The 115343-nt window shown below is 39.0% G+C and carries 96 protein-coding genes, 2 rRNA genes and 3 pseudogenes (2 of these 101 cut by a window edge); 87 read left to right on the forward strand and 14 right to left on the reverse strand.

The window, feature by feature from the left end; translation table 11 throughout:
* The 10 genes from CDZ94_RS15375 to CDZ94_RS15420 form a co-directional block, all read left to right on the forward strand.
* Positions 1–325, forward strand: a 23S ribosomal RNA gene (locus CDZ94_RS15375) (it extends 2610 nt beyond the left edge of the window).
* A 97-nt stretch (positions 326–422) separates the two neighbouring features.
* Positions 423–539, forward strand: a 5S ribosomal RNA gene (gene rrf, locus CDZ94_RS15380).
* Between the two features lies 1 nt (position 540).
* Entirely contained in the window at positions 541–861 is a 321-nt protein-coding gene (locus tag CDZ94_RS15385) for a hypothetical protein (RefSeq protein ID WP_096438499.1), read from the forward strand.
* The gene (locus CDZ94_RS15390; protein ID WP_096438502.1) at positions 824–1960 is read left to right on the forward strand and encodes a trans-sulfuration enzyme family protein; all 1137 of its coding nucleotides are present in this window, start codon (positions 824–826) and stop codon (positions 1958–1960) included. Before CDZ94_RS15385 ends, CDZ94_RS15390 begins: the two co-directional genes overlap by 38 nt.
* Positions 1961–2665: 705 nt before the next feature.
* Complete coding sequence (thiL, locus tag CDZ94_RS15395; RefSeq protein ID WP_096438504.1) at positions 2666–3661, forward strand: thiamine-phosphate kinase; 996 nt, start codon at positions 2666–2668, stop codon at positions 3659–3661.
* Between the two features lie 2 nt (positions 3662–3663).
* Positions 3664–4143, forward strand: coding sequence for a tRNA (adenosine(37)-N6)-threonylcarbamoyltransferase complex ATPase subunit type 1 TsaE (gene tsaE, locus CDZ94_RS15400; protein ID WP_096438507.1), 480 nt, complete (start codon positions 3664–3666; stop codon positions 4141–4143).
* Positions 4124–4834 carry a tRNA (adenosine(37)-N6)-threonylcarbamoyltransferase complex dimerization subunit type 1 TsaB gene (gene tsaB / locus CDZ94_RS15405; protein ID WP_096438509.1) on the forward strand — a complete coding sequence of 237 codons (711 nt, stop codon included), beginning with the start codon at positions 4124–4126 and terminating at the stop codon, positions 4832–4834. Before tsaE ends, tsaB begins: the two co-directional genes overlap by 20 nt.
* A 9-nt stretch (positions 4835–4843) precedes the next feature.
* Positions 4844–5296, forward strand: a complete 453-nt coding sequence (gene rimI / locus CDZ94_RS15410) for a ribosomal protein S18-alanine N-acetyltransferase (protein ID WP_096438511.1) — start codon at positions 4844–4846, stop codon at positions 5294–5296.
* On the forward strand, positions 5293–6315 hold the full coding sequence (gene tsaD / locus CDZ94_RS15415) for a tRNA (adenosine(37)-N6)-threonylcarbamoyltransferase complex transferase subunit TsaD (RefSeq protein ID WP_096438513.1): 1023 nt from the start codon (positions 5293–5295) through the stop codon (positions 6313–6315). Before rimI ends, tsaD begins: the two co-directional genes overlap by 4 nt.
* A 426-nt stretch (positions 6316–6741) precedes the next feature.
* Positions 6742–8940, forward strand: a complete 2199-nt coding sequence (locus CDZ94_RS15420; RefSeq protein WP_096438516.1) for a hypothetical protein — start codon at positions 6742–6744, stop codon at positions 8938–8940.
* A 67-nt stretch (positions 8941–9007) separates the two neighbouring features.
* Here the strand turns inward: CDZ94_RS15420 and CDZ94_RS15425 are convergent, their stop codons facing one another.
* Entirely contained in the window at positions 9008–10942 is a 1935-nt protein-coding gene (locus tag CDZ94_RS15425; RefSeq protein ID WP_096438518.1) for an ABC-F family ATP-binding cassette domain-containing protein, read from the reverse strand.
* A gap of 391 nt (positions 10943–11333) precedes the next feature.
* Between CDZ94_RS15425 and moaC the strand changes: the two genes are divergently transcribed.
* The 3 genes from moaC to CDZ94_RS15440 all read left to right on the forward strand — a co-directional run bounded on the left by moaC (position 11334) and on the right by CDZ94_RS15440 (position 14474).
* The gene (gene moaC / locus CDZ94_RS15430; RefSeq protein ID WP_096438520.1) at positions 11334–11816 is read left to right on the forward strand and encodes a cyclic pyranopterin monophosphate synthase MoaC; all 483 of its coding nucleotides are present in this window, start codon (positions 11334–11336) and stop codon (positions 11814–11816) included.
* 385 nt (positions 11817–12201) lie between these two features.
* Entirely contained in the window at positions 12202–12831 is a 630-nt protein-coding gene (locus CDZ94_RS15435; RefSeq protein WP_210421736.1) for a redox-sensing transcriptional repressor Rex, read from the forward strand.
* A 221-nt stretch (positions 12832–13052) separates the two neighbouring features.
* The gene (locus CDZ94_RS15440) at positions 13053–14474 is read left to right on the forward strand and encodes an MDR family MFS transporter (protein ID WP_096438524.1); all 1422 of its coding nucleotides are present in this window, start codon (positions 13053–13055) and stop codon (positions 14472–14474) included.
* Between the two features lie 59 nt (positions 14475–14533).
* Here the strand turns inward: CDZ94_RS15440 and CDZ94_RS15445 are convergent, their stop codons facing one another.
* A complete protein-coding gene (locus tag CDZ94_RS15445; RefSeq protein WP_096438526.1) occupies positions 14534–14731 on the reverse strand; it encodes a YdiK family protein in 198 nt (65 codons plus the stop codon).
* Complete coding sequence (locus CDZ94_RS15450; protein ID WP_096438528.1) at positions 14731–15471, reverse strand: CPBP family intramembrane glutamic endopeptidase; 741 nt, start codon at positions 15469–15471, stop codon at positions 14731–14733. The genes CDZ94_RS15445 and CDZ94_RS15450 overlap by 1 nt, the downstream gene beginning before the upstream one ends.
* Before the next feature lie 65 nt (positions 15472–15536).
* Here CDZ94_RS15450 and CDZ94_RS21415 point away from each other — a divergent pair, with 65 nt between their 5' ends.
* The 3 genes from CDZ94_RS21415 to groL all read left to right on the forward strand — a co-directional run bounded on the left by CDZ94_RS21415 (position 15537) and on the right by groL (position 18072).
* On the forward strand, positions 15537–15677 hold the full coding sequence (locus CDZ94_RS21415) for a hypothetical protein (protein WP_157812062.1): 141 nt from the start codon (positions 15537–15539) through the stop codon (positions 15675–15677).
* 325 nt (positions 15678–16002) lie between these two features.
* Positions 16003–16287 (forward strand): co-chaperone GroES, encoded by a 285-nt coding sequence (gene groES, locus CDZ94_RS15455; protein WP_096438530.1) that lies wholly within the window; start codon positions 16003–16005, stop codon positions 16285–16287.
* Between the two features lie 144 nt (positions 16288–16431).
* Positions 16432–18072, forward strand: a complete 1641-nt coding sequence (gene groL / locus CDZ94_RS15460; RefSeq protein WP_096438532.1) for a chaperonin GroEL — start codon at positions 16432–16434, stop codon at positions 18070–18072.
* Between the two features lie 89 nt (positions 18073–18161).
* Here the strand turns inward: groL and CDZ94_RS22045 are convergent.
* Both CDZ94_RS22045 and CDZ94_RS15470 read right to left on the reverse strand, forming a co-directional pair.
* Positions 18162–19339: pseudogene (locus CDZ94_RS22045) on the reverse strand (site-specific integrase).
* Positions 19340–19341: 2 nt separating this feature from the next.
* Entirely contained in the window at positions 19342–19854 is a 513-nt protein-coding gene (locus tag CDZ94_RS15470) for an ImmA/IrrE family metallo-endopeptidase (RefSeq protein ID WP_096438534.1), read from the reverse strand.
* Positions 19855–20360: 506 nt separating this feature from the next.
* Here CDZ94_RS15470 and CDZ94_RS15475 point away from each other — a divergent pair.
* Positions 20361–20870 (forward strand): hypothetical protein, encoded by a 510-nt coding sequence (locus CDZ94_RS15475; protein ID WP_096438536.1) that lies wholly within the window; start codon positions 20361–20363, stop codon positions 20868–20870.
* A gap of 484 nt (positions 20871–21354) precedes the next feature.
* On the opposite strand, the gene CDZ94_RS15485 is transcribed toward CDZ94_RS15475, so the two are convergent.
* Positions 21355–22242 carry a DEAD/DEAH box helicase gene (locus CDZ94_RS15485; protein WP_096438540.1) on the reverse strand — a complete coding sequence of 296 codons (888 nt, stop codon included), beginning with the start codon at positions 22240–22242 and terminating at the stop codon, positions 21355–21357.
* A 788-nt stretch (positions 22243–23030) separates the two neighbouring features.
* Between CDZ94_RS15485 and CDZ94_RS15490 the strand changes: the two genes are divergently transcribed.
* From CDZ94_RS15490 to CDZ94_RS15510, 5 genes are all read left to right on the forward strand, one after another.
* Positions 23031–23690 carry a helix-turn-helix transcriptional regulator gene (locus tag CDZ94_RS15490; RefSeq protein WP_096438542.1) on the forward strand — a complete coding sequence of 220 codons (660 nt, stop codon included), beginning with the start codon at positions 23031–23033 and terminating at the stop codon, positions 23688–23690.
* Between the two features lie 10 nt (positions 23691–23700).
* On the forward strand, positions 23701–24075 hold the full coding sequence (locus CDZ94_RS15495) for a RidA family protein (protein ID WP_096438544.1): 375 nt from the start codon (positions 23701–23703) through the stop codon (positions 24073–24075).
* Positions 24076–24141: 66 nt separating this feature from the next.
* Positions 24142–25245, forward strand: a complete 1104-nt coding sequence (locus CDZ94_RS15500) for a threonine synthase (RefSeq protein WP_096438546.1) — start codon at positions 24142–24144, stop codon at positions 25243–25245.
* 82 nt (positions 25246–25327) lie between these two features.
* Positions 25328–26323, forward strand: a complete 996-nt coding sequence (locus tag CDZ94_RS15505; RefSeq protein WP_096438548.1) for a type II asparaginase — start codon at positions 25328–25330, stop codon at positions 26321–26323.
* 410 nt (positions 26324–26733) lie between these two features.
* On the forward strand, positions 26734–27249 hold the full coding sequence (locus tag CDZ94_RS15510; RefSeq protein WP_096438550.1) for a hypothetical protein: 516 nt from the start codon (positions 26734–26736) through the stop codon (positions 27247–27249).
* 455 nt (positions 27250–27704) lie between these two features.
* Here CDZ94_RS15510 and CDZ94_RS15515 read toward each other — a convergent pair whose 3' ends face one another.
* A complete protein-coding gene (locus tag CDZ94_RS15515) occupies positions 27705–28484 on the reverse strand; it encodes an acetoin reductase (protein ID WP_096438552.1) in 780 nt (259 codons plus the stop codon).
* 688 nt (positions 28485–29172) lie between these two features.
* Between CDZ94_RS15515 and CDZ94_RS15520 the strand changes: the two genes are divergently transcribed.
* The 37 genes and pseudogenes from CDZ94_RS15520 to CDZ94_RS15705 all read left to right on the forward strand — a co-directional run bounded on the left by CDZ94_RS15520 (position 29173) and on the right by CDZ94_RS15705 (position 71739).
* Positions 29173–29733: a GNAT family N-acetyltransferase gene (locus tag CDZ94_RS15520; RefSeq protein ID WP_096438554.1), complete on the forward strand. Its 561-nt coding sequence runs from the start codon at positions 29173–29175 to the stop codon at positions 29731–29733.
* A 981-nt stretch (positions 29734–30714) separates the two neighbouring features.
* Positions 30715–30831: pseudogene (locus tag CDZ94_RS21745) on the forward strand (iron ABC transporter substrate-binding protein); the annotation flags it as partial.
* Positions 30827–31396, forward strand: a pseudogene (locus CDZ94_RS15535) (ABC transporter ATP-binding protein); the annotation flags it as partial. The pseudogenes CDZ94_RS21745 and CDZ94_RS15535, both read left to right, overlap by 5 nt.
* A gap of 532 nt (positions 31397–31928) precedes the next feature.
* A complete protein-coding gene (locus CDZ94_RS15540) occupies positions 31929–32537 on the forward strand; it encodes a TetR/AcrR family transcriptional regulator (protein WP_157911769.1) in 609 nt (202 codons plus the stop codon).
* Between the two features lie 160 nt (positions 32538–32697).
* A complete protein-coding gene (locus CDZ94_RS15545; RefSeq protein ID WP_096438562.1) occupies positions 32698–33639 on the forward strand; it encodes an ATP-binding cassette domain-containing protein in 942 nt (313 codons plus the stop codon).
* Complete coding sequence (locus tag CDZ94_RS15550) at positions 33632–34405, forward strand: ABC transporter permease (protein WP_096438564.1); 774 nt, start codon at positions 33632–33634, stop codon at positions 34403–34405. The genes CDZ94_RS15545 and CDZ94_RS15550 overlap by 8 nt, the downstream gene beginning before the upstream one ends.
* A 215-nt stretch (positions 34406–34620) precedes the next feature.
* Positions 34621–35100 (forward strand): DUF456 domain-containing protein, encoded by a 480-nt coding sequence (locus tag CDZ94_RS15555; protein WP_096438566.1) that lies wholly within the window; start codon positions 34621–34623, stop codon positions 35098–35100.
* A 430-nt stretch (positions 35101–35530) separates the two neighbouring features.
* The gene (locus CDZ94_RS15560) at positions 35531–36226 is read left to right on the forward strand and encodes a response regulator transcription factor (RefSeq protein ID WP_096438568.1); all 696 of its coding nucleotides are present in this window, start codon (positions 35531–35533) and stop codon (positions 36224–36226) included.
* Positions 36219–37619 carry a HAMP domain-containing sensor histidine kinase gene (locus CDZ94_RS15565; RefSeq protein ID WP_096438570.1) on the forward strand — a complete coding sequence of 467 codons (1401 nt, stop codon included), beginning with the start codon at positions 36219–36221 and terminating at the stop codon, positions 37617–37619. Before CDZ94_RS15560 ends, CDZ94_RS15565 begins: the two co-directional genes overlap by 8 nt.
* Before the next feature lie 139 nt (positions 37620–37758).
* Positions 37759–38229 carry a MarR family winged helix-turn-helix transcriptional regulator gene (locus CDZ94_RS15570; protein ID WP_096438572.1) on the forward strand — a complete coding sequence of 157 codons (471 nt, stop codon included), beginning with the start codon at positions 37759–37761 and terminating at the stop codon, positions 38227–38229.
* The gene (locus CDZ94_RS15575; protein WP_096438574.1) at positions 38226–41627 is read left to right on the forward strand and encodes an efflux RND transporter permease subunit; all 3402 of its coding nucleotides are present in this window, start codon (positions 38226–38228) and stop codon (positions 41625–41627) included. The genes CDZ94_RS15570 and CDZ94_RS15575 overlap by 4 nt, the downstream gene beginning before the upstream one ends.
* Before the next feature lie 496 nt (positions 41628–42123).
* Complete coding sequence (locus CDZ94_RS15580; RefSeq protein WP_096440902.1) at positions 42124–43128, forward strand: Gfo/Idh/MocA family protein; 1005 nt, start codon at positions 42124–42126, stop codon at positions 43126–43128.
* A gap of 81 nt (positions 43129–43209) precedes the next feature.
* Positions 43210–43995: a glucosamine-6-phosphate deaminase gene (locus CDZ94_RS15585; protein ID WP_096438576.1), complete on the forward strand. Its 786-nt coding sequence runs from the start codon at positions 43210–43212 to the stop codon at positions 43993–43995.
* Positions 43988–45163: an N-acetylglucosamine-6-phosphate deacetylase gene (nagA, locus tag CDZ94_RS15590; protein WP_096438578.1), complete on the forward strand. Its 1176-nt coding sequence runs from the start codon at positions 43988–43990 to the stop codon at positions 45161–45163. Before CDZ94_RS15585 ends, nagA (CDZ94_RS15590) begins: the two co-directional genes overlap by 8 nt.
* Before the next feature lie 230 nt (positions 45164–45393).
* Entirely contained in the window at positions 45394–45870 is a 477-nt protein-coding gene (locus CDZ94_RS15595) for a GNAT family N-acetyltransferase (RefSeq protein ID WP_321196111.1), read from the forward strand.
* Positions 45857–46915, forward strand: a complete 1059-nt coding sequence (locus CDZ94_RS15600; protein ID WP_096438582.1) for a Gfo/Idh/MocA family protein — start codon at positions 45857–45859, stop codon at positions 46913–46915. The genes CDZ94_RS15595 and CDZ94_RS15600 overlap by 14 nt, the downstream gene beginning before the upstream one ends.
* A 27-nt stretch (positions 46916–46942) precedes the next feature.
* Positions 46943–47809: a sugar phosphate isomerase/epimerase family protein gene (locus CDZ94_RS15605; RefSeq protein ID WP_096438584.1), complete on the forward strand. Its 867-nt coding sequence runs from the start codon at positions 46943–46945 to the stop codon at positions 47807–47809.
* Positions 47802–48674 carry a sugar phosphate isomerase/epimerase family protein gene (locus tag CDZ94_RS15610; RefSeq protein ID WP_096438586.1) on the forward strand — a complete coding sequence of 291 codons (873 nt, stop codon included), beginning with the start codon at positions 47802–47804 and terminating at the stop codon, positions 48672–48674. The genes CDZ94_RS15605 and CDZ94_RS15610 overlap by 8 nt, the downstream gene beginning before the upstream one ends.
* 105 nt (positions 48675–48779) lie before the next feature.
* Positions 48780–49415, forward strand: a complete 636-nt coding sequence (locus tag CDZ94_RS15615) for a hypothetical protein (protein WP_096438588.1) — start codon at positions 48780–48782, stop codon at positions 49413–49415.
* Between the two features lie 63 nt (positions 49416–49478).
* A complete protein-coding gene (locus CDZ94_RS15620) occupies positions 49479–50495 on the forward strand; it encodes an NAD-dependent epimerase/dehydratase family protein (protein WP_096438590.1) in 1017 nt (338 codons plus the stop codon).
* Positions 50496–50498: 3 nt separating this feature from the next.
* A complete protein-coding gene (locus tag CDZ94_RS15625; RefSeq protein WP_096440904.1) occupies positions 50499–51569 on the forward strand; it encodes a dihydrodipicolinate synthase family protein in 1071 nt (356 codons plus the stop codon).
* A 135-nt stretch (positions 51570–51704) separates the two neighbouring features.
* Entirely contained in the window at positions 51705–52709 is a 1005-nt protein-coding gene (locus CDZ94_RS15630; RefSeq protein ID WP_096438592.1) for a Gfo/Idh/MocA family protein, read from the forward strand.
* A gap of 56 nt (positions 52710–52765) precedes the next feature.
* The gene (locus CDZ94_RS15635) at positions 52766–53893 is read left to right on the forward strand and encodes a GNAT family N-acetyltransferase (RefSeq protein WP_096438594.1); all 1128 of its coding nucleotides are present in this window, start codon (positions 52766–52768) and stop codon (positions 53891–53893) included.
* Positions 53894–53943: 50 nt separating this feature from the next.
* Positions 53944–55887 carry an acetylxylan esterase gene (locus CDZ94_RS15640; RefSeq protein ID WP_096438596.1) on the forward strand — a complete coding sequence of 648 codons (1944 nt, stop codon included), beginning with the start codon at positions 53944–53946 and terminating at the stop codon, positions 55885–55887.
* 116 nt (positions 55888–56003) lie between these two features.
* Complete coding sequence (locus CDZ94_RS15645; protein WP_096438598.1) at positions 56004–57377, forward strand: helix-turn-helix domain-containing protein; 1374 nt, start codon at positions 56004–56006, stop codon at positions 57375–57377.
* Positions 57378–57394: 17 nt separating this feature from the next.
* Positions 57395–58036, forward strand: a complete 642-nt coding sequence (locus tag CDZ94_RS15650) for a YesL family protein (RefSeq protein ID WP_096438600.1) — start codon at positions 57395–57397, stop codon at positions 58034–58036.
* Between the two features lie 451 nt (positions 58037–58487).
* Positions 58488–60056 (forward strand): extracellular solute-binding protein, encoded by a 1569-nt coding sequence (locus CDZ94_RS15655; protein WP_096438602.1) that lies wholly within the window; start codon positions 58488–58490, stop codon positions 60054–60056.
* A 157-nt stretch (positions 60057–60213) separates the two neighbouring features.
* The gene (locus CDZ94_RS15660; RefSeq protein ID WP_232735657.1) at positions 60214–61173 is read left to right on the forward strand and encodes an ABC transporter permease; all 960 of its coding nucleotides are present in this window, start codon (positions 60214–60216) and stop codon (positions 61171–61173) included.
* A 15-nt stretch (positions 61174–61188) separates the two neighbouring features.
* Complete coding sequence (locus CDZ94_RS15665; RefSeq protein ID WP_096438604.1) at positions 61189–62046, forward strand: carbohydrate ABC transporter permease; 858 nt, start codon at positions 61189–61191, stop codon at positions 62044–62046.
* A 68-nt stretch (positions 62047–62114) separates the two neighbouring features.
* Positions 62115–62975: a sugar phosphate isomerase/epimerase family protein gene (locus tag CDZ94_RS15670; RefSeq protein WP_245415745.1), complete on the forward strand. Its 861-nt coding sequence runs from the start codon at positions 62115–62117 to the stop codon at positions 62973–62975.
* 92 nt (positions 62976–63067) lie between these two features.
* Positions 63068–64045 carry a Gfo/Idh/MocA family protein gene (locus tag CDZ94_RS15675; protein ID WP_096438608.1) on the forward strand — a complete coding sequence of 326 codons (978 nt, stop codon included), beginning with the start codon at positions 63068–63070 and terminating at the stop codon, positions 64043–64045.
* A 48-nt stretch (positions 64046–64093) separates the two neighbouring features.
* A complete protein-coding gene (gene nagA / locus CDZ94_RS15680) occupies positions 64094–65311 on the forward strand; it encodes an N-acetylglucosamine-6-phosphate deacetylase (protein WP_157911770.1) in 1218 nt (405 codons plus the stop codon).
* Positions 65312–65319: 8 nt separating this feature from the next.
* The gene (locus CDZ94_RS15685; protein WP_096438612.1) at positions 65320–66276 is read left to right on the forward strand and encodes an ROK family protein; all 957 of its coding nucleotides are present in this window, start codon (positions 65320–65322) and stop codon (positions 66274–66276) included.
* Between the two features lie 141 nt (positions 66277–66417).
* Positions 66418–67323 carry a Gfo/Idh/MocA family protein gene (locus CDZ94_RS15690; protein ID WP_096438614.1) on the forward strand — a complete coding sequence of 302 codons (906 nt, stop codon included), beginning with the start codon at positions 66418–66420 and terminating at the stop codon, positions 67321–67323.
* A 79-nt stretch (positions 67324–67402) separates the two neighbouring features.
* Positions 67403–68791: a sulfatase family protein gene (locus CDZ94_RS15695; RefSeq protein WP_096438616.1), complete on the forward strand. Its 1389-nt coding sequence runs from the start codon at positions 67403–67405 to the stop codon at positions 68789–68791.
* Between the two features lie 194 nt (positions 68792–68985).
* On the forward strand, positions 68986–70563 hold the full coding sequence (locus tag CDZ94_RS15700; protein WP_157911771.1) for an extracellular solute-binding protein: 1578 nt from the start codon (positions 68986–68988) through the stop codon (positions 70561–70563).
* A gap of 201 nt (positions 70564–70764) precedes the next feature.
* Entirely contained in the window at positions 70765–71739 is a 975-nt protein-coding gene (locus tag CDZ94_RS15705) for a formylglycine-generating enzyme family protein (RefSeq protein WP_483414910.1), read from the forward strand.
* 738 nt (positions 71740–72477) lie between these two features.
* Here the strand turns inward: CDZ94_RS15705 and CDZ94_RS15710 are convergent.
* On the reverse strand, positions 72478–73401 hold the full coding sequence (locus tag CDZ94_RS15710; RefSeq protein WP_096438620.1) for a S66 peptidase family protein: 924 nt from the start codon (positions 73399–73401) through the stop codon (positions 72478–72480).
* A 695-nt stretch (positions 73402–74096) separates the two neighbouring features.
* Here CDZ94_RS15710 and CDZ94_RS15715 point away from each other — a divergent pair.
* The 3 genes from CDZ94_RS15715 (at position 74097) to CDZ94_RS15725 (ending at position 78586) form a co-directional block, all read left to right on the forward strand.
* Positions 74097–75518 carry a YfcC family protein gene (locus CDZ94_RS15715; RefSeq protein WP_245415746.1) on the forward strand — a complete coding sequence of 474 codons (1422 nt, stop codon included), beginning with the start codon at positions 74097–74099 and terminating at the stop codon, positions 75516–75518.
* Positions 75519–75737: 219 nt separating this feature from the next.
* A complete protein-coding gene (locus tag CDZ94_RS15720; RefSeq protein ID WP_096438622.1) occupies positions 75738–76385 on the forward strand; it encodes a superoxide dismutase family protein in 648 nt (215 codons plus the stop codon).
* A 557-nt stretch (positions 76386–76942) separates the two neighbouring features.
* Positions 76943–78586: an SLC13 family permease gene (locus CDZ94_RS15725; RefSeq protein ID WP_198546725.1), complete on the forward strand. Its 1644-nt coding sequence runs from the start codon at positions 76943–76945 to the stop codon at positions 78584–78586.
* A 365-nt stretch (positions 78587–78951) separates the two neighbouring features.
* Here the strand turns inward: CDZ94_RS15725 and CDZ94_RS15730 are convergent, their stop codons facing one another.
* Positions 78952–79914, reverse strand: a complete 963-nt coding sequence (locus tag CDZ94_RS15730) for a D-2-hydroxyacid dehydrogenase (RefSeq protein ID WP_096438624.1) — start codon at positions 79912–79914, stop codon at positions 78952–78954.
* A gap of 663 nt (positions 79915–80577) precedes the next feature.
* On the opposite strand from CDZ94_RS15730, the gene CDZ94_RS15735 reads away from it, so the two are divergent.
* The 11 genes from CDZ94_RS15735 (at position 80578) to CDZ94_RS15785 (ending at position 93471) form a co-directional block, all read left to right on the forward strand.
* Positions 80578–81921: an ABC transporter substrate-binding protein gene (locus tag CDZ94_RS15735; protein ID WP_096438626.1), complete on the forward strand. Its 1344-nt coding sequence runs from the start codon at positions 80578–80580 to the stop codon at positions 81919–81921.
* Positions 81922–82166: 245 nt separating this feature from the next.
* Complete coding sequence (locus CDZ94_RS15740) at positions 82167–82940, forward strand: carbohydrate ABC transporter permease (RefSeq protein ID WP_425352543.1); 774 nt, start codon at positions 82167–82169, stop codon at positions 82938–82940.
* Positions 82941–82944: 4 nt separating this feature from the next.
* Positions 82945–83790, forward strand: coding sequence for a carbohydrate ABC transporter permease (locus CDZ94_RS15745; RefSeq protein ID WP_096440914.1), 846 nt, complete (start codon positions 82945–82947; stop codon positions 83788–83790).
* 34 nt (positions 83791–83824) lie between these two features.
* Positions 83825–84448, forward strand: coding sequence for a YesL family protein (locus CDZ94_RS15750; protein ID WP_096438630.1), 624 nt, complete (start codon positions 83825–83827; stop codon positions 84446–84448).
* Between the two features lie 18 nt (positions 84449–84466).
* Entirely contained in the window at positions 84467–85972 is a 1506-nt protein-coding gene (gene arfA / locus CDZ94_RS15755) for an arabinosylfuranosidase ArfA (protein ID WP_096438633.1), read from the forward strand.
* A gap of 80 nt (positions 85973–86052) precedes the next feature.
* Positions 86053–87012: a glycoside hydrolase family 43 protein gene (locus CDZ94_RS15760; protein WP_096438635.1), complete on the forward strand. Its 960-nt coding sequence runs from the start codon at positions 86053–86055 to the stop codon at positions 87010–87012.
* Positions 87013–87091: 79 nt separating this feature from the next.
* Positions 87092–87832, forward strand: coding sequence for an L-ribulose-5-phosphate 4-epimerase (gene araD, locus CDZ94_RS15765; RefSeq protein WP_096438637.1), 741 nt, complete (start codon positions 87092–87094; stop codon positions 87830–87832).
* Between the two features lie 22 nt (positions 87833–87854).
* A complete protein-coding gene (locus CDZ94_RS15770; RefSeq protein WP_096438639.1) occupies positions 87855–89516 on the forward strand; it encodes a ribulokinase in 1662 nt (553 codons plus the stop codon).
* 62 nt (positions 89517–89578) lie between these two features.
* On the forward strand, positions 89579–91060 hold the full coding sequence (araA, locus tag CDZ94_RS15775; protein ID WP_096438641.1) for an L-arabinose isomerase: 1482 nt from the start codon (positions 89579–89581) through the stop codon (positions 91058–91060).
* A gap of 131 nt (positions 91061–91191) precedes the next feature.
* A complete protein-coding gene (locus CDZ94_RS15780) occupies positions 91192–92313 on the forward strand; it encodes a GntR family transcriptional regulator (RefSeq protein WP_096438643.1) in 1122 nt (373 codons plus the stop codon).
* The gene (locus CDZ94_RS15785) at positions 92314–93471 is read left to right on the forward strand and encodes a sn-glycerol-1-phosphate dehydrogenase (protein WP_096438645.1); all 1158 of its coding nucleotides are present in this window, start codon (positions 92314–92316) and stop codon (positions 93469–93471) included.
* Between the two features lie 398 nt (positions 93472–93869).
* Here the strand turns inward: CDZ94_RS15785 and CDZ94_RS15790 are convergent, their stop codons facing one another.
* The gene (locus tag CDZ94_RS15790) at positions 93870–95357 is read right to left on the reverse strand and encodes an alpha-N-arabinofuranosidase (RefSeq protein ID WP_096438647.1); all 1488 of its coding nucleotides are present in this window, start codon (positions 95355–95357) and stop codon (positions 93870–93872) included.
* A gap of 135 nt (positions 95358–95492) precedes the next feature.
* Positions 95493–96818 carry an ABC transporter substrate-binding protein gene (locus CDZ94_RS15795; RefSeq protein ID WP_096438649.1) on the reverse strand — a complete coding sequence of 442 codons (1326 nt, stop codon included), beginning with the start codon at positions 96816–96818 and terminating at the stop codon, positions 95493–95495.
* A 499-nt stretch (positions 96819–97317) separates the two neighbouring features.
* On the opposite strand from CDZ94_RS15795, the gene CDZ94_RS15800 reads away from it, so the two are divergent.
* The 9 genes from CDZ94_RS15800 (at position 97318) to CDZ94_RS15840 (ending at position 108807) form a co-directional block, all read left to right on the forward strand.
* Positions 97318–98391, forward strand: coding sequence for an arabinan endo-1,5-alpha-L-arabinosidase (locus CDZ94_RS15800; protein WP_232735654.1), 1074 nt, complete (start codon positions 97318–97320; stop codon positions 98389–98391).
* Positions 98392–99111: 720 nt separating this feature from the next.
* A complete protein-coding gene (locus tag CDZ94_RS15805; protein WP_096438651.1) occupies positions 99112–99333 on the forward strand; it encodes a hypothetical protein in 222 nt (73 codons plus the stop codon).
* A complete protein-coding gene (locus tag CDZ94_RS15810; protein WP_096438653.1) occupies positions 99330–100826 on the forward strand; it encodes a sodium:solute symporter family protein in 1497 nt (498 codons plus the stop codon). Before CDZ94_RS15805 ends, CDZ94_RS15810 begins: the two co-directional genes overlap by 4 nt.
* A 28-nt stretch (positions 100827–100854) precedes the next feature.
* On the forward strand, positions 100855–102471 hold the full coding sequence (locus tag CDZ94_RS15815) for an amidohydrolase (protein ID WP_096438655.1): 1617 nt from the start codon (positions 100855–100857) through the stop codon (positions 102469–102471).
* 2 nt (positions 102472–102473) lie between these two features.
* A complete protein-coding gene (locus tag CDZ94_RS15820) occupies positions 102474–103523 on the forward strand; it encodes a C45 family autoproteolytic acyltransferase/hydrolase (protein ID WP_245415747.1) in 1050 nt (349 codons plus the stop codon).
* A 1253-nt stretch (positions 103524–104776) separates the two neighbouring features.
* The gene (locus CDZ94_RS15825) at positions 104777–105808 is read left to right on the forward strand and encodes a TRAP transporter substrate-binding protein (protein ID WP_096438657.1); all 1032 of its coding nucleotides are present in this window, start codon (positions 104777–104779) and stop codon (positions 105806–105808) included.
* Between the two features lie 26 nt (positions 105809–105834).
* Complete coding sequence (locus CDZ94_RS15830; protein ID WP_096438659.1) at positions 105835–106323, forward strand: TRAP transporter small permease; 489 nt, start codon at positions 105835–105837, stop codon at positions 106321–106323.
* Between the two features lie 6 nt (positions 106324–106329).
* Positions 106330–107619 (forward strand): TRAP transporter large permease, encoded by a 1290-nt coding sequence (locus tag CDZ94_RS15835; protein ID WP_096438661.1) that lies wholly within the window; start codon positions 106330–106332, stop codon positions 107617–107619.
* Positions 107620–107649: 30 nt separating this feature from the next.
* Entirely contained in the window at positions 107650–108807 is a 1158-nt protein-coding gene (locus CDZ94_RS15840; RefSeq protein ID WP_425352544.1) for an acyl-CoA dehydrogenase family protein, read from the forward strand.
* 478 nt (positions 108808–109285) lie between these two features.
* Here CDZ94_RS15840 and CDZ94_RS15845 read toward each other — a convergent pair whose 3' ends face one another.
* The gene (locus CDZ94_RS15845; RefSeq protein ID WP_096438665.1) at positions 109286–109678 is read right to left on the reverse strand and encodes a hypothetical protein; all 393 of its coding nucleotides are present in this window, start codon (positions 109676–109678) and stop codon (positions 109286–109288) included.
* A 179-nt stretch (positions 109679–109857) separates the two neighbouring features.
* Between CDZ94_RS15845 and CDZ94_RS15850 the strand changes: the two genes are divergently transcribed.
* The 3 genes from CDZ94_RS15850 to CDZ94_RS15860 all read left to right on the forward strand — a co-directional run bounded on the left by CDZ94_RS15850 (position 109858) and on the right by CDZ94_RS15860 (position 111088).
* The gene (locus CDZ94_RS15850; protein WP_096438667.1) at positions 109858–110124 is read left to right on the forward strand and encodes an AbrB/MazE/SpoVT family DNA-binding domain-containing protein; all 267 of its coding nucleotides are present in this window, start codon (positions 109858–109860) and stop codon (positions 110122–110124) included.
* Between the two features lie 3 nt (positions 110125–110127).
* Positions 110128–110520 (forward strand): type II toxin-antitoxin system death-on-curing family toxin, encoded by a 393-nt coding sequence (locus CDZ94_RS15855; RefSeq protein WP_096438669.1) that lies wholly within the window; start codon positions 110128–110130, stop codon positions 110518–110520.
* A gap of 304 nt (positions 110521–110824) precedes the next feature.
* The gene (locus CDZ94_RS15860) at positions 110825–111088 is read left to right on the forward strand and encodes a hypothetical protein (RefSeq protein WP_096438672.1); all 264 of its coding nucleotides are present in this window, start codon (positions 110825–110827) and stop codon (positions 111086–111088) included.
* A gap of 323 nt (positions 111089–111411) precedes the next feature.
* Here the strand turns inward: CDZ94_RS15860 and CDZ94_RS15865 are convergent, their stop codons facing one another.
* Positions 111412–111753, reverse strand: coding sequence for a hypothetical protein (locus tag CDZ94_RS15865; protein WP_157911772.1), 342 nt, complete (start codon positions 111751–111753; stop codon positions 111412–111414).
* A 282-nt stretch (positions 111754–112035) separates the two neighbouring features.
* Entirely contained in the window at positions 112036–114159 is a 2124-nt protein-coding gene (locus CDZ94_RS15870) for a helix-turn-helix domain-containing protein (protein WP_198546726.1), read from the reverse strand.
* Positions 114160–114402: 243 nt separating this feature from the next.
* On the opposite strand from CDZ94_RS15870, the gene CDZ94_RS15875 reads away from it, so the two are divergent.
* Positions 114403–115116: a DUF5058 family protein gene (locus tag CDZ94_RS15875; protein ID WP_096438678.1), complete on the forward strand. Its 714-nt coding sequence runs from the start codon at positions 114403–114405 to the stop codon at positions 115114–115116.
* 18 nt (positions 115117–115134) lie between these two features.
* Positions 115135–115343, forward strand: partial view of a small-conductance mechanosensitive channel gene (locus CDZ94_RS15880; protein WP_096438680.1) — the beginning only. 499 nt of this gene lie beyond the right edge of the window; only the first 209 of its 708 coding nucleotides appear in the window; its start codon is at positions 115135–115137; the stop codon falls past the right edge of the window.

Raw genomic sequence — 115343 nt, forward strand, 5'->3', positions numbered from 1 at the left:
GAGCTGGGTTCAGAACGTCGTGAGACAGTTCGGGCCCTATCCGTCGTGGGCGTAGGAAATTTGAGAGGAGCTGTCCTTAGTACGAGAGGACCGGGATGGACACACCGCTGGTGTACCCGTTGTTCCGCCAGGAGCATGGCTGGGTAGCTACGTGTGGAAGGGATAAGTGCTGAAAGCATCTAAGCATGAAGCCCCCCTCAAGATGAGATTTCCCATTACGTTAAGTAAGTAAGATCCCTCAGAGACGATGAGGTTGATAGGTCTCGTGTGGAAGCGTGGTGACACGTGGAGCTGAGAGATACTAATCGATCGAGGGCTTATCCAAAAAACGATGTTGTTTGTCTTTAAGAAACTCACACAGGTTTCAAGTTGAAGCTGTTATCTAGTTTTGAGAGAACAAGGTTTTCTCAAAAGAATACTTGTCTAGTGACGATAGCGGAGAGGTCACACCCGTTCCCATGCCGAACACGGAAGTTAAGCTCTCCAGCGCCGATGGTAGTTGGGGGCTCTCCCCCTGTGAGAGTAGGACGTCGCTGGGCAATGAAGGTAACACTCGCTTTAGGGCGAGTGTTTTTTTGCGTTTTGGTGAAAAAAGCCCCAAAAAAAAGGACACTACTGGCTATTGAGCCAGTAGTTCCCGGATCGAAAGTAAATAGCTCCGGCACCGGTAGAGCTTCCTATATGATCCTATACGACACAAAGCAACTCTCATTTAATTATAGTGATTCCAGTTTTAAAAAGTCGAACAAGCTTAATTTATTGTTTGCTTGGAACGGTTCAGTTAAGATAGAGGAAAAGAAGGTTCTGAGAGAGGAGTATTTAGATGAAATTTCATACGAAAAACGTTCATTTTCAAGATAAAGTTGATACGGTAGAAGTAAGTAAAACGAAGCCGATTTATCAAACATCTGCTTTTTCATTTACGGATTTAGATGATATGGAGAACTTTTTTCAAGGGAAAAAAGGTTATATGTATACAAGGGTTGGAAATCCGAATACTGATGACCTTGGAAAAGGAGTGGCTGATTTAGAAGGAGCTCCAGTAGGGGCAGCTTCGGCATCTGGTATTTCGGCGATTTTAGGTGGTGTTCTGGCAGTGGCGAAAGCGGGGGATCATGTAGTAGCTACTGAAGACTTATACGGAGGAACCTATCAGTTGTTTGCTCATGAGCTAGCGGACTTTGGAATTGAAGTATCTTTCGTAAACTTTGAAGACCAATCTAAAATAAAGGAAGCGATCAAAGAAAATACGGTGCTGCTTTATACGGAAGCGGTAACGAACCCATTGCTGCGAGTTGAAGATATCGCGGGTGTTGTAAAAATAGCTGATGACCACGGTCTTAAAACGATGGTGGATAATACGTTTCCTTCTCCTTACCTGATTCGACCGTATACATATGGCGTTAATTTGGTGGCTCATAGTGCAACAAAATATATTGGGGGTCATAGCGACTTATCCGCAGGGATCATTGTCGGCGATAAGGATCTGATGAAAAAAGCGAAGTCAAAGATTGTTAATTTAGGTGCTAACCTAGGTCCATTTGACGGCTGGCTTGGTTGCCGCGGGTTAAAGACACTAAGCCTGCGGATGGAACGTCAATCGTCGAATGCTCAAAAGCTTGCTGATCACCTTGGAAAAGAAGCAAGTGTTAAGAAGGTGTATTATCCTAAAGGAGTATCAGCTAAAGGAAACGGTGCGATCGTTACAGTGGACTTAGGAGAGAATTACGATCTACATAATTTTTTCCGGAATTTAAACTGGGTTAAGGTTGTGCCTACACTAGCCGGTGTTGAAACATCTGTCACCTATCCTGTAGGAACTTCTCATCGCCCGGTACCGAAAGAAACAAGAGAACGCTTAGGCGTTACTGAATCGATGGTGCGAATTTCGGTTGGAATTGAAGATGCAGAAGATATTATTGAAGTGTTCGATCAAGCTCTTGCAAATTCAAAAAAGTAAACATTCCGACAATATATTTATTTTAAATAAACGTTTGTTTAATACGTAAAAAAGCTCGGTATTCGTCGTACCGAGCTTTTTTTAAGAGATAAATATAACAATCTACGTTTCGGTGTCTAGCTCCATCACCTACGAGCTTCGAGGTCGCTTTAGCCCGTTAGAAGAAGTCAAAAAGCGGCTTCAATCGGCTAGTTGAAAGTGCTTGTCGCACGATGCCAACTGCGCCTTGCGCTTTTCTTTTGGATTAACGGTGTAGAAAAGGATAGTAGTGTATTCGAGCAAGCCCTAGTCAGAAAATCAGCTTTCTCGACACTATTTTCATTTTAAATAAACGTTTGTTTAAGATGCAAATGAGCTCGTTCTACGTCGCAAATAAGCAATTTATAGAGCATGTTCAATGCATTGGCCCACAAATGGAGTAAAGCTTTCTGTCTCTTCTTCTACTAGTGAAGCAACGAAGCACATCCGCTCTTGATAACTCGAAATAATTTCACGATGTAATGCTCATCACTCCTCACGTCTATAAGCATACGTGAGGAGTGGTGCTCTCTTGAACTTCTCGTCTACACCCATACAATTTTTTAGGTGCACTTCCTTGCAAACGTCGAGTTTTCTTACAGGCTTTGCTATAATAAGAACAGTTTAAAAGCTTAATGTACAGAGTTCTGGCTTCTACAAGAAGTTGAAGAAGAAGGTGTAACCAAAATGAAAGATGAATTTTCGTTTATCCAGTCGATTCAACCAACAAATCACCACCATCCTACTGTCATTACTGGCATTGGCGATGATGCTGCGCTATATGATACGGACAGCGGCTACCACCATATTGCAACCGTCGATACGGTTGTAGAAGATATCCATTTTTCAAGACGAACGATGACGCCGTTTCATATAGGGTACAAAGCATTGGCTGTTAACATTAGTGATATTGCCGCAATGGGCGGCCAGCCTCTTTATTACCTCGTTTCCATTTCCGTTCCTCAGTCGGGCTGGAGTGAGGAAGAGCTTCGTGAAATTTACGAAGGAATGAGCGAATTAGCTTTAAAGCATCATGTTGATCTTATTGGCGGAGACACCAATTCTACCCGTGACACCCTTGTTGTTTCTGTCACAGTTATTGGTCGAGTAGAAAAAGGAAGGAAGCTGCTCCGCTCAAATGCTGAGCCTGGAGATGTCGTGTTTGTAACGGGTTCGATCGGGTCGTCAGCAGCAGGTCTTGACTATTTGCTCAAGTTAGGCTTAGAGGCTGAAACAGACGATCGTCTCAAGTCTTTTTTAAGAGCCCATCAAAAGCCAGAGCCGCAAGTGAAGGCAGGTCGACTTCTTGCACAATTAAATAAACGAGTGGCACTTAATGACATTAGTGACGGCATTGCCAGTGAAGCAAATGAAATTGCTGAAGCAAGCGAGGTTAAAATCGAGCTTGAGTATGAAGACCTTCCCTTTGACACAGAATTGGCTAATGAGTCACCAGATGATAAAGAGCAGTGGATGCTGTTTGGAGGAGAAGATTTTCAATTAATTGGTTGCGTTGGGGAAGAAAACTGGACACATTTAAAAGAGACTTTTGCTCATGAAGGGGTGCCTCTCCATAAAGTTGGGTACGTAAAAGAAGGAAGAACCGAAGTGATGCTAAAAAAAGATGGGACACGCATCCATCTTGAGAAGCGTGGCTTTAACCATTTTAATAAAGGTGATTGACGATGAATGACAATTTGCAAATAACAACTCAGTCTCCTGAAGAATCGATGGACATCGCAGCGGTTTTAGCACAGTTTTTACAAGCTGGCGATGTGTTGACTCTTGAAGGAGATTTAGGGGCAGGGAAAACGAGTTTTACAAAAGGATTGGCGCGCGGGTTAGGTGTGAAACGTACGGTTAATAGCCCTACATTTACGATTATTAAAGAATACCAAGGAACCAACCTCCCTCTCTATCACATGGATGTGTACCGTTTAGAAGACGGCGGCGAAGATATGGGGCTGGAGGAGTATTTTGATGGGGAAGGGGTCACAGTCATTGAATGGCCATCCATGATTGAGGATGAACTTCCACCTGCTCGTCTACAGCTATCTCTTCGTCATCTTGATGATACGAAACGACAGATTCGCTTTACACCGATCGGTGAGCGGTATATTACAATGTGCAAGGAGTTTTTTAACGATGAACGTGTTAGCCATTGATACTTCAACCTATGTAATGGGAGTAGCCGTTCTCCGCGATTCAAAGGTGGCTGGAGAAATGGTCACTCATTTGAAGAAGAATCATTCCGTTCGTTTAATGCCTGCGATACGTGCAGTAATGGATGAAGCGGAAATGAACCCATCTGATCTTGACAGAATCGTTGTAGCTCAAGGTCCAGGATCTTATACAGGGGTTCGTATCGGTGTTACGACGGCAAAAGCGATGGCTTGGTCGTTAGGCATCCCAATTGTCGGGGTATCGAGTCTTGAGATGCTGGCGCAAAACGGTCGCCATTTTAACGGGCTCATTTCTCCATTTATTGACGCGAGAAGAGGACAAGTTTTTACAGGGCTATACCATTATGATAGCGGCAAAGTTCAAAATGTATTGGAAGATCGGATTATTTTACATGAAGAATGGTTAGATATTGTCGCGGAAAAAAAAGAGAGGATCCTGTTTTTGAGTCCGGACGTAGACAAGCATGAGTCTTTATTGACTGAACACGACAGCATTGATTTTGAGGTCACTAATGGTAACGACCATTTACCTAAGGCAGCTGCTTTAGGCTTGGTTGGACTGGAAAAAGAACCCGAAGAGTCTATCCATTTATTTGCACCAAACTATTTGAGGTTAGCAGAAGCGGAGTCAAAATGGCTTGCTTCACAAAAAGAAAAAAGAGAACGAGACTAGGTGAAATATATGAAAGAGGAGATTGAAATCCGGTTGATGGAGCTTGAGGATGTCGATCAAGTTCTGGAAGTGGAAGAGGACTGTTTCCCAACGCCATGGAGCAAGGGGGCGTTTGTAAATGAACTTTCGGCTAATCAATTTGCCTATTATCTAGTAGTGGAAGTCGATGAGCAAATTGTTGGCTATTGCGGTGTATGGGTGATCATTGATGAAGCTCATATTACAAACATTGCTGTTCATTCTTCGTTTAGACGAAAAGGAATGGGTGAAGCCTTACTAACAGGTGCCCTTGAGCTGGCGAAAACATTCGGTGCTGAAAAGTTGACGCTTGAAGTTAGAGTTAGCAATGAAGCTGCGCAAAGCATGTACCAAAAGCTTGGTTTTCAAAGGGGAGGCATTCGCAAGCGGTACTACACAGATAATCAAGAGGATGCACAAATAATGTGGGTGATGATCGAATGAGTACAAGTGACGAAACGATAATTTTAGGAATTGAAACGAGTTGTGATGAAACATCGGCATCGGTCGTAAAAGGCGGTGTCGACATATTAAGTAATGTTGTTTCCTCGCAAATTGAAAGCCATAAACGGTTTGGTGGTGTCGTACCTGAAATTGCTTCTCGGCATCATGTGGAACAAGTAACGTATATTATTGAACAAGCTTTGGCAGAAGCGAAAGTCACAATAGATGATCTAGATGCGATTGCGGTTACTGAAGGTCCAGGACTTGTCGGTGCCCTTCTTGTTGGCGTGAATGCTGCGAAAGGATTAGCTTTTGCCAAAAATTTGCCCCTCATCGGTGTTCATCACATTGCAGGGCACATTTACGCAAATCATCTCATCGAAGAACTCACGTTTCCACTGCTCTCGCTAGTCGTTTCAGGTGGGCATACAGAGCTTGTTTACATGAAAGAGCACGGCTGCTATGAAGTGATTGGTGAAACAAGAGACGATGCGGTTGGAGAAGCTTACGATAAAGTAGCACGTACGTTAGGGCTCCCTTATCCGGGTGGACCTCATATGGATCGTCTCGCACATGAAGGTCAAGCAACCATTGACTTGCCCCGAGCCTGGCTTGAAAGTGATTCGTATGACTTTAGTTTCAGCGGATTAAAGTCAGCGGTCATCAATACAATGCATAATGCTAAACAGCGCGGAGAAGAGTTGGCTGTAGAAAATGTGGCAGCTAGCTTTCAAGAGAGTGTCATTGATGTACTTGTAACGAAAACGCTGCGGGCTGCCAAGGAACGAAACGTCGACCGCCTTGTTTTAGCAGGTGGTGTAGCTGCGAACAAAGGATTGCGAGAGCGGCTCAAACAAGTGTGTAAAGAAAATGAATTAACGCTGACGATCCCGCCATTAAGTCTTTGTACAGACAATGCAGCGATGATTGCCGCCGCTGGTACGATGATGTTTAACAAAGGAAAATTAGCAGACGATCGTTTAAACGGGCAACCTGGGTTAGAATTAGAACGGCAATAACGAAACCAGTGAGGGAAGAACCTCTCTGGTTTTTTTTGTGACTATTATTTTGCGAAAATCGTAATTTCCTATTGACTTTTCTAAATTTATTCACAGTTTACACAGGGGGATGTGGATAAAACGAATATCTGTTCCTGTGCATAAAAAAATGTGTACAACCTGTGGATAATGTGGAAAACCATAATGAAAGAAGTTGTAGTCACAACATTCCTGTTTACAACTATTTTGTGGATAAATAGCACTTGATGTGAGTAACTTAAGGTAATAGCGGAATTACTGGAATGAGTGTGTGGACAAACCTGTGGATGTTGTGGATAGTTCAGAAAATTATCTTTTTTACAATGAGAATAAAGATATTGAAAAAGAATGATAGTAAAAGGGGAACGAAGACTCCACTCTAAAGATTGTGATACAGGAGAGACTGTTGTGAATAAAAACGGACTGATACTGATTCTAACTATTTTAGTGTTAATCATTACATTATTCTTAAATCCAAGCGCTTATGCGAAAAATCCTGCAGAGACGCAGCCTTCAAATAATAAGGACCTTGTCGTGATTATGGTACCGGACCTCTCGTTTAATGAAATCGAGTGGCTTATTCAATATGGCTCTAGCTCTACCTTGTGGAAAACAGGTGGATTAGGAGCGGTCAATCTGCGGGGGGAAGGTGACTATTCTTATTTAAATCATGCTGTCTCTCTTGGTGCAGGTGAACGCGGTGTTGGCGTGATGGGTTGGAACGCGTATCAAAAAGGTGAAAAAGTCGATGGTATGGCTGTTGAAGATCTGATTTATCAATGGACAGGAAATGTTTATTCTGATGATGAGCTTTATCATCCGAGTTTTTATCAGCTTGTGGATAAAAATCATAACAGCTTGCGGAAAGCAGAGGTTGGCCGATTTGGTGACAAATTAAATAGTATGAATGTGGAAAGGAAAGTACTGGGGCATAGTGATACTCGTAAGGAAAAACTACGCTACGGTTCCCTATTGGCTATTGATACGAGTGGACGAATTGACGGATATATAGAAGGGGGATTCGTAGACGATACGAGTGTCCCTTTAGGAATCCGTCACGACGCTGCTCAGCTTGCTCAAGAGATTGCAAAAAACAATAGTAACCCGCAATTTACCGTAGTAGAATGGGGAGATCTTCACCGTTTATTTTCAGATGCAGGGATGATGAAGCCTACTCATTTTAATAATCAATATGAGAACGCTCTTCACGAGTTGGAGACGTTTGTGGATAACCTGATTACGAATACAACAAAAGAAGTGTGGCTGCTGTCGCCTGTTGTTAATAATCAGGCGCTTCAAGAAAAGAATCAGCTTGCACCTTTGTGGATATGGAAAGGTGATCGTTCTGCTGTGTGGACGTGGAGGTCATCAACAACGAGGCGGGACCACTTAGTCGCAAATGTGGATTTAGTACCAACTTGGCTTGAGTATTTTGGAATGGAAGCTCCTGGCGAACAGTGGACCGGAAACGTTTTAGACTATGACAAGGCGACTGCTTACAACCCTGCGGAATTTATTAAAGCAAATGAAGCAATGACAGCAGTGTTTTCAAAACGTGGGCCAATTTTATCTGGTTATGTAACGACGTTGGTTGCGCTATTGTTGATCATTAGCGTTACTTTGTGGATTAAACCAGCGTTACAAAAATGGAAGCAGCCTGCCCGCTGGTTGTTGATAAGTAGTGTGAGTTCACCGTTATGGTTTTTGCTCACTGGACCTTTTATCCCCAAGTTGTCCACCATTTCTTATTTAATCATGATTGTCATTGTAAGTGGTGCGTTTGCAGTCATGGTAGATAAGCTTTTTAAGTATCCAATAAGTGTAACATGTGGATTGTTTTTCTTCACAATTACGCTCGATATTATAAATGGTGCGACGCTAACCCAGAGGTCCTTTTTAGGTTACGATCCCATTATCGGGGCTCGGTATTATGGTATTGGAAACGAGTTTGCTGGTGTTTATATCGTAAGTGCCTGGCTTATGCTGGCTCCATTTGTCATTTCTAAAGAGCGAACTGCTTTAAGAAATACCGTTCTCATTACCATTTCTTCTGCTATGCTGCTTTTTTTGGCTGCTTCTTCATTAGGGGCAAATTTGGGTGCTTCTCTTGCAGGGGGGATGATGATCGCTTTTATTTTATACAAGCTGTTTTTAAGTAAACAAAGCTTGAAGCGTACGCTCTTACTTCTTCCCATTGGAATGACGCTGTTACTGTTCATCATCTACACAGTACAGTTAAAGCAGCCGGAAAGTCATATTCATGCTGCCTTTAGCATGCTATTTCAAGGAGACGTTGAAGCGATCTCTCGGGTCATGTTAAGAAAGCTTGCAATGAATTGGAAAATCTTCAAAGTTTCTTATTGGACACAGCTTTTTGTAACGACTTATTTTTTGATTGGGGTTTATGTGTGGAGGCGAAAGAAAGATGGGGCACACACACAGAACACAATGATGATCCAAGCGTGCATTATTGCTTCACTGGCATTGCTTATCTTTAATGATTCGGGTATCGTAGCAGCAGCAACGTCGATGTTTATTACCCTAAGCGCGAGCTATGCATGGCTATTAGAAGATATGAAAAGTGAAAAACGGCTTTCTCCTGGTTAATTGTTGAACTAAGCAGACACTAAAAAGCCGGCAATCCTCGTTTGGAAAGCCGGCTGATCATTTTTATTTATTCCTGTAATTCTTCCCATTGTTCCATGAGGTGGTCGATTTCTGTTTTCAACTGCTCTAATTGGGTGTTGAGTTCAAGTGTTTTTTCATGGTTTTGATAAATATCGGGCTCGGCCATTTCCTTCTCAATTGTTGCAATGGTTGTTTCGTGATCCTCAATTTTCGTTTCAATCGCGTCAATTTTTCGCTGACGCTGACGCTCTTGTTTTTTAAGCTCTTTGTCACGCTCGTAATCTTGTTTTGATTGTTTGTCGCTGCTACCTGAGTCAGTGCCATTCGTTTGCTGTTTTTCTTCCTCCAAGGCGTCCCACTCAAGCTGTTCTGCTTTTTTATCTGCGTAGTAATCGTAATCTCCAAGGTAGTTGGTGAGTCCAGTAGGTGCCAGCTCTACTACACGCGTTGCCATCCGATTTACGAAATAACGGTCATGGGAAACGAATAAGAGCGTACCAGGATAGTCGATAAGAGCATTTTCAAGCACTTCTTTACTATCCAAGTCTAGATGGTTTGTTGGTTCATCTAAAATGAGAAAATTAGCGTTTTGCATCATCAGTTTGGCAAGGACGAGTCGCGCTTTTTCGCCACCGCTCAAGTCCCTTACATGCTTCAGTACGTCTTCTCCACTAAATAGGAAGTTTCCAAGGACCGTTCGAATATCCTTTTCCGGGGTGGTTGGGTACTCGTCCCACAGCTCCTGAAGGACTGTTTTATTCGTTGTGAGCTGGGTTTGCTCCTGGTCGTAGTAGCCAATCGAAACATTACTTCCATAACGGATGGTTCCGTCTAGAGGCTCTAACGCCCCATTGATCGCTTTTAAAAGGGTTGATTTGCCGATGCCGTTTGGGCCGAGTAAAGCCACACTTTCTCCTCGCGTGAGTTTTAAGTTAATGCTTTGTGTTAATGACTCACCCTCATATCCAACTGCTAAATTCTCAGTCAACAGTACATCGTTTCCGCTTTGACGCTTAATGCCAAACGAAAACTGAGCTGATTTGTCATCATCTTTAGGCCGGTCCAAAAGCGTCATTCTCTCGAGTTGGTTGCGCCGGCTTTGAGCTCGTTTACTTGTGGAAGCACGGGCTAAATTTCGCTGGACAAACTCTTCTAACCGCTTCACTTCTTCTTGTTGTTTTTCAAATTGCTTGAGTTCAAGTTCTAATCGTTTTGCTTTTTCATCTAAATAGTGGCTATAGTTACCGATGTATTTGGTTGTCTGTTGGAACGACAGTTCGTATACGTGATCCACAATACGATCTAAGAAATAGCGGTCATGGGAAACGATTAAAATGGCCCCGTCATAGCCACTTAAATAGTTTTCTAGCCACGTCATCGTATCGATATCCAAGTGGTTCGTCGGCTCGTCTAAAATAAGTAACTCCGGCTTTGTTAGAAGCAATTTCCCTAACGCCAACCGGGTTTTTTGTCCACCGCTTAACGAATTGATCGGAGTCGAATAATCAAAGTCAGCAAACTGAAGTCCGGATAAAATACTCCGGATGTCAGCTTCGTACTGATAGCCGCCTTTATCTTTAAAGTCCTGTTGTAACTGGTCATAATCCTTGAGTAGTTTTTCATATTGAACCGCTTGGTCGGTAATCGAAGGGTCACTCATTGACACTTCCATCTCACGAAGTCGTTTCTCCATACCTTGCAAATCGGCAAATACGGTGAGCATCTCATCCCAGATCGACCGCTCGGACTCCAGTCCGCTGCTTTGCGCCAAATAGCCAACAGACACATCTTTCGGGATGATTAGATCTCCTGAGTCATAAGGCATTTCACCGGCGATGATTTTCAGAAGTGTTGATTTTCCAGCACCGTTACGTCCGACAAGTGCTACTCGCTGACCTTTTTGTACCTCTAATTTAACATTTGATAAAATCGGTTCTGCACCGAAGAACTTTGAAAGTTGTACACATTGCAATAAAATCATTAGTTGTCATCCTCACTTGGGAATTGAAATGTACATTTTTCTCTAAATAATAAGGGAAGTTCCAAGACTCCAGGAAAAATAGCTGTCACATTTCCACCCTTTTAGGCTCCTTTTGAATACGTACTTTAAGTGTACATGAAGGCTTTTAATAGAGGCAACTTTTGTAGTCGAAAGAACGTTATAAATGAATAGATTTCCCTGTTAGAAGAGACGAAATTTAACAAACATGAGCGGATACGATACACTAGCTCACCGCTGTTCTTAAAGGGAAAAATTAAAAATATCGGCAGAAGCTAAGATTGTTCTTAATAAAACGTCACTACTCTGCGCAGTGCAGATTGTGAACTGATGGTGTACAATAATAGGAAAGAGAAAGAAAGGAGATTTTCGGTTGGGGTCATTTACACACTTTAATGAACAAGGAAGAGCAAAGATGGTCGACATCTCTGACAAAGAAGAAACGATCCGTACGGCAATCGCTCGCTCGGGAGTGATTGTAAACAAGGACATTTACGACAGTATACAAAAAGGCACCATGAAAAAAGGCGATGTCCTCGCTGTTGCTCAAGTGGCAGGCGTCATGGCTGCAAAAAACACATCTCAGTGGATTCCGATGTGCCACCCGTTAGCTTTATCTGGCGTGGATATTCACTTTGAGTGGGAAGCAAAAGAAGAGTACAAGCTCCACATCGAGGTGCAGGTGAAAACGAAAGGGAGTACAGGGGTAGAAATGGAAGCGCTAACAGCCGCATCAGCTACTGCGTTAACCGTTTATGATATGTGCAAAGCTCTTGATAAAGGGATGGTCATTATGGCTACCTACCTTGCTGAAAAAACAGGTGGCAAAAATGGTGATTACATACGCAAAGAGTAAGCGAGCTTGTGAGCTTCGTTAAAGTGCGTGTTCAAAAAGGAGCATAAAAAAGTGCTGAGTAGGTCGAAGCGGTGAAGTTTTCGAGCACCAGAGCGACGAGCAAGACATCGTAGTAATCACTACAAGCTGTCTCGACGGATACTCTTCGTAGCTTATGTAATACGTGAGGAGCGAGAAACAAGCCAACGAGCTTCCCCGAGGATGGGGTGACTCCTGCGTTCGCCACAGGACGTGGCGGTATTTAGCAGAAGATCCTATTCTATGACAGCTATTTTTAGCGTGCTTTTTGAACATCCTCTTAAGCGTTAAGATAGAAGCTTCCGTAGGATTAACGGTGGTGCCATTTTCATAAGTGAACAAAGATTGGAGGCGAATGATGGATAATATCGATCAAACGAAAATTCCACAAGCAACGGCCAAACGTTTGCCGTTATATTATCGATTTCTTGAAAGCTTGCAGCTGTCAGGAAAACACAGAGTGTCGTCATCAGAGTTAAGTGAAGCGGTGAAAGTAGATTCAGCAACCATCCGCAGAGACTTTTCTTACTTTGGCGCATTAGGCAAGAAAGGGTACGGTTATAATGTCAATTATCTTCTCTCCTTTTTCCGGAAAACTCTCGACCAAGATGAAGTGACAAGAGTAACGCTTGTTGGCGTCGGTAACTTAGGAACTGCCTTTTTAAACTACAATTTTACAAAAAGCAATAATACATTAATTGAAATGGCATTCGATGTAGACGAAGGTAAAGTAGGGCAAGAAGTTGGAAACGTTCCCATTTATCATTTGGATGATTTTAAAGAAAAAGTCGATTCTGGTGTGGAGGTAGCAATTTTAACGGTTCCATCTCAAGCGGCACAAAACATTGCTGATCAAATTGTTGAATCTGGAATTAAAGGAATTTTGAATTTCACTCCAGCGCGCCTCTCCGTCCCAGATGACGTGCGCGTTCACCATATTGATCTCTCAGTGGAACTGCAATCACTTATTTACTTCTTAAAGCATTATCCGTTATAACACTGCATCCAAGCTGTCTCTCTAGGCAGCTTGTTTTGTATTTTAAGAGTGGTTCCATTGTGATACCGTAGTAGCACTTGCCACGTAGTTTCTCCATGCATGGGCTGGCTTTTCATGGTATAGTAGAAAGAGGATGTTTCGAGAGTCGAAACATGATTACTGATGTCAAATGAATGCTAAGAAACTCTATTTAAGATAGACATAAAGCAGGTGAACCGCAAGTGGCAAAAATTCCGCAAAAATGGCTTGTCCTTATATCGGTTTTATTAGGAACGTTTACAGTTATCTTAAACAACAGTATGTTAAACCCGGGGATTCCTCACCTAATGGACGTCTTTAACGCCGACGCCGTATCCACGGGATGGGTGATTACGATTTTCATGGTTACGATGGGAATGACGATGCCCCTAACCGGTTATTTAGGTGATAAGTTTGGTAAAAAAAACCTCTATTTATTCGGGATGATCCTCTTTCTCCTTGGCTCTCTTTTAGGCTCTCTTTCTTGGAATCTATCATCACTTATTTTTTTCCGAGGGCTTCAAGGTGTTGGTGGTGGATTCATCATGCCTTTATCCATGGCGTTTATCTTCGAAGTGTTCCCGCGAAAGGAACGAGGAATGGCGACAGGGGTATGGGGAATTGCAGCGATGATGGCACCAACGATTGGCCCGACACTCGGTGGGTTTATTATTGAGCTAGGGACTTGGCAATGGTTGTTCCTATGTAACATTCCAACGGGATTGTTAGGCCTGACCTTCTCAGTAATGTACTTAAAGCCAACCGCCCGTACTGCCAATATTACCTTTGATCGCAGCGGTTTTCTTACTGTTACCTTTGGGGTAGGCGCCATTCTTTTAGCGCTAGGAAGGATTAGCGAGCTTGCTCACTTACAGGATCCGCTCAATATTGCGCTGCTTCTCGGAGGGCTTGTCTCACTCTTTGTTTTCGTGAAAATAGAAAATCGCAAAGAACAGCCACTACTGGACTTGTCGATTTTTAAAATAAAAGCTTACACGATCAGTGTCTGGGTGTCGATTATTAGTTCGATCGGCTTGTTTGGCGGGATATTCTTACTGCCACTTCTCGTTCAAAACGTCTATGGTTATGGTGCGATTATGACCGGCCTCGTATTTTTGCCATCGGCTCTCCTTACCGGGGTTTTTATGACGGTCGGTGGTCGAATCCTTGATCGCAAAGGACCATCAGGTGTGGTTACGTTTGGATTGCTTTTTTCTACTGTAGGAACGGTCTTTTTAGGCTTTATCAACATGGAAACAGGTCTTTGGGTGTTATTTTTATTAAACGCGATCCGTGGTATCGGAATGGGCCTCAGTACGATGCCGGCAACAACATCGGGCATGAATGCGATCCCCGAACGGTTTATTTCCAGGGGATCCGCGATGAATAACGTGTTAAGACAAATGAGTTCAGCCTTAGGGATTGTCTTTATGAGTGTGTATTTTGAAGTGCGCCGTGCACAAGTAATGGCCGCAAACGGAATGGCTGTAGAAGAAGCGAGCCTCCAAGCGATTACCGAAGGCTTCCTCGTTATCTCCTTCTTCATGCTGATTTCGATCCCAGCAGGATGGTTATTAGGTAAAGAGGTGAAAAAACAGGAGGAACGTGAACATGCGGCGTCGTAGGAATATATAAAGTGGAAAAAAAGCAGTGCTACCATCGATTTGGCGGCACTGCTTTTCATTTAATCTGATTTGTTCTTCTTTTTAATCATTGAAAAGAAGCGGAAGGCGATTACGTAATCAATGGTAGCGACGACCATAAGGATAATGGTAAGGAAATCCCAACCGTCTGTTCTTGCGTTTTGCTGAGTGGCAAGAAAAAGGAACAGAGTGGCAATGAGAAAGTAAAGAATTGCCCAAAACTTAGGTGACTGACGCATTATAGTAATCCTCCAATAACTGTGATGATCGCTTGTAAATCAATGGCTTGCTGTTCTTGCAATTCAATAATTTTTTCGATTTCTTCTCTAAATACGACTTGGACAAGCATAACAAACCCATTGATACCAGCATGAGCAATAATTGGTACGATGATGCGTTTCGTTTTTAAATAAAGATAGGAAAACGTAATTCCCATAATTAAGTATACGAGAATGTTTTCGAAATCCATATGGACGACCGCGAATAAAAACCCACTTCCAAGGGCGCCGATCCAAAATCCAAACCGGCGGTACAAACTTCCGAAAATGACTTGGCGGAAGACGATTTCTTCCATTACCGGAGCGAAAACAGCAACAGCAATCGCCATCAACGGTACCGCAGTGGCAATGTTGACGATTTGATCGGTATTTTCAGATCCAGGTTCAATACCTAGAAGGTTCATTTGAATAAGGTTGGCGACAATTTGTGCACCAAACGCCATAAAAATACCAATAAATGACCAGAGAGCCGCTTCCCCGACAGGTGATTTTTCTCGAAAATCTCCATCCCTTTTCAAGCTCCTGTAGCTTAGCCAAGAGATGATGATCGTTCCGAGTGAGAATCCTGCTAATATTGAGTAGCCTTGCAGTTCATCCATGGATTCAGCAATACCCATTCCACTAATAAGCGGAATGAATAGGAGTGGAGATAATTGCACAAGTACAAAGGCAAGTAAAATAAGCCAATATCGTTTTGTCACACTGATGTCTCCTTTATATCTTTGATCTTTATGTGCCGTATTCAAAGAGGAGGACAAAAAGAGCGGTGAAAAAAATTGGAGCGCGGTCGACTAAAAAGCTTCAGGATTATGGTCCTTTGCGTTGTGACAGCTATTTTCCGACACCTTTTGACATCGTCTTTAACCAGCAAAATTTTGTTTTCGTAACGATTCATATTGTACCATAGAGTGATATAGAACAAGAAAGAGAACGATTTGGTGACTTGGCATGGAAAAGGGGAAGTGTAACGAAAAATTACCCGACTCCATACAAGTATAGTTTCGGTTAAGAACGTCGATAGTATTTATTGGTGCATGACGATAAGTGGAGTCAAGAGAAAAAATTGCAAGAAAAGTAAGGGAAAAGGGTTGCAAAAAAAATCTGATTTTATTATTATTATAATTGTGTTAGCACTCAGTTAGGTCGAGTGCTAATAAACATAGAATACAATCCGCGCAGATCGAGTCCTTTGGCTTGAGATGTCGCAAATACATTTAAGGAGGGTGTTTTCCTTGTTAAAACCTTTAGGAGATCGCATTGTCATTGAATTGGTAGAGCAAGAGGAAAAAACGGCTAGCGGGATCGTACTTCCGGATTCTGCAAAGGAAAAGCCACAAGAAGGAAAAGTTGTTGCTGCAGGTAACGGCCGCGTTACAGACAACGGAGAGCGTGTTGCTCTAGAAGTTAAAGAAGGCGACAACGTCATCTTCTCTAAGTATTCTGGCACTGAAGTGAAATACGGTGGAAAAGAATATTTAGTCCTTCGTGAAAGCGACGTTCTAGCAGTAATCGGCTAAGTTTTTTGCGGATCGAAAATAAACAATAGGCATCAAGTGCCTACATATTAAATGTGTGTTCAAAAATAAGCGCGGAGAGATTGGAAAGCTATTTTTCCCGAACTTTTTGAACATCATCTATTAAAACTAGGAGGTAGATTAAGCATGGCTAAAGATATTAAATTTAGTGAAGACGCTCGTCGCGCAATGATGCGCGGTGTTGATGCACTTGCAGATGCGGTAAAAGTAACACTTGGACCAAAAGGACGTAACGTCGTTCTTGAGAAAAAATTCGGTTCTCCGCTCATTACAAATGACGGTGTAACAATCGCAAAAGAAATTGAACTTGAAGACAACTTTGAAGACATGGGTGCAAAGCTCGTATCTGAAGTTGCAAGCAAAACAAACGACATCGCTGGTGACGGTACAACAACAGCAACCGTTCTTGCTCAAGCGATGATCGCTGAAGGTCTTAAAAACGTTACTTCCGGTGCGAACCCAATGGTGATTCGTAAAGGGATTGAAAAAGCAACAAAAGTAGCAGTTGAAGAGCTTAAATCCATCTCTGAACCAATCGAAAGCAAAGAATCTATTGCTCAAGTAGCAGCAATTTCTGCTGCTGACGATGAAGTGGGTCAACTGATTGCAGAAGCAATGGAGCGCGTTGGAAACGACGGCGTTATCACTGTTGAAGAATCTAAAGGCTTCTCTACTGAACTAGAAGTCGTAGAAGGAATGCAGTTCGACCGTGGATATGCTTCTCCTTACATGGTTACTGACTCCGATAAAATGGAAGCAGTCCTTGAAGACCCATACATCTTAATCACTGACAAGAAGATCGGAAACATCCAAGAAGTTCTTCCTGTCCTTGAGCAAGTTGTCCAACAAGGTAAGCCAATCTTGATCATTGCTGAAGACGTTGAAGGTGAAGCTCTTGCAACACTTGTTGTGAACAAGCTTCGCGGTACATTCAACGCCGTAGCGGTTAAAGCTCCTGGCTTTGGTGACCGTCGTAAATCAATGCTTGAAGACATCGCAACACTAACAGGCGGTGAAGTAATCACAGAAGATCTCGGTCTTGACCTTAAATCTGCAAGCATCACTCAACTAGGTCGCGCTTCAAAAGTTGTTGTAACAAAAGACAACACAACAGTCGTTGACGGAAACGGTGAAGCTGCAGAAATCTCAAACCGCGTAAACCAAATCAAAGCTCAGCTTGAAGAAACAACGTCTGAGTTCGATAAAGAAAAACTACAAGAGCGCCTTGCTAAACTAGCTGGTGGTGTAGCAGTGGTTAAAGTTGGTGCTGCTACTGAAACAGAACTTAAAGAGCGCAAACTACGTATCGAAGACGCCCTCAACTCTACTCGCGCAGCAGTAGAAGAAGGTATCGTTTCCGGTGGTGGTACAGCACTCGTTAACGTCATCAACGCTGTTAAAGCAGTTGACGCACTAGGTGACGAAGCAACAGGTGTAAACATCGTTCTTCGCTCCCTAGAAGAGCCAGTTCGTCAAATCGCGCACAACGCTGGACTAGAAGGCTCTATCATCGTTGAGCGTCTAAAAGGCGAAGCAGTTGGCATCGGATTCAACGCTGCTAACGGCGACTATGTAAACATGGTAGAAGCAGGAATCGTTGACCCAACGAAGGTTACACGTTCTGCCCTACAAAACGCAGCATCTGTTGCGGCTATGTTCCTAACAACAGAAGCAGTCATCGCAGACCAGCCAGACGAAGATGGCGGCGGCGCTGGCGGCGGCATGCCTGACATGGGCGGCATGGGTGGAATGGGCGGCATGATGTAATCATGCCCCCATGGCCCTTGATATCAAGGGTTTTGCTTCATCCCTACAGTCAAAATGACATACTTTTGACATACCTGGCGGGGAAAACACTATAAATCTAATGAGCCTCTCATAAGTTCACTGAACTTTTGGGAGGCTTTTTCTTCCATGTTTTCAGTAATATGCGCGTATATATTCATAGTTGTGTTTATGTCTCCATGACCTAATCGTTGCTGAATTTCCTTAACTCCTACTCCTGCTTCAATTAATAGAGAGGTGTGGGTGTGGCGTAAGGAGTGAGGGGTAAGTTCCTTATCGATACCACTAATTTTTAATAAACGTCTCATATGGGTGTTTACGGTCTTTAAGAATTCAGGGTATCCAAGGTTCTTAGCTTCCTTAGCAAAAACAAAATCCAGTTGAGTATATTCGTTCTTCATTTTTTCAATGAGATCATCCTGATGTTCTTTGTGTTTTTTGAGGACCTCCATAACTCCAGCGTCCATTTTTAGCGTTCTTATTGATCCTTTAGTTTTAGGGGTCAATAATTGATATTCTTTTGTACTATTGTTGGGGTTGTAATAAGTTTTGGTTACTCTTAAGGTTTTTTTATCCATATCTATATCCGACCATTTTAATGCGATTAGTTCACCTACTCGTAACCCACTATAAGCAAGTGTCAAAAACATGGGGTAGTCTTTATCAATACCACTTTCCTTGGCAGCATTAAAAAACGAATAAGTTCTTCTTTTTCCATAAATTTAATTTCACCTTTACTGCTTTCTACCTCCTCAACGGTTTCCACTTTGCGTGGAATTTTTGCAAAGTCGCAAGGACTGTCCTTAATTATGTTAAATTCCACAGCTTTCCTAAAAACCATTCTCCCTGTTGCATGAATACCATCCAAAGTATTAAACGCATAGCCTGCATTATGCAGCGAAGCAAGCATGGCTTGATACTGTTTGCGCGTGATATCTTTTATTTTTTTATCTCCAAAAAATCTATTTAAGTGATCCAAGTTTTGCTGTCGGTTTCTCACAGAACTAATTTTAGCGGTTTCACGATAAGTATTAATCCACTCTACAGTAAATTCTTGAAAGGTAATATTCTGTTCTTGAACATATGTGTTTTCATATACTTCCTTTTCTACTTCAACTGCAGCCATCTGAGCTTCCTTTTTAGTCTTAAACCCTCCTTTAGATGTGAATTTCTTTTTCCCGGTGGATGGATCTATACCGGTATATATTTGAAAGTACCATCTACTACCTCTTTTTCGGAAATTAGCCATATTTATCCCTCCTTTTTCATATTAAAGAATGGAGATCTAATAGATGGTACAATTCGACTCTTAATTTTTTCTAAACGTTCCATACAAACGTTCTTTGGAATCATAAAATCACGTGACAACTGGTCTACAATTGCAGGGTTAGCAAAGTTATATTCATTAATCATATGGGTGGGAAGTGAGGCATAAAGAGTAAAGTGCCTAGCATCTCTTTCCTGAAGTTCGTAAAAAGGATGAGGCATGATAGATTGGCGCCCTGAATGCCTTACAGCGTGACAAAGCTCATGAAAAAATTGTTCTCTTTGTTGTATATATGGCAGGCGACTATCCAAGACAATTTCTTGAAACTTACCTACTTTCATGTAACTAGCTTGAGTAGGTCTACAAGTCACAAAGATTTGTGACTCTGATCCAATACTGTAAACATTTAAATCATTCGGTTCTGTGAATTTGTGCTTTTTATACCACTGAGTTATTAGGTCTTCTAGAATTGTGGTTGTGTAGTAAGGAAACCTCAAACTAATCACCATCCTTACAAGCATTATACGAACGTGTGTTCTGTTAATCGATATCTTATTACAAAAAATGGATTAAAAAATATGGGTGATGGTAAATGGAATTTAAATTTCTTATCCTCAAAAACCTAAAGTATAGGAATTTATCTCCAGAGGACTTTTAAAGTAAGTATTTTTAGGGCCGTGCAATGTTAGACGACGCGGCTCCTATTTATTGTAAGAAATTCTTGTGGAAAAGAGATGAATTTGAATTAATTTATTAATGAATAAGGACTATTATCTCGAAACTGAGTCTTCAACAAAACGGGAAGGATTGCGGAATACTCAGTTTCGAGGTAATGAAGAATTTCATGCTATAATTTGAATTATATGGATCTTGATTGAGTGTTTACAAACTATGAAGGTAATTTTTAGTTAATTTACTGATTTTATAAATAACATACATTTATGGGAATTAAACTATATTCTGCATTTAGAAGGATGTAATTGTAAGAAAGTGGGGGAAATTCATGAGTAAAAACGATAGTGCGGGTATCGGTGATCCTTATTGGTATGAGTGGTCAATAGGGCTTCTAAAAGTGATTGATATGATTAATCCAGATAATGGGATTGAATCAGTTACATTGCAAGCTACAAAAGCGCAAGGGTTAGACGATGTAGTTGTGAAATACAGTAACAACAATAAAGAATACTACCAGATTAAACATACAAGGGTAGATGATAAGATTACTTTTGGATACTTAGTGTCAGAGAGTGATAAAGGGAATTCGTTATTAAGGGATATTGCTTTAGCTTGGAAAGAGATTAGACAGGAAGGTGAAGAAATCACTCCGGTCCTCTACACTAATAGAACGCCTGGAACTAGATCTGCTACCCATACCGGTACTATAGCAAATGAAGCAAAATCGTATTATTTTAAAAACGGTGGAGATGACAGAAAAACAGAACATGTACTTGTACTGAATAATGTTAGTGCAAGTCTTCTTATTTATATGCCACTGATAGGTTTGATCCAATAGAAGGAACTTATGAAACTCCTTTTAATATGACATATCTTTCAGGAGGAGTTGGGGACTTTGTTAATGAGAGCATAGAATGTTATCCCTCTACAATTTGGACTACCTTTTTTGGATGGCATCCAAGTAATGAGGATCCTCTAGTGTGGATAGACAGAAAAGGGGCGCAAGTAGCTAGGTTTGAAAGGTTACATGGTCCAATACGTAAATTAGCGGGGGACAGGTTCCATCGACAACCAATTATGCAAAGGTGGGTTGTTAATAGAAGTTCACTTGATGAAACAATTAGTGATAAAGAGAACTTGAAATTTGAAACACATAGTGACATAAAGGTAGAAAGTTTAAGAATTTAACTTATAATTAATGTGACTTCAAGCATAAGTTTTCATATAATGAAGACTTATGCTTGATTATACTTTACGAAAAAATAGGCTTTTTTTATATTGAAACGAATTATTTTACAATATACTCCACCGCAGTTTTGAACTCATCTTAACTTATTATTTATATCAGAGAACATATATCTAGCAAGTAAATTAGACGGCTTATTACCTTCTTTATGGAAAATATTCATATTTCCAAACACTAAGAAAGATTGCTTCGCTCTTGACACTGCAACATTTAGCATGTTGACACCTTTATCAAAAAAGAAACTATTATTGCTAGAATATACAGAAGAAAAGATGATAACATCCCTCTCAGCGCCTTGTAAGGAATGGACAGTTCCAACAACAACATTCTTATAATTGTTGCCTAATGCTTTTTTTATAGCTAGTTTCTGTTGAGTAAAAGGTGTGATGATGGCAATCGTCTCACTTATCGTTTTGCCGCTTACTAGAGTTAGTTGTTCTTCGTTGTTTTTGAACAATTGAGCAATAGCCCTAGCCTTATATTGGTTATATCTACTGCCACCTCTTAGCTGTGCTTCCCCTTCAATGTTGGCATACCCTACATAAGGCAAAAATTCATAATCCTTCTTTTTCGTAGCCATTGGCTCTAACTTTCCATTATAAGCAAGATCGTTACAATAGCGAATGATGTCATCTTGACATCTTCTATGCTCTGAAAGGAACATTCCCCTCATACCTTCTATTTTTTGAAAAGAGCTAGCCTTTTGAGCAGTTTTGATTAATGAAGTACCTGTTGTACTTATACCTAGCTTTTTCAACAAATGGTAGTCACGATTTGAAAGCAGTTCACAAGCAATACCACTTCGAACCATGTTAGCTTCATCAATTGGTTGCTCAATATTGGTTAAAAATTTAACGACTCTTGATAGCAATGAGGGGTGCGCTTGACGTAAATAATTCTGGCTTTTGATAATAATTACATCTAAATGATTTAACTCTTCTAATATATCTATGACATTCCACATGTTTTGAATTGTTTCTTTTACTTGATTCTGTAACCACTCCGCAGCATCTTCTAAAGACTGATTCTCAAGACCGGAATATTTTTCGAAATGCTCAATGTATGTGTGTTCTTAAATTACTTATTTACTTTGTAATATTATAGGAACGAACGTTTGTGATAGAGGTGTAATTAATGGATGGACGTAATCGGGATTGAGGGACTATTAAATGGACCTCGTTAATACTGTGTGACCAAAGGGTTTATTATCCTGAAGCTGAGTCTTCAAGATAAGGGCAGTATTCTAGAAGACTCGATTTTCGAGACTTTCATTGCGAATAAGGGGCGGTGGGGGATAAGTCGCTTTCCGCGGGGAAGACGGCAAGCCTCCTCGGTCTGTGAAGCGATCTGTGGGGTCTAGCCAGTCTATCCTTTCCCACAAGAGTCTCCTCATTTCCCACCTCCCCTTGCCGTATAAGTGGCTCAAAATCGCACAACAATAACCCTGCCATGCGTACGCGGAAAATAGTACTCCAGGCTTGTGATTACAGCAATTTCATCCACAGTCTTCCAGAATAGGGAGCGATTGTTCAATAAGAGCAATCGCTTTCTTACAAGCATTAACGTATAAAAAATTATACGAAAAGTTAAAATAAGGGTGTTTTATATATTTTTTTATATGATATAATAAAAAAAGTTAATTCGAATTTATATGTGACTCCCACTAATTAAACAGAATAAGTACTTATACGATTAAGAAAGTAGGATATATCTTTTATCGAAAACTATAATCGGGCTGAGAGGTAGAGAGAGATGGAAGAAAAAAAGCAAATATTAGAGAGATACATTCCCTTAGCAAAATCAACGGCTAAAATGTTTGGACATCATTGTGAAATTGTTATTCACGATTTAACAAACCCCCAAGCATCTGTCATATTCACAATAAATAGTCATGTAACGGGTAGAGAAGTTGGTCAATCCTTTGATCATCTCGTGACAACGGTATTACAATCGAAAGACTTTAAAGAAGATCATCTGGCCGGTTATACATTTGTTACAGAAGATCAACGCACGATTCGCTCTTCAACAACGTTAATTCGCGATTTCAACCAGAAAGTGATCGGTGCTTTCTGTATTAATTTCGATGTGGAAACATTACTTCAAATGCAACAGTTTATGAACACATTTCTTCCAACACCAGTTCTAGTAGAAGAAAAAGAAGAAAAAGAAGAAAAACCAAGTCCTGAGATTAAAAATGTAGAGGAGATCGTTGATGGTTTAATTAATCAAATCATACAAAACAGTGCTCATCCAGCTATGAAACGCCATGAAAAGGTAGAATTGATTCGTTTCATGGATAAAAAAGGGATTTTTTCAATGAAGGGATCTATCGATAAGGTTGCAGATTCATTAGGCATATCAAAGGTCACTGTTTATAGCTATTTAGATGAAATAAAAAATAAATCAAGGTAAGGAGAAAACAATGAAAAGTATTTTTGAAGTAGAAAACTTAAAATCTAATGGTCATTACGCACTTGCGACTATTCATGATGATATCGTCTATGTTTCCGGACAATTTTCTATTGATCCAGAAACTCGTGAAAGGAAATATGGTTCCGTTGAAGAGGAAACAATCCAGGCACTTAATAATATAGAAATGATTGTAGAAGCAGCTGGAAGCAAAAAAGAGCAAATATTGCGTATGACATTATACATTCCTGATGTAGAACTATGGGATAGGGTAGATGCTGTTTATAAAGAATTTTTCGGAGAATATAAACCGGCTCGTACAGTGGTACCTACAAATAAATTACATTTTGGATTTAAAATAGAAGTTGATGCCATCGCGTATATATAAATTTTTTTGAATCTGGTATATAAAAAAATCTATTATATATAAAAAAATCTAAAGGATGGATGAAGGATGGAACAATATATTTGTAATGATTGTGGAAAAAAGCATGCTATTACGCCCGTTATATGGAAATGTACGTGTGGCGGTTTTTTAAATTTGGAAAAAGATACTCCTACAATAAATGTGGAATCATGGAATCGCTATCCGAACTCATTATGGCGTTATTTAGAAACCATGCCATTCCAAAAGGATTCAAATACTTGGAAGTCTATAACAATGGGAGAAGGTCAAACCCCTTTAATTGTTCTAGATTCTCTTGAACCAAATACTTATGTAAAAGTTGATTATATGATGCCTACTTTATCCTTTAAAGACAGAGGAGCTGCAGTTTTAATGACGAAGGCAAAAGAACTGGGGGTCAAAAAAGTTATTGCGGATAGTAGCGGGAATGCTGGAACTGCCATTGCTGCCTACGCTGCACGTTGTAATATTGCTTGCGACATTTATCTAAGAGATGAAACGTCCCCCAAGAAAATTGCACAAGTGAAATCTCATGGTGCCACGATTAAACAAATTCAGGGGACTCGGGAAGATATTGCAGCAGCTGCCCAACAAGCGGTAAAAGAAGAAAAAGTCTTTTACGCAAGTCATGTATATAATCCTTTTTTTTATGAAGGAACGAAGACGTATGCCTACGAAATTTACGAGGAATTGAATGGCGCACCCGATACCTTAATTATTCCTGTTGGGAACGGAACACTTCTACTAGGTGCCTACTATGGCTTTAAAGAGTTATTTTCCAATGGATTAATTAGTAGAATACCGAAAATTATTGCTATCCAAGCAGCAAATTGCTCCCCACTCATAGAGGCCTTCAATAATGGGAATTTAAAAGCTCACCCAGTTACGAATAAAGGTACTATGGCAGAAGGGATTGCTATTGCAGCACCAGCTCGCTCCTCTCAAATTTTAGAAGCTGTACGCAAGACTGATGGTGATTTTATCACCGTTGAAGAAGATGAAATTCTGAGTGCCCGTGAGAAACTTAGTGATAAAGGCTTTTATGTTGAAGTAACATCAGCGGTAAATTATGCTGGCTACTTAAAATATAAGAAAGACCCAAAAGAAAAAATAATTGTCCCCCTTTGTGGCGCAGGAATTAAATCGGGATGACTGCTCTTATCCTTAGTTCCATGTATTAGCATGACCCTAGGGAGAAAAGAGCAGATAGATGAAAGGTGTAGGAGGGGTGACGATGAAAAGTAAGCCAACCATTAAGATAATTGCAACAGGTGGAACGATTGCGGGAGCTGGATCTTCAAGTACAACAACCACTGGCTATAAACCTGGTGCCGTATCTATTGAAGAATTATTAGAGGTAACACCGAACTTAAGCGATTTTTCCAATATAGAAGTAGAACAGTTGTTTAATATTGACAGTGTGGATATGACAACAGAACGTCTATTGGCGTTGAGTAAATACGTAAATGAAACATTGTTAGATGAAGAAGTAGATGGCGTTGTAATCACACACGGAACAGATACACTGGAAGAAACAGCATACTTTTTACATTTAGTAATTAAAAGCCATAAACCAGTCGTAATAGTTGGGTCAGTTAGACCAGCAACAGCAATCAGTGCAGACGGTCCGTTAAATCTCTATAATGGTGTGAAAGTGGCTTGTGAGCGCCAAGCACATGGCAAAGGTGTATTGGTTGTCCTAAATGACAGGGTTGGTTCTGCACGGTACATGGCGAAAATGGCTACTACAACGGTCGATTCGTTTAGAGCTCTTGAACAAGGTTATATAGGTGCGATTGTAGGAGGGGAAGTACACTTCTATTATAAAGATATTACTAAGCTTCATACAATGGATTCAATTTTCGATGTAAACACCATTGTACAACTGCCGGAGGTTCCAATTATATATTCTCATCTAGGAGACGGTCGGTTTTTATATGACGCAGCCGTCCAGGTAGGTTCTAAAGGTATTATTGTGGCTACTGCTGGGGGTTATACCATATCTAAACAAGCAGAGCAGGGAATTCAAGATGCTTTGAAAAAAGGTGTTGTAATCATAAGGTCTTCACGATTAAGTACGGGAATTGTTAGCCGAACAAGTATGGATAATCAACAGCATTATATAGCAGGTGAATCTTTGAATCCTCAGAAGGCACGGATTCTTCTTATGCTTGCATTAACTGTTACTAATGATAAAGATGAAATACAACAGTTTTTTCGTACTTATTAAGGACTAATGATAATCTGGATATCTCGATTCCGAGTATTCATGAAACGGGGGCAATTGTTGTATAAGCTTTGATTACATTACATGAATACCCGATACTCCTTCAATTGGTAATATATATTGAAGAAACTCGAGTAATTAAGAATATGTTCCTTTGGGGCAGAAATGGGGCAGGATTTCGTAATTATTGCCCCGTTTCTATTTGGATTCATCAGATTTAATCCCCAAAGAGGAATTTGCTGGTATTACAACCTTACTTATAAAGTTTAATCATATGCACTCCAACAGCCTTCTAAGCTGTTGGTCTTTTTGTGACGGAATTTTAAACATTCATCAAGGAGAATGTGACTTTTAAAAGTCACAAGAAAAGTAACGAGGGATAAAATAATGTGATGTGTATATAGGAGGTAACGATGAGTAAAAGTAAAATTATTATTAGTTTGTTAGTTATATCTCTTTTAGGAAATGTGTTGTTTTTCTATAAGTGGCAGCAGCAAGCGTCAATTATTGAGCAAAAACACATGGATTTTTTAGATGAAACGGTACATTTGAAAGCATTCAGTGTTGATGACCCTACTATATTTTCCCGTCAGAGGCTTGTGATGCTTGATAGGTTATCTAAAGCTACCTCAAGTATCTATTATGCCAATCAATTATATGAAGTTGATTCTCCAATAACACTGGAAGTTACCAAGACATTAAGGGATTTCGAAAGAATTTTAAATGAGAAGTACATACCAGTTGTGGAGAAAATAATTCAATCTGATGAACCCATTTCTAAAGAGGATGAACAGATGCTATTGCAGTTAGGTAACCATTATGAAAAAGCTGGTTTTCCAGAAAGTAAAAAAGTAAGTACAATTGGATTGGACACTTATATGAAATCTGTTAACAAGTTTATTGAACTTGAAAAAGAGGCTAAGAGCTAAAAATCATCCACAACGATTACCAGTAATGGGTGTTACAATACATCTTGTGACTTTTTAAAAGGAGCATCTGACTTGTGAGGAGGTTTTAGAACCTCACAGAAAACCTCACGAATCGGAAAAGTTTACCGAAACAACACGAACTTATGTTCTATTTTTGGTTGCGTGGTTAAATCGAATTAAGGAATATTCAAGGGGCTAGAAAGTGAGGAAAAGTTTTTTCAAGTATGGGCGGCATGATGTGATAGCGCCCAAAGCCCTTTCATCAGAGGGTTTGAGAACAAATTGACTGGATTTTGACTGGTTTTTAATATCTTCAACTAAATTTACAAGCCTCTCAAGAGTTTATAAACTCTTGAGAGGCTTTTCATTTATTCTAAAAAATAGACCCGAATTCTAAAATATTCGAATTGGGGTCTGTAATCATATAGTGATCTTATTGTTAATTATCCACGTGGTTACCTGTATATTATGCCACCGTCAGTTAAAATCGCCTGTCCAGTAATATAATCTGCATCTTCAGAAGCCAGGAATGCTACTAAGTTTGCAACATCTTCTGGCTTTTGTGTACGACCTAATGAGATGGAAGAAGAATATTGTTCTAATGCTTCACCTTTTTTAGTGCCTATTACGTCCATGAATTTTTCGTCTAAACGATCCCACATACCTGTTGCTGCAATTCCAGGACAATAAGCATTAACTGTAATGTTATCTTTCGCTAACTCTTTAGAAGCAACTTGTGTCAATCCGCGAACCGCAAATTTAGAAGCACTATACGTAGTTAAGAAGTCAAATCCTTCATGACCTGCAATGCTCGAGGCATTGATAATCGTACCACCGTGCCCTTGTTCTTTTAATTGCTTTGCAGCGGCTTGAATACCAAATAATACACCTTTAACATTTACATCTAGTACAAAATCAACGTTTTTGGGATCTATTTTTTCAATTTGTTCAACTTCACCTTCGACACCAGCGTTATTAATGTATACATCTAATTTTCCGAATTTTTCCACTGTATGTTGTACTAAGGAATTATGGTCTTCTGGATTCGTCACGTCTGCAACTAAGGCACTTACTTCGTATTCTTTACCTTTAAATTCTTCAAATGTTTCATTTAAAACTTCTTCATTAATATCACTTAATACAACTTTGTAGCCCTGTGAGCCTAATTTTTCTGCAATCCCTTTACCTAACCCTTGTGCTGAGCCGGTAATTACTGCAACTCTATCTAACGACATGTGTATAACCACCTATTAAGATTTTTGTATTCATTCTAGTTCTACCCATGATGTGGTTTTCTAAACTTTCAAATCTGCAAGAGCTTACCCATTTCGGCACTTGACCCCTAGCACGGTAATGCTTTAACGCAGCGCAATGGGGGCCAGGCACTCTGGCCTTCGAATAAATGAAGTTGTGCATCTTATTTGGTATTATCTCGAAATCAAGTTTTTCATATAAGGGCAGGTTAGTTGAAGGCACAGTTTCGAGATAACGATCGTTTTTTGAAACTATATCATTACTGTTTCGTAGATTAAGTAAGGTACTACAAACGATGGGAAGGTGATAATTTGCATTCTGAAAATACTATCATAAATCACTTTGAAGCATATAAAGAAGCTTTATTTCAAGAAATAACGGATGAACTGATTATGAAATATTTTGAACTAACCTCCAACCCCTCCATAGAGGAAATGGCTCAAATAAAGACTCAGAGATGGAGCCTTTCACGCAGTTGATTTCTTTTCAAAGAATGGCCGCCAAAATAATCTGGGATATTTATTTGATGAGTCTCCCACCAACAGTGGATGACGGTTTTGACTTTTGGAAAAAAATCATTTGTAGGAAATCACCAAATATCTAAGGAACTGATGTAAACTTGCTAATAAAAAAGGCAGTTAGAATCAAATTTAAAGGAGGGGGAGTAAAATGGTAGATTTAAGTGAAAAACCAGTTATCGTCGGAGATAAAATTATTCTAAGACCTTTTAAACAGGATGACTTTCCTTATATAGAGGAATGTTTAAAGGATCCCGAAGTCATCAAACTGACCGGAAGCACCTCGGAATTCGACAGGGAGGCCGTTTACCATTGGTACAGTACTAGAAATGAGCAGGCTGACCGCTTAGATCTTGCGATTGTAGATTCCTCCCAGGAGATCGTAGTGGGGGAAGTGGTCATCAATTTATACGACGAGAAGCGCCACAGTATGAATTTTAGAATACTTATCGGACCCAGAGGGAGAAACCGCGGGTTGGGAACTGAGGCAACCCGGCGTATCATTGATTACATCTTTAAAAATACAACACTTCATCAAATAACTTTGAGTGTGTATGACTTCAACCCGATAGCGAAGAATGTTTATAAAAAGGCAGGGTTCGTTGTAGAAAGTATCGAAGAAAATGAGCTGGAGTTCGAGGGAGAGTGGATTGATTCCATCAATATGAAATTAACAAGAGAAGAATGGCTGCTTATATACACTGTTCGATAAAATAGAAGCGGGTGCATAGTAGGAAAGCACCCGCGACTTCTAATTATTTTTTTCTCTTTGATTTTTTCATGAAACCTAGGAGATGTTTTTGTGACTGGATTATGACTGGATATTGTTGATAAAGTAATAAAACTTATTGTGGTTAATAAATTTATTTGTTAACGGAAGCCTTGTAATATTAGGGTTCCGCGCATCTTATTATTGTCCTATTAATTAGCCGAGTGAATGGGCGGCATGATGTAAGGCTATAAGCCTTCATCTTGAGAAATAGTTAAGGCTATTTTTCACCCTTTCTGAGAACCAGTTATGTAAATAATTTATATCAGTAGCAATAATAACCACTTCCTATAAAAATTAGGGAGTGGTTTTTTGTGTTGTTAAAATTTGCGTATCAAAAATATGGTCAAAACTTTGAGCCAATAAATAGTGATAATGATTTTTTGAAACCATAGCCAAACTTAGACAGAGCGGTGTTGAGACGATTTTGCCTTGAACTTAACAAGCTGATGACAACAAAAAGTGGGGTTGAATTTGTATCGATGTATTGACAAAAAAAAGTAGCGCATGTACTTTAATGTTATGGTAATGATAATCATTTTCAATTATAATATTAATTATTAATAAATCTATGTTTCGAGGCAACTCGAAATTTTTTTAGCGTTATTATTGAGAATGATTATCATTTGTGAAAGGGGAGATAAAAAGGAGGGGAATCAAGGTAATTTATCTATATTGTAATTACATATAGAAAAAACGTAATTCAATAAAAAAAGAGAGAGGGAAACAAATGTTTAAATCTAAAAAATCTCTATATATAATTACAGCAATTCTATTGTTAATGGCATTCGCTGTTATGCAAATGAGCCAGCAGATACAGGAGGGCAATCGGAAGATAACACGGCTGGAAACAACGAAAATGATAACGATAACATTGATGAAAATAATACAACAAATGAAAGTATGCGAGTAGTTAATCACACTTTAGGTGAAACGGAAATGGAGGAGAAGCCAGAAAGAATTGTGACCTTATATCAAGGAGCAACAGATGTTGCTGTTGCTTTAGGAGTGAGGCCAGTAGGTATAGTTGAGTCACAAACGTATATCCATTCTCCCCCAAGGCCCTACTGCTCCCGAGGGATTGACAGTGAACCAATTAGTACGACAGGGAAGATATCCTCATCAAAGCTGGTTAAAACAATGGTCTAAAGAAGATGAACGAATGGTTCAGCTAGCACTTGAATCAACTAATATGCAGTCATTCTCAGGTCATGCTGTAGAGGCTTTGTCAGGAGGTCAGCGACAAAGGGCGTGGATTGCCATGGTATTGGCTCAAGCAACAAATACCATTTTATTGGATGAACCGACAACCTATTTAGATTTATCTCATCAAGTTGAAATCTTAGACTTACTTTTTGACTTAAATAAAAAAGAACAGCGTACGATTGTGATGGTTCTACACGATTTGAATTTAGCTTGTCGTTACGCAGACTATATTGTCGCCGTTCATAATAAAAATATTTTTTCAGAAGGAAAGCCCGAAGATATCGTTACCTGTGAGATGGTTCATCACGTATTCGGCATGAAGTGTCAGATTGGGTGTGATCCCATTTTTGGTACGCCATTATGCATCCCTTATGGACAAGGGAGGAGAATAAAAGATGAAAATCAAGACATGGCCATCGTTTGTGAAGTGGGACATGGGGACAGGTCCCGTGTCCCGAGTGTTCTTGAACCTGGAGTCCCTAAGTGTATAATGATAACTTCGCCTTAAACCGCTGAATGAATATTGCCACCGAGTAGATCCATCTTTGCCATGTTTTTATGCCACTAATGACATAATTTTGACCCACCTCTGCCATATGAGGACCACCTGTAAACGTTAAACTAGAATCAAATAAAACTGGACAGATTTCCTCAGATAAGAAAGATAAAATTCAGAGATGTCTGGCGCAAGCGGACTCCTCGCTTGAGTCTTAAGCTTGTCGGGGATGAACAAGGCGCCCCGTGCTTTTCTTAAGAACTATAGTATCATTTCCATTATCTATCATATTAATTATCGGTCTTGTCGTTTAGTAAATAGTTAAGGATCGTAAATCGAAACATTCGGAAAGGCTAAGTAAGGATAATCCTGCTTAGCCTTTTTGTCATGTTATGGTAGAATCGTGTTACCAATACTTATAGGAGAACTGATGTGTATGGCGCCTTTAAATGATGATCAATTAGAAAATATCCGAAATCAACGTAAGATACAAATTATGCGAGCTGCTATTAAAGTGTTTGCAACAAATGGCTTTAAACTAACAAAGATTAGTTTAATTGCGAAGGAAGCGGGAATTAGCCATGGCTTAGTTTATCATTATTTCAAATCAAAGGAAGAAGTGTTATATGAAAGCCTCGAATGGGCTATAGAATTAAATGAAACGCGTAAATTTCTTAACGAGCTTTCTGAAATGGCATTATCCCCATTAGAAAAAATACGTAAATTTACGAAGTTTGCCCTTTCATCAAGCAAGTCTGAAAGCAGTGATATATTTCGAATTATCCAGCACTTAGAACGTACGGAAGGTGTTCCCAGCCATATACTTGAATTTACGAAAAACGTCGGAATGATGTATGTTGAATTTTTTATTCCTATTTTTATAGAAGGACAAGAAGCTGGTGAAATTATCCAAGAAGATCCTGAAGAGCTAGTTGGACTGTTTCTAACCATTATTTCTGGAGTGATAGCAGATGATCCAGATTATTGGCATGAAAATATGGATCGTAAAATCGCCATTTTCTTGAGAATGATTACGAAACGTTAATCCAGTTCTTAAGTCCCCCTCGATTTGATCAGAAAAATTCCTGATTGACAAAAGAGGGGGTTCATTATAACCTTTTATTGACTGGTTTAATCAATCAAAAATCAGTCAATATTTTTAGTTTGAAATTGACTGATTAAGTCAATCGAAAAGGAGTGGTGAAATGAAAGATAGCATAATTGCTGTTCATGATTTAAAGAAATCCTACGGAAAGCACACCGTTTTAGATGGTTTACATTTCGAAGTCGAGCGTGGATCAATCTTTGCATTACTTGGAGAAAATGGTGCTGGTAAAACGACAACTGTACGTATTTTATCTACACTAATCCAGGCAGATAGTGGTACAGCGACGATTGCTGGATACGATACGTATCGTGAATCTGAATCTGTGAAACAAAAAATTAGCTTGACCGGTCAGTATGCTTCAGTAGATGAATTGTTGACAGGAGAGGAAAATCTCATGATGATGGGGCATCTAAATCACTTGAACCGCCAGCTAGTGAAAAAACGGACAACGGAACTACTGGAACAATTTGAGTTAACCAATGCTGTAAAAAAACAAGTAAAAACCTATTCTGGTGGGATGCGCCGAAGACTTGATATTGCTATTAGCTTGCTTGCCTCTCCGCAAGTTATTTTCTTAGATGAACCTACAACAGGACTTGATCCACGTAGTCGGAGAAATATGTGGAGCTTAATCCAAGACCTTGCAAAGAACGGCGTAACCATTTTTTTAACGACACAATATTTGGAGGAAGCAGATCAGCTTGCAGATAAAATTGCTGTCATTGATGGCGGAAAGATCGTAGAAGAAGGAACAGCTGAAGAGCTAAAAAGCATGATAGGTGATGAAAAGCTAGAATTAACCTTTGATGATTTGAATGCATTCCAACAAGCTTTAAAGCTTTTACAAGGGCAAGTAAATGAAAATGGCCGTAGCATTTCGGTTCGTACCGGTTCAACAGAAAGTTTGCGTCAGCTACTCAACACATTACATGAACACGGTATCGAACCAAGCTCTGTCAATTTCCGTAAACCAACGCTTGATGATGTTTTTATGGATTTAACAAATCGCAAAAGAAAGGAGCTATCCGCAAATGCGTAAATCAAAATTTTATTGGGCCTTATCAGATGGCTGGACGATGTCCCAACGTAGCTTAAAACATATTTTCCGTGAGCCTGAGTCCCTGTTAATGGCTATCGGTCTACCAGTTGCAATCATGGTTATGTTTGTCTATGTTTTTGGAGGTGCAATTCAGACGGGGACAGAATATGTAAATTATGTTGTTCCAGGAGTAATCATCACATGCGCAGGATTTGGAAGTTCTTTGATAGCAATTAGTGTTACACAGGACATGGTTGGTGGATTGTTTGAGCGTCTTCGCAGCATGCCGCTCCTCCCTTCATCCTTAATGGTCGGTCATGTAACTGGAGGATTTATTCGCAATGCGATTGCTACTACTGTCATCTTTTTTGTGGCACTACTCATTGGGTTCCAGCCAAATGCAGGGTTCATAGATTGGCTTGGTGTTATTGGACTTTTGTCTCTATTTATGTTTTCGCTCAATTGGTTCTTTGTAGCCATTGGTTTAATCACGAAAAGCGTGGAAACGGCAAATGCTGCAACATTTCCAATGCTATTCCTTCCATATGTTAGTAGTGCTTTTGTACCTACTGAAACGATGCCGACATGGCTCCACGCCTTTGCAGAGAACCAGCCAATGACTCCATTGATTGAAACTTTACGTGGACTTCTTATTGGAACACCAATTGGGAACAATGCTTGGTTAACTATTCTTTGGTTTGGATCTCTATTAGTTTTAAGCTTTATCATTTCTGTAGCTATTTTCAAACGAAAGAAAAAAGAATAATCTGTGGCAAGGAGTAAGAGAAGATGACGTCTCTGATTTTTTCAGAGTATTTATCACAGTCTATGGCCCCATAAGATATTTAAGTCTTATAGGGACACGGGACCTGTCCCCGTGTCCCTCTCCCCATGTCCTTCAAACACTTGAAATCGCAGCATTTATATGATTTTCTTAAATAAAGATGAGTGGCTTATTCATTAATAAAGCGAGGAGAGCGTATGGATTTTCTTATTTGGGTCGTTATTGTTGTGTTTTTCCTTTTGAGCTTTGTCGGGCTCGTTTATCCCGTGATTCCAGGGATCTTGATGATTTGGTTAGGGTTTCTGACGTACAACTTTCTCATAGAATCATTAGGTTTCTGGGCATGGGGGAGCCTGCTGGTACTAACTATTTTCGTTTTCGTTGCTGACTTTATAGCCAATTTTTATTTTGTGCAAAAGTCCGGCGGTTCCAAGTGGGGAGGAAGGATGGCAGTCATCGGTATTGTCATCGGAGCCTTCGTACTCCCGCCCTTTGGTGTGATTCTTGTTCCGTTTGTTTTAGTATTCCTGACAGAATACCTTCAGAGTCAAAATATCAAGTTAGCTATTAAAATAGGTACAGGCACTATTTTTGCATTTCTAAGCAGTACATTCGCAAAGCTGATCATTCAATTAATCATCATCGTGATTTTCTTGTGGGATGTGCTGTTTATATGAAAGATAGGTTTCTGTAGTTTCAGGTTGATCTGTTCTATAGTAGAAGACTCTTATGTTTAATTCTGTATAAATCCGGGAGATGGGCAACTGGAATCACACGTTAAATTTAACAGAAGGGTCTATATATGCTATACCGCTTTAATCAACAAAATAAATTAAAAGAGACCTCCATCAAAACTTGATGGGGGTCTCTTTTTTCAAGAATTTATATAGACCCCTAAGCGGTTTTTCTTATTTCTTTGGTAATGTGGAGATAGATCTTCTTTAAAGTGTCTTCATCATCGTGTCCAAGTCTTTCGAGAAATCCTAGGGATTTTCAATCTTGATGAATCTTTGTTATAAATTAGAGTTAGTGGGCAAAAGGGAATGCTAGAAAGTAATTTGTAAATAAATATTATGAGAAAGAGTCCAGCTAAAAGGGGAGAGAAGGATGAGTGATGCAATAAAAGTGCTAATTGTTGAGGATGATCCAAATATTTGTGATTTATTACAATTGTATTTGGAGAAGGAAGGGTATCGGGTTTTCTTGTCTTATGATGGTGAAGAGGGGTTGGCTCAATATTATGATGGGAATCCTGACTTTGTGATTTTGGATATTATGTTGCCGAAAATGGATGGCTGGGAAGTGTGTCGGGAAATACGTAATGATCGCAATATCCCTGTTTTGATGCTGACGGGTAAAGGGGAGAGCTATGATAAGGTTAAGGGGCTTGAGCTTGGAGCCGATGACTATGTCGTAAAGCCTTTTGAATCTAAGGAGATCATTGCGAGAATGAAAGCGATATTGAGAAGGACAAATCCTCACTTGAAAACACAAAAGAATATTGAGTTAACGCAATTATTGATAAACATGAAGGAGTTCAAAGTTTATCGGAGGTCTAAAGATATCAATTTGCCGCCAAAAGAGTTAGAGTTACTCTATTTTTTAGCTTCACAGCCAAATCAGGTTTTTACACGACAGCAATTGTTGGAGAAGATTTGGGGCTTTGATTATGAGGGGGATGTCCGAACGATCGATGTTCATATTAAAAGAATTCGTGAAAAACTAGGGGATGAACTTCCGCACTGGTCATTAAAAACGATTAGAGGTGTTGGCTACAAGTTTGAGGTGAATCTCGGTGTTTAAGCGAAGGGGAATGTTTGTAAAGTTATTTTTTACATACTTGATCATTTTGTTCCTATCTTTTATTTTTATTGGCCTTGCTGTAAATGCATTTGTACAAAACGAGATTATTAATCGGTATCATAATGCATTTGAACACCAGCAAGAACAGTTGATGTCTTTTTTTGATTTAGCAGATGATGAAGAATGGGAAGAAAGTGTTGTTGAGTCATCTCTTGAATTAAGTATGAATCAGGAAGATCGGATGATTTTTCTTTTTGATTCAAGTGGAAATATAACATATAATACGAGTTTATTTGAGCAGATTGATATGGATTTAAAGATTGATGAGCTGATTTTGAGTGGGGAAAATACGTCGAAAAGGGTCCATGACAATGAACATGTCGTCTATTTAATGTCTGCCCCTCTTACCCTGCTGTCGGAAGATCATACGATGGTCATGGTGTTTCATGAGTTTGACAGTGAATCAAAGCAAATTAGGTATATTATTAACACGACGTTATTGATTGCGATTATCATCGCTGGCGTCATTATCTTTTTTACCTCTAGAAAAATGACCTCTCCACTTAGAGAGATGAATGATAGTGCCTTACAGTTTGCTAAAGGGAATTTTTCACACCGCGTAAAAATTAAAACAAAAGATGAAATCGGCCAGTTGGGGGAGACGTTTAATTATATGGCGAAAGAGTTAGGGAGTATTGATCAAATGAGGAAAGACTTTGTCGCGAATGTTTCCCACGATTTACGCTCACCTCTGACTTCGATTAAAGGGTTTTTGGGGGCGTTAATGGATGGAACAATTTCAGGTGATCAGCAGTATAAGTATTTCTCAATCATGAAAAAAGAAACAGAACGACTGATGAAGCTGGTGAATGATTTATTAGATATGGCAAGGTTAGAGGCAGATCAGATGCAAGTTCATCCTGTTTCTTATAACTTAACAGAGCAATTACGCTTAACCGTTGCAAAAATGGAACCAACGATTACTCAGCAGCAAATTGAAATAGAATTACTAGCAGACAAAGATGTGTATGTTGTTGCAGATCCGAATCGGATTGATCAGGTATTAATTAACTTACTTCAAAATGCCGTTCAATTTTCCAATGAAAACAGCAAGATTGAAGTTATTATTGAGAGCGGTATAGAAGAAGTTACGGTTCACATACGAGATTATGGTTTAGGAATGAGCGAAGAAGACTTGAAGCATGTATGGGAAAGGTTTTATAAGAAAGAAAAAGCTCGCTCCACTAAAGGTGGTACTGGAATTGGGTTATCGATCGTAAAGCATATTATCGATTTACACAAAACTTCCATCTCTGTTAAAAGTGAAATGAATAAAGGGACAACAGTAACGTTTACATTACCGATTGATCAAAAGAAGGAAAATGATTTTTAGAAATTCAATGGGGTTATAAAAGGGAGACTTTCATTACGAATGGAAGTCTCTCTTTTTGTTCATCTTGTGTTCATATTCACATGATAAATTGATTAAGTAACTAAATAATTAATGATCTTAACTGTAAGGCGGGGTGTCTATGGAAAGGGAAAACATCATAAAGGAGTTAGAAGATGTCATATTTGATATTAACTTGTTTTTAAAACATGAATTTGGCAATGAATTTTGTAATCAATTTAAAAAGAAATTTTTAAGTCTTTCACCGAATCAGCAAATGGTTTTGTTCTTAGTTGACAAAAAAGGAATTAATCAAGTGAAGGATATTTCTCTTTACTTAAATATTTCTACAAGTGCAGTAAGCCAACTCGTGGGGAAGTTAGTAAGATTGGATATCCTGCATCGGAAAGTTGAGGAATCAAACCGTAGAAACACCTTAATAGAGATAGGACCTAAAGGAAGGGTGTTATTAAACGAAATGGATCAGATAAAATCAACTATTTTCCATAAGTATTTATCGAAAATGGAAGAAGAAGACTTGCTCATTTTTAAAAATAGTTTTAAAAATTTTCTTCGTATTATTGCAGATAGTCAGGAGGACCAGAAAGCATGAAAGTAACCAAGTTTTCGATCAAAAGACCGATTTTTACAATTGTAACGATGGTTTTATTTTTACTTTTAGGAGCGATCTCGTTAACGAATATTCCGTTAAAGCTCATGCCGGATATTGATCCGCCGATAGGGGCTGTTGTGACAAGTTATCAAAATGCAGGACCTGAGGAAGTGCTTGATAATGTTTCACAGCCATTAGAGAACAGTTTATCTACCGTTGAAGGGTTAAATAACATTAGCTCTATTTCAATGGAAGGGGCATCCATGACGGTCTTAGAGTTTTCATGGGATACATCGATTGATGATGTCGAGAATGATATCATTAGCGGAATGAATCAAGCGCAATTACCAGATGGCGCTGGATCGCCCTCATTTATGAAGTTTGATCCATCTCAAATGCCAATCATTCAAATGTCACTTTCATCGGCTGATGATGACAACTTGAGTGAATTAGCGGATGATTTATCGATGGAGCTATCGAAGTTAGAAGGGATTGCCTCGATTGATATTACTGGTGAAGAAGTAGATGAAATCGTCATTGAATTAGATCAGTATGCATTAGAAGACTACGGACTGGATCAATCAGATGTTGTTTCTGCGGTTCAAGCTCATAATATAACATCACCAGGTGGTATGGTTCAAAGTGGTGACTTAGAGTATACGACGCGCGTTTTATTTGAAATAAACAGTATTGATGATATTGAAGGCACGGTCCTCACAGTGGACGAGACAACGGGTGATGAAATTACAGTGGCTGATGTTGCTGATGTTGAATTAGTAGCAGAAAATACAGAAGCTATTACTCGGACAAATCAGGAACCAGCGATCATGATGAGTGTTCAGCAGCAATCTGATGCCAACTTGGCTCAAGTTTCCACTGTATTTAATGATCGTTTACATGAGCTTTTAGATGAAGATAAATACAGTGACTTAGATGTAGCTCTCCTTTTTGACCAAGGGGAGTATGTGGAAGAGGCGGTTTCGAGTGTCTCAGTGGCATTAATTTTAGGTGGAATTTTTGCGATTCTTGTTTTATTTGGCTTTTTAAGAAATGTAAAAACACCACTTATTATCGGCATTGCCATTCCATTTTCGGTGATTGTCACCTTTGTATTAATTTACTTCACGAATCTTTCTTTAAACATTATGACTCTGGGTGGCTTAGCTTTAGGGATAGGGATGTTAGTCGATAACGCCATTGTCGTTATTGAGAATATATATCGGCATCTGTCTATGAAAAAAGATCCTAAGTCAGCGGCTCTCGATGGAACAAAAGAAGTTGGTGGAGCGATTACGGCATCGACGTTAACGACGATCTCTGTTTTCCTGCCAGTCGTCTTTATTTCTGGTATTGTCGGAGATATTTTTATGGAGTTTGCGTTAAGTGTCTCCTTTAGTTTATTAGCTTCTCTTGCAGTGGCATTAACGGTCGTTCCGATGATTGCTAGCAGGATTTTAAAAGCGCCAAAAGAAAATGTTGAAGAAAAGCGCCAGCAAAGCAAGTTTATCCAAATCGTAAGCAACTCAATTAAATGGTCGCTAAAGCACCGTTTCGGAGTATTAGCCATTACATTTTTATTATTAGTTGCTGGAGCAGTTGGGGTTTCACAAGTCGGAGTTGAATTTATTCCTGACACAGACGAAGGTTTCTTCCAAATTGATATAGAAACAGAACGTGGAACGCCGCTCGAGGAGACTCTATCTGAGGTTGAGAGTATAGAAGAAGTTCTCGATGACGAAAGTGATATTTTACATTATATGAGTACGGCTGGTTCAAGTGGTGCAGAAGGTGCAGTGTTTGGCGGATCTGGTTCTCATGAAGCATCGATTTTTATCACAATGGCTCCTTTAAACGAGAGAAACGTTTCGACGCTCGATTTTGCTGATTCTATTCGCAGAGATGTAGAGCGCGCAGCACCTGATGCAGAAGTTTCGGTACAACAGCAAGCAATGATGGGTGGAGCACCAAATACGGTTACGTTTAACGTAACAGATGCTGACCCGACAAGACTAGAAGAGGTCGTTTTTGAAATCACCGATGAATTTGAAGATATGAGTGAATTCAATGAAGTCACAAATGATTTGACGGAGACGGTAACCGAAATACAGTTTGTTGTCGATGATGAAGCAGCAAGAGAACATGGCTTTGTTCCTGCACAAATTGCTCAAATGGTCAATGAAAAAATGAATGGTGCTCTTGCCACTCAAATCGTCACGGATCAAAATGATATTTATGAAGTCCATGTACGATACGGAGACGAATTCACGAGTACAATTGACGATGTGGAAGACTTATTACTCCGAAGTCAAACAGGGGAATATGTACCACTAAGTGACGTTGTCGAAGTAGTCGAAGGTGAAGGTCCGGTAACCATTAATCGGATTAACCAGGAATCTGCTGTACAATTTACGCTGCAATATGGAAATGAGTACAATTTAGGGGAAATGTCTCAGCTTGTCCAGTCAACGATTGATGACCTGGATATCCCAAGTGAAACATCGGTTAATTACACTGGGGACCAGGAAATGATGGAAGATGCGATGAGTGAATTAACGCTAGCATTTTTGCTTGCTCTCGTATTTGTTTATTTAGTCCTGGCAGCACAATTTGAGTCATTCAGATACCCACTTGTGATCATGTTCAGTGTCCCATTAGTGATCATTGGTGTCGCATTAGGGTTAACATTCACCTTAACTCCATTAAGTGTGATGGCGTTCATTGGCTTAATTGTCCTCGCTGGTATCGTCGTCAATAATGCGATTGTGTTAGTCGATTACATTAATAAAATGAAAGAATCCGGTATGCGTAGTTATGATGCCATTGTCGAAGGTGTAAAACATCGTGCCAGACCAATCTTAATGACATCATTAACAACGATTTTAGGTTTAGTTCCATTAGCTTTAGGGGTAGGTGAAGGTTCAGAAATCCAACAACCAATGGCTATCACAGTAATTGGTGGATTAATTAGTTCAACCTTCTTAACACTTATCTTCATTCCGGTTATCTACAGCTTCTTTGATCGTGAAACGAGAAACTTAAACCGTAAATATGTGACACCGGACGGGCAGTTCATACCAGCCTATTTAATTGATGAAAAGTATTCGAAAGATGAAGAGGTAGGTCGTCGCAATTTACCAACGAATAATCAAGAACATTATCTCGATGAAGGAACGGATCGTTATGATACGTATTACGAGATATCAGAGCAACAATACGGTGAAGAATCAGACGTTATCGAGCAAAACGAACATGAAGAAACCGTTGAATATGATGACAACGAGCAATCAATAGAACAGACGCTAGATAAAGAAAAAAATAATATTTCAAGAGATGAATTGCTAGGTTTATTAGAGGATGTTTTAAATAAAGATCGAAATAATAGAAAAAAAGATGAGTAAGTAGAATTCGTCATTTACGGGATAAGCCATCTCAATCTGTCACTATTTGTGACGGTTGAGATGGCTTTTTTTAGAGACGGACAGCCCGAAGGATGCTTTTATTTAGACCATCGTGCAACGGGTATGAAATACAACATCATCACCTATGTATACTCTATGCGAGGAAACATTCATGATTCTCGTCCTCATAATAATAGTGAATTTTAGTTATCTTGTAGTTTATTAAAGTATTTTATAATGTTAATTAAAGACTGTAAAAAGACTTGTCTTTATAATGGTGGAGGCATTAATATTGAAAATAGTTGGAATAGTTTGTTTTCTTGTGTTGTCGGGGAGTGTAGATGTCGAACGAATTAATTAGCTACTAGTTTCCTTGTATATAGATATCTATTCAGGAAATCTTTCAAGTATAAACTAGTAAATGAGCGAGTAAATCCTGAACGTATTTCAAACAATCTATAAGGGATTATAGGAAGGATGATGGATTATGGGAAACATGGGGAAAGTTAGGTTTGCGATTGTTGGCTGTGGTGTTATTTCTGAGATGCATTTTAAGGGTATAGAAGAAACGGAAGAAGCGGAATTGGTTGCAGTATGTGATTACGATCGGGAAGTAACTGATAAAGTTTCTAAAAAGTATCACGTACCGGGCTATTATAATTTGGAAGACTTGTTAAAAGAAGATGATATTGACGTAGTAAGTATATGTACACCAAGTTCACTTCATGCTGAACAAACTATATTAGCGGCGAAGGCCAGAAAGCATGTTTTGGTAGAAAAACCAATGGCTATTCATTTAAAAGAAATTGACAGGATGATTGAGGCTTGCGAAGAAAATAATGTTCAATTGGCGACGGTTTTTCCAAGAAGAATGTCGCCTCAGGTCCAGTATGTAAGAGACGTGATTCAAGAGGGGCGTCTTGGAAAGTTAAGTTTGTGTTCGGCATACGCCAAGATCTATCGAAGTCAAGAATATTATGATAGTGCAGGTTGGCGTGGCACTTGGGAATTTGATGGTGGCGGTGCAATGATGAATCAAGGCATCCATACAGTGGATTTATTGCAATGGCTAACGGGGCCTGTTTCTTCGTTGTATGGCAAAGCAAGGACTGTACTACGTAATATTGAAGTAGAGGACACAGTCACTGCCTTATTGAACTTTGACAGTGGTGCTATGGGTGTGATTGAAATAACCACTACCGCTACATTAAATCAACCACAAAGAATCGAAATACATGGTGAACGGGGATCGATTATCCTTACAGGAGATGACATTACCACTTTTAAAATTGATGGAGAAGATGTTGAATTGCCTCAATTTGAACCATTTAAGGTACTACCCGATGGGCATGAAGTGCAAATTCGTGATATGGCCAAGGCAATTCAGGAAGGTAGAAAGCCAATTATAATTGGACCAGATGGAAGACATTCTTTGGAGATTATTCTAGGAACGTACGAGTCTTCCGGAAATCAGGTGGAAATAAGCTTTTCGAAAGGCTAAAGAAGTTGTCGACTGTTTCACTTGAAGTTAGGTATTTATAGGAACAGCTTCATTTAAAAAGAGCAGGGGAGGAACAAAGTAATGGATATCCCAGAAAGCCTCATAACCACTACTAGAGTAGATCAGTTAGACGTAAACGTATATGTACATAGGAAAAATATAGGGGTAGATGCTGCCTCACATGTGGTAAAAAAAATGAAAGAATTATTATCACAAAAAGAAAACATCCGTATGATATTTGCTGCCGCACCATCACAAAATGACTTTTTGCACGTTTTGACTCATGCAGAAGGAATAGATTGGTCTCGTGTGACAGCCTTTCATATGGATGAGTATATAGGACTTTCAGAAGATGCTCCACAGAGATTTAGTAAATTTCTAAGAGAACGCTTATTTAATATCGTTCAGCCAGGCTCTGTTCATTTAATCAATAGCTCAAATCAGGTTAACGACGAATGCAAACGTTATGGAGACCTCATTCAAGAGGAGTCGATCGATATTGTTTGTTTAGGGATTGGTGAGAATGGCCATATCGCTTTTAATGACCCTCCCGTGGCTGACTTTCAGGATGAAGAGATTATAAAGTCGGTTGAATTAGATGAGGAGTGCAGACAGCAACAAGTCAATGACGGATGTTTTTCTACACTTGATGTAGTGCCCCATCATGCGTTGACGTTAACCATTCCAACGCTTATGTCGGGTGCTCATTTGTACTGCGTCGTTCCAGGAAAATCGAAAAAACAGGCGGTCAAAAAAACCTTGTCAGGTAGGGTATCAACAGAATGTCCAGCATCTATCTTAACAACACACCCAGACTGCACTTTATATCTTGATGTAGATTCATATGGAAGTGAAGATAATGAATAAACAACAGGAGCATCCTAAAGTAGTAGAGGGCATTCACTATAAAACAGGTAAGCATACGACAATCACTATCAACAAAGGAAAAATAGCAGATATTCAGTTAACTAATTCAGACCATATGGATGAGTGTATCCCTTGGATTGGTCCTGGATTGATAGATTTACAGATAAACGGATACAACGGAAACGATTTTAATACCTTGCCGCTTTCAATAGAATCGATTCAACGAGTAGTTAGAGGTTTATGGTCAGAAGGAGTGACATCTTTTTATCCCACGGTCATTACCAATAGTGATCAAGAGATTGAAGAAGCGCTAAGGACTATTGCTAAAGCATGTTCTGAAGACCAACATTTGAATAATAGTATAGCAGGGATTCATTTGGAAGGTCCGTTTCTTTCACCCGAAGATGGGCCACGTGGTGCTCACCAGATAGAGTATATCAAGTCACCAGACTGGACTCTTTTGCAAAGGTGGCAAGAAGCGGCAGGGGGTAGGATAAAAATCCTTACATTATCCCCAGAATGGCCAAAGTCTGAAGTGTTCATTCAAAAATGCACCGACAGTGGAGTTACTGTTTCTATTGGACATACAAGTGCATCAATAGAGCAAATTGATAAAGCTGTCGAGGCTGGAGCTAGAATGTCTACACATTTAGGAAACGGAGCTCATCTAATGATGCGGCGCCACCCCAATTATATTTGGGAACAATTGGCTCAAGATGATTTGTGGACCTGTATGATTGCTGACGGTTTTCACCTTCCAAGATCTGTACTGAAAGTTATGTTGAAAACGAAGGGCGAAAAAGCCATGTTGGTTAGTGATGCCGTCTTCCTCAGTGGGTTAGAGCCAGGTGAATATACTACTCACATTGGTGGGGAGGTTGTCCTTACAAAGGAAGGGAAACTCCATCTGAAGGAAAATTCAGATTTACTGGCTGGGTCAGCGCAAATGCTTACATGGGGAATTGAGCACATTGTTAGGAGCGACGTTTGCTCTTTTCCAGATGCGTGGGAAATGGCTTCTACTCGCCCGGCTACATTTATGGAATTGCCGACAAAGGATGGGTTAAAGATCGGGGAACAAGCCGATTTGGTACTCTTTGAAAAAGACAATGGATTACAAATACGACAGACAATTAAACATGGAAATGTTGTGTATGAAAGAAGTTGAAAATTGAATATTTAAGTAACGGAAGTTTGATTATCTATGAATCGACTTATTTATGATTATTTTATGCATATTAATGTTATCAGATTTCACTAATTATAGACTTTAAATAGACTTGTCTTTTGATCTTGATGGCAATAAAATGGGATTGAATTAATAGAAGTTTCAGAAAAAGTAATTCGTTGATATTTAAAATGAGGATTTAGAAAAAGGAGGCGATCCCATTGGCAGATATGTTAGTACCACTTTATCGCTTGCCACAAGAGAACCCGAAAAGAGAAGAGTCCTGGACAATACGGAAGCCACTACCACCGGAGAAACATAAGGTGATTTCATGGGTGAAAGAGCACTTTTCTAAAGAATGGGCAAGCGAATGTGATGTGGCATGTTCCCAAACACCACCTTCATGCCTTATTGCTGTAGAAGATGGAAAGTTGCTAGGTTTTGCTTGCTATGATGTCACCTATCTTAATTTTTTTGGGCCAACAGGGGTAGATGAATCGGTACGCGGAAAGGGTCTTGGACGTCAGTTGTTAATGGCGAGCTTACATGAATTGAAGCATAAGGGATATGCATACGCAATTATAGGTGGTGTAGGACCTGCATCATTTTATAAAAAGGTGGTTAGTGCCATTGATATACCAGATTCAGATAACGGTGCGTACAAAGGGATGTTAAAGAAAAAGGAGGAGGAAAATGAGCAGCATTAATATAGGGATTATTGGGACAGGATCGATTTCACAATTTCATCTTGATGCATATGAGGCGAATCAAAATGTTAAAATTACTGCTATTTGTGATCAAAATAAAAAGCGCGCAAACGATATAGCACAAAAATATGGTGCGGAGTACGTATTTGAAAATTATGAAGACATGCTGCAGCTAAAAGAATTAGATGCCATAAGTATTTGCACTTGGAATAATTCTCATGCTAAATTGAGCATTGCTTCATTAAAGGCTGGAAAACATGTATTAGTAGAAAAGCCACTTTGTATAACTGTAGAAGAGGCTGAAGAGATTCAACATATCGCTAAGGAAACAGATAGGGTCGTACAAGTAGGGGTCGTTAGGAGATTTGATCCTAATACACAAATGGTGAAGAGTTTTGTGGATGGGGAGATGTTCGGGGACTTTTACTACGCAAAAGCTTCTTCATTACGTCGAGCAGGTAATCCTGGAGGATGGTTTGCAGATAAAGAAAAATCTGGTGGAGGTCCATTAATCGATATCGGCGTGCATGTTATTGACTTATGTTGGTATTTAATGGGGAAACCGAAACCTGTTTCAATTAGTGCGAACACCTACTATGAGCTAGGAAATCGGTCGAATGTGAAACATGTTCCTTTTTATAAAGCAGCTGATTATGACCCAACTAAAAATAATGTTGAAGATATGGCGAACTCTATAATTCGCTTTGAAAATGGTGCATCACTAATGTTGGACGTAAGCTTTACACTGCATGCAACGAAAGATGAGACCGCAGTGAAATTGTATGGCACAAAAGGAGGCATAGAACTTGCCCCAGAACTTAAGATAATAACTGAACAACATGATACAATGCTAAATATTTTGCCACAAACTGTTTCACCCAAATTAGATGTAAAAAAGGCCTTTACTAATGAAATAAATCATTTTATTGAATGCTGCCAATCAGGTGAAGAGCCGATTAGTTCGCTAGATGATGGAGTACAGATGATGCGAATTTTAAATGGCATCTATGAATCTGCTAATCGCCGTCAAGAAATTACCCTATAGAAAAATACGAAAGGAGGAGTTTAAAACATGAAAATTGGAGTGAGTTCCTATAGTTTATTGAATGCTCTCCGTTCTAAAGAATTGACTGTGGAAGCGATGTTTCAATGGGTTAAACAAATAGGAGGTACTCACGTTGAAATAGTACCACTCGGCTTTGAAGCCACGTTGGAATCAGCCCCAATTATCCGTGAACAAGCAAAAAAAGTAGGGGTAGAAATTTCTAACTATGCTATTAGCGCTAACTTTGCCGTTGACGATGACAATAACTATATAGAAGAAATTCAACGTGTCAAACATCAAGTTGATGTTGCTGCAGCATTGGGTGTTACCCATATGCGCCATGATGTTGCCAAAAGAGCAAACGGTACAATTACAACTTTTGTTAATGAACTGGACCGTCTAGCATCCGCATGTAGAGAGATTACTGAATATGCCTCATCGTTCAATATCACGACATCAATTGAAAATCATGGTTTTTATATACAAGGTAGTGATCGTGTCATTGCTTTACTAGATCGAGTCAATCACTCGAATTGCCGTCTAACTTTAGATGTAGGTAATTTCGTATGTATCGATGAAGAACCAGCAATAGCAGTGAAAAAATGTTTGCCGTATGCCTCAATGGTTCACGTTAAAGATTTTTATCTTCGAGAGGAGAATGATGAGTTAATAGATGGGTGGATTCAAACTGCAGGTGGCAAAAAAATCAGAGGATCGATCATCGGGCAAGGTGATGTACCGATTAATCGGATTATTTCAATAGTTAAAGAAAGCGGTTACAACAGCTGGCTTTCTATTGAATTTGAAGGAATGGAAAATTGCTTAGATGGTACAGTTACTGGTTTTCAATATGTTAAAAATCAATTGAACAAGGAAGGTGCAGTTTATGCATAATCCAATAGGAGTCATATCAGATGGATTCCAAACAGAGCTGTGGGAGAGCCTTCGTTTAGCAGGAAATTTAAATGTAGAAGGTGTGCAAATATACGCTGTATCTGGAGAAATGGATCCGGGAACGATTGATAATGACACAAAGAAACGATTGAAAGAAGAGTTACTTTCAAATAACTTATCCATTTCAGCTCTTTGTGGTGATTTAGGTGGTCATGGGTTTCAAGATAAAAGGCAAAATGCTCAAAAAATTGATAAGTCGAAACGTATATTAGAGCTTGCCGTCGAGCTTGGTACACCGGTTGTTACAACACATATCGGCATTATTCCAGAAGAAAAAAATGAAATATATGAAACGATGTTAGAGGCATGCGAAGAGCTTGGAACATTTGCCTCATCTTTAAATGCTTATTTTGCAATAGAAACTGGACCAGAACCTGCTACTAGGCTTAAAACATTTCTAGATGAGCAATCAACAAAAGGTGTTTCTGTAAATTTTGACCCAGGTAATATGGTGATGGTTACTGGAGATGACCCTGTACAAGGAGTATATACATTAAAAGATTATATTGTACACACGCACGCAAAAGATGGTAGAAAACTAGGCCCCGTTGACCCAAGAGATGTTTATGGTGCGCTTGGTTACAAATCGATGAATCATGATGTTATTGCCGAGATGGTAGAAAGTGGAACAGGTTTTAGGGAAACTCCATTTGGGGAAGGTGCAGTTGAATTTGATAGCTATTTTCAAGCTTTAAAAGATATTGGCTATGATGGTTATTTGATTGTGGAGAGAGAGGCAGGAACAAACGCCTATGAAAATATAAAACAAGCTGTACAGTTTTTACAGGCACGGAAAACTGTATAATAGCATCAAATTTATAGTAACGTATGAAAAAAGTAAAAACCTGGTACGTTTGAAAACACAGAAGGCCACGGCTTACATAGAGGTGTTAATAGAGAAGGGGATAGTATGAAGGAACAAAAGTATGTATGGTATTGCAGTTATGGATCGAATCTAAATAGGAATCGTTTTTTATGTTATATACAAGGTGGGACTCCGAGGGGTTCAGAAAAAGAAGAAGTTGGTTGTCGAGATAAGACATTACCGAAAAAGGACCAACCATTTATGATTTCATACCCATTATATTTTAAAGGCTATTCAAGTAGATGGGGAGGAAGTGCGGCAGTTATCGGGCACAAGAGGAATGAAAACTATAAAACATTAGGAAGAATGTACCTCATTACAGAAGAACAATTCATGGATGTAGTCAAACAGGAGAATAATGGGCTTTATTTTTCAGTAGATTTAGCAGAAGTCCGTCAAAAGGGTTCAAAGGTATTTAACCGATCTCGATATGGATGTATTATGCATTTAGGTGACGAGGGGGAGCTTCCGATTTTTACTTTTACTTCACATAATGATATGAGTGAAGGTGTGTTTAAGTCCCCATCTGCAGAGTATTTAGAAACGATTATTATAGGCATTAATCAAACGTATAATTTTGATTATAAAACAATCGTTCAATATTTTTTAGAGAAGAACGGAGTTAAAAATAATTGGAACAAAGAAAATATCTTCCAATTAGTGAAGTCTGTCACTTACTGAACAGATTAAAATGTACATGATGACTATATTGGTTTTTAGAGTTTATATTTGAAAGGAGAAAATATGAAAACAATAAAAGAATTAGAAGCTAAATTATCTGATCCTTCTGAACAATTGGTTAATGAAATTGTCCAACTCGAGGGTGACATTATGATTCTTGGTGTAGGCGGTAAAATGGGTCCAAGTTTAGCACAGCTTGCAAAAAATGCTGTTGATAAAGCTGGAGTAAACAAAAAGGTCATTGGTGTATCACGCTTCACGTCAAGCGAAGCACGATTACAATTAGAGGAATCTGGAATTGAGACGATTTCAGCTGATCTACTAAATGAAGAACAGCTACAGGCATTACCTGATGTGAAAAATATTATTTATATGGTAGGTAAAAAATTTGGAACAGCAGGAAATGAAAGTTTTACATGGGCGATGAATGCTTATCTTCCAGGGCGTATTGCTCAAAAATTTCAGAACTCTCGTATAGTTGTTTTTTCTTCTGGAAATGTATACCCTTTAACCCCTCTTACATTAGGAGGAGCGACAGAACAAAATCCAACAGGTCCTATTGGAGAGTATGCCCAATCATGTGTAGGGCGTGAACGTGTTTTCGAACATTTTTCGAAAAAGTACAAGACCCCGATGGTGAAAATCCGATTGAATTATGCGATTGATCTTCGGTATGGTGTTTTGTTAGAAGTTGCAAAATCGGTTAATGAACAAAAGCCGATTGATTTAACAATGGGGCATGCAAATGTCATCTGGCAAGGAGATGCGAATGAAATAGCTATCCGTTCATTGAGTGTTTGTGACACTCCACCCAAAACCCTTAATGTTACAGGGCCTGAAACTGTCTCTTTACGTTGGTTAGCAGAAAGAATGGGAGAATATTTAGAAGAGAAGCCGATCTTTATTAATGAAGAACAGGATATAGCACTACTTAATAATGCTTCGCAAAGTAATAAATTATTTGGTTATCCATCAGTTTCGTTACAAGAAATGATCGAGTGGACGGTAGAGTGGGTAAAAATCGACGGAGAAACATTGGGGAAACCAACCCATTTTCAAGAAAGAGAAGGAGCATTTTAAATGATGGCAAAAGAGTTAAAACCCGAGGTAAAAAAGCAACTTCACGAAGGTGTAGTCATACCAGCACACCCTTTAGCATTAAATGGATATCGTCAGTTAGATATAGAAAAACAACAAGCTTTAACACGTTATTACATTAGTGCTGGAGCGGGTGGAGTAGCTGTTGGTGTACACACAACACAATTTGAAATTCGAAATAAAGGTATTGAATTATTCGAACCTGTTTTACGTTTGGCGGCTGAAGAGGTAAACAAAGCTGGTCTCGACCGACCTATTATTAAGGTGGCAGGGATTTGCGGACCGACTAAACAAGCATTAGAAGAGGCGGAAGTAGCAGCTAGCTTAGGGTATGATCTCGGCCTTGTTAGTATGGGAGGGTTAAATGATTGGTCAGAAGCTGATTTACTTCAAAGAATAGAGGCAATAGCAGAAGTTATCCCAGTTTTTGGTTTTTATATGCAACCATCCGTAGGTGGAAGAATACTTAGTTATGAGTTTTGGAAAGCACTTGCGGATATTCAGGGAGTTAAGGCAATTAAACTAGCCCCCTTTGATCGTTATGAAACAATTAATGTCGTTCGAGCTGTGTGTCACTCAAAACGATATGATGATATTGCCCTCTATACAGGAAACGACGATAATATTGTAGCTGATTTACTAACTACGCACCGTTTTACAGTCGGTGGAGAAGTAATAGAGAAGAAAATAGTCGGTGGTTTGCTCGGTCATTGGGCTGTATGGACTCAGAAAGCAGTTGAACTATTTAATGAAATTAAGTTTGTACGAATGAAAGGTGGTTCTATACCGGTAGAACTACTACAAAAAGGAATAGAGATTACCGATGTAAATGCAGCATTTTTCGATTCTAAGAATGATTTCAAGGGATGTATTGCTGGTATTCACGAAGTGCTCAGGAGGCAGGGGCTTTTGGAAGGTCGTTGGTGTTTAAATGCTAATGAAGAGCTATCACCAGGACAAATGGAAGAAATTGAACGTGTTTATCAAGCGTATCCAAGTTTAAATGATGATCAATTTGTAGAAGAACAAAGGGCACAAGCATTTATGAAAAAGTAATATAAAAGGACATAGACCTATTAAAAGACATTTAAAAGACTTGTCTTTTAATAGGCGGGGAACTAAAATGAAGTTAAATATTCAGAAAAATTTAAAAGTAATTGGTTATAAAATCTTTAATGGGGAGGATGAAATATGGATAGGCTAAAGTTTTCAATCATCGGTTGCCAGCATGAACATATATCGATCTTTATTCAAGAAATGTTAGATCTAGGGCACGAATGTGTAGGTATTTATGAAAAGGAGAATCAATCTTTAGCACAAAAGTTAGGGGATCGACTCGATGTCCCCGTAATTGAAGATCGTGACATGCTTTTAACTAACGAAATAGATCTTGTTGGTAGTTCAGCTATTAACAATGAAAAGATTGATATTGTGGAATTGTGTGAGAAGTATGGGAAACACATTATGCTTGATAAGCCGGCAGTGACAAATGATGAAGGATATCAGCGCTTGGAGCAAGTAATTCAAAGAGGGAAAATAAAAATAGGGATGTTATTGACAGAGCGTTATCGCCCTGCTTTCTACACCTTAAAGGATCAGATCGTTCAAGGAAAGCTCGGGGATATTGTCAATATATCTATCCGCAAACCTCATAAATTATCCCCATCAACTAGACCAAAATGGCACTTTTCTAAAGAACAATGTGGTGGACTTGTCATAGATTTATTTGTCCATGATTTCGATCTGCTACGTTGGTTAACCGGTAAAGAGATTGAGAGAACAAGTGGTCTTGTGGCTAAAAATATATTACCAGAATATCCTACATTTTATGATACGGCCACTTTGCAAGTGATGCTGGAAGGGTACACCCTTGTGCAACTATATGCAGATTGGCACACCCCTGAATCAAGCTTAACTTATGGTGACGGTCGAGTGTTTGTTGTGGGAACAAAAGGCTATGCGGAACTTAAACTAACAGGTGATCCGACTTCTGTGGGTGAAAGTATCATGATGCAAATGACTCATGAGGATCCCCCTGAACAGGTTGATTTGCAAACGATTACTTCAACCATAACTGAAGACTTTTTAAACCAGATACATGATAATAGCGGCTCGATTACTCATGACGATATTTTGGCAACATCCAGGGCCACTTTAGACGCTGATGGGAAAGTAGAAAAGGTATCTATATTTTAATCTGTTCAGAACATGGATTTAACCAAGCCAAACTTTTGAAGTAGGAGGGAAGTCAAATGGAAATTCGTTTAGTAGCTGAGAATGAAATGGACTCTGCAATTAAACTAGCTGATGAGACATTTCGAAAAGATCGGGAGAAAAAATCGGTAAGATATACACATCGTCAACTTTTTGATGTTACATCAGGGTCATTTGGAATATTTGATAAAGAACGTCTCGTTTCATTTATGGGCCTATCACCGTCAAATATTCGTGTTGGTCATGCAAACCTTAGTGTTTATTCATTGGGGGTAGTTTGTACAGATCCCGATCATAGAGGGAAAGGCTATGCGAGTAAAATGCTTACCGAGGTTAAACAACATATCGATGAAGCAGGCGCTTCATTATTACTAGTTTCGGGTAATCGTTCTCTTTATAGTAAGGCAGACTGTTATCCTTTTGGAGATTTCCGATTATATACGATTGAATCATCGACACTACCACCGCAACATCAGATTAGTTCAGAAATTAGTTTCAAAGAGATGGAGACATCAGATTTGTTGAGATTACATCAAGCTTCAAACTTTCGTGATGTAAAGTTTGATTTTAGTGTGTGGGATATCGCTCAACTTCTGGAGGCTGAAACGGTTGGGTCCACTAAGAAGTTAACTTACAAGGTGTTATTAGCTTTTAAAGACAATGATATACTAGGGTTTGTTATCGTAGGTTTACCCAAGTCTAATTCACCGGAATTACCTAAAGCTATTGATTGGGCAGGAGACGAGCATACTGTTGCTAGTTTATTAGCAGAATCTATGAATCTCTATCAATTAAAACAAATCAATATTCCTGTCCCCTGGCATGAAAGTGGATTACAAAATTTGTTGGAGGGATCCGAGAGTAAATATAGTAAAAATATAGGGACCGTTCATGTTGTTGATCCAGAACGATTGATAAAACAACTTTCACCTTATTTAAATGATAAAAACGCAAAACTAGCTGAACTTTTTCAGGTCAGCTCATTACCAGATAAACAAATAAAGATATCGTTAAATGGTAGAAGTGCTATTGTTGATCCTCGCTCATTTGTTTCGCTAATGTTTGATAATAACCCTGAGACAGATATCGACCCCTCTTTGATGCATGAGCTAAGTGAATTGTTCCCTGTCCCTCTACCTTTTACACAGGGACTTTATTACGTATAGTTTATATGATTTTTACGGCCTACTTAAAGTAATATCGGGGGGGTTCAATAATGAATATGATAGAATATTTAGTTCGAGAGGCAGAGCGAATAACCGATTCAATCTTACCCAACTTTGCGACGAAAGAAGAATTTGACCTGTGGCGTAGTGAAAAACAACAACAATTTCATAAAATGATAGGCATCGATCATTACTTACAAAAAAAACGAACTCCCTTAAATGTAAAAGTAACAGGAACGTTAACACGTGACACGTATAGAGTTGAAAAATTATACTTTGAAAGTCTTCCAGATATGTACGTTGCAGGGAACCTCTATATACCAAACGATATTACATCCCCCGGGCCAGGTATGGTGTATGTATGCGGGCATAATGCAAAACAAAAAATTAATTATCAAGATCATGCTCGGAAATTTGCGCAAATGGGCTTTGTTATCTTAATTTTAGACACGATTCAACTAGGGGAAGTTGGCGGTGTTCATCATGGCACCCACTCATATGGAGAGTTTCAATGGATTAGTCAAGGGTATACATCCGTAGGTTCAGAAGTGTGGAATGCTATTCGAGGAGTAGACCTATTATGTAGTTTAGATGAAGTTGATGAACAACGTATAGGGATGACTGGAACTTCAGGTGGAGGTTCGATAAGTTGGTGGACAGCGTGTGCTGATGACCGTATTCAAGTCACCTCTCCTTCTTGTGGGACAGGAACGATCGCCTCTCATGTGAGAGAACAAACAATTGATCGCCATTGTGATTGTATTTTTCCATCAAATCCTTATGGGTGGTCCTTAATTGAAATGTGTGCATTGGTAGCACCTCGGCCATTATTAATTGTCACACCAGACCGTGATGAATATTTCGAAATTGATTCTGTGCGATATGTATATGAGAGGTTAAATTCATTTTATAAAACATTAGATGCGGAAAATAGTATTGAATTTATGGAATTTCATGGTCCTCATTCATACAGTGCAGAGTCGAGAATTGCTATTTTTAAATGGTTTGTTCGCCATTTAGGACGATCTTCTTTACAAGAGGAAGACGTAACCGATATTGACGGAATACGAGAGAAAGATGAAGATTTACTCGTATTTAATGGAAAGTTACCAGCAAATGATGAGTCTACTTCTGTACAAGATTGGTTTATACCGTTATCTGAAAAGTCGGAAATTGAAAATGAAACAGATTTGAAGCGAGAAAAGGACCTATTAATCAAAAACCTTAAAAAAGAGAGTTTTACAGCGTTTCCTAAGAGTGCCCCAGACTTACAAACGAAAGTAGAGCAAAGATCATTGAATAAACAGCAACAATGGTTTGATTCGTTTTCGTATGTAACAGAACAAGAGTGGAGGTTGTCTGGAGAAATCCGAGGCCATGAAAATAGTGTATATAAACCTTCCCCGGTCGTTATATCTTTAAAATCACCAGGGGAAAATCAGGAGCTTAAAAGAGATCCACTTTTACGTGGTCTCGACGAAAGCTGGTTGAAGTGTCGTATAGATACGCGTGGTACAGGAAAAACCTCTTGGGGCCCTGAATTAAATTGGTTTGTTCGAAGATCAGCCGCATTAACTGGGCGCACGGTTGCTTCAATGAGGGTGTGGGATACTTTACGAGGGGTCGAAGCAGTGAGATCCTTTCCTTATGTGGATTCGAATAAGGTTGTTTTAGCTGCGAGAGAAGACATGGCGGTTGTTGCTTTATATGCTGCTCTACTAGACGGGAACATAGATACTGTTATTTTACATGATCCCCCTGGGACTCAAAATACACCGGATAAGTCCAATGGGACTGCACTTGAAATCATTAATGCTTTACGATACACAGACCTGCCTCATCTGGCCGGGATGCTTTGGCCGACGAAGATTATCTTTGTAGGTCAACGTCCAGAATCCTATCGATGGACAGAAAAGTTATATAGACATTTTGGTGAACCTGGGGGGATATGGAGAGTTAGGAACATGGAAGATTGGAAAGGTTTTCTAAACTAGAGTCTTTATTAAAATTTGACAGATGCACAAGACGTTGATTTATGTAGATTAAAGACAAATGCATATCGAAAAACTATTCTTTTTATATCATAATGGTAGTGAAGGGAGGTATTTACATGTCGGAGAACAAAATTACATCGATAGATTCACAGAAAGGAATTAAGATCGGAATTGTTGGTGGAGAGGCCATTGTGCAAAAAATACAACAAGAAATAAAAGCGTTTCCTTCTTTCTATCCATTATTTAGGGTGTTCGAAGATATAGAAGAAGTACCAGCCATAGTTGAACAATTAATCGGGCAGGTTGAAGTTATTTTATTTTCAGGTTATATCCCCTACCAAAAGGTAAAAGAAACGATTGATTATTATAAGACGCCTATTCAATATATTCACCTTGGCGGGACAGCTCCGTATAGTTCTTTATACCGTTTGCATAAAACAAACAACATCGCAAAGTTGTCAGTAGATACATTGTCTGAACATGTAGTTGAACGTACGCTACAGGAGTTAGGGGAATTGGAAACGGACATTTATTTTTATAGAGGGAAGTATACGGATAAAGAAGAAGACATCGTACGTTTTCATATTGAAAACTATGAAAAAAATGGCTGTGTTGGGGTGTTGACAGGTTTAAGAACAGTCTCCGATATTTTGACAGAGCGAAACATTCCTAATGAATGGGTAGTGCCGACTCATCAAGATATCATTGTATCTCTTGAAAGGGCGCTGTTATCCACCGAGACAAGGCGTAATAAGGAGTTACAAGTGATTATTGGGTTAATTCATATTGATAAATATAACAAGCTTATCGATGCAGCCACTTCTGAATTTGAATTACAAAAATTAAAGTTGGATATTCATCGCATTATTCTTGATTACGCCCAAACAATTGATGGTCACTTGACTCACCTTGGTGGAGGAGAATATTTGTTTGTAACGACGCGTGGCGTTTTCGAGAGAGAAACGAGGGGTTACAAATCGATTCCTTTGCTGCAAGAAGTAAAAGAGACATTTAATATTTCAATAAGTATTGGAGTAGGCTTCGCTAATACGGCTAATGGTGCTGGTGTTCATGCTAGGCTTGCACTTCGTCAGTCACAAGAGTACGGCGGGAATATATGCTTTATTGTTCGTGAGGACCGAAGTGTTATAGGCCCTGTGAAAATGGGGGATCCGATGGTATATGATTTAACTATTACGGACCAAGATTTTCTACAAAAAGCAGAGAAAGCAGGAATGACTGCTACATATATGAGTAGATTAATGGCTCAAGTTAGTCGTAATAGAAAGGTGAATTATACAGCTCAAGAGTTAGCTGCAGTATTAGGTGTCACCGTACGGAGTACACATCGGATTTTATTACAGTGGTTAGACGCAGGGTTAGTAGATATCGTGGGAGAAGAAAAGATAACGTCAAGAGGGAGACCTAGACAAATTTATAGTATTTCGTTTATTAGCGAACAAGCATCTATTATAGAGAGCAAGTCATAGCAAAACGAGGTGTCATCATGGAACTGCAAGGAACGATGGGGAATTTGTATAGGGCAAGTACTTGGATTACACGTATGGCGTTTGTAAACATGCTGTGGATTTTATTTACTTTAGTTGGTCTGATTATCTTCGGAATCATTCCAGCTACGGTTGCCATGTTTGCAGTAGTGCGTAAATGGGTGAATGGAGACGAAGAGATTGATGTCTTTAAAACTTATTGGTTCTATTACCGAACAGAATTTGTAAAAGCTAACTTCTTAGGATTGATTTTACTATTATTTGGTTATGCAATGTATTTTAATTTTTCATTACTTGCCCATCAAAGTGGTATGTTTTATATTATTTTAGGTTTCGTTTTGATCGTTGCTTTTTTTCTATATTTATTGGTGTTGTTATTTTTCTTCCCCGTTTATGTACATTTTGAATTAACAGTTTACCAGTATCTTACATACCCCTTTTTAATAGCAGTGGCTCGTCCTGTTGAGACAATTGGAATGGCTGTTGCAGGAAGCTCGCTCTATTTTGTGTTTATGAAACTTCCAGGACTGCTTCTTTTCTTCAGCGGTAGTGTAATATCTCTCGTGTTAATGTTTATAGCTAATCGTGCCTTTTCAAAAATAGACAAACAAAACGATCATACTCAAAGTTATACAGGATGAGATCATTCTAAAAGGTTTATCATTATTGGGGTTTAAAGACACTGAATAGACTCGACTTAAAGTCGCTATTTATCCAAGTTTTTTAGTTAAATGTAAGCGTTTTATTTAAGGGGGGAGGTGCCCGTCGTAATAAGTTTGAGCAGAAATAGCAGCTGTAGCTAATCTATATGTGTAACAAAAAAGCTATTAAAGACATTTAATAGACTTGATGGACTGCAAGGAGAATAACCATTAAAGACATTTAAAAGACTTGTCTTTTTATTAGCAGAATCTTATAATTTGAAACAAGTTATTAGAAAATTTTTAATTTTTAATCAGGTTTGTGGATGTCCCTAGTTAGTTTTTAGGAAGTCACATTCACTTATTTCATTAAAAAGGGGCGATGTTGGTTGTTGTTATATGTATAAGTTGATCTCCACCCAGACGGAGAAATAAAAAAGGAGTTGGTTTAATGAGAGGCAACAATATAGTCAAAGTGTTATTTGGGTTCATGTTGACAGCAGCTTTAGTGATTGGTTGTAGTGATAGTGAAGAAGCTAGTCAAAGTAATGATTTAAATGAAAATGAATCAACAGAAGAACAAGAAAACAATGAAAACGGTGAATCAGGAGACAAGCTGTTCGATGAGGTGACAGAATTAAGTATGTTTAACCGAAACCACCCTAGTTGGCCTTACGATGAAGACCAATATATTTGGGATTGGTTAACTGAAAAGACAAATGTCGAGTTAGATATGATGGCTGTAGAGGGATCGAATTATACAGAGCAACTGAATCTTACGATCGCATCAGGGGATATGCCTGATATATATTGGGCACTTGATTACAATATCTTTAACGAATATGGACAAGATGGAGCTTTTATCGATCTCATGGAGTATGAAGAATTAATGCCTAACATGTTTCAATTGCTAGAGGATGATCCGACCATTTTACAAAATGCAATGGCTGCTGATGGAGGACTTTACATGGCACCATCCTACAACGATGGTGCTTCAGGTAGAAGAGGTTATCTTCACCGTGAAGATATTTTCGAAGAACATAATTTAGACACGCCGGACACTTGGGAAGAAATGTATGAAGTGTCCAAAGAACTACAAGAAATATATCCAGGTAGCTATCCATTCATATTTAGAAGTGATTTCGCACACTTCCATATGATTACGCCTCAATTCGATATGCCGGGTAGTGAGTTTTACCTTGATCCAGAGACAGAGCAGTGGACGTTTGCACCTGTTAAGGATGAATACAAAGTTATGGTTGAATGGTTGAATACATTTTATGAAGAGGGGCTTATACCGCCAGATTGGCTAAGTATTAATCAAGAAGCTTGGCAAGAGTATATTATGAGTGAAGAAAGTTTCATGACGGTGGATTACAATGGTACCATGCTAACTTTCAACCCTACTATGCAAGAGGAAAATCCTGATTTTAGTATGAAGTTTATGCCGCCACCTGCTTGGTTTGAAGGGGCACCACAGCATAACTTTAATGCGGATCTTGTGGAGAGAGGTATGGCTGTCTCCTCATTATCTGATAATATCGAAGAAGCGCTGACATACATCGATTGGTTCTACACGGATGAGGCAATAGAGTTTGTGACCTTGGGGAAAGAAGGTGTCACACATGAAATTGTAGATGGAGAAGTTGAAATGTTATATGACACCCAAGCAGACTTCAATATTGAGACCGGTGTAGGGAATAATGGTACGTTTCTTGTCTTAGATGACTTTCAAAATCTGCATGGTTTTGCTATCCCTGAGCTTGAAGAGTCATTGAAAGTGATAGAAGAGTACGATGCGCCACAGGTGTTAACTCAACCAATCTTAAATTCGGCTGAATCTAATGAAACATCGGTATTGAGAGAATCTATTAGCACTCGCTATCAAGAACAAATTGGACGCTTTATTATTGGCGAAAGAAGTTTAGATGAGTGGGATGAATATGTTGAAGAAATCAATGATCTTGGTTTACAGGACCTGTTGAACACTTACCAACAATCTTATGATCGTCTTCAATAATAACTTTTTGATCTAAAATAGGGTTCTCTTATAACGGATAAAAGATGAGGAACTCTACTAATTAGTAGAGTTCCTCTTTTTATTCATAAGGTATTCCCTAATTTTACACGGATAAAACAGACTTTCTACAATGAAAGGTGGAGGTGTATTATTATTCATGGAAATGAAGACGAACTCGAAAATAGACGAGTATCAGACTACATTAAATAAAAAGAGCTCTTTATTAAATAGGTTCGCAAAAAGTAAATATTTACTTCTTTTATTTGTCCCATGCTTTCTTTACTTTATAGTCTTTAAATATTTACCAATGTTCGGGATGGTCATATCATTTAAAGACTATAACTTGTTTCAAGGAATATGGGCTAGTGAGTGGGTCGGCTTAGATCACTATATTATGTTCTTTACAGGTCCAGATTTTTATCGCTTATTAAAAAATACGCTTTTATTAAGCTTTTATAACTTACTCTTTGGATTTCCAGCACCAATAATTTTGGCTCTATTATTCAATGAAATAAGAGTAAAATTATTTAAACGCTTTGTACAATCTGTAAGTTATTTACCTCACTTTTTATCTAATGTTGTTGTTATAAGTATGGCAGTTATGTTTTTGTCACCAAATGGAGGCTTAGTGAATCAATTAATTGGTTATTTCGGCATTGACTCAATTAATTTTATAGTACATGCCGAATGGTTTCGTACAATCTATGTCACTTCAGATATTTGGCAAACGGTTGGATGGTCAACAATTATTTATCTAGCTGCGTTAGCGGGCATAAACCCGCAAACATATGAAGCGGCTGAGATCGATGGAGCTAACCGTTGGCAACAAACCCTTCATGTTACAATTCCAGGTATTTTACCTGCGATGGTTATTCTATTTTTACTTAACATTGGTAATCTTATAGAGTTAGGTTTTGAGAAAGTGTATTTGTTACAAACCCCATTAACGTATGAAACTTCTGATGTGCTTGCGACTCATGTTTATCGGATGGGTTTAGTTAATGGTAATTATAGTTATGCTGCAGCAGTTGATTTCTTTACGAGTGTAGTCAGTTTAATACTTGTGGTGGCATTTAATTACTTGGCACGTAGAACAGGACAAAATACCTTATGGTAAAAGGGGCGACAAATGATGAGAAAACGTAAAATCACCTGGTTTACCATTGTAAACACCAGCTTTATGTTACTTATGGTATTGGTAATGACTTATCCATTTATTCATATGACAGCTGTGTCGTTAAGTGCTGATTACTATGTCATGAGAGGTGAGGTGAGTTTTTGGCCTAAGGGTTTTACAACTGGTGTATATGAGCAAGTGTTACAAAATTCTCGTATTCATACAGGCTATATAAATACTATTATTTATGTTGTCACCGGGACAAGTCTTTCTTTGGCGGTAACAGCAATGGGTGCCTATGCGTTATCTAGAAAGCAATTGGTTTGGCGCGGTGGTTTCTCGTTCATGATTGTGTTTACGATGTTATTTTCTGGAGGTATGATTCCTACTTTTTTAGTTGTAAGAGAATTAGGAATTATCGATACACGGTGGGCGATGATCCTTCCTTCAGCAGTTTCTGCGTGGAATTTTTTTGTAATGAGGACGTTCTTTGCTAACTTACCTGTTGAATTGGAGGAATCTGGTAAAATTGATGGCTTGAATGATATCGGAATATTTTGGCGTATCATGCTCCCATTATCAAAGCCAGTTTTAGCTACAATTGGATTATTCTATTTAGTTTTTATCTGGAATAATTTTATGAACTCTTTACTTTATTTGCGGTCTGAAGAACTGTATCCGTTACAGATGATATTGAGGAATATCGTTATGCAAGGGCAAATGGAACAATCTGTTGACGGTAATGAAGAGGGAATTGCTTTAACCATTCAGTATGCAACAATATTAGTTTCAACAGTACCAGTTTTGTGTGTGTATCCGTTTATTCAAAAGTACTTCGTCAAAGGTGCTTTGCTAGGATCAGTAAAAGGTTAATAAGCAGATTGAATAATAGTTTCAAAGCTGAATGGATGGCATGAAAGTGTGATTAGTAATTAGAGAGGATGATCAAAGTGAAGTTTGCTGCTTTTAGTGGTGCGTTTAGAGAATACAGTATTCATGAAACAATGAAAACTGTGAAGAATCTTGGTTTTAATGGGATTGAGATTGCCTGTAAGGAACCTCATTTATCTGTTAAAACCACTCTTCCACGAGTTCAAGAAATTAAAAGGTTATCAACTGAATTAGAACTTGAAATACCTGCGTTGGGTGGTTACATGGGGAAATTTTCAACTTCAAGTGACAAGGAATGTCAGCAACAGTTAGAAGACTTTAAACAAATCTTAGAATGGGCTTCAATTTTAGATGCAGACATGATTCGTATCTTTCAAGGAGGACCCAATGCCTTTTTAGCAAAAGATTATCATTATATGAAAGCGGCATTTTGGTTAAATGAATGTGCAGTAGAAGCAAAAAAATATAATAAGAACATCGTCTTGGAAATTCATAATATCTCGTTGGTAGAAACGGTAGACAACGCATTACGTTTGTTAGAAATGATAGATCACGAAAATGTCGGCTTGATACATGACGCAGGGAATATGTATATTACGGATACAGATTATGGGCGAGAGTCCGTTTTGAAGTTAGGGAATGATCTGTTTCATGTACATGTGAAAGATGAAAAGCGAGTAAGTGATCTATCTGAACCAGGTTCATTTATTAATTTCACTAAACATGGTGAGGAAAAGTTTACACATTGTCTACTAGGGAATGGAGAGGCAGATCATCAACCTCTCTTTGATACTCTAAAAGAGGTTGGTTATAATCAATGGCTAACACTAGAATGCAGCGCTCCTCTATCACCTATTGAAAGACTTGGTCATGACCTTAAGAAAGTAAAAGAAATGTTATCTCATAATTAAGTGTATTCATTTATATAAATTCAGCGTTAGTATCAAGAAGTACTACTTGCTCGTTTAACTTTTTAATAGAAGGTGAGAGGAGGAGTTATCAAATGGTATACAAGGTTGCGATAATTGGAGCAGGAATTATCTCAAAATCACATTTAAAAGCAATAAATGAAATTGAAAAGCTTCAAGCTGTTGCAATAGCGGACATACAAGAGAACAAACTTCAAGAACTTACTAGTGAACTTGTAAAACCTTATACGAATTATAAAGAGATGGTGGAAACTGAAAGACCTGATATTGTAGTTATTACCTTGCCACATTTTTTACATAAAGAAGCAGCTGTTTGGTGTGCAAACCAAGGTTGTCATGTAATGTTAGAAAAACCAATGGCATTAAATTGTCTAGAATGTGATGAAATTATTAAAGCAATGAAGGAAAATAATGTTCAATTACTTGTCGGTCATACACAACACTATATGGCAGAAAACTTAAAAGCGAAAGCGATCATTGAATCAGAGGAACTAGGTCATTTAGTAATGATAAATGATACACGTCATTTAAATTATTATAGTCCGAAACGTCCGGCATGGTTTTTTGAAAAAGAAAAAGCAGGTGGAGGTATAATGATGAACCTTGGCTCTCACTCCATTGATAAAATTCAATGGTTAACAGGTAGCGAGGTTACAAGTGTGAAAGCCTCACTTTCATATTATGGCCAAAAAGGAAATGTTGAAGGCAGTGGGCTTGTTTTTTTGGAAACATCTAAAAAAGTAACTGCAACCATATCGATGTCAGGGTATGCAGGAGTGCCTAAAAATCAAACGGAATTCATCTTTACAAATGGTATGTTAAAACTGTTAAGCGGACAAGGTCTTTGGGTTACTAAGGGAGGTGAATACCAAGAAATAAAAATAACAGAAACAATTAAGCCATTTCGATTGAAGTACTATGATTTATTACGAGGTATCGAACAAAATAGAGAGTTGAACTCCTCTAACTCTTATGCAAAATCTATTATATCGGTATTGGAAACGATTTATCGTTCACATGAATGTGGCCGTGAATTACCAGTACGAAAATAAGACCTAATGAGTTAATAGGCACTTGATTATGTGTGTCGTGTTATTCATATGTTATCGAAGGGTGTTTTTCTATCATACATTAAGGGGGAGTTTACGATATTAATTAAAAATGGGAACGTGATTACTCCTTATGGAATTTGCAATTCATCTATTTTAACAAAAAAAGGAAAAATAACCAGGGTATCTAAAGATATTTCTACACCTTCTGATGAGGAAGTTATAGATGCAAAAGGGAAAATGGTATTTCCGGGTTTTATTGACTTGCATATTCATGGTGGGCACGGGATTGATATATGTGATCAAAATGCAGACCTGAAGACTTTTTGTGAATATCAGCTAAAGCATGGAACTACTTCTCTATTACTTACGACTCGGACAATGGAAACAAATAAAATAGAGAGTACCCTTTTAAGACTTAAAGAGTCTATTGATTATTTATCTCGATTCAACAAAATAAATATCTTGGGTATTCACTTAGAAGGTCCATTTTTAAGTCAAAAGTATAAGGGCGCACAGAATCCCGAGAATTTACAAGCACCATCAAAAGAAATATTAAAAAAATGGATGCAGATTTCAGGGAACAATATGAGGATGATCACACTTGCTCCTGAATTAGAGAATGCCGAAGAAGTAATAAAATTTCTAAAACAGAACGGAATCGTTGTTTCAGCAGGACACTCAGATGCGACATACGATCAAATGGAAGAGGCGATTAACTGGGGGGTGAGTCATGTTACGCATTTTTTTAATGGGATGAGGGGGTTTCACCACCGCGAGCCTGGAATTCTAGGCGCTTCGTTATTATCTGACAAAGTGACCACAGAAATCATATTAGATACTATCCATTCGCACCCAATGGCTGCAAAGTTGTTGGTGAAAAACAAGAAAGCTGAAGGCGTAGCCTTAATTACTGATTCTGTTCGGGCAACGGGGATGGCTGATGGTGAATATGTAACTGAAAACAGAATGTTATGCGTGAAAGACGGAATTGTGCGAAATTCAGAGGGGAACCTTGCAGGTAGTACATTAACGATGAATGAGGCTGTTAAAAATGTAATTGAATTATTGCAATTACCTTATCCGGAAGTGGCACAAATGGCAAGTTTAACGCCAGCTACAATTTTAGGAATTGATCATGAAAAAGGATCAATTGAAGTAGGAAAAGATGCAGATATCGTCATATTAAACAGCGATTTCGAAGTAGAATATTCTATCTGCGAAGGGGAAATTTCCTATAAGCGTAGTGAATCAATACTAAAGAAATAGGTGAAAACATGGAGGAGTACAGTATTGGGATTGATATTGGTGGAACGAAAATATTAATGGGAATCATGAACGATAAAGCGGACATTATTCATACCCATCGAATTCCCACACCTAAATCTGGAAAAGATAATTTGTTAAGGGAGTTAAAGGAAAATCTTAAAGAATTTTTACAGATTGCCGATAACGAAAATATGCATATCAAAGGTATCGGTATCGGAGTTGCTGGGGTGGTAAGTGCGGAAGGAATGATATTAAAAGGAGCAAATATTCCGGGGTGGAGAAATATTAACCTATATAAAGAAATATCTACCATCACTCATTTACCCGTTTGGATAGAAAATGATGTTAACGCTCTCACAATTGGCGAGTACTACGTTGGAATAAAAGAGAAGGAAAAGGATATTATTTGCTTATCGATAGGCACGGGGGTCGGTGGAGGGGTCATATCTAATCATGTTTTATTAAAAGGTAGTAACGGTGAAGGTGGCGAGCTAGGGCATATTACAGTGAACTTTAATGGACCTGTTTGCAAGTGTGGTAACAAAGGTTGCTTAGAAACCTATGCCTCAGGTAACGGGGTTGCTGAGAGAATGGTGTCATTATTAAGTGAGAATAACACAGCTACTAATCATCATCTGCTAGATTCGTATGAAATAAACAGTTTGCAGGTATTTAAATGGTATCATGAGAAATTACCAGAAGCGGTTACTGTAGTGGAAGAGATGCTAAGTGCTTTAACTTCAGCTACCAAGTCCTTAATACGGATATTTAACCCTACCACTATTATATTTGCTGGCGGTGTTATCACTAATTCAGAATGGATCCTTAAAGAAATTAAATATCGTTTATATTCTTCTAATGATGTACCTAACTTGGAGCAAGTACAACTAAGAACCTCCCCTTTTAAAGATAACGCAGGGTTGATTGGTGCTGCATGTCAACCTTGGAAAAAAACTACTAATTAAATGTTTACTTCCGATTAAGCCGTGTCATTTGTTTTGAATTAGAGACAAATTAAAGACTTAACTATATAGGATGGATGTTTAAAATGTTAGATAAACAATGAAACCTTGATACATAGGTTAAAAGTCACGGGGGGGGATAGTATGTCAGATGAATTAAAAATAGGGATGATCGGGTTAGATACATCACACTGTTCAGCATTTACTAAATTGCTTAATGATCCCAGTGAAAAATTTGCGATTTCTGGTGGAAGAGTGACGGTAGGGTATCCCGGAGGATCTGCTGATATTGAACTTAGTTATTCTCGTGTAGACAAAGTAACAAGTAAACTCCGTGACGAGTATGGAGTGAAAATTGTAGATTCTATTGAAGCAGTTGCAGAAAACGTAGATGCAATAATGATTACTTCTGTTGATGGAAGGATTCGTTTAAAAGAGTTTGAAAAAGTAGTTTCTTATGGAAAGCCTGTGTATATTAGTAAACCTTTTACATGTTCTACTTCTGATGCAAAAAAGATCGTAAATCTGGCTTCTGAACATCATGTCTCGTTAATGACTTGTTCCATACTTAGATATGCAGAGTCTTTTACTCAAACAGTACATAAAGCAGGACAAGAGACGGTATATGGTGCTGATATGTTTGGCCCAATGAATATCGAACCGACACAGCCTGGTTTTTTTTGGTACGGAATTCATACAGTTGAAATGTTGTATTCTGTTCTAGGTAATGATTGCAAAAGTGTGCATGTAACAACGAATGAAGACCAAGATATTGCCATAGGTGTATGGGAGAATGGGGCCGTAGGAACTGTTAGAGGGAATCGTAAAGGGAATGACCAATTCGGAGCTCTTATACATACCGATGCCGGTACTCACTTTGTTAATACAAATTCTCACCCTAAATCAAAGTATGCGAGTACTTTAGAAAAAATCATTCACATGTTTAAAACAGGGGAACAACCTGTAGATCTTCAACAATCCATTGAAACTATTCGATTTATTGAAGCCGCGAATGAGAGTCGCAGGAATGGGAAGGTTGTTCACTTATAGTTTAGGTAAGGTATTGATGGGATTGAAAAGGATGGAACTAATTAGGGGTTATTCAATATAGATTTAAGGAGAGGGAAGAATGGCGAAAAAAAGACCGAATATTGTTTATATTATGAGTGATGATCATGCTACGCAAGCAATCAGTTCCTATGGTAGCAAAATTAATGAGACTCCGAATATAGATCGACTTGCTAAAGAGGGGAAACGATTTGATCATGTTTACTGTACTAATGCGCTATGTGCACCTAGTCGAGCAACGGTATTAACAGGTAATTATAGTCACGTCAATGGTGTTCGAGGGTTGTCTGATCGATTTGATGGTCGTCAGCAAACGTTTCCTAAACTTTTGCAACAAGATGGATACCAAACTGCCCTAGTAGGAAAATGGCACCTTGGTCATGGTGGACATAGTGATCCTACAGGTTTTGATTATTGGAATGTTTTTCCTCGTCAAGGTGCCTATTATAATCCAGTTATGATGCAAGAAAATAAAGAAAAAAAGGTAGAGGGGTACGCTTCTGATGTTATTACAGAAGATGCTATTCAATGGTTAGATAATAGGGACAAATCACAACCGTTTTTGCTCATGTTGCACCATAAAGCACCGCATCGTCCATGGGATCCACCTGAACGTTATAAGGATTTGTATGAAGATAGTACATTTCCCGAGCCAGAAACGTTTAATCAAAGTGATGATAAGCGGTCGAAAGCAGCCCAGATAGCAGATATGCGAATTGAGGACATGAACGAAAGGGATGTAAAGGGTGTTCCACCGGAGGGGCTGACAAAAGAGGAAATAAAAAGTTGGAAATATCAGAGGTATATAAAAGATTATTTACGCTGTGTTACTGCGATGGATGACAATATTGGATCCTTGTTAGATTACTTAGATGAACATAACCTTACTGAGGATACGATTGTTGTTTATACATCGGATCAAGGATTCTTCCTTGGGGAACACGGATGGTATGATAAACGATTCATGTATGAGGAATCATTGCGAATGCCGTTTTTAATCCGCTATCCGAAAGAGATTGAACCAGGCACAACATCAAAAGAAATGATTATTAATAATGACTTTGCACCGACGCTACTACACTTTACGGGTGTGAACCCTAATGAAGAAATGCAAGGTGAGAGTTTTAAATCTATTTGTACAGGGAGTGTTCCTGAAAATTGGAGAAAGTCAGTCTACTATAGGTATTGGGAACATTTAAAGGAACATTACGTATGTGCTCATTTCGGAATACGTACTGAACGATACAAACTTATTTATTACTATGGAGATCCTCTAGATGTAAAAGGAGCTCTTCAACAAAAGACTGAACCTGAATGGGAATTATTTGATTTACAAAAAGACCCATTAGAAATCAATAATGTATACAAAGATCCAAATTATCATGAAACTTTGCAAGAATTAAAACAAGAGTTAAATCGTTTGAGAGAATACTATAAAGAAACACAGTAAGCAGAGTGTCTACTGGTCTATAGTTAAGACCTTGAATAGACTTTTTGGATGTTATTACGCTTTAAACAGTATTATAAAATCTTTTTGTGATTCTAGTGATTTGCTGTATAAAAGAGGTTGATGTAAAAATTTCTTTTAAATGTTACTGGATTTGAGGGTTACGAATGGACAAAATAAAAATGAGGAGATGTTTTATGAAGGTAAACATTAGGCTCGCGACGTTAATTGTATTCGTGTTATCCGTAGCTTTGATGGTTGGTTGTAGTGATAGTGAAGAAGTGAGTCAAAGTGATGACTTAAACGCAGAAGAAGAACAAGATAGTAATGAAAATAATGAAAATAATGAAAACAGTGAGTCAGGGGATAGGCTGTTTGAAGAGATGACGGAATTAAGCATGTTTAATAGAAATCATCCTAGTTGGGCTTATGATGAAGATCAATATGTTTGGGAGTGGTTAACTGAAAAAACAAATGTGGAGCTAGATATGATGGCTGTAGAAGGTTCCAACTATATAGAACAACTGAATCTTACGATCGCTTCTGGTGACATGCCGGATATTTACTGGGCATTAGACTTTGATGTGTTTAACCGGTTTGGTCAAGATGGTGCTTTTGTCGATATGGAAGAGTACAAAGACATCATGCCTAACATGTTTAAGGTGCTAGAAGAAGACCCAACCATTAAAGCCCCTGCAGTGTCTGCTGATGGTGCTTTATATGTTGCTCCTTCTTTCAATGATGGCGATTCTAATAGAAGAAGCTATCTTTATCGTAAAGATATTTTCGAAAAACATAATCTAGACCAGCCTGCTACTTGGGGAGAATTGTATGAAGTTTCTAAAGAGTTACAAGAAATTTATCCAGGGAGCCACCCGTTCGTATTTAGAAATGATTTCGGACATTTCCATATGATGGCGCCTCAATTCGACCTGCCACATAGTGAATTTTATTTAGACCCAGAGACAGAGCAGTGGACGTTTGCTCCTGTTGAGGGTGAATACAAAGTTATGGTTGAGTGGCTAAATACATTTTATGAAGAAGGAATTATCCCGCCAACTTGGTTAAGTGATAATAGAGATGACTGGGAGGAATACCTTACAAGCGATAGAAGTTTCATTTCCGTTGATTATCTCAGTGCAATGGATGGATTGAATAGTACCATGCAAAAAGAAAATGACGAATTTTTAATAGGATTTATGCCGCCTCCTGCTGGGTATGATGGTGCACCACAACATAATTTTGAAGGTACAAATGTAAAACGCGGAATGGCTGTATCAACATTATCTGATAATATTGAAGATGCCTTAAAGTACATCGATTGGCATTATACAGAAGAAGCAATAGATTTTTTAACATTAGGGAAAGAAGGCGTGACACACGAAGTGGTAGATGGTGAAGTGGAAATGCTTTATGATTCACGAGAAAGTTTCAACCAAGAAACAGGTGTAAGTACGAATGGAGCATTCATTTCATTTAATGATTTTGAGTCTGTTCACGCATTTGCATCCGATGAACTTAACCTAGGTTTTGAACAAGCTGGAGATTACGATGCACCCCAGGTTCTAACTGCTCCAACGTTAAATTCATCTGAAAATTCAGAAACATCTATTGTGAGAGAATCAATTAATACGCATTTTGAAGAAAATATAGGTCGGTTTATTATAGGTGAAAGAAGTTTAGATGAATGGGATGACTACATTGAGGAGCTCAATGATATTGGCTTACAGGAATTGTTGGACACGTATCAGGGTTCCTATGAGCGAATTCAATAATAAGTAGGCTAATGACCGGTAGTCAATTTAGGTTTTAAAAGCGTTTACAAAATAGTGATGTTTAAAAGATATGGCTGTTCGTTTTGCGGTCCTAGTGAGAAATAAAGAATTTATCGATCCTATCGTGATGGAAATTATTGAGAAAGGTGGTATCTGTGAAGGGTTCTCCGTTAATCTAATGGATAAAGCATCTGGAGGAGGCTGTATGTGGAACACAAAACTTGTTGTACTGTAGATAGAGGAGCAATAAATAATGACAGTCAAAAAGCTCTATTAAAGCAGAGGGAAATGGGTAGAGATAAAGGAAAACAAGTGCGGCATGGTGAAAATCTCATTAACTTATGTGGAGGTGAATTCTATATGGGTACAAATGATGAAGAAGGGTTTACATTAGATGGTGAAGGTCCTATAAGGAAAGTTAAACTAAGTCCCTTTGCTATTGATCGATACACAATAACAAATAAACAATTTAAAGAATTTATAGAGGATACTGGATATGTTACTGATGCTGAAAGGTTTTGTTGGTCTTTTGTTTTTCATTTATTAGTTTCTGATGAAGTTAAAAAGAGTGTAAAACAAGCTGTAAAAGAGACTCCTTGGTGGCTGGTGATTGAAGGAGCTACTTGGAGAAACCCAGAAGGACCAGATTCATCTATTGAACCTCGCTTAAACCATCCAGTAGTGCACGTATCATCGAATGATGCATTAGCATACTGTGAATGGTCGGGTAAAAGATTACCAACAGAGGCCGAGTGGGAATACGCTGCAAGAGGTGGTCTTAGTAAAGCAAAATATCCATGGGGAAATAAGCTTCTAATCGATGAAAAGCATCAGTGCAATATATGGCAAGGTAATTTCCCTACTAATAATACAGCAGCTGATGGCTTCATATCAACAGCACCAGTAAACTCATATTCACCAAATGGCTTTGGATTATATAACGTTTCTGGAAACGTATGGGAGTGGTGTTCCGATTGGTATTCTAATGAACAACCTAGAGGAAAAGTGATAATAAATCCAAAAGGACCAGAAAAAGGTATAGCTAAGGTCATGAAAGGTGGTTCCTATCTTTGTCATACATCATATTGTAATCGTTATCGTGTTGCATCTAGGATTGGGAATACCCCAGATAGTTCAACCGGAAATATAGGGTTTCGCTGTGCTGTTGATTTATAATAATAGTGGGTGGGTACGGTCTGTAGAGAGAATAACTATTATAAGAGTAATTAAGAGGGGCTTATTCCTGTATATCTAATTTAAGTGTTTAGAAGTAAGCACAATTAGGGTGAATTTTGGTCGTATTGTTTGAAACCATTTCTGAAAAAGCCTCCAGCACGGACTGACTACCATACAGGAAGAGGCATTCATCCCGTAGGACTAAAGTGAGTACACCCTAAAAATGTCCATTTTGAGTATACTATAATTGATAAACTAGAATGAAGTAGTGCTAGAAAAAATGCAGTGGGTTTGAGATCTAAACAAGTAGTTTCTTTGGCGACATAATATGATACGATAAATATTTTGTAAAGAATTTAGTGGATAAAAAATCATCGTTTTAACATGGTTACAAAGGATGATCTTTTGTATAGATTAAACTAGCCAAACTAGCTTAGCATTGTAGGTTCATTACTCTTGATAGGTATTTTCTTGAATATGCTATATTATATTTAGTTGTTATGTTTGACTATTATATTCCATCTGCTGTTCGAACAAGTTTAATGCTTTTTTTAAACTATCAGATTAACTAGAGGATGTTTTAAATAAAGATCGAAATAATAGAAAAAAAGATGAGTAAGTAGAATTCGTCATTTACGCGATAAGCCATCTCAATCTGTCACCATTTGTGACGGTTGAGGTGGCTTTTCTTGTTGGTTAGAAAGTGGCGGGTTATTGAGAGAGATTTTTTGAATTAAACTATTCAGAAACAGTAGGTTCAAGCACAGTCAATGTATTATCTATCGTATTGAGATTGACAGACGCACCTATCGGAATAGTAGCTTTATATGAACCGTGTCCTGTAGCGAGGTTGGTCATCAGAGGTTTTCCTAATGGTACTAACTTATGATTGATTAAATCTGCATACGTAGTGTTATAAGATACGGGGCAGTTCGTACATTCTCCTATGATTATACCTAGACAATCCTGGAATTTACCTGACATCGATAGTTGAGTAAAATGTCTCAAAATTGTTGTAGTAGGGGAATTGATTTCCTCTAAGAAAAGGATTTTCCCTTCTGTATCAATTTCATATGGTGTTCCAAGAGTATTAACGATCGAAGTCAAGTTTCCGCCTACGATAGGTCCCGTTACATTACCTGGTACTAGGCTCACCTGTGGCATATTCGGTGGATTTTCAATTAGCCTAGGAGTATTCAATGTAGAGGTAGCTTCAAAGAATTGATTAAAGTTATATGCAGGTGTATCCATTCTAAAATCGATAAGCATGAGGGCGTGAAACGTCATTAAGTCACTAAATTGATACAACGCGTTAAGGAGAACGGTGATGTCGCTATAACCAGAAATTATTTTAGGATTATCGTTAATGTCTTCATAGTCTAGATAAGGAAGGATGGTCTGAACCCCAGTCCCTCCTCGTGTGGCTAGAATCATTTTGACATTTGGATCTCTGAACATGCTCATTACATCTTCGGCTCTTTGTTGAGCTGGTGCAGCTTCGATGCCTTCAAAAGCATAAATATGATTGCCAAAAACGACATCAAAGCCCATATCTCTCAAAGTTTGAGCTCTGGCATTAATCGTATTAGCATCAAGAGGGCTACCAGCTGTAACCAATCCAATCGAATCTCCGCTTTGCAACAACGGTGGTCTTATGGCCATGATATTCTCTCCTTGTTTTCACTTTTGAATTGGCTAGAGGTATAAGAGCGCGGTTACTTATAAATATATGAAGAGATATTTATTTTATAAGCAAAATGCTTATGAACCGCTTGATCGTAAAACGAACGAAGAATCCTTCAATTGAAAAAAATACACCCAAGAAGAGAACGATAGCTACTTCCATAAATAACTTTCATTTTTCCTAGGCCTTATTACCTGAATAAAAGGGTAAGAGAAACGAGTATGAGGACGGAAGTTTGGAATTTTTAGAATATAATTATAATTTAATTGACAACCCTTTTTCTGCTTTGTTTAAATGTAATACTATAATGCTTTTATTAACTAGCAAATCATAAATAGATATATTTACATAAAAACGTGTTCAAAAAGGAGCATAAAACAAGCTGAGTAGGTCGAGATGGAGAAGCAAGCGAACGATGAGGTGCGAAGCTGTTTTTAGCGGTCTTTTTAAATGAGTGCTATATCTATGATGTTTTTGTTGAGAAAAAAGGGGGAGTTATTCCATAAAATAAGAATAACAACTTAAAGCACCAATTAAACTTCTATGTCAACATATCAAGTAACTCGTAGACAACAAAGCTAATTGAAGTTGGTTTACAAAAAATAGAAAATGAGTATTTGAAAATTGGCAGTCAACACCCCGCTAAAATAAAAACGTGATGGAGGGTTTGACGATGAAACCGGAAGTAGACAAGCAACATAGTACTTCAAAGGATCTAAACAGAAAAAGGTGGGAAATGCCGGATACTTATGTAATACTATTTCTGGTTTTGCTTGTCTCTGTTATTTCTACCTATTTGATACCATCAGGAATGTTTGAAAGAGAAACAGTTGATGGTGTAGAAAGATTGGTCCCCAATACATATTCACAAACAGATGGAGCCTTTTTAGGGATAATGGATATTTTTATAGCGATTCAAATGGGGATGGTTCAATCAGCGGATATTATTTTTATGGTTTTATTTACCGGCGGTGCTTTTGAAATTATTGAACGTTCAGGCGCCTTACGAGGAGGAATTAACCGGGCAGTAGGCATCACAAGGGGAAAAGAGTTTTGGATGATTGCTATTGTCTCTACTTTATTTGCTTTAGGCGGCGCTGTAGGGGCGGTTGCAAATTCAGTCATTGCGTTTGTCGTCATTGGCGTGATTATTGCCAGGACATTAAAGCTTGATCCTATTGTTGCTGTAGCTATTACGTTTGGAGCAAATTTTGCCGGGTTTAATGTTGGTTTTATGAACCCCTATACTGTAGGAATTGCTCAGGATATTGCAGATTTACCCCTGTTTTCAGGAGCAGCTCTGCGAATGGTTGTGTTTGTCGTTATCTTATCTATAACGATCTGGTACATATGGAGATATGCCAAGAGGATAATGGATGATCCTTCAAAAAGTCTTGTGGGGATTTATGAGGGAATTAATCCTGATGAAACAATGGAAGCTCCCTTTACGTTTCGCCATAAGATCCTTTTAAGTTTTGTTGCTCTTAGTTTAATTTTCTTTGTATACGGTTCGATTCAATTGGAATGGACAATTAATCACATGGCCGCCTTTTTCATATTCATTGGATTAGTTTCAGGGATTATTGCTGGCATGCATTATAACACCATTGCTGTTACTTTCTTAAAAGGGACGCAAAAGCTTGCTTATGGTGCTCTGGTCGTAGGGTTGGCAAGAGCTGTGATAGTTGTTCTTGAAGACGGCGAAGTGTTGGATACGATTGTCTATGCGTTATCTGTACCTCTGGAGAATCTTCCTTCGGTAATAGCTGCGATTGGCATGTTTATTACGAGTGGTTTATTAAACTTTTTGGTCAATTCCGGAAGCGGTCAAGCCATGATCTCCATGCCTATGTTAACCCCGCTAGCCGATATGGTAGGAGTAACGAGACAAGTAGCTGTCCAGGCTTTTCAATTTGGTGACGGTCTGACCAATAGTATTTTTCCGACGTCAGGGATCCTTATGGCAAGTCTAGCGGTAGCTGGCGTATCTTGGACAAAATGGGTGAAATGGATACTGCCATTATTTTTAATTTGGGTAGCCATTGCCATTGTGATGCTTTCTATTGGTGTGTTGATTGAATGGGGACCTCACTAGAAGTGATGATAATAAATAAGGTATTGAGTGAACGAGATAGACTGATAGAGAATAGCCATTTTTAAAAGACCAGAATGTATAGAGCGGAAAGCCACCTTCACGCTGCTCGTCTCAAGGGTAAAGCATCCTTTTTAATAGCTAAATCAACCACACGTATTATGTTGATTAATTTACAATAATAAACACACTAAATAGAAAGACAGAAAGGGGTATTAGACAATGAAACAAAGTATGTTATTGATGGGACTACTGTTGGTCATTTTAGCAGCTTGTTCTCCAGGGGACGAAGATGGTCAAGGGCAAACAGATGAGCAGATTCCACCAGAGTCAACGACAGAAGAAGAAGCATCAACTGTCGCTAGTCAAATGGGTAAACTTGAAGCAAAGGCTGAGATGAAGAATACCGAAAATGAGAATGTAGGTGAAGTGCTTTTTTATTTGAATGATCAAGGTCTGACGGTAGTGGAAGCAAATATCGAAAATCTTGAACAAGGGTATCGCGGCTTTCATATACATGAGAATGCTGCCTGTGATCCAGATGCAAGTGATGGTCCTTTTACCACAGCTGGAGGCCACTATCATGGTGAAGATGAGGGACATGGCCATCATACAGGTGATATGCCCTCACTATATGTTAATGAAAATGGTACAGCACAAATGATCGCTGTGATAGACGGATTTGTTCCTGAGGAGTTATTAAATTCGGATACGGCTGTCATCATTCATGAAGGTCCTGATAACTTTGCTAATATCCCTGATCGTTATCAATCCAGTGAACAAGAAGAGTCAGGACCAGACCAAGCTACACTTAATACTGGTGATGCTGGCGATAGAGCAGCGTGTGGCGTCGTTTCTGTAGTAGAGTAATAGTTTATAAGAGGGAATAGTAGTTCACTGCCAAAGCCTAATGCATCTATAAAAGTGCTTCAATAAGTAGGAAGCCCCTTTGAGGGTTTTGATGAACTTATGGGATTGAAAATAGACAATGCGGAGCTGAATTCAGGGTCTCAGTCACAGGATTTTTCTGTGAAAAAGTGAACGATTCAACCCTGATTCAGCCAATATAGTTTTCGGCTAAAGTGAAGCCTTATTACATAATAGGTATGGTATACAGGAAGTTTCAGGAAGGAAAATACAGTAATCAATTGCAATTAGGTTTCTTCGTTCAGTTGCTGGTTATGAGCTTTTCCGTAAAAAATCGCCATTCAAATTTGGACCATTTTCTTCGTTAGATGAGTCGGTTCCTAAAGATACAAAGAATCAATGGTAAAGACTAAAAAGAGCGGTTTGGCTTTTTATTTTTCTGTTGAAAGCGCTTTTTTAATTAGCTAAATAAACGAATCATCTGGATTATATACAAATGGTTAGAAGTACTATTGCTTATATGGTATAAAACGCCTTTTAGATGTAAGGGAGGTCTTGAGTTGAAAGCAAATGTTTCTTCAGTTTGGAACAAATTATGGAATTCTCATCATCAATCTAAAAAACTTCTAATGTTTTTTTTGCCGGTGAGATCGAATAATAAGGCTGAAACGGTGAAAAAGGATAGTAGTGAGCCAAAAAAACAAAAACCATCCAGTTATAAAACACCGCAAAAGATAGGATTGTTTTTAGGTCCCCTTCTCTTCATAGCTGTTCTATTATTCTTTTTTCCTGAGGGGTTAAGCTATGAAGGAAGAATCGTTCTAGCAACGACTTTATGGGTTGCGACATGGTGGATCACAGAAGCCATTCCGATTCCGGCAACGTCGCTACTCCCGATTATTCTTTTGCCAATTACCGGGGCATTAGATGGTGATACCGTTACGGCGTCCTATGGTAACCCGATTATTTTCTTATTTTTAGGTGGATTTCTAATTGCACTTGCAATGGAAAAGTGGGATCTTCATAAGCGAATTGCATTAAATATCATTTCAGTTATTGGCACAAGTCCATCAAGGATTGTGTTTGGTTTTATGGCAGCGACAGGCTTCTTATCAATGTGGGTTTCAAACACGGCAGCTGTGATGATGATGCTGCCAATTGGAACGGCTATTACATATCAAGTGGCTCAAGCTTTAAAAAACGATAAAACAAATCTAGGAGAAGAAGAAAAGTTTTCAAAAGTGCTTATTTTTGGAATCGGATATGCTGGAACAATTGGTGGATTTGGAACGTTAATTGGAACGCCACCAAATATCATTCTTGCAGCAACTGTTCAAGAATTATTCGGAGTTCAAATCTCTTTTGCGGATTGGTTATTTTTTGCAGCTCCTATCGTTGTGATCTTACTCATTAGTAGTTGGTTGTTTTTAACGAAAGTCGCCCATCCAATTCAGTTGAAAGAATTACCAGGCGGTAAGACACTAATTGAAAATGAGAAAAGCAAGCTAGGGAAGATCAGCTTTGAAGAGAAAGCAGTATTAGCAGTCTTCTTATTTGCAGCATTTATGTGGATTACAAGAACGTTTTTATGGGAAGGTCAAATTATGTTAATTCCTGGCCTTAGTGATACGATGATTGCCATATTTGCTGCCGTGTTATTATTTTTAATTCCGTCTCTAAATAAAGGAGGCCGCATTTTAGATTGGAATGTTTCGAAAGATGTTCCATGGGGGATTTTACTCTTATTTGGTGGGGGCTTAGCGATTGCCGCAGGTTTCCGTGAATCTGGTTTAGCAAATTGGATGGGTGGCCAACTGACCGTTTTAGAAAGTGTTAACTTTATCTTAATGATTGTTCTTACAGCAGCTTTAGTATTATTCTTAACAGAAATTACGTCAAATACAGCAACAGCTACGATGATCTTACCAGTTTTAGCAGCTCTAGGATTAGCTTTAGGCATTCACCCATTTGCGCTTATGGTACCAGCAGCGATGGCAGCAAACTGTGCGTTTATGCTTCCTGTTGGAACGCCTCCAAATGCGATTATTTTTGCATCTGGTAAGTTAAAAATTATAGAAATGGTTAAAAACGGCTTCTGGATTAACATTTTATCTGTCATCTTAATTACATTGGCGGTCTATTTCTTACTGCCATTATTATGGGGAATTGATTTAAACGTTTATCCATCTGAATTTAGATCGTAATCAAAATGAAGGAGTCGTTAGACAAACGACTCCTTCAGGTCATTCTAAACAATAGAAGGTAATGGTTTTTTTAAGATCAGAATATATAAGAGGACAGCTACCTTCACTCCGCTCGTCTCAAGGGAAAAGCATCCTTGAGACTTTAAAACATGCTGCGGATGCTGACGCTGTTTTTCTTAACCATTGGGCTCGTTGAAAAGGTTGCGGAATAGTTTTCCACCCCACCGCGAGACAAACGTTACGCTGAGTAGAAATTAGGCCCTGAATCATTTGTCTGTTGTTCATAAAGATTTAATATCGGTATTATGTTATTGAAGATAATTATTGCCTAAAAATAATGTCTACCGTGGTTAAGAATCGATTCATTAATACCCTTTTTTATAATCTGCCAAATTAACGCTAGGAATTTTTCCTTTTACATAATCCTCTAAGTTAGGGATAAAGATATTCTCCATAACTCGCTTATTATAATGTTCAGTGGAGCCTGAAGTGTGTGGTGTAACGATGACATTTTCCATTTCCCAGAATGGGCTGGTTTCATCCAACGGTTCATGCTCAAAGACATCCAGTCCGGCACCAGCTATTTGTCCGTTTTTCAATGCTTCGATCAATTCAGCTTCTTTTACAAGGTGTCCGCGGCCGATGTTGATAAAAAACGCTGTCTCCTTCATGAGATGAAATTGCTCTGCACCAAATAATTGATGTGTTTCTTCTGTAAGCGGCAGGGTAACTACGACATAATCACACCGAGGAAGGATGTGGTTTAGCTTGTCTGGGGTGAACATGTCATCAACGTCATCTTCTTCTGCTCCTGAATGACGGATACCAAGGACAGTCATCCCGAATGCTTTTGCGAGCTTCGCCGTTTCTTTGCCGATCGCGCCGACACCGATAATTCCCACGGTTTTATTATGTATTTCCATTCCTATTCCGGAGTGGTGCCACGTTTTTGACTGCTGATTTCTTACATATGTATGGATCTTTCGAGTCAACGCAAGCATTAAACCGAAGATGGTTTCGGATATTGGATATGCGTGAACGCCATTTGCACTTGTTAATTGAATCTCTTTATTTTCTAAACACTTTAAAGGAAGCCCGTTAATCCCAGCACTCCACGTCTGCAGCCAGCGAAGCTTCGCATCAGGCTGGACCACAATTTCATTCATCTCTTTCTTCCACCCGACTATAATTTCTGCCTCTTTAACATGGTGGCTCCAGATCTCCCGGTTTTTCCCGATTATCACATCCCAGTCAGGAACTAGTTCTTTCACACGTTCTTGATGTCGTTGATCAATATCGTGTGTGATGAGCAGCTTACGTCTTTGCATAAATGGCCTCCATAAAATTTTTTATTTTATTAAAATTATAGCATAGGAAGTTCCTTCGTAAGGGTGGGAGAAACAGGGGCCCTGGTTGGAAAACAATGAAAACAAGACCTCTCGCTCATTTTTTACTTATACGAGTGGAAGGTTTTTGGGCTTTTGGTTTATCTCGTGGCTGTCGAACACACGGGTAGCTGTCTCCTCACCGTTTGTCAAAAAGGGAATACGGTTGATGGTTGAGCTTTGTTTACAGGTACAAATAAACAAAACTATGATTTTATTTCAGTTTGATAATATATTACGTAAAAGCATAGAAGGAATGACAATAAGAAATCTACTTTGACAAGATACCCAAAATTCTGAAAAGTTAAAATTAATACTTGCGTATAACTAAGCAGTGTCTTATAATTAAAAACAATATCATACGTACAAGTTAATACTCAAATGAAAGCGCTTCTATAGTATGTTGTTTTTGAATGACAATAACCTTTGTTTTCCAGTTAAAAGGTGGTGTGGGAGGTGTTCTGTGAAGGTGGTATTAAGAGTGACGAGATCACGAGGTGTCCATTAACAGGTCTACCAAAACAAACATGTACGTACGTTTTTTGGTGATGAAGTTATTAGTAAATTTAGCAATTATATTTATTTACTATAGTGGGAGGTAATGGGATGAAAAAATACTTATTTATGCTCGTATCAGGAGTTTTGATGCTTGCGGGCTGTGGGGGAAATGGGGATGCTGGCGGAGATGGTGGCGGTGGTGAACTCGAAGAACAAGTCGTCGTAGGTGATGATATTGAAAACGCGACAGAGTTGACTTTCTGGAATTTCCAGGAGTTACACACCCAATTCTTTGAAGATGCTGTTAACCGCTGGAATGAAGAGTTCCCTGACCGGGCGATTCAACTGACTGCAGAAACGTACCCGTACGATCAGATGCACAATAATTTGTTGTTGTCACTCCAGTCTGGGAGTGGGGCACCGGACATCGCTGACATTGAAATCGGCCAATATGCTAACTTCATGCAAGGGGAGGTTCAGTTAGAGTCAATGAATGACCTCGTTGAGCCAGAGCTGGGTAATTTGGTAGAGTCCCGCTATGAAATTTACGCAAAAGACGGTGAGTATTATGGTTTGCCGACGCATGTGGGGGCTACTGTAATGTTCTATAACGAAGAAATTATGGAAGAAGCCGGTGTTGACATTGACTCGATTGGAACGTGGGATGACTACGTTGAGGCTGGACACCAAGTTGTTGAAAATACGGATGCTGTCATGACGACAGTAGAATCCGATGAGACATGGACGTTCTATCCGTTAATCAGTCAAAGAGGGTCCGATTACTTTGATGAAAGCGGTGACGTGATTTTAGATAATGAAACAAATATTGATACGTTGCAATTTATTCACGATTTAGTTCACGAATATGAAATTGCGGAACTTTCACCAGGCGGTGGTCACCACGCTGAAGAATATTACGGATTTATGAATGACGGAAGAGCAGCTTCATTAATGATGCCAATGTGGTACATGGGTCGGTTCCTTGACTATATGGAAGACCTTGACGGGAAAATGCAAATTCGTCCGCTTCCAGCATGGGAAGAAGGCGGTAACCGTTCAGCGGGAATGGGTGGAACTGGAACCGTTGTCACCAACCAAGCAGAAGACCCTGAACTGGCGAAGGATTTCCTTGCGTATGCCAAGCTGACGGAAGAAGGAAACATTAAGCTGTGGGAAATCCTTGGGTTTGACCCTCCTCGCCACGATGTGTGGGATTCTGAAGCGATGCGAGAAAATAATCGATTCTATGACTACTTCCACGATGATATTTTCGATATTCTTCTCGGGATCCGTGATGAGGTGAACGACTTGAACATTACTGAGTACACGCCAGACGCTCAGCAGGAAATTGAAGCAAGTGTCTTACACGCGGTGCTGCGTGAGCAGAGCAGGTCACCTGAAGATGCTTTGCATGATGCAGCAGAAGCTATACGAAGTAGAATGATAGACTAATTTCAAATCGCTAATCATTGACTGCCCAGGGTGAGTCCCCCTTTCTCCCTGGGCGGACATATTTAAAAAGGAGGGAAAGAGCCGTGCAAACTTCTATATCAACTGAGAAGAGAACACCTCCAACAAAACAGACAACCCGCTCAAAGCTTCTCTACTCGAAGAACGCAGCACCTTATATATTTGTTTCACCCTTTATTATTTCTTTTCTACTACTTTTTTTATATCCGTTTATAAGTGCTGTGAATATGAGTTTTCAGAGAGTTCTCCCAGGTCAAATTGATTATATCGGGACTGCGAACTATTCACGGGTATTTAATCCGACATTCTATACAGCGCTGCAAAATACAACCATTTACGTTATTTTAACAGTTATCATTTTAACTGCTCTTCCACTTATTTTCGCGGTTTTCTTGAATAACCGGCTGATGAAGTTCACAAACTTTTTCCGTGCTGCGATTTTCATCCCAGCGCTCACATCTGTTATCGTGGCCGGTACCATATTTCGAATGATTTTTGGGGATTCTGATACGGCTATTGCGAACCAGTTTTTAACCTTTATTGGGTTATCGCCAATAGAGTGGCGATACGGAGCCGCTTCTGGGATGTTTTTGATGGTTGTACTTGCTTCGTGGAGGTGGATGGGGGTCAATATCCTCTACTTTCTGGCAGCGTTACAAAATGTAAATAATGACTTGTACGAAGCGGCGGACATTGATGGCGCTAATGTTTGGCAGAAGTTCAGACATGTAACGTTCCCGGCTATTAAACCAGTTGTAATTTTCTTATCAACAATTACGACTATTAATGGATTTCGGATGTTTGAAGAAAGCTTTGTATTCTGGGAAACGAGCTCTCCAGGGAACATTGGGTTGACCGTTGTAGGATACATTTATCAGGAAGGGATTCAGCGGAATGACATGGGATTCGGTGCCGCTGTTGGGATTGTTCTCCTGATTATTATCTTTATTGTCAGCATCATTCAACTATACCTAACTGGTGCATTTAAAAAGGGTGATTAATATGATGGAAAAAGCGCTGAAAGAAAAAATAATCTCAGGTTTACTACTGGTGTTATTCATGTTTGTTGCTTTTGTGGCGTTGTTTCCAGTCATTTCTCTGGTCGTAGCGTCTCTTAGTCCGGCTTCGGATTTGATGAGGTATGGCTTGTCGGCTGAGTTGTTCTTATCTGCTTTCGACTTTCAAAACTACACTGCTATTTTTGGAGCAGAAGGAGGAGCTTACTGGCAATGGTATTTAAATAGTATTATCATTTCCGCAGTTTTGATCGTGTTGTCGCTGTTTTTCTCATCCATGGTCGGTTATGCACTCGCCTTGTATGAGTTTAAAGGGAAAAGGTTAGTGTTCTTGCTCGTTCTATTAATCTTAATGATTCCATTTGAAATCTTGATGCTTCCGCTTTTCCGAATGATGACATCATTCGGGCTGGTTGATTCATATCTCGCTGTAATGCTTCCGTTAATCGTAGCACCGATTGCCGTGTTTTTCTTCCGACAGTATTCATTGGGGTTACCAAAAGAACTAATGGAATCAGCGCGAGTGGATGGGTGTACGGAATATGGGATTTTCTTTAGGATTATGGCCCCGCTTATGTTACCGTCTTTTGCGGCGATGGCGATATTGCAAGGGCTGACAAGCTGGAATAACTTCCTCTGGCCGTTGCTTGTGTTAAGGTCCAATGACATATTTACGTTACCGATCGGATTGGCCACATTACTTACACCCTATGGGAATAATTATCAAATCTTGTTCTCAGGTTCAGTGTTAAGTATTATTCCGATTATTATTCTGTTCTTGTTTTTCCAGCGTTTCTTTATCGCCGGTTTAACAACAGGGGGAGTAAAAGGCTAAGGTCAAAAGGATTACAGAAGAAAGGGTGAACGACATGGTTGTAGAAAAACTAGAGAACCTTTTCAGAGTAATATCGAAATTTGCTTTATTAAATATGATGTGGCTCGGGTTTACAGTCCTTGGCTTTGGTGTGATTGGGTTCTTTCCTGCCACCGTTGCGATGTTTTCGGTATCACGACAGTGGGTGCGCGGTGAACAAAACATTCCGATATTTAAGACATTTGTTACATGTTTTAAACAGAACGTGATGAAAGCCAACCTTTATGGATGGGCGACAGCTTTTATCGGAATGGTCCTTTTTGTGAACTATCAGGCAATAACGATGTCAGGGGCAGAGGTACCGTTGTTCATTGTCATTTCGTTTATATTGCTCGTCATCTTTTACTTGCTAATGGCCGTTTCTGCTATTCCTGTATCGATTCATTTTGAAGGAAACAGTTTTGATTTGATCCGGAAAACAACGCTATTCGTTATGGGACGTTTTCACATTGCTTTATTGTTTCTCGTTCTTGTATGGGCATCCGCTCACGTTTCATTGGCGTTTCCAACTGTGATTCTGTTTTTCTCTGGTAGTGTTTTATCCTATATTCTCATGTGGTTCTTTACTCGTACGCTTGAAAAAATCGAACATAAACACGCAAAACAAAGTTTTTCATAAAAGAAAGGAAGGTCAGACATGCAAAAAGCAAAAATGATTGTTGATAAAGAATATAAAATTGCAGATATTGATGACCGGGTTTATGGCTCTTTCATTGAACATTTAGGTCGTGCCGTTTATGGCGGGATTTACGAACCAAATCATCCAAAAGCGGACGAACAGGGATTTCGTAAAGATGTGTTGGGCTTGGTGGAGCAGCTGAATGTACCGATTGTCCGTTATCCTGGAGGGAATATGGTTTCAGCCTACAACTGGGAAGATGGTGTAGGCCCGAAAGAGGATCGTCCGAGAAGGCTAGAGCTAGCTTGGCGAACCATTGAGACAAACCAGGTTGGAACGAATGAATTTGTCGATTGGGCTAAAAAAGCCGGTTCAGAGGTAATGATGGCGGTTAATCTTGGGACAAGAGGGATAGATGCTGCGAGAAATTTTATTGAATACTGTAATCATCCAAGTGGTTCGTACTGGAGTGATTTACGAAGAAAACATGGGTACGAACAACCTCACAACATTAAAACGTGGTGCCTCGGAAACGAAATGGATGGTCCGTGGCAGGTAGGTCAAAAGACTGCTTATGAATATGGACGGCTGGCAAAGGAGACGGCCAAAGCCATGAGGTTGGTTGACCCTACTATCGAACTGGTTTCGTGCGGTAGCTCCAATTCGACAATGCCAACATTTCCTGAATGGGAAGCGGAGACGCTGGACCACACGTATGAGGAAGTGGATTATATCTCTCTTCACCAATATTTCGGCAATAAAGATCAAGATTCACAAAACTACTTGGCAAATGGGATAGAACTGGACAGGTTTATTTCTACAGTAATATCCATTAGTGATTATATAAAAGCGAAAAAACGGAGTCAGAAAACGATGATGCTCAGTTTTGACGAGTGGAATGTCTGGTACCATTCTACTGACCATGATAAACAGCTGGACTCTTGGACGATCGCCCCTCCTCAACTGGAAGATCATTATAACTTTGAGGATGCTCTTCTAGTAGGAAGTATTCTTATTACATTTTTAAAGCATGCGGACCGAGTGAAGATGGCATGCATGGCTCAACTCGTCAATGTGATTGCTCCGATCATGACTGATAACATGGGAGCGGCGTGGAAGCAAACGATCTATTATCCATATATGCATGCGTCTGTTTTCGGGCGCGGGACATCGTTACAACCCGTTGTATCATCACCGAAATTTGATACGAAAGATTTCACAGATGTTGAGTATTTGGATAGTGCTGTTGTTTATAACGAAGAACATGAGGAAGTGACGATCTTTGCTTTGAACCGTCATATCAGTGAGGCATTGGCAGTGGACATTAATGTAAGCGGATTTGAAGAATATCAAATTGCTGAACATGTCGTGCTTGAGCATGATGATTTAAAAGCCGTTAACACAGCTCAAAACCAGGCTGTGGCACCGCATAGTAACGGGAAATCTTCATTAAAAGGTGGATTCGTTGAGGCTATGTTATCAAAAGCTTCGTGGAATGTCATTCGTCTAAAGCGTGTTAAATAAGGTATAAAAACATCGTCATTGAGAGTGGATTATACAATCTAAGCAAAAATGTTAAAGGGTGCTTAAAGGAGAGAGTCGGGATGGAAAAGACATATGGTTATCGTAATCCAATTATTGAGCAGAGAGCAGACCCTTGGGTTTACAAACATGAAGATGGATATTATTACTTCACTGGATCTGTTCCGGAATATGATCGTATTGAAGTAAGAAGGGCGAAGACGATCGAGGGGCTGCGCGATGCGACACCAAAGACTGTGTGGCGAAAATATAAAAGCGGCCCATTGAGTGCTAATATTTGGGCTCCGGAAATCCACTTTATCGATCGAAAATGGTATATCTATTTTGCAGCGGCAAGAACTACTAAGACGGATAACGGACTATTTGATCACCGTATGTACGCGCTTGAGTGTGATGCTGCGAACCCTGTTGAAGGTTCATGGGTCGAAAAAGGTCAAGTGAAGTCTAAATGGGAAACGTTTTGTCTTGATGCGACATCATTTGAGCATGAAGGTGAGCGGTATTACGTATGGGCACAGAAAGACCCTGATATTGAAGGCAATTCTAACATGTATATCGCAAAAATGGAGAATCCTTGGACATTGACAGATGACCAAGTGATGATTACCACACCGGAATATGATTGGGAACGGATCGGTTTTTATGTTAACGAAGGAGCGGCCATATTAAAACGGAACGGCAAGATTTTCATGACGTTTTCGGCCAGTGCGACCGACCATAATTATTGCATGGGTTTATTATATGCTGATGAGTCCGCTAACCTACTAGATTCAGCTTCTTGGAAAAAAGTAGATAAGCCTGTTTTTCAAACGAGCGAAGCGAATGGGCAGTATGGACCTGGACACAACAGTTTTACGGTTAGTGAAGATGGGAAGAAAGATGTGCTGATCTATCACGGAAGAAATTATAAGGAAATAGAAGGGGACCCATTATATGATCCGAACCGTCACACTCGAGCTCAAGTAATTGAGTGGGATGAGGACGGCTTTCCGATTTTCGGAGAGCCGAAGCCTGATGCTTAATGTCAGGCCCTCTTTTTTACAACTAAACATACGTACAAATAATCGAATTAATGATTTTTATTAATTATACATCCGGATAATGGGACTTGACGACAAACAAGAAAAGGATGAGGTGATTCATGTGGCGCTTGAAAAATTGAAAAAATCGGTATTAGAAGCGAACCAGGCGCTTCCGAGGCACGGATTGGTGACGTTCACTTGGGGAAATGTGAGCGGAATTGCCAGAGATAAAGGGCTTGTAGTGATCAAGCCAAGCGGTGTGGATTACAACGATTTAACGTTAGATGATATGGTCGTCGTAGATTTAGATGGTAACGTCGTTGAAGGGAGATTGAAGCCGTCCTCCGACACACCGACGCATGTGTATTTATACAGAAATTTTTCTACTATTGGTGGAATTGTTCATACACATTCGTCTTGGGCAACGAGTTGGGCGCAGGCTGGGAAGAATCTTGAAGCCCTTGGCACAACCCATGGTGATTATTACTACGGGGCAGTACCGTGCACACGTAAAATGACCGAAGATGAAATTCAAATGGAATACGAAAAAGAGACGGGCAAGGTGATTGTAGAGACCTTCCGTGAACAGAACCTCGATCCAGTTGCCCTGCCTGGCGTTCTGGTTAATGGTCACGCCCCGTTTAATTGGGGGAAGAACCCTAATGACGCGGTTCACAATGCGGTAGTGTTAGAAGAAATTGCAAAAATGGCAGTGGTAACTTATCAAATTGCACCATCAACGCCGAGAATGGATCAAGCGTTACTGGATAAACACTTTCTTAGAAAACATGGGCAGAACGCATATTACGGGCAAAATTAACGATAACATGGAGGTGGAGACAATGGGGAAATATGCAATTGGAATTGATTATGGAACACAATCAGGCCGTGCTGTTCTCGTATCGTTGGTGGATGGGACGGAGATAGCTGAACATGTGACGGAATACACGCACGGCGTGATGGATGAAACACTTCCGAATAAAGATGTGGAACTAGGCTACGAGTGGGCACTGCAGCATCCAAAAGACTATATCGAAGTGATTGAACGGTCTGTTCCCATAGTGTTGGAGCAATCAGGCATCAACTCTGAAGATGTGGTCGCTGTCGGCATTGATTTTACTGCCTGTACGATGCTTCCAATAGATAAAAATGGTGAGCCGCTTTGTTTTAAAGCAACGCATCAAGATGACCCACATAGCTGGGTAAAACTATGGAAACATCATGCAGCGCAGAGACATGCAAATGAGATTAATAGAATTGCTGAAGAGCGAGGAGAAAGTTTTCTTCCACGGTACGGTGGTAAGCTGTCGTCTGAATGGATGCTGGCGAAAGCGTATCAAATACTAGATGAAGCACCACATATTTATGACGAAGCAGATAAGTTTGTGGAAGCGACGGATTGGGTGACTATGCAGTTGACCGGTACACTTTTGCGAAATAGTTGTACAGCAGGATATAAGGCGGCATGGCATAAACAGGCAGGATACCCCTTAAAAGAATTTTTTAAAGCAGTCGATCCAAAACTGGTAGATTTAACAGACACGAAATTGAGTGGTGATGTTGTGCCACTTGGAACGAGCGCAGGCGGTTTGACTGATGAAATGGCCAAAGCGACGGGATTACCTTCAGGACTGCCAGTGGCTGTGGGCAATGTGGATGCCCATGCATCTGTTCCGGCTGTCGGAGTGGTGGACGAAGGAAAATTGGTGATGGCGATGGGGACATCGATCTGTCATATGCTACTCGGCAAGGAAGAAGTGGAAGTAGAAGGAATGTGCGGTGTTGTTGAAGACGGTATTATTCCAGGTTATTACGGATACGAAGCTGGACAGTCAGCTGTCGGTGACATTTTTGGCTGGTATGTCGATCAGGCCGTTCCAAAATACATTCACGATGAATCGGAGCAAGTCGGTAAAAGTGTTCACACCCTACTTGAAGAAAAAGCATCAGAGTTAAAGCCTGGTGAAAGCGGGCTCCTTGCTCTTGACTGGTGGAACGGAAATCGTTCGGTTCTTGTGGATACAGAGTTAAGTGGGGTGATGCTCGGTTATTCATTACTGACGAAACCGGAAGAAGTTTACCGAGCATTACTTGAATCAACAGCGTTCGGTACGAGAGTGATTGTCGATGCGTTCCATAACAACGGCGTACTAGTAGATGAATTGTATGCTTGTGGTGGCTTGCCGCAAAATAATCCGTTGTTAATGCAAATTTACGCGGATGTGACGAACCGAACGATTAAGGTAGCTGACTCTAAGCAGACGCCAGCACTGGGGGCAGCGATGTTCGCAGCTGTTGCAGCAGGGGAAGAAAATGGCGGTTATGACGACATTATTGAAGCAGCGAAGCATATGGGACGAGTCAAGGATGACGTGTATACGCCAATTCCTGAGAACGTGAAAAGTTATGAAAAAATTTATAAAGAATATAAACAACTTCATGATTATTTTGGTCGCGGTGATAACGATGTAATGAAGCGATTGAAGAGTTTGCGGCATGGTTAAAGATCTCGTTTTGAAGACAGTTGTACCTATTGTATAAGCTACGATAAGGGGAGGAATACACGATGAGTAGTAATCATTATGAATTTTGGTTTTTGACTGGGAGTCAGCACTTATATGGAAATGACACATTAGAACAGGTGGAGGGTCAGGCGAAAGAGATTGTTCAAGGACTCAATCAGTCTATTGCATCTTTTAACATTCGCTTGAAACCTGTTCTTACCACATCGGATGGCATACGGGATGTCATCATTGATGCGAACTCTGACAGTTCCTGTGCGGGTGTCATTACATGGATGCATACTTTTTCTCCGGCAAAAATTTGGATTAGAGGCTTGAATCTGTTGCAAAAACCGATGTTGCATCTGCATACTCAATTCAACCGAGATATTCCGTGGAAAGAGATCGACATGGATTTCATGAATTTGAACCAGTCTGCTCACGGTGACCGAGAATTTGGCTTTATGGTATCACGGATGAACATTGACCGAAAAGTAGTGGTCGGTCATTGGCAAAATGAAAATGTCATCATGAGAATCGGCAATTGGATGAAAACGGCCGCAGGTTATGCTGAAAGCCACAACGTAAAAGTGGCCCGTTTCGGTGACAATATGCGTCGAGTAGCAGTGACAGACGGTGATAAAGTGGAAGCGCAGGTGAAGTTCGGCTGGACCGTTGACGGGTTTGGTGTTGGTGATTTAGCCGAGTATATTAATAGTTTCTCAGAAAGTGATGTTGAGAACTTATTTAAAGAATATGAAGACATATATGCCATTGGTCAACATATTAAGGGAGATGTATCGTTGAAACAATCGGTACTTGATCAAGCTAGAATTGAGCTAGGTATCAAGGCATTTCTTGATGATCAGGGGTATAATGCTTTTACAACGACGTTTGAAGATTTACACCGGATGACACAGCTACCTGGACTTGCTGCTCAGCGCTTAATGGAACAAGGGTATGGATTTGCGGGAGAAGGGGATTGGAAAACGGCTGCGTTACTTCGCATGATGAAGGTAATGACAAATAATCAGAAGACGACTTTCATGGAAGATTACACGTATCATTTTGAACCAGGTAATGAAATGGTTCTCGGATCTCATATGCTTGAAATTTGCCCAACTGTGGCGAATCATCAGCCGGCAATTAAGGTTCACCCTCTTGGCATCGGGGGTAAAGCAGACCCTGCGAGAATGGTGTTTGACGGAGTTGGTGGAGAAGCGATCAATGTGAGTCTCATCGACTTGGGACACCGTTTTCGTTTAATTATTAACGAAGTGGAGGCAGTTGTACCGACAGAGGAAACGCCTCATTTACCTGTGGCTAAGCTGCTTTGGAAACCTCAGCCATCTCTAGTTACCGCAACGGAAGCGTGGATTCATGCCGGTGGTGCCCATCATACTGTTCTGTCTTTTGCAGCATCGAAAGAGCAAGTGATAGACTGGGCAGAAATGTCTGGTATTGAATCCGTCGTTATCAATAAAAATACGGACATCTACCAATTCAAAAAAGAGCTATCCTGGAACGAACTTGTATGGAAGTCGTAACAGAAAGTTAACAGTGTATAATGATAGGTCACAAAAACCTCGTAGAATTTAATGTTTTAAATGTGTTAACCAAACAAAACATGGTATGATAATTGTACGTATAAGTTTACAATTGCGAGGTGGAATGGATTATGGAAACAAAATATAATATTGTCAAAAATAAAATAAAATCACGAATCTTACAAGGGTTTATTCAACCACACCAGAAGATCGGATCGGAAAACGAGCTCATGAAGGAATACCAGGTGAGCCGCCATACCATTCGAAAAGCCATTGAAGATCTCGTCTATGATGGATGGATCTATAAAAAACAAGGAGCGGGAACCTTTTGTGCTGACCGTTCACTGCAGAAAAACAACAGGTATAGTAGGACGAAAAATATTGCTGTTATTACGACCTATTTTTCCGATTATATTTTCCCGACGATCATCCGTGGTGCTGAAGGGTATTTAAGTGAGAACGGCTACCAGGTAACGGTATTTAGTACGAACAACAATATCGAGCAGGAAGGCCGCTACCTGGAGTCTGTTTTGTCTCAGCAGTTTGATGGTTTAATCGTTGAGCCGACGAAAAGTGCCTTACCCAATCCTAATATCAATTACTATCTTAATATTGAACGCCTTGGAATCCCTTACGTCATGATCAATGCCTATTATGAGGAGCTGGAGCCGACCCATATTATTATGGATGATGCAAAAGGCGGACGTCTGCAAACGAAGCATTTGATTGATCGAGGGCACGAGCGCATCCTGGGTTTTTTTAAAAATGATGATATTCAAGGTATGAAAAGGATGAAAGGCTTCATTAAGGCTCACCGGGAAAGCGCCTTGCCAATCAGTCCACAAAACATCGTGACTTACACAACGGAAACGAAAGATACATTACCAAAAGAAGTGTTGCGTGAGAAATTAAAGCAAGGAAAGGATTTACCAACAGCGATCGTCTGCTACAACGACCAGCTTGCCCTGATTCTTCTCGATGTGATTCGTGAAATGAACTTGTCTGTCCCTGGCGATATTTCGATTGTTGGATATGATGATTCATTTCTCTCTGTGGCATCAGAAGTCAAGTTAACAACGATTAAACACCCGAAAGTTGATATGGGGGTACAAGCGGGTCGTTTGATTAAACAATTGATTGAGCAAAAACAGAACCCTTCTGCCAAGTTCGACGTGTCTTCGGTTGTTTATGAGCCCGAACTCGTGATCAGAAACTCGACGAATAAAGCTGGGGTCAACAAAGAGGTGAATTAAGTGAAGTCGGTGAAGGAATGGTATGATAACCAAAAGAATACTTGTACTTGTGAAAACAAACACTATCCACTTTCAACTGATACGTTTGTTATTAAGAACGGAGCTTTACATGAGCTTCGTTCTTATTTACATGACAATAATTACCGGAATGTGCTCCTTGTTTTTGATGAACAAACCGAGCGTGCGGCAGGAAAGAGAGTAGAGGCACTACTTGCTGAAAGCGACTTTCGTGTGAAGATCTCACTCGTTCCTGCAGATGAGCAAGGTGATGTGATAGCCGATGAAGTGTCACTCATTCATGCGCAGGTGGATACAGACAAAGAAACGGAGGTACTGATTGCTGTTGGAGCGGGGACGATTCATGACATAACTCGCTTTGTGAGCTATAAAATGGGACTGCCGTTTATTTCAGTACCTACGGCCCCTTCGGTGGACGGTTTTAATTCAATGGGTGCCCCCATTGTACTGCGAAAGAAGAAGATTACCTTTCAAACACATGCCCCTATAGCATTGTTTGCTGAATTGGCCATCCTGTGCGAAGCCCCGCAGTCCATGGTGGCAGCTGGATTTGGTGATATGCTCGGGAAATATACATCTATCGCAGATTGGAAATTCGGCCGGTTAACTGGTGGAGAGCCGTACTGTCAAGCGGCAGCTAATATGACGATGGAAGCATTGAACACGTGTATTGAGTGCATTGATCAGATCGGCAGGCGAGACGAAGAGGGAATCAAACAGCTTATGACAGCCCTTATTCAGTCTGGGCTCGCCATGTCATTGTTCGGCCACTCCCACCCTGCATCAGGTGGCGAGCACCATCTGTCTCACTTTTGGGAAATGAAATTTCTCCAGGAGCAGCGAAAACAATTGTTACACGGTGAAAAAGTAGGAGTTTCCGCAAGTTTAATCGCTGACTTTTATAAAAATGAAGTCGCAGCTGTCCTACGTGAAGATACACAAATGGACCAGGTTGGAGTGACTGAAATTTTAAATGGTATTCCAGAAGGAGACGCTATGCGAGGGTATTTACGAACGGTAGGCGGGAAAACGACATTAGATGAACTTGGGGTCGAAGAGAACCTTTTCAATGATAGTTTAAAAGAAGCGCATCAGATTCGTAATCGAAGAACGATGTTGCGATATATGAATGAAAAATGAGGAACGTTAGTAAACCCACTCTGTCTGGAATGTCGGCAAGGTGGGTTGTTTTATTGGTGCGCAAAGAGAGAGAGGGTAACAACCCGTAAAAGGGTGCTCGCACGTTGTATGAGAGCGCCCTTTCGTATAAAATCCAGACCACTAACTCAATTATTACCATCTGGCATTTTCAGGATGCGGACACACTTGATCCTTGAAGGCCGTTTTATAATAAACGATATATCCCGAGTATTGGCAGGTCGTACCATAAAGGAGGGCCGGACAAGTCATGCACGCATTGAGTCGATCTTGATACAATGTCTCTGAAACGTCACTCTTATCCGGGTTGTGGCCTTTGGGACTGACATTTACATCAAACCCGCAACTTTTACATCGTGTTGAAATGAATAGCCCCCCCTTTAATTTAGCGTAATGACCGATACCGATTTGGGTGGTAACGTCACAGTGAGTTTCGTATCAGAAAGGTCGATGCCTTCCAGGTTTTTTGGAACAACATTTTCCGGTTGGGTAAATGTATTATGAGCATTGTTTTCATCAGCTGTTAACACTCTACCTAAGACGTTGTTCACTTGATTTTTCATCCCTTGTAAGTCCACTGAGACAGGGGCATCATTCTTCGTGTCGAGGTTACATAAGCTGATATTGATCTGGCCGTTTTCCATTTTTGAAGCAGACACACTCACTTTTGGCAGTTCTTCCTCGCCACTTCTCATGGTTGGCACATCAGCAGAAATGGACAATTGTTGTGCATCGTGATGAACTTTAAACATATCAAAAACATGATATGTTGGTGTCAAAATCATGTCTTGGCCATTCGTTAAAATCATTGCCTGTAGAACATTGACAGTCTGGGCTATGTTGGCCATTTGAACACGTTCACAGTGGTTATGGAAAATGTGGAAATGTAGTCCGGCAACGACTGCATCGCGAATTGTATTTTGCTGGTATAGGAATCCCGGGTTGGTCCCCGGTTCTACGTCGAACCACGTTCCCCATTCGTCCACGATGATACCGACCCGTTTTTCAGGATCGTACTTGTCCATAATCGTCGAATGCTTTGTAATTAGTTCATCCATATGTAGCGCTTTTTTCATCGTAATATACCATTCGTTCTCACTCGAATCAGTGGCAGAGCCTTTTCCTTTCCAAAAATGTCCGGGGATCGTATAATAATGAAGGCTTAAACCATCCATAAATCTCGCACTCTCACGCATTAAAACCTCTGTCCACGTGTAATCATCAATATTAGCACCACCGGCAATTTTATAAATACGATTATCCCCATAGTTTCTAACATAGGTCTGATAGCGTCGATATAAATCGGAATAATACTCAGGTCTCATGTTTCCTCCACATCCCCAGTTTTCATTCCCAACACCGAAATACGTTAACGACCATGGCTCTTCTCTGCCGTTTTCTTTGCGCCAATTAGACATCGGTGATTCTCCATCTTGCGTCATGTATTCAACCCATTCTTGCATTTCTAAAACGGTACCACTGCCGACATTTCCGCAAATATAGGGTTCACAACCAAGCATGTCGCAGAGCATCATAAATTCATGGGTTCCAAAGTGATTGTTTTCAACGACGCCACCCCAATGTGTGTTGACCATTTTCTTTCTATTTTCCCGGGGACCAATACCGTCTTTCCAGTGGTATTCATCAGCAAAGCAACCACCAGGCCACCTCAGAACCGGAATGCTTATTTGTTTTAGAGCGTTCACTACATCATTTCGAATGCCGTTTGTATTTGGGATTTCAGAGTCTTCTCCGACCCAGAAACCTTCATAAATACATCTTCCGAGGTGCTCAGAAAAATGGCCGTATATATTTTTATTTATTTTTCCTTTTTCAATATCTGTATTAATAACGATTGGTTTTGACATCGGTGTTCCTCCTCATGATTTTATTAATAGGAAGGTTATGGGCGTGAGGCTCTGTCGCTCACGCCCAAGAATAAATCTTAAATGAGATAATCGAATGTTCCGTGTTGAATCACCTAATTTATTTCAGCAAACGTGTTAGTCACTTGATCTGTTTTCAATTTCTACTTTCGCTTGTTCTAAAGCTTCTCGTGCTGTTTGTGAATTTTGTCTGAGTACGTTGTTGAAAATATTAGTTGTAAGTTCATCAGACACACTAGGAGTGTCTGCGGTTATGTTGACAGGGTTGACTTCATCCCGGATTTCTACGAGGATCTCAAAGATGTCGTCATGGAAGAATTGGAAATACTCGTTATCTTCAGACATAGCTTCTGACTCCCAAACATCCCACATTGGTGGGTCAAAGCCAAGTTCTTTCCAAAGGTCGATGTTTCCTTCTTCGGACAATTTCGTGTAAGCTAAGAATTCCTTGGCCAGTTCTACCTCTTCAGATTGGTTCGTCACGACAGTACCTGTCCCCCCCATACCGGCAGAACGATCGCCACCTTCTTCCCATACTGGAAGAGGACGAATTTGAATTTGTCCTTCTAAGTCAGGCATGTAATCAAGGAAGCGGCTCATATACCACATTGGCATCATCACTGAGGCTGCGCCATGTTCATTCATAAAGCCGTAATACTCTTCCGCATGATGTAAACCACCAGGAGCAATGTCGGCAATCTCCTTGTCGTGAACTAACTCTGCCATGAAATCGAGTGTCTCAACATTAATGTCATTGTCAATAATGATGTCTCCTTTTTCATCGATAAAATCAGATCCTTGCTGGCTGATCATCGACCATAAGACAAAGATATCGTCGGTTTCGAATGTAGTCATTAAAGCATCGGTATTATTAACGACTTGTTCGCCAGCTTCAACGTAATCATCCCATGTGACGATAGCATTGATATCGACATTCGCTTCGTCCATGATGTCTTCGTTATAATACATGACGGTTGCACCAACATGGGTCGGCAATCCATAATAATCTCCATCTTTACTGTAAATTTCGAGTCGAGATTCAACAAACTCGTCGATAACTGGCTCCACATACTCATTCATAGGCTCCAGTTGAGGTTCTCCTTGTAAGTAGTCAGGAAAACGGTTAAGCTCGATATCCACGATATCTGGTGCACCGCTGCCAGATTGTATCGACATGAGTAAATTATTGTGCATTTGATCATACGGATAGACTTCAGCAGTTAAAGTAATCGGCCGATCAGCGTTTTCTTCATTCCATCGTTCAACAGCATTTTCGAAAATACGTACGTGTACTTCAGCGAACGTCCAGAAAGTTAATTCCGTTGAATCTTCTACGTTATCGCCGATGGTAATGGATTCTTCTAAATCTCCACTCGTATCCCCGCCGCCACAAGCACCCAGCAAAGCAGACAGTGCCACTAATGAACCTAACCATTTCTTCATTCAAGAAAATCCTCCTTCTACAAATAGGTATGCATGTTATAGTTGTTATTACTGATAAAAGTGATATTTGTACGTATAACATTCAAGTATTATTATAGAAGTGAGGCATCCTAATAGCAAGTTTATTTTCTGAATAATTCGATATTTAATAAATGTTGTTAGTTATACGTGTGTTAAAAGGAGGTGGGAATATTGGAATGCTATGAATATCAATAGGATACGTATCAATTTTATGATACTGAAACTAGCTGATCTCTTACTAATTAACATGTTAGTTGAGTCGTTGTTCGTGTTGAAAAAAGCGGTGTGCTCCATTGTTTTGAGAGTAAATATCATTTAAATGAATTAATTCATTCGTACTATTTTCGTAAAATACAAAATATTTTTGAAATTTATACGGATGTTTATGTATAATGATGGTGAGGCTTTTTATAGAAACAAAAGGAGGTGCCGAACATTTTTTTGAAAGCCTTTACAAAAAACGAGGGGAGAGAGTGTGTTGACTATCTTTAAGTCTCGGAAAACACTTTTGGGGAGTATATCGTTTTTGTTTGTCACGGCCGTTTTAGTGTTCTCATTTACGTCGTTGTCTTTGGCCAAGCAAGTTGAGAATAATGCCGGAGGGGAAGGAATACCGCCTGAAGGAAAGCTAGACATGCATGGAGACACTGGGGAATTTATACCTAATGAAATCGATGATCCAGTACATGATCCAGCGTTAATTAGGGACAAAAATGTGTATTATGTTTTTTCCACAGGGGTTCTTCGTGATCAAGAGGACCCTGGCGGCATTTATATTCGGAAATCGGAAGGAACACTTGAAGGTCCGTGGGAATCAATTGGTGAAATTCCGACTCCAGATTGGGTTCAGGACTATGGACCAAATCATTTATGGGCACCTCAAGTCGTAAAAAGTGGAAGTAAGTATTACTTATACTATGCAGCTTCGTCATTTGGCACGAACAACTCTGCCATTGGTGTAGCCAGCTCGAATACTCCAGGGGATCCGGATAGTTGGGAAGACCATGGACCTGTAGTCACTTCACAACAAGGGGAGGTAGATTATAATGCGATTGACCCTCATGTCTTTAAGGCGGAAGGCTCCTGGTGGATCGTGTTTGGTTCTCACTTCAGTGGCATAAAATTGCAAGAAATGAAGAACATGACCGAGACAGAAGGTGATGTTTATACGCTGCAAAATAGACCTGATGTTCAGCACAATCCGGTTGAAGCACCAACAATTATGAAAAAGGGAAAATACTATTATCTGTTGACGTCATGGGATCAATGCTGCTCAGGCACAGACAGTACGTATAAAATTGCAGTGGGTCGATCCGAGTCAGTAACCGGACCTTATGTGGACAAGGATGGTGTGCCACTTGAAAATGGTGGAGGAACGGTCATCCTGGAAGCCCAGGACAATCAGATCGGTCCTGGAGGACAAGATGTACTACAAGCTTACGGAAATGACTATTTAATTCATCATTATTATGATGGAGATGCAGACGGCGTAATTCGAATGCAAATCCGCACACTTGACTGGGAGGACAATTGGCCATCAGTAAGTGAATAAGATGTTGTACTGGCCGTTCCATAGGGGGCGGTATGATGTAAAAAGCTTATAAAACCTTGTAACTTCAAGGTCTATAATCCTGTCGTCCATCAAATGTTATGTTTTGGGTAATTGTATTTAGAGGTCTTCATCAAGTTCTAGATTGGTGGAGTCTCTTTTTTTATTTCTTGCAGCATTGATTCTGAAGGACTATCCCTTCTGATCAGAATTGTTCTTTGTTCATCAATAGTATCCTAAACTTAGATATTTTATTAAATAGTTAAGTAACGTTTTGGACAAAACGTAAAAGAGGACACTATCATATTTAACAGTGTGATAAGTGTTGTCGCCTATCACTTTCTTTATAGTTAGAGTTATAGATAATATATTCTGTTAATTCTAAATATTAGAATAAATAAGAGGGATTTACGTTAAATATAAGGTTGATTCATTCTAGAGAAAATAGTAAAAAATTAACACAGATTTTTCCTGATTAGCACTATCAAATGCAGATACAGAAGAAATGGACCTTGTTTTAAAAGTTGGATGATTGAAGCAGGTATTTCAACATTGATGTCATTTTAATGAAATACACACCATAAATCTCTAAAGCATAATGAGACATTCCTTTATTGTTTTTTCAGGGCCATTTGATAATACAAGCTGCAAATCTATGAAATTAATGGGGAGCATTTAACACCTTATCTTTGAAACACAAAAAGTAAACCTGGGGGAATAAAAATGAAAGCAACATTCAAACTTCCTAAAACAGGAAAAGAATGGTTGAGTTTAAGTCTCATTGTTTTTGTTATTATTTTAGGCAGTTGGCCGGTAATACCTTTAATTAATAATGAAATGATTGTTTTTGGAATGCCAATACTTATGACTTGGTCAATTTTAATCATTTTTTTAACAACATTTATATTATGGTTTATTAATAAAATCCAAGGAGTGAAATCATGAGTATTTACATTCCATTTATTATTACTGTTTCTTACATGGTAATTGCCGTGTTACTAGGGTGCTTTGCAGGTAGAGGAAGAAGTATGAAGAGTGCAGAAGAATGGGGTGTAGGAAGTAGAAGCATGGGACCGATCATGGTTTATCTATTGATTGGTTCTGGGGGGGTTAGTGCATATACATTCATGGGTTCACCTGGATGGGCTTTTTCCAAAGGGGTACCTGCTCTATATGTTGTTGTTTATTTAACATATATGGGTATCATTGCTTGGTATTTCGGTCCAAAAGTATGGGAAATAGGAAAAAAATATAATCATGTTACACAGTCAGCGGCAATAACAGATCGATATGAAAGTAAACAGCTTGGTGCCTTAGCATCAATTGTTACATCAATAGGTGTTTTGGCCTATGCAGTACTTCAAACAACCGGGGCTGCATACATCTTAAATGTAATGAGTTATGGTTTAATCCCTACATGGGTTGGTGTTTTTTTAACTCTAGGAGTTATCTCCATTTATTTGTATAGAAGTGGGCTAAGAGCGATTGGAGTTACTAACGCCTTTCAAGGTGGGTTAATGTTCGTTGTCTCTTGGTTTGTGGGTCTTTGGGCTACGCAACAATTTACGGGGGGCTATTCGTTCAGGCCTATTTTTGAACGTGTAAAAACTGATATTCCAGAATTTCTAACACTTCCAGGAGCATTAGGTGATATGAACGTTCAATTTTGGACAACTTCTATTTTGATTTCTGTGTTTTCTATTTGGCAAACTCACTGGATCCAATGGATGGGAGCAAGCTCAAAGAGTTCTATCAGACGAGCGGCTACACTACTACCAACTTTTTATATTGTCCTCATACCAATGATAGTAGTTGGTTTTATAGGGATATTCATGTATCCAAACCTTGCAAATTCAGATACAGTGGCAATCCAAATGGCAGTAGATAATATGCCTGTGATTGTCGCTGGACTTCTTGGAGCGGGTACATTGGCTGCTGCAATGTCTTCTAGTGAACCTTGTATTCATGCAACTGCACTAAGCTACAGCAAAGATGTACTACAGCCATTATTTAATTGGGATAATTCAACTGCCAATAAATGGACTAGGGTAATTATATTTCCCATAATGGGCTTTATTATTGCTCCTATTTCTATTATGGAACCAGCAAGTCTAGTATATATATTATTGATAGGGTATGGATTTATCGGGCAAGCATTCCCTTCAATTGTTGGTATGTTTTTCTGGGCAAGAGCTACGAAGCACGGTGCATTCTGGGGACTATTTGGTGGGTTTGTTGTAACGGTAATCTTTTCATTTTTTTACCCTCACCCATTTGGTATTCACGCTGGTGTCTGGGGATTAGTTGTTAATATGTCTGTTTTTGTAATGGTTTCATTTATGACAAAACCTGCCTCTAAAGAAACTATAGAACGTTTCTTTCCGGACATGGTCGATGAATTGTATGAGGAAGGTCCACCTGAAGCACAGGTAAAGTAGATAGAATAATAGAGGGAGGAGTTATTATATGGAGAAGCAATACTTATTTATTGATGGCGAAATTGTAACTGTAAATAATCATAATGAAGTTGCGGAAGCGGTTGCGGTAAAAGGTAATAAGATTATTTCAGTTGGATCAAACCAAAAAATATTAAACTTAAGAGGTGAAAATAGTGAAGTTATACAATTAAATGGCCAAACATTGATGCCAGGTTTCATTGATTCTCATATTCATATTACGATATTTGGAACAAATGAACTCTCCATTTCGTGTAAAAGTGAACATATTCAATCCATTGATGATTTGCAGAAGGAGTTAAAAGATAGGGCTAATGAAACACCAAAGGGTGAATGGATCCGGGCATGGGGTTATAATGAACAAAAGATGGAAGAGAAACGTTTTCCTACTAAAGAAGAATTGGATGTTATTTCCACAGAACACCCCATAATAATAGTTCGAACTTGCGGACATATATCAGCTGTCAACAGTTACGCGCTTTATTTAGCAAATATTGATAAACATACACCTGAGCTAGAAGGTGGAATATATGATAAGGATGAAAAAGGAGAGCTCACAGGATTAATGATTGAGAATGCACACATGAAAATGTTTAATGTGGCCTCTTTTACAGAAAATGAAATGGAACAAGCACATGGAATTGCTTCTAAACAATTTGCTGCAAAAGGTATTACTTCTATTCATGATGCAACAGGCTATGGTTTAAATAACTTACATGCATTACAATCCGCGACTCAAAATGGCATTATTAAACAACGTGTATATGCCATGATAGGTGCATTAAGTGAAGCGCAAAGTGTTGTGAATCATATGGTTACCTCAGGTATCTATACTGGATTAGGAGACCATAAATTTAAAATAGGTCCAGTGAAATTATTCCTAGATGGGAGCAGTAGTGGGCCAACTATTTGGACCCGCGAACCATACACGAGTGATTCGAATAATTTTGGTGTACATTATTTCAATCAAGAAGAGGTAGAAGAATTATTTATTCCTGCTCATGAAAAAGGCTGGCAAATAACAGCACATGCACAAGGTGATGCTGCTGTTGATATGCTATTAAAATGCATAGAAAAAGCAAATAAGCTTCATCCTCGTTCAGATACTAGACATCGGATTGAACATGCTGGTGTAGCAACTCCTGACTTAATTAAGAGAATGAAGGAACAAAATGTAGTGCCGATACCTAATCCTGCTTTTCTATTTGAGTACGGTGATGGATATGTTAGGAACTATGGGTATCGTGCAGCGCATATGTATCCTTTAGGGGACTATCTAAAAGAGGGAGTCCTGGGAGCAATAGCATCTGATTGTCCGGTTACTGATTTTTCACCGTTACGTGGAATTCACGCATCTTTAACGCGTCAATCTCATACAGGTCAATCTATTGGTGAAAACCAACAAGTCAGTCTACTTGAAGCTATACGAATGTATACAATTAATGGAGCATATGCATCATTTGAAGAAGAGGTAAAAGGCAGTGTTGAAGAAGGGAAGTTAGCAGACCTCATACTATTCGACCGTTCCTTAATAAAGTCCAATACGGATGAGTTATTGGAAGCTGAGATAGAGTGGACAATGATTGATGGAGAAATTGTTTATAACAAGAATAAGGTGGGAGTTTAGTTATGAATGATAAAATCTCTAAAGAGAATACCATTCTCAATCTGTCTGGTTCTTCCTATGATATTGGATTAAAGCACGGAGAAAAAGCAAAAAAACAAGTGCATAACAGTTTACAAACGTATGAAAGAATGTTCAAAGAGTTTGCCGGAACCTCTTGGAATCAGGCAAGGGAAAAGGCTTTGTTACATGTTAAAGAAATAGAAAAATATAATCCGAATTATATAGACGAAATGGATGGACTAGCAAATGGGGCAGGTGTGACTTTTGAAGACATTTTAACACTTAATGCAAGAAGTGAAATTGTGTTAATCAATACAACAGACGGTTGCACTTCTTTTGCTTTGATAAATCCCCGAAAAATGGATACATGGCTAGCTCAAAATTGGGATTGGAAAGGGAATCAGGTAGATTCTTTAATTCATCTTCATATCAAACAAAATGATTTACCATCTATACAAATGATTACTGAAGCAGGCATTATAGGAAAGATAGGATGCAATGATAAAGGTGTTGGAGTTTGTCTTAATGCATTAGTAACAGACACATGGCAACCAAAAGTACCGATTCATTTAGGCTTGAGAGCGGTATTAGAATCGAATTCAATGGAAGAGGCCATTTCTAGAGTTAAAGGAAATCAAATGGCATCATCCGCTCATTTTTTAATCGCATCCAAATCAGAAGAAATTTTAAGCATTGAAGTTTCACCTGTCCATACAGCAAAAAGAAAAACTAATAATGGTTTATTGACACACACGAACCATATTTGTGATGAGGAAATGAAAAGGAAAGTTGAGGAGGAGGCCCTTCCGGATTCATTTGAACGTTTCGCTAAAGTGACTAATCTACTGGAAAAACTAAATGACAAAGAAGTTAAGAAAGAAAATTTATTTCGTGTACTTTGTAATCATGATAGTTACCCAAACTCTATTTGTCGTCATAATTCTTCAGTTCAAATAGGGCGTGAAAAGATGGAGACGGTGTTCAGTATTGTAATGAATTTGTCGGATAATGAACTAACATGGATACGCGGTAAACCTTGTGAGCATTATTAGCGGGCTTTAAGTTGAATTACTACATCGCATGATGTTCTTCACACAAGGTATAAAGTTGAGAAACGGTAAAGACGCTGCCTTCACGGGTGATTTATTTAGGTCGCCAAAAAATACTTTTTCTTATAATAGCTGATAGCAGGGTCGACAAAACGAACGATATTGCGTGAGGTAAACATATTCCCATCGCGAAGAACTCCTTTTAAAAAATTGCCGATTAATCGTTAAATAAGAAAAGAGTGTGATAATGGGCATAAAAATATACAACAAGTAGTGAAATTGGAAGAGTATAAATCAAGCACAAAATAATTATCGAATTTTGACCTGTTACACACGATCAACCAGCACTTCGTTCGCTTTCTGCAATTGTTTCATCGTCTCTTTACCAAATCTGTTTCAACTGCACAACAAAACCAGGGAGAAGGTGAGGAGCTCCGCCTTCTGGCTTTGTGGATTTAACTATTCGGTCAACTTGAATATGAACCGTTCACCCGGTTGGGTGCAGTAAATTAATGGGAGGTCCTCTTTTACTACTTGACCGATTGTATTTACAGCTGGATCACCCGGTTGAATGTTCATTTTTCCTTTTTGAGCATAAGACCTCGATGTTTCTGAACGAATGCCATCTCTTGCAGGTCTAGTCTTTGGCGTTGGTCTTGACTTAAAATGATTTGTTCATTTTCCCTCATTGGTGAAAAGGTCGCTCTCTGCGTCACAACACCGTTATCTTAATATTGACTAAATATCTCTCTGCTTTCTTGAGAAATTTCTGGGTAACTTATAAAAACATGTTCGATGTCACACGAATTCGTCATTTATAATAAGCCATCTTAATCTGTTACCATTTCTTGATTCTTTTTTAAAACCGTACTTATTGATGGTTGTTTGCCACGCTTTCTCCCTCTTTACATGATACCCCCGGCTGAATTGTCGATAGTACTACTGCTAGTACCTCTGTTACTATTTATGCTGTATCTCTTATTTTCTGAGGCGGTTCCCCCACAAGGGTTGTTTCATCGGTGCATGGTATCGTTTATAGCTTCCTGATAACTCGATATATACTAGTTTATCAACTTGATATTTTTTTCTGGTGTCTATGAGAAATGCGCACTTTCGATATACCAAATTTGGTCCTTCTCATTTAATTTAGGAAATTCTATTCACCTTGAAATTTTCAGATAAGTAAGTATAATTATTATTAATCCGATTAAACTTATATGGATTGTAAAATTTTATACTGAGAGGTTGGATATATAATGAAATCTTCAATTCTTACTTGTTGTGCTTTAATACTGGCGGGTGTTCTTGCCGGGTGTGGAAACAATGTGGAGACTTCGGGTGATGAAGAAGTAGAAGGAAATGACCCATCTCATACTTTGGATTTGGCTACTGTGGTTACCGCTCCTCATCCTTGGATTGACATGGCTGAATTTTTTGCGGAAGAAGTAGAGAAAAGAACGGATGGTGATGTCAAAGTAAGAATTCATCATACTGGTACCTTAGGAGATGATGAGGGGACAATCGATGAAATGAGATTAGGCACAGTTGATTTTGTTATTGGTGGAACTCAGAATGCAGCACCATTTTTGAGGGAATATCAAGTATTTAGTTTAAGCTATCTTTTTGAAGACATGGATCACTTTAAAGATATGATTGCCCATGATAGTGAATTAACAGAAGCGTTTAAACACCTTCATGAAGAACGTGATCTTGGTTTTCAACTGTTAGCTTTTGCAGGTGGTGGAACTAGAAACGTGGCTAATAACATTGGTCCAATTGAAGAACCTGAAGATATGGAAGGGTTGCAGATGAGACTACCTGATTCTCCGCTTGAAAGTAAAATCTGGTCTGAATTAGGGGCAGTCCCAACCAGTTTACCTTGGAATGAAATTTACTCAGCTGTTCAAACTGGGGTTGTTGATGGCTTTGAAAGTACATTGAGTGGTTATAAAGGAAGCAACTTAAATGAGGTTACTGATTACTTAAGTGTTACTGAACATCAGTTTATGGTATCGCATTTTTCGATGAGCTCAATAACTTACGAACAACTTTCAGAAGAATATATTGAGATTATTGAAGAAGTAGCGATTGAAAGTGGGTACCTTGGTACAGAAAAAGGTATCGAATATGATAAAGAAATTTTGGAAGAACTGGAGGGTGTCGGAGTTAAGTTGAATGAAGTGGACAAAGATGCTTTCATTAATATTTTACAGCCACTTCATGAAGAATTAGCTCAAGACATTGATTCTGTTGAATTCCTAGAAATTATTCAAGGTTTAACCCAATAAGAGATGCTTAAAGGAGAAGTCATAGAATGAGAGTGTTAAAGACTATAAATGATTGGGTTGAAAGGGGACTGATTACCATATCAGTCCTGTTATTTATCACTTACATTAGTTTAATATTATTGCAAGTAGTCTCTCGAAACTATTTAAATTTACCTGTGCTTTGGGCACAGGAAGTAGCCCTCTTTTGTTTTTTGTGGACGATATTCCTAGGAGCTGCTATTGGGCTTAGAAAACGCAAGCATTACTTGGTTGAAGTTTTTCCTAAGAAGATGAAGAAAACCAATGGTTTTCTCTCTTTATTTGCCCACATTTCAATTACCCTTTTAATTTATGTCCTCATTGTCGGTGGATATGACTTCGCTCAAATGGGTCTTACCCGATTGTCAAATGCTCTGGAAATACCTCAAGCGTATTTGTTTGCTAGTATACCGGCTGCAGGAGTGGTTATGCTTTTGTTTATTTTTGAATTGATTCTACAAGATATTAGAGCTCTTATAAGTAAGGGGGGCGAGTAAAAAAGGATGGATCCATTATTAATATTGCTATTAAGCTTTTTCGGTTTAATTATACTCAGAGTGCCGATTGCATTTGCTCTTGGTTTATCTTCAATGTTAACAATATTTAACCTTGGTCTGCCTTTTACAAGTATAGTAAATCAAATGTATTCAAGTGTGAATTCCTTCCCTCTTTTGGCAGTGCCTTTGTTTCTCTTATTAGGACGAATAATGAACGATGGTGGTATTACAGATCGTCTTGTTACCTTATCGAGTTCATTTGTTGGTCACATTCGAGGAGGCTTAGGGCATATAAATGTGACTGTAAGTATGATGTTTGCTGGGTTATCTGGGTCAGCGGCAGCAGATACAGCAGGAGTAGGGGCAATGATGATCCCCGCTATGAAACGAGCTAAATTTGATCCAGCATTTGCGGTCGCTATTACAGCAGTGTCCTCAACGCTTGGTGTGATAATACCACCTAGTATTTTAATGGTCATTTATGGTGCAATCGCCCAAGTGAGTATAGGGGCTTTGTTTCTTGCAGGGATAGTTCCTGGAATATTAATTGCTGTGATGCAAATGGTTTATACATACATTCTAGCAGTGAAGCGAGGCTACCGACCTTCACCAAAGACTAGTTATGTAAAAAAGGGGAGAGACCTTGGTAAAGCGTTACCAGTACTCTTTCTCCCGATCATTATTATTGTGGGAATTACCAGCGGCTTATTTACAGCGACAGAGGCAGCCGCAGTAGCCGTTGCGTATGGCTTTATATTAATGATGATCTATCGTTCAATGAGTTTTAAAAAACTTCCAGGCATCTTTGCGGATTCCATTATTAATTATTCGTTGCCTATGATGGCAGTTGCAAGTGCAGGAATCATGGGTTGGTTAATTGCTTTGCTAGGTGCTCCTGAAATGGTTTCTGGATTTATTACAGGAATTACTACAAATCCATTAGCTGTGTATGTTTTAATTGTTTTTTTCTTATTAATTGTTGGGACTTTTCTCAGTCCGGTGACGAGCGTTATTATTTTTATGCCCATTATTCAGGAGTTAGGGCACATCGCTGGGGCACACCCTCTTCATCTCGGGATTATTGTTATTTTAACTCTATCATTAGGGATGGTAACACCTCCTTATGGTATATGCTTATTGATTGCCACTCAAATAGGGGAAGTGAGCACCCCAAAAGCATTTATGGCTATCTTGCCTCTTATCGGATTATCATTAGGAATTATCCTGGTTGGTTTGTTAATACCTGATCTGTTTTTGTTTTTACCTAAGCTGTTAATGCCTAATGTTTTTTTATAAAAAATTGTTTATGAATACAGGAGGATGAACATGGTTCGTGCCGAAATTACAACTCCAGAAGATAGGATGAAAATACTAGAAGAAACAATTAAATCATTTTCTGAAAGAGCCGGGAGTCATGATAAGTATAGAACGTTCCCATTTGAAAATTACAAAGAACTAAAAAGAATTGGTTACCCCTCGTGGACGATACCTAAACAGGATGGCGGGGCGGGGATTTCATTGACTGAAATGCTTGAACTTCAGGAAGCCTTAGCTAAATCAGATGGCCCTACTGCACTCTCTATAGGCTGGCATATGGGGATAACCAAACATCTTGGAGAGAATAAAACATGGAATGAAAAAACGTATCAAGCTTTTGTAAAAACAGTTATTGAGGATGGGGCATTATTGAATAATGCTGCTTCAGAGCCTGCTACAGGAAGTCCCACAAGAGGCGGTAGGCCAGTAACGGAAGCAAGGGGAAAAGAAGGTATTTGGGTAATCAACGGAAGAAAAAACTTTACTACTATGGCGCCGGTTCTTACTTACTTTGTCGTAAGTGCATCTATTGCTGGGACTGATAAAATCGGTAACTTCATAATAAAAAGAGAAAACAAAGGCGTGAAAATTGAAGAAACTTGGGATTCAGTAGCAATGAAAGCAACGGGCAGTCATGACCTCTTGCTAGAAGACGTTATTGTCGATAAAGAAGCGCTTGTAGAGTATATTATACCTGGAACAAAGCCCGCTGCTGGTTGGTTGTTGCATATTCCTGCTTGCTATATAGGGATTGCAAGAGCAGCACAAGAGTATGCGATAGAATTTGCGTTAAATTATTCACCGAATAGTATTGACGGGACAATTGCTGAACTTCCAACTGTGAAACAAAAAATTGGGCAAATGGAATTACTAGTTCAGGAAAGTCGTCATTTCCTTTATTCGGTTGCAAAAAAGTGGGATAAAAGTGACAACGAAACTCGACAGGGAATGAAACCAGAGCTTGGAGCTGCGAAGTTATCCGTTGTCAATCGTGCAATTGATATTGTCGATATAGCTATGCGGATCGTAGGAGCTAGAAGTTTGTCTGAAGAGAATCCTCTTCAAAGATTTTATAGAGATGTCAGAGCAGGACTTCATAACCCTCCCATGGATGATATGACGATTAATCAACTTGCCTCAAGAGCTATTAAACGCCAGTCTTACTAAACTAGGTGACAATAAAGGAGGCTGTTTCACTGCCCTTAATTATCATGTCACCGTTAAATAACGAGTTATACCTATTAATAAGGGTATGAGGATATCTAAATGAATGTATCTCAATCCATATGAAAGGTGTGACAATTTGCGTACTATGGGTGCAATGATAACCACCAGGTCTCATTGAATCTGAATCTATAGAGGTTTGACTGAAAGGTAAAAAAGTGAATAAAGAAAGAGGCTTTCCATAAGTTGACCATGCTTGATGGAAGCCTCTTATTTTAATGTAATTAAAAACTACAGAATGGTTTTAGCAACTTTAAAACGAAGTAGGGCTAAGAGTGCTGGTCTCAGTGATTCATTTTCCAGAGCTACAAATAGCTGTTAAGTAGAACAAAGAAGAAATATAACGTGAGATATAGAGACCAAGTGCCTGTCAAAGAATCCGAGTTTTTCACTCATTTCTATTCCCACCTTACTTTTTTATTTAAGGACAAGCAATGCTTCCTGCAACCCAGATAGCTCCAGTCGCAGTTACAATAGGTGCGGTTATAAACCATGCCACTCCTAAAATTTCTGCTGCAACTGACAAACTCGCACCATGCCATAATCCAAGTATACTGAGGGTAGTAGAACAAGTACTCGTTACACCTGATCCTGGTTCATTTCCAACCTCTTCTATATGTCTGTTAACTTTGTTAATATCACTTACTATATCATCAACTGTCAATGAACCTATATCAGTTGATGAATCTATATTTTCTAGTCCAGTTGCTAAAGCTGTTTGATTCTTCACATCAAATTTAGTCTCTTCAGCATCAAATTTGATGTGATTTCCTAATAGTGTTACTAATTCATATTCTCCATCTGTCAATTCCATTCCAAGTTGTTCCTCTAATTCTTCTTTTCCTATTTCCTGTGCGCCTACTACTGATGTTCCCGTTGATTATATAAGTTGTTTATGTTGAATAAATAAAACGATTTTGTAATAATGTACTTACATCATTACGTATATATTCTTTTTGCATAGATTACAATAGAGAGAGGAGATTTTTAGAAATGAGTGTGATGAACGTGAAGAATGAAGAAGTACGGAAAGTGAGTCGCATGGGAAACAGTTTAGGTGTTGGGATTCCAAAATCCATTATTGATACCTTAAAGCTAGAGAAAGGTGATGAGCTGCAGTTTACCGTCGACAGCAACAACCGCATTATGCTTGAGAAAAAAAATAAACTCGAAGATCGCGTAGATCCAGAACTTTTAGAAATGCTTGCGGAAACGTTTGAAGAACATGATGAGGTGTTCCGTAACTTAAAGGACCGGTAACCGATGGAGTATTTAACGTACAAAGACGTGGTACTCGTTCATTATTTGATCATGAAGCGGTATGGGGAAGGGGAGCATGTCGGTGTGAAAGACGAAAGGTTGCTGGAGTCGGCGCTTCACCGCCCTAAACAAACGGTGTTTGGAGAAGATGCGTATCCTTCGCTTTGGGAAAAGGCTGCGGCGTTGTTCCAATCTGTTGCAAGAAACCATGCGTTTTATAATGGCAACAAGAGAACAGCACTTGCAGTGATGGAGTTGTTTTTGAAAAAGAATGGGTACAAACTGAAGAAAGACTACAATCAAGAGATTGAAGACTTTACTGTGGACGTGGCCAAAGGGGTAGTTGATGTTGATGAGGTTGCCCTTTGGTTAGAGGCTTATGTGGTGGAACGATAATGATTGATCCCCCTTATTTTTATATAAGTATAAAAGAGACGCGGATAATCCCGTGTCTCTTTGGTCTTTTAGGAATTTTTTGGAAATTGGTTATTTGAAAGAAGGGGTTTATTTACTAATTATAGGTCAAAAAAGACAGGAACTGCTAGCGTGATTATCATGATAACACAGAAAAAGGTGAGACCGTGCTATTTGCTTCCTCACAGCATAATGATGGGGATTTAGCCATGTTTTATGTTTTACAATCGATGGGAAGGGAGATTATAAGCGTCATCAAATTAATTTAGTCATAGAAGGTAATCAAATGGAGATCGCAGATATACAAGCGTGGGGTAAGAAGCATTACAATAAAGGGGTGGGAAGTTTCTTATTACATGCCGCAGAACAATATGCCGAACCTTTGGTTGTTAGTAAAATAAACGGCGTTATTGAAAGTGATAGTGATGAACATTTTAGAAGACAAGTGACTTTTTATAGAAAAAATCAGTTTTTAGTGATTGAAAAGACAATTGAAAAGCAACTTTCTCTGGGCCATGAATTATCGGAGGTACGCGGAGACATCAAATGATTCAAGGTGAAAGTCGTGTAGGTAGTAAGAAAGCAGCTGCAAAAGTACACTGATGTTATTAACCAACTTTGGGATTCAAATGCCTATCATGAATAATAAGGGCGACAGTACCACAGGCTGATCCAAAAGAATATAGCGTCTTTTGATCAATCTGTAGGTATTGGCACTAACTACTAATCACTGGCCATAAGGCTGATTCCTAAATCCTGAGATCTCCTATTTCCGTTGTATAACATATACCAAAGAGTTGAAAAAATAATCCTTTTAGTGGTTAGTACAGCTGCAAAGCAAGCGCAGTTGCTTTTTTATCGTCGTGGTATCACCTACAGAAGGAATAATTTAATGGAAGGGTTATTTTTATGTGATATACTTTTCCAAGAAATTAAATTAGGAGTAATTTTTTGCAAAAATGGCTGCATATTTTCTGCTTTTGTTTCCGGTTCACTGTTCATTGTCTGAAATCGCAAGCAAATCAGATCTTGTAAATGCAGTGCTGTCTCTGCAGAATCAATTTCACGATAGGGTTCCGGAAAAGCTATAATTGTAATGTCATGTATTTCATTTGAAACATCCAATTCCAGAGGCAATAGAACTGTATCATTAGAATCCAGGGAGAATTCATATTTTTCAAACTCTTCACCTTCAATTTTAAATGGAACGGGCATGTAGTTCATAAACACCAATAAAACAATTCCTTGTCTTGTGAGTAATAGTTACTTAACGAAAAAACCTTTTTTGTATTTCCTTCAACGGGCAATACATTATCACTCCATATTTCGCCATCGATATTATATAAACCAAAGCTATACGTTTCGCTGTTTTCTCCCGTTAAATTATCTGCATGATTGGGTTCTAACAACAAATCCTTGTGGAAGACTATAAGGCAATGTTGCTGTAATTATAGTAGGGCAGGTGTATTGGTAAAGGAACAAACACCAAGCTAGGACTCACATACTATGCATCGCTGCTTGTGACTTTTTAAGATGGCAAGCAAGCTGTATTTTTAATGTATCTTCAGTATCATTTAAGTCTATACCTAGTAAGTCTTCAATTTTTTTTAATCTTTGATAGAGTGTATTAACGTGAATATGCAGGTTTTCGGCAGTTTTACTAGCGGAACGATTTAGTTCCAAATAAGTAAACAATGTTTTTTCCAACTCTTTATGTTTTTTATTATAAGCTGATAGCGGTGCTAGAGCTTCATTGATAAATTGTTTAATCTCCTGTGCAGACTGGTGTAAAAATAAGCGGTTTAAACCAATATCTTCGTATTGAATAATTTCTTTACTGTTGTGATTAGTTAGGTAAGTCAATGTCTTTTGGGCTTCATCATAACATTTCCTCATATTCTCCAGCCCTTTATAAACATTACTTAATCCGCCGCGAAAAAAAGGACTTGCGCTGCTCTCCCTTTCACTTCTAATTAACTGAAGTTTCTCACGAATGCGATTCGCCTCAACTGACTGGGGAAGGGAAAGTAATAAAATGATTTTATTATAAAAACCATAGATCAGCTTTTCCATATGGAGAGTTTCCGTGTTTATTTTTGAAACGAGTTGATCAACCTCTATATCCATGTACTGTAAATCCACAGACGATTTTGGGATCTCTAAAATGGCGATCATCCAATAGGAAGATGTATAGAGATCCATCTCTTCTCCTAATTTCTTCAATTGAAAAGAGTCTTCACAAGCGAGTAACTCTTGAAATTGTTCGTAGGTTTTTCTGTGGTAATTTTTTGTAATTGTTTGTCTTTTTAAAAGTTCTAATGCTAATATTGAACTCCCTTGTTCAATGGTGATCTGGTCAGATTTCGAAAGGATATCTGTCATTTGTATAATTAAGCAGCCAAGAAACAGTGTCCCGTTATAAATCGGGTATAAATAAAAGGACTTCTCAGTATCTACAGTAATATTTACGCACACAGCCTGGCGTTTCTCTGAAAATATCGTCTTAATTTCATATATGCTGAGGCTGGGAGAGTCACTTGTATCAGGGGAATAAAATGTATTTTCAAGGCCGTTAAATAAAACTACCGTTCTTTTCATCATTTTTTTTAGTTCATCTATGAGTTGATTAATTCCCTTATTCTTTAAAGAAATATTCATTAACGTTTCATGGACTTCCTGCCTTTTCTGAAGTTGTGAATTTTTCTCCTCTAACTGTTTACTTAATATGGTAATCTCCCTGAGCCTTTGTTTTGTTTCTGTATGAAATTGGGCATTTTGAATGGCAGTTGCTGCTTGTACCGCATAGCCTTGCAATAGATTTAAATCTTGTTCATTTAATTTACGCTTGATTTTCCATTGATGAATAATCATGACACCAATTCTCTCATCTTTGATCGAGATCGGTACACAGATGGCCCCCTCGGTAAAATTGGCTGATAGGTTAATATAGTGAAGGTTTTCATCTGAAATATTGTTTGCGCGCATCCCCTCAAAAAGAGCTTGTCGCGAATTGAAAATTCTTCCCTTTCCATCCTCAAAAACTGTACCAGTGATTGATTCTCCAACTTTTGTATTAAATTGATAAATACTATCTGTAAAGCCTACAGGTGCTTTTGGCAGAAGCCTTTTTGTATCAGGATCATAAAGCATTAAATAACCAGCATCTGCAGCAGGAATCACTTTTAATGCGTGCTTAATGATGTTTTCCAGTACTTCATTAAGATTGAGGCTGGATGTAATGGAACGTATGCTGTCCACCATTGTCGTGAGTTCCTGATTCTTTAATTGTATTGTTTTTTCAAGTTCATATAAACTCATCAAATAATACAGGTCTTTAACTTCTGCTTCCGTCAATATGGTTGAGTCGTGAAAAATAATAACGCATAGTTGATTTCCTGTCTCGTAATGAAATTGTAAGGTTACTTTACCTTTTTGTTTATTTATTTTATATCCTGGAGAACCTGTTGGAAGTTCAATAAACTTAGGTGGCGTAGCTTGTTGATGGCTAAAGCCGTCAATAAAATGAGTTTCATCATTATTATGGTCATATCCCCAAATCTGAAAGGCAATATCTTTTAGCTTCCTCTTTAGAAACATGCCACCATATTCAAGGTTATTCATTTTTCTCTCCTCCATTATGTAAAGATGTCTACATTTCCTTTATAAACTATAGATAAACACACATTGTATTCACAATATTCGAATTATACAATAAATTGAGTGGGTAGATAATCATTCAATTAAAAAGAAAGTTACACTTTTTAATTGAATAGGAAAGTGTAAGCGCTAACATAGTTTTGCTGTAAATGAGAGAATCGGTAAAAAAGCAATATACTTTCGTAGAAAAGAGGGAGGCGTTGATGATTGGAACAGGCAATGGAGTTAGCAAACAGTAGCATTGTTTGGATTTTTGCTGTACTTGTCTTGTTTATTGTAATTTTTCAAGCTATAAAGTTTATTGCCTTAGCCACTAAAGCGGGTAAAGAGATAGGGATGACGACAGTGGAAGTTAAGAGTGCTCTTAAAACAGGTTCCATTGCAGCAATAGGACCTTCGTTTGCGATTGTCATTGTCGCTATTTCTTTAATTCCATTTCTTGGTGATCCACTCACTTTACTGAGAATTGGAGTTATCGGTTCTGCACCGATAGAATCTGTGGGTGCGAGCTTGGGGGCAAATGCATATGGTACTGAATTAGGTAGTTCTGACTTTAACGTTCAAGCGTTTACAACCGTTGTCTGGACACTGTGTCTTGGGGGAGTAGGCTGGTTAGTTTTCACCGCTTTGGCTACTAGGTCAATGAGTAAGGTTGAGAAAAAAGTAACAAATAAAAACAATAAGAGCAAAAAAATAATGACCATTGTTACAACTGCCGCAATGGTGGCTGCCTTCGGTAACTTAGCAAGTGCTGAAATGGTCAAAGGATTTGAGTACATTTTAGTTGTGATTACTGCAAGTTTAACAATGATTATCTTAACAACACTCTCTAACAAACATAAGATTAACTGGCTAAGGGAGTGGTCACTTGGAATCTCGATCCTTGCCAGTTTATTCGTCGGTTCCTTGGCAATCTTATAAGAAATGAGGGGTTACCTAATGGCTATAAACGAAGAAGACATTATAAATGAGGGATACTCGAGAAGTTCTCATGACTTAGCAATGGAAAAATTTCATAACAAAGCTCATTTTTGGGGACGATTCACCCTTTGGTCCGCTATTATTTTAACGCTATTGGTGCCTGTCTACCTGTCTTTTATACTCGGGTACCATCCTGGCTGGAATATTATTCTCACTGCTTTTATTGT

Source organism: Alteribacter populi (assembly GCF_002352765.1).
Taxonomy (GTDB): domain Bacteria; phylum Bacillota; class Bacilli; order Bacillales; family Salisediminibacteriaceae; genus Alteribacter; species Alteribacter populi.

Coding starts and splice junctions, on each gene's coding strand:
- nagA (WP_157911770.1), top strand. CDS start 64,094: ATGTTATCGAAGGGTGTTTTTCTATCATACATTAAGGGGGAGTTTACG.
- araD (WP_096438637.1), top strand. CDS start 87,092: ATGGGACTTGACGACAAACAAGAAAAGGATGAGGTGATTCATGTGGCG.
- CDZ94_RS15425 (WP_096438518.1), bottom strand. CDS start 10,942: ATGATTTTATTGCAATGTGTACAACTTTCAAAGTTCTTCGGTGCAGAA.
- CDZ94_RS15570 (WP_096438572.1), top strand. CDS start 37,759: ATGGAAAGGGAAAACATCATAAAGGAGTTAGAAGATGTCATATTTGAT.
- CDZ94_RS15760 (WP_096438635.1), top strand. CDS start 86,053: ATGGAAAAGACATATGGTTATCGTAATCCAATTATTGAGCAGAGAGCA.
- CDZ94_RS15495 (WP_096438544.1), top strand. CDS start 23,701: ATGAAAAGTATTTTTGAAGTAGAAAACTTAAAATCTAATGGTCATTAC.
- CDZ94_RS15650 (WP_096438600.1), top strand. CDS start 57,395: ATGGAACTGCAAGGAACGATGGGGAATTTGTATAGGGCAAGTACTTGG.
- CDZ94_RS15445 (WP_096438526.1), bottom strand. CDS start 14,731: ATGCGTCAGTCACCTAAGTTTTGGGCAATTCTTTACTTTCTCATTGCC.
- CDZ94_RS15815 (WP_096438655.1), top strand. CDS start 100,855: ATGGAGAAGCAATACTTATTTATTGATGGCGAAATTGTAACTGTAAAT.
- CDZ94_RS15740 (WP_425352543.1), top strand. CDS start 82,167: ATGAGTTTTCAGAGAGTTCTCCCAGGTCAAATTGATTATATCGGGACT.
- CDZ94_RS15690 (WP_096438614.1), top strand. CDS start 66,418: ATGTCAGATGAATTAAAAATAGGGATGATCGGGTTAGATACATCACAC.
- CDZ94_RS15645 (WP_096438598.1), top strand. CDS start 56,004: ATGTCGGAGAACAAAATTACATCGATAGATTCACAGAAAGGAATTAAG.
- CDZ94_RS15730 (WP_096438624.1), bottom strand. CDS start 79,914: ATGCAAAGACGTAAGCTGCTCATCACACACGATATTGATCAACGACAT.
- CDZ94_RS15745 (WP_096440914.1), top strand. CDS start 82,945: ATGGAAAAAGCGCTGAAAGAAAAAATAATCTCAGGTTTACTACTGGTG.
- CDZ94_RS15605 (WP_096438584.1), top strand. CDS start 46,943: ATGAAAATTGGAGTGAGTTCCTATAGTTTATTGAATGCTCTCCGTTCT.
- CDZ94_RS15840 (WP_425352544.1), top strand. CDS start 107,650: ATGGTTCGTGCCGAAATTACAACTCCAGAAGATAGGATGAAAATACTA.
- CDZ94_RS15695 (WP_096438616.1), top strand. CDS start 67,403: ATGGCGAAAAAAAGACCGAATATTGTTTATATTATGAGTGATGATCAT.
- CDZ94_RS15625 (WP_096440904.1), top strand. CDS start 50,499: ATGGCAAAAGAGTTAAAACCCGAGGTAAAAAAGCAACTTCACGAAGGT.
- CDZ94_RS15635 (WP_096438594.1), top strand. CDS start 52,766: ATGGAAATTCGTTTAGTAGCTGAGAATGAAATGGACTCTGCAATTAAA.
- CDZ94_RS15845 (WP_096438665.1), bottom strand. CDS start 109,678: ATGGAATTGACAGATGGAGAATATGAATTAGTAACACTATTAGGAAAT.
- CDZ94_RS15620 (WP_096438590.1), top strand. CDS start 49,479: ATGAAAACAATAAAAGAATTAGAAGCTAAATTATCTGATCCTTCTGAA.
- CDZ94_RS15610 (WP_096438586.1), top strand. CDS start 47,802: ATGCATAATCCAATAGGAGTCATATCAGATGGATTCCAAACAGAGCTG.
- CDZ94_RS15510 (WP_096438550.1), top strand. CDS start 26,734: ATGAGTAAAAGTAAAATTATTATTAGTTTGTTAGTTATATCTCTTTTA.
- CDZ94_RS15550 (WP_096438564.1), top strand. CDS start 33,632: ATGCGTAAATCAAAATTTTATTGGGCCTTATCAGATGGCTGGACGATG.
- CDZ94_RS15860 (WP_096438672.1), top strand. CDS start 110,825: ATGGAGATCGCAGATATACAAGCGTGGGGTAAGAAGCATTACAATAAA.
- CDZ94_RS15600 (WP_096438582.1), top strand. CDS start 45,857: ATGAGCAGCATTAATATAGGGATTATTGGGACAGGATCGATTTCACAA.
- nagA (WP_096438578.1), top strand. CDS start 43,988: ATGAATAAACAACAGGAGCATCCTAAAGTAGTAGAGGGCATTCACTAT.
- rimI (WP_096438511.1), top strand. CDS start 4,844: ATGAAAGAGGAGATTGAAATCCGGTTGATGGAGCTTGAGGATGTCGAT.
- groL (WP_096438532.1), top strand. CDS start 16,432: ATGGCTAAAGATATTAAATTTAGTGAAGACGCTCGTCGCGCAATGATG.
- CDZ94_RS15475 (WP_096438536.1), top strand. CDS start 20,361: ATGAGTAAAAACGATAGTGCGGGTATCGGTGATCCTTATTGGTATGAG.
- CDZ94_RS15770 (WP_096438639.1), top strand. CDS start 87,855: ATGGGGAAATATGCAATTGGAATTGATTATGGAACACAATCAGGCCGT.
- CDZ94_RS15715 (WP_245415746.1), top strand. CDS start 74,097: ATGAAACCGGAAGTAGACAAGCAACATAGTACTTCAAAGGATCTAAAC.
- CDZ94_RS15820 (WP_245415747.1), top strand. CDS start 102,474: ATGAATGATAAAATCTCTAAAGAGAATACCATTCTCAATCTGTCTGGT.
- CDZ94_RS15485 (WP_096438540.1), bottom strand. CDS start 22,242: ATGTGGAATGTCATAGATATATTAGAAGAGTTAAATCATTTAGATGTA.
- CDZ94_RS15555 (WP_096438566.1), top strand. CDS start 34,621: ATGGATTTTCTTATTTGGGTCGTTATTGTTGTGTTTTTCCTTTTGAGC.
- CDZ94_RS15835 (WP_096438661.1), top strand. CDS start 106,330: ATGGATCCATTATTAATATTGCTATTAAGCTTTTTCGGTTTAATTATA.
- CDZ94_RS15615 (WP_096438588.1), top strand. CDS start 48,780: ATGAAGGAACAAAAGTATGTATGGTATTGCAGTTATGGATCGAATCTA.
- CDZ94_RS15685 (WP_096438612.1), top strand. CDS start 65,320: ATGGAGGAGTACAGTATTGGGATTGATATTGGTGGAACGAAAATATTA.
- CDZ94_RS15710 (WP_096438620.1), bottom strand. CDS start 73,401: ATGGCCATAAGACCACCGTTGTTGCAAAGCGGAGATTCGATTGGATTG.
- CDZ94_RS15700 (WP_157911771.1), top strand. CDS start 68,986: ATGAAGGTAAACATTAGGCTCGCGACGTTAATTGTATTCGTGTTATCC.
- CDZ94_RS15640 (WP_096438596.1), top strand. CDS start 53,944: ATGAATATGATAGAATATTTAGTTCGAGAGGCAGAGCGAATAACCGAT.
- CDZ94_RS15595 (WP_321196111.1), top strand. CDS start 45,394: ATGTTAGTACCACTTTATCGCTTGCCACAAGAGAACCCGAAAAGAGAA.
- CDZ94_RS15580 (WP_096440902.1), top strand. CDS start 42,124: ATGGGGAAAGTTAGGTTTGCGATTGTTGGCTGTGGTGTTATTTCTGAG.
- tsaE (WP_096438507.1), top strand. CDS start 3,664: ATGAATGACAATTTGCAAATAACAACTCAGTCTCCTGAAGAATCGATG.
- CDZ94_RS15630 (WP_096438592.1), top strand. CDS start 51,705: ATGGATAGGCTAAAGTTTTCAATCATCGGTTGCCAGCATGAACATATA.
- CDZ94_RS15490 (WP_096438542.1), top strand. CDS start 23,031: ATGGAAGAAAAAAAGCAAATATTAGAGAGATACATTCCCTTAGCAAAA.
- CDZ94_RS15780 (WP_096438643.1), top strand. CDS start 91,192: ATGGAAACAAAATATAATATTGTCAAAAATAAAATAAAATCACGAATC.
- arfA (WP_096438633.1), top strand. CDS start 84,467: ATGCAAAAAGCAAAAATGATTGTTGATAAAGAATATAAAATTGCAGAT.
- CDZ94_RS15850 (WP_096438667.1), top strand. CDS start 109,858: ATGAGTGTGATGAACGTGAAGAATGAAGAAGTACGGAAAGTGAGTCGC.
- tsaD (WP_096438513.1), top strand. CDS start 5,293: ATGAGTACAAGTGACGAAACGATAATTTTAGGAATTGAAACGAGTTGT.
- CDZ94_RS15825 (WP_096438657.1), top strand. CDS start 104,777: ATGAAATCTTCAATTCTTACTTGTTGTGCTTTAATACTGGCGGGTGTT.
- CDZ94_RS15675 (WP_096438608.1), top strand. CDS start 63,068: ATGGTATACAAGGTTGCGATAATTGGAGCAGGAATTATCTCAAAATCA.
- CDZ94_RS15750 (WP_096438630.1), top strand. CDS start 83,825: ATGGTTGTAGAAAAACTAGAGAACCTTTTCAGAGTAATATCGAAATTT.
- CDZ94_RS15830 (WP_096438659.1), top strand. CDS start 105,835: ATGAGAGTGTTAAAGACTATAAATGATTGGGTTGAAAGGGGACTGATT.
- CDZ94_RS15505 (WP_096438548.1), top strand. CDS start 25,328: ATGAAAAGTAAGCCAACCATTAAGATAATTGCAACAGGTGGAACGATT.
- CDZ94_RS15735 (WP_096438626.1), top strand. CDS start 80,578: ATGAAAAAATACTTATTTATGCTCGTATCAGGAGTTTTGATGCTTGCG.
- CDZ94_RS15805 (WP_096438651.1), top strand. CDS start 99,112: ATGAAAGCAACATTCAAACTTCCTAAAACAGGAAAAGAATGGTTGAGT.
- CDZ94_RS15515 (WP_096438552.1), bottom strand. CDS start 28,484: ATGTCGTTAGATAGAGTTGCAGTAATTACCGGCTCAGCACAAGGGTTA.
- CDZ94_RS15660 (WP_232735657.1), top strand. CDS start 60,214: ATGGAAATGAAGACGAACTCGAAAATAGACGAGTATCAGACTACATTA.
- CDZ94_RS15665 (WP_096438604.1), top strand. CDS start 61,189: ATGAGAAAACGTAAAATCACCTGGTTTACCATTGTAAACACCAGCTTT.
- CDZ94_RS15385 (WP_096438499.1), top strand. CDS start 541: ATGAAGGTAACACTCGCTTTAGGGCGAGTGTTTTTTTGCGTTTTGGTG.
- CDZ94_RS15575 (WP_096438574.1), top strand. CDS start 38,226: ATGAAAGTAACCAAGTTTTCGATCAAAAGACCGATTTTTACAATTGTA.
- araA (WP_096438641.1), top strand. CDS start 89,579: ATGAGTAGTAATCATTATGAATTTTGGTTTTTGACTGGGAGTCAGCAC.
- CDZ94_RS15540 (WP_157911769.1), top strand. CDS start 31,929: ATGGCGCCTTTAAATGATGATCAATTAGAAAATATCCGAAATCAACGT.
- CDZ94_RS15795 (WP_096438649.1), bottom strand. CDS start 96,818: ATGAAGAAATGGTTAGGTTCATTAGTGGCACTGTCTGCTTTGCTGGGT.
- CDZ94_RS15810 (WP_096438653.1), top strand. CDS start 99,330: ATGAGTATTTACATTCCATTTATTATTACTGTTTCTTACATGGTAATT.
- thiL (WP_096438504.1), top strand. CDS start 2,666: ATGAAAGATGAATTTTCGTTTATCCAGTCGATTCAACCAACAAATCAC.
- CDZ94_RS15670 (WP_245415745.1), top strand. CDS start 62,115: ATGATCAAAGTGAAGTTTGCTGCTTTTAGTGGTGCGTTTAGAGAATAC.
- CDZ94_RS15655 (WP_096438602.1), top strand. CDS start 58,488: ATGAGAGGCAACAATATAGTCAAAGTGTTATTTGGGTTCATGTTGACA.
- CDZ94_RS15390 (WP_096438502.1), top strand. CDS start 824: ATGAAATTTCATACGAAAAACGTTCATTTTCAAGATAAAGTTGATACG.
- CDZ94_RS15865 (WP_157911772.1), bottom strand. CDS start 111,753: ATGCCCGTTCCATTTAAAATTGAAGGTGAAGAGTTTGAAAAATATGAA.
- CDZ94_RS15545 (WP_096438562.1), top strand. CDS start 32,698: ATGAAAGATAGCATAATTGCTGTTCATGATTTAAAGAAATCCTACGGA.
- CDZ94_RS15500 (WP_096438546.1), top strand. CDS start 24,142: ATGGAACAATATATTTGTAATGATTGTGGAAAAAAGCATGCTATTACG.
- CDZ94_RS15560 (WP_096438568.1), top strand. CDS start 35,531: ATGAGTGATGCAATAAAAGTGCTAATTGTTGAGGATGATCCAAATATT.
- CDZ94_RS15585 (WP_096438576.1), top strand. CDS start 43,210: ATGGATATCCCAGAAAGCCTCATAACCACTACTAGAGTAGATCAGTTA.
- CDZ94_RS15720 (WP_096438622.1), top strand. CDS start 75,738: ATGAAACAAAGTATGTTATTGATGGGACTACTGTTGGTCATTTTAGCA.
- tsaB (WP_096438509.1), top strand. CDS start 4,124: ATGAACGTGTTAGCCATTGATACTTCAACCTATGTAATGGGAGTAGCC.
- CDZ94_RS15790 (WP_096438647.1), bottom strand. CDS start 95,357: ATGTCAAAACCAATCGTTATTAATACAGATATTGAAAAAGGAAAAATA.
- CDZ94_RS15855 (WP_096438669.1), top strand. CDS start 110,128: ATGGAGTATTTAACGTACAAAGACGTGGTACTCGTTCATTATTTGATC.
- CDZ94_RS15870 (WP_198546726.1), bottom strand. CDS start 114,159: ATGAATAACCTTGAATATGGTGGCATGTTTCTAAAGAGGAAGCTAAAA.
- CDZ94_RS15520 (WP_096438554.1), top strand. CDS start 29,173: ATGGTAGATTTAAGTGAAAAACCAGTTATCGTCGGAGATAAAATTATT.